At 71.3% G+C, this 115,343-nt stretch carries 84 protein-coding genes and 7 pseudogenes (2 of these 91 cut by a window edge); 36 read left to right on the top strand and 55 right to left on the bottom strand.

The window, feature by feature from the left end; all coding sequences use genetic code 11:
- The 17 genes in view from ACTMVF_RS17115 to ACTMVF_RS17035 are tightly spaced (at most 50 nt apart) and all read right to left on the bottom strand, a layout consistent with a single transcriptional unit that may run on beyond the window.
- A protein-coding gene (locus tag ACTMVF_RS17115) for a putative baseplate assembly protein (protein WP_441271894.1) crosses the window boundary here: on the bottom strand, positions 1 to 2,966 show its 5' portion. It extends 832 nt beyond the left edge of the window; 2,966 of the gene's 3,798 nt are visible here — the first part of the coding sequence; it begins with the start codon at positions 2,964 to 2,966; the stop codon falls past the left edge of the window.
- The gene (locus tag ACTMVF_RS17110) at positions 2,963 to 6,070 is read right to left on the bottom strand and encodes a putative baseplate assembly protein (protein WP_441271893.1); all 3,108 of its coding nucleotides are present in this window, start codon (positions 6,068 to 6,070) and stop codon (positions 2,963 to 2,965) included. Before ACTMVF_RS17110 ends, ACTMVF_RS17115 begins: the two co-directional genes overlap by 4 nt.
- Positions 6,067 to 6,459, bottom strand: coding sequence for a GPW/gp25 family protein (locus ACTMVF_RS17105; protein WP_403325715.1), 393 nt, complete (start codon positions 6,457 to 6,459; stop codon positions 6,067 to 6,069). The genes ACTMVF_RS17110 and ACTMVF_RS17105 overlap by 4 nt, the downstream gene beginning before the upstream one ends.
- Complete coding sequence (locus ACTMVF_RS17100) at positions 6,456 to 6,800, bottom strand: hypothetical protein (protein ID WP_441271892.1); 345 nt, start codon at positions 6,798 to 6,800, stop codon at positions 6,456 to 6,458. Before ACTMVF_RS17100 ends, ACTMVF_RS17105 begins: the two co-directional genes overlap by 4 nt.
- 19 nt (positions 6,801 to 6,819) lie before the next feature.
- Entirely contained in the window at positions 6,820 to 7,356 is a 537-nt protein-coding gene (locus tag ACTMVF_RS17095; protein ID WP_441271891.1) for a phage baseplate assembly protein V, read from the bottom strand.
- 50 nt (positions 7,357 to 7,406) lie between these two features.
- The gene (locus ACTMVF_RS17090) at positions 7,407 to 8,546 is read right to left on the bottom strand and encodes a hypothetical protein (protein WP_441271890.1); all 1,140 of its coding nucleotides are present in this window, start codon (positions 8,544 to 8,546) and stop codon (positions 7,407 to 7,409) included.
- A complete protein-coding gene (locus ACTMVF_RS17085; RefSeq protein ID WP_441271889.1) occupies positions 8,539 to 8,922 on the bottom strand; it encodes a hypothetical protein in 384 nt (127 codons plus the stop codon). The genes ACTMVF_RS17090 and ACTMVF_RS17085 overlap by 8 nt, the downstream gene beginning before the upstream one ends.
- A 10-nt stretch (positions 8,923 to 8,932) precedes the next feature.
- Entirely contained in the window at positions 8,933 to 9,643 is a 711-nt protein-coding gene (locus ACTMVF_RS17080; protein ID WP_441271888.1) for a hypothetical protein, read from the bottom strand.
- The gene (locus ACTMVF_RS17075) at positions 9,640 to 10,347 is read right to left on the bottom strand and encodes a hypothetical protein (protein WP_441271887.1); all 708 of its coding nucleotides are present in this window, start codon (positions 10,345 to 10,347) and stop codon (positions 9,640 to 9,642) included. Before ACTMVF_RS17075 ends, ACTMVF_RS17080 begins: the two co-directional genes overlap by 4 nt.
- A 29-nt stretch (positions 10,348 to 10,376) precedes the next feature.
- Positions 10,377 to 17,186, bottom strand: coding sequence for an eCIS core domain-containing protein (locus tag ACTMVF_RS17070; protein ID WP_441271886.1), 6,810 nt, complete (start codon positions 17,184 to 17,186; stop codon positions 10,377 to 10,379).
- Entirely contained in the window at positions 17,183 to 17,503 is a 321-nt protein-coding gene (locus ACTMVF_RS17065; RefSeq protein ID WP_441271885.1) for a hypothetical protein, read from the bottom strand. Before ACTMVF_RS17065 ends, ACTMVF_RS17070 begins: the two co-directional genes overlap by 4 nt.
- Positions 17,494 to 19,506, bottom strand: coding sequence for an ATP-binding protein (locus ACTMVF_RS17060; RefSeq protein WP_441271884.1), 2,013 nt, complete (start codon positions 19,504 to 19,506; stop codon positions 17,494 to 17,496). The genes ACTMVF_RS17065 and ACTMVF_RS17060 overlap by 10 nt, the downstream gene beginning before the upstream one ends.
- A gap of 33 nt (positions 19,507 to 19,539) precedes the next feature.
- Complete coding sequence (locus tag ACTMVF_RS17055; protein WP_441271883.1) at positions 19,540 to 20,547, bottom strand: DUF4255 domain-containing protein; 1,008 nt, start codon at positions 20,545 to 20,547, stop codon at positions 19,540 to 19,542.
- Between the two features lie 33 nt (positions 20,548 to 20,580).
- On the bottom strand, positions 20,581 to 21,327 hold the full coding sequence (locus tag ACTMVF_RS17050) for a hypothetical protein (RefSeq protein ID WP_441271882.1): 747 nt from the start codon (positions 21,325 to 21,327) through the stop codon (positions 20,581 to 20,583).
- On the bottom strand, positions 21,320 to 22,099 hold the full coding sequence (locus tag ACTMVF_RS17045) for a hypothetical protein (protein ID WP_441271881.1): 780 nt from the start codon (positions 22,097 to 22,099) through the stop codon (positions 21,320 to 21,322). The genes ACTMVF_RS17050 and ACTMVF_RS17045 overlap by 8 nt, the downstream gene beginning before the upstream one ends.
- 32 nt (positions 22,100 to 22,131) lie before the next feature.
- Positions 22,132 to 22,656, bottom strand: a complete 525-nt coding sequence (locus ACTMVF_RS17040) for a phage tail protein (RefSeq protein ID WP_004003113.1) — start codon at positions 22,654 to 22,656, stop codon at positions 22,132 to 22,134.
- A 33-nt stretch (positions 22,657 to 22,689) separates the two neighbouring features.
- A complete protein-coding gene (locus tag ACTMVF_RS17035) occupies positions 22,690 to 24,555 on the bottom strand; it encodes a phage tail sheath family protein (RefSeq protein ID WP_441271880.1) in 1,866 nt (621 codons plus the stop codon).
- Between the two features lie 666 nt (positions 24,556 to 25,221).
- Between ACTMVF_RS17035 and ACTMVF_RS17030 the strand changes: the two genes are divergently transcribed.
- The 8 genes from ACTMVF_RS17030 to ACTMVF_RS16995 all read left to right on the top strand — a co-directional run bounded on the left by ACTMVF_RS17030 (position 25,222) and on the right by ACTMVF_RS16995 (position 34,802).
- Complete coding sequence (locus ACTMVF_RS17030; protein WP_441271879.1) at positions 25,222 to 26,550, top strand: ABC transporter substrate-binding protein; 1,329 nt, start codon at positions 25,222 to 25,224, stop codon at positions 26,548 to 26,550.
- Positions 26,547 to 27,461 carry a carbohydrate ABC transporter permease gene (locus ACTMVF_RS17025; protein WP_441271878.1) on the top strand — a complete coding sequence of 305 codons (915 nt, stop codon included), beginning with the start codon at positions 26,547 to 26,549 and terminating at the stop codon, positions 27,459 to 27,461. The genes ACTMVF_RS17030 and ACTMVF_RS17025 overlap by 4 nt, the downstream gene beginning before the upstream one ends.
- Positions 27,458 to 28,399: a carbohydrate ABC transporter permease gene (locus ACTMVF_RS17020; protein ID WP_441271877.1), complete on the top strand. Its 942-nt coding sequence runs from the start codon at positions 27,458 to 27,460 to the stop codon at positions 28,397 to 28,399. The genes ACTMVF_RS17025 and ACTMVF_RS17020 overlap by 4 nt, the downstream gene beginning before the upstream one ends.
- Positions 28,400 to 28,425: 26 nt before the next feature.
- Positions 28,426 to 29,334, top strand: coding sequence for a 5-dehydro-4-deoxyglucarate dehydratase (locus tag ACTMVF_RS17015; protein WP_441271876.1), 909 nt, complete (start codon positions 28,426 to 28,428; stop codon positions 29,332 to 29,334).
- A complete protein-coding gene (locus ACTMVF_RS17010) occupies positions 29,331 to 30,584 on the top strand; it encodes a glucarate dehydratase family protein (protein ID WP_441271875.1) in 1,254 nt (417 codons plus the stop codon). Before ACTMVF_RS17015 ends, ACTMVF_RS17010 begins: the two co-directional genes overlap by 4 nt.
- 103 nt (positions 30,585 to 30,687) lie before the next feature.
- Entirely contained in the window at positions 30,688 to 31,740 is a 1,053-nt protein-coding gene (locus tag ACTMVF_RS17005; RefSeq protein ID WP_441271874.1) for an NAD-dependent epimerase/dehydratase family protein, read from the top strand.
- A 403-nt stretch (positions 31,741 to 32,143) separates the two neighbouring features.
- Entirely contained in the window at positions 32,144 to 33,472 is a 1,329-nt protein-coding gene (locus ACTMVF_RS17000) for a C40 family peptidase (RefSeq protein ID WP_441271873.1), read from the top strand.
- A gap of 325 nt (positions 33,473 to 33,797) precedes the next feature.
- Positions 33,798 to 34,802, top strand: a complete 1,005-nt coding sequence (locus ACTMVF_RS16995; RefSeq protein WP_441271872.1) for a sugar ABC transporter substrate-binding protein — start codon at positions 33,798 to 33,800, stop codon at positions 34,800 to 34,802.
- A 133-nt stretch (positions 34,803 to 34,935) separates the two neighbouring features.
- On the opposite strand, the gene ACTMVF_RS16990 is transcribed toward ACTMVF_RS16995, so the two are convergent.
- A complete protein-coding gene (locus ACTMVF_RS16990; protein WP_441271871.1) occupies positions 34,936 to 35,937 on the bottom strand; it encodes a LacI family DNA-binding transcriptional regulator in 1,002 nt (333 codons plus the stop codon).
- A gap of 211 nt (positions 35,938 to 36,148) precedes the next feature.
- Between ACTMVF_RS16990 and ACTMVF_RS16985 the strand changes: the two genes are divergently transcribed.
- The 4 genes from ACTMVF_RS16985 to ACTMVF_RS16970 are packed head-to-tail and all read left to right on the top strand — an operon-like array spanning position 36,149 to position 40,446.
- A complete protein-coding gene (locus tag ACTMVF_RS16985) occupies positions 36,149 to 37,108 on the top strand; it encodes a TIM barrel protein (protein ID WP_441271870.1) in 960 nt (319 codons plus the stop codon).
- A gap of 11 nt (positions 37,109 to 37,119) precedes the next feature.
- The gene (locus tag ACTMVF_RS16980) at positions 37,120 to 38,544 is read left to right on the top strand and encodes a sugar porter family MFS transporter (protein WP_441271869.1); all 1,425 of its coding nucleotides are present in this window, start codon (positions 37,120 to 37,122) and stop codon (positions 38,542 to 38,544) included.
- Positions 38,545 to 38,566: 22 nt separating this feature from the next.
- Positions 38,567 to 39,583, top strand: coding sequence for a Gfo/Idh/MocA family protein (locus ACTMVF_RS16975; protein WP_441271868.1), 1,017 nt, complete (start codon positions 38,567 to 38,569; stop codon positions 39,581 to 39,583).
- Positions 39,580 to 40,446, top strand: a complete 867-nt coding sequence (locus ACTMVF_RS16970; protein WP_441271867.1) for a sugar phosphate isomerase/epimerase family protein — start codon at positions 39,580 to 39,582, stop codon at positions 40,444 to 40,446. The genes ACTMVF_RS16975 and ACTMVF_RS16970 overlap by 4 nt, the downstream gene beginning before the upstream one ends.
- Before the next feature lie 32 nt (positions 40,447 to 40,478).
- On the opposite strand, the gene ACTMVF_RS16965 is transcribed toward ACTMVF_RS16970, so the two are convergent.
- The 8 genes and pseudogenes from ACTMVF_RS16965 to ACTMVF_RS16930 form a co-directional block, all read right to left on the bottom strand.
- The gene (locus tag ACTMVF_RS16965) at positions 40,479 to 41,705 is read right to left on the bottom strand and encodes a cytochrome P450 (protein WP_441271866.1); all 1,227 of its coding nucleotides are present in this window, start codon (positions 41,703 to 41,705) and stop codon (positions 40,479 to 40,481) included.
- 29 nt (positions 41,706 to 41,734) lie between these two features.
- Positions 41,735 to 41,947: an MbtH family protein gene (locus ACTMVF_RS16960; protein WP_441271865.1), complete on the bottom strand. Its 213-nt coding sequence runs from the start codon at positions 41,945 to 41,947 to the stop codon at positions 41,735 to 41,737.
- Positions 41,944 to 45,873 (bottom strand): amino acid adenylation domain-containing protein, encoded by a 3,930-nt coding sequence (locus tag ACTMVF_RS16955; RefSeq protein WP_441271864.1) that lies wholly within the window; start codon positions 45,871 to 45,873, stop codon positions 41,944 to 41,946. The genes ACTMVF_RS16960 and ACTMVF_RS16955 overlap by 4 nt, the downstream gene beginning before the upstream one ends.
- A 20-nt stretch (positions 45,874 to 45,893) precedes the next feature.
- Positions 45,894 to 47,258: pseudogene (locus ACTMVF_RS16950) on the bottom strand (condensation domain-containing protein); the annotation flags it as partial.
- A 141-nt stretch (positions 47,259 to 47,399) separates the two neighbouring features.
- A pseudogene (locus ACTMVF_RS16945) lies at positions 47,400 to 47,612 on the bottom strand (phosphopantetheine-binding protein); the annotation flags it as partial.
- A 48-nt stretch (positions 47,613 to 47,660) separates the two neighbouring features.
- Positions 47,661 to 53,549: pseudogene (locus tag ACTMVF_RS16940) on the bottom strand (amino acid adenylation domain-containing protein); the annotation flags it as partial.
- Positions 53,550 to 53,555: 6 nt separating this feature from the next.
- Positions 53,556 to 61,226, bottom strand: a complete 7,671-nt coding sequence (locus ACTMVF_RS16935; RefSeq protein WP_441271863.1) for an amino acid adenylation domain-containing protein — start codon at positions 61,224 to 61,226, stop codon at positions 53,556 to 53,558.
- A complete protein-coding gene (locus tag ACTMVF_RS16930) occupies positions 61,223 to 62,524 on the bottom strand; it encodes a cysteate synthase (protein WP_441271862.1) in 1,302 nt (433 codons plus the stop codon). Before ACTMVF_RS16930 ends, ACTMVF_RS16935 begins: the two co-directional genes overlap by 4 nt.
- Before the next feature lie 267 nt (positions 62,525 to 62,791).
- Here ACTMVF_RS16930 and pdhA point away from each other — a divergent pair, with 267 nt between their 5' ends.
- Positions 62,792 to 63,889 carry a pyruvate dehydrogenase (acetyl-transferring) E1 component subunit alpha gene (gene pdhA, locus ACTMVF_RS16925; protein WP_441271861.1) on the top strand — a complete coding sequence of 366 codons (1,098 nt, stop codon included), beginning with the start codon at positions 62,792 to 62,794 and terminating at the stop codon, positions 63,887 to 63,889.
- A 1-nt stretch (position 63,890) separates the two neighbouring features.
- Complete coding sequence (locus ACTMVF_RS16920; RefSeq protein WP_441271860.1) at positions 63,891 to 65,963, top strand: 2-oxo acid dehydrogenase subunit E2; 2,073 nt, start codon at positions 63,891 to 63,893, stop codon at positions 65,961 to 65,963.
- 1 nt (position 65,964) lies between these two features.
- On the opposite strand, the gene ACTMVF_RS16915 is transcribed toward ACTMVF_RS16920, so the two are convergent.
- Both ACTMVF_RS16915 and tgmA read right to left on the bottom strand, forming a co-directional pair.
- On the bottom strand, positions 65,965 to 66,921 hold the full coding sequence (locus tag ACTMVF_RS16915) for an MvdC/MvdD family ATP grasp protein (RefSeq protein WP_441271859.1): 957 nt from the start codon (positions 66,919 to 66,921) through the stop codon (positions 65,965 to 65,967).
- Positions 66,922 to 66,935: 14 nt separating this feature from the next.
- A complete protein-coding gene (gene tgmA, locus ACTMVF_RS16910) occupies positions 66,936 to 67,127 on the bottom strand; it encodes a putative ATP-grasp-modified RiPP (RefSeq protein WP_441271858.1) in 192 nt (63 codons plus the stop codon).
- A 231-nt stretch (positions 67,128 to 67,358) separates the two neighbouring features.
- Here tgmA and ACTMVF_RS16905 point away from each other — a divergent pair, with 231 nt between their 5' ends.
- The gene (locus ACTMVF_RS16905) at positions 67,359 to 69,353 is read left to right on the top strand and encodes a GDSL-type esterase/lipase family protein (RefSeq protein WP_441271857.1); all 1,995 of its coding nucleotides are present in this window, start codon (positions 67,359 to 67,361) and stop codon (positions 69,351 to 69,353) included.
- A gap of 18 nt (positions 69,354 to 69,371) precedes the next feature.
- Here the strand turns inward: ACTMVF_RS16905 and ACTMVF_RS16900 are convergent, their stop codons facing one another.
- From ACTMVF_RS16900 to ACTMVF_RS16890, 3 genes are read right to left on the bottom strand one after another with little or no spacing between them, the layout of a single operon-like run.
- Entirely contained in the window at positions 69,372 to 69,797 is a 426-nt protein-coding gene (locus ACTMVF_RS16900; protein ID WP_441271856.1) for a hypothetical protein, read from the bottom strand.
- A gap of 57 nt (positions 69,798 to 69,854) precedes the next feature.
- Positions 69,855 to 71,048 carry an esterase-like activity of phytase family protein gene (locus tag ACTMVF_RS16895; protein ID WP_441271855.1) on the bottom strand — a complete coding sequence of 398 codons (1,194 nt, stop codon included), beginning with the start codon at positions 71,046 to 71,048 and terminating at the stop codon, positions 69,855 to 69,857.
- 53 nt (positions 71,049 to 71,101) lie between these two features.
- Entirely contained in the window at positions 71,102 to 72,580 is a 1,479-nt protein-coding gene (locus ACTMVF_RS16890; protein ID WP_441272088.1) for an MFS transporter, read from the bottom strand.
- A gap of 217 nt (positions 72,581 to 72,797) precedes the next feature.
- Between ACTMVF_RS16890 and ACTMVF_RS16885 the strand changes: the two are divergent.
- Positions 72,798 to 72,893: pseudogene (locus tag ACTMVF_RS16885) on the top strand (hypothetical protein); the annotation flags it as partial.
- A gap of 103 nt (positions 72,894 to 72,996) precedes the next feature.
- Positions 72,997 to 73,755, top strand: coding sequence for an alpha-L-rhamnosidase-related protein (locus tag ACTMVF_RS16880; RefSeq protein ID WP_441271854.1), 759 nt, complete (start codon positions 72,997 to 72,999; stop codon positions 73,753 to 73,755).
- Between the two features lie 63 nt (positions 73,756 to 73,818).
- Here ACTMVF_RS16880 and ACTMVF_RS16875 read toward each other — a convergent pair whose 3' ends face one another.
- Positions 73,819 to 75,249, bottom strand: a complete 1,431-nt coding sequence (locus ACTMVF_RS16875; RefSeq protein WP_441271853.1) for a cytochrome P450 — start codon at positions 75,247 to 75,249, stop codon at positions 73,819 to 73,821.
- A 407-nt stretch (positions 75,250 to 75,656) separates the two neighbouring features.
- On the opposite strand from ACTMVF_RS16875, the gene ACTMVF_RS16870 reads away from it, so the two are divergent.
- The 3 genes from ACTMVF_RS16870 to ACTMVF_RS16860 are packed head-to-tail and all read left to right on the top strand — an operon-like array spanning position 75,657 to position 78,480.
- Positions 75,657 to 76,703, top strand: a complete 1,047-nt coding sequence (locus ACTMVF_RS16870; RefSeq protein WP_441272087.1) for a FecCD family ABC transporter permease — start codon at positions 75,657 to 75,659, stop codon at positions 76,701 to 76,703.
- Between the two features lie 2 nt (positions 76,704 to 76,705).
- Positions 76,706 to 77,491: an ABC transporter ATP-binding protein gene (locus tag ACTMVF_RS16865; protein ID WP_441271852.1), complete on the top strand. Its 786-nt coding sequence runs from the start codon at positions 76,706 to 76,708 to the stop codon at positions 77,489 to 77,491.
- A complete protein-coding gene (locus ACTMVF_RS16860; RefSeq protein ID WP_441271851.1) occupies positions 77,476 to 78,480 on the top strand; it encodes an ABC transporter substrate-binding protein in 1,005 nt (334 codons plus the stop codon). The genes ACTMVF_RS16865 and ACTMVF_RS16860 overlap by 16 nt, the downstream gene beginning before the upstream one ends.
- Positions 78,481 to 78,491: 11 nt before the next feature.
- On the opposite strand, the gene ACTMVF_RS16855 is transcribed toward ACTMVF_RS16860, so the two are convergent.
- The 14 genes and pseudogenes from ACTMVF_RS16855 to ACTMVF_RS16790 form a co-directional block, all read right to left on the bottom strand.
- Complete coding sequence (locus tag ACTMVF_RS16855) at positions 78,492 to 79,427, bottom strand: L-tyrosine/L-tryptophan isonitrile synthase family protein (protein WP_441271850.1); 936 nt, start codon at positions 79,425 to 79,427, stop codon at positions 78,492 to 78,494.
- A gap of 188 nt (positions 79,428 to 79,615) precedes the next feature.
- Complete coding sequence (locus ACTMVF_RS16850) at positions 79,616 to 80,887, bottom strand: cytochrome P450 family protein (RefSeq protein ID WP_441271849.1); 1,272 nt, start codon at positions 80,885 to 80,887, stop codon at positions 79,616 to 79,618.
- Positions 80,884 to 81,045, bottom strand: coding sequence for a hypothetical protein (locus tag ACTMVF_RS16845; RefSeq protein ID WP_441271848.1), 162 nt, complete (start codon positions 81,043 to 81,045; stop codon positions 80,884 to 80,886). Before ACTMVF_RS16845 ends, ACTMVF_RS16850 begins: the two co-directional genes overlap by 4 nt.
- A gap of 131 nt (positions 81,046 to 81,176) precedes the next feature.
- Positions 81,177 to 81,419 (bottom strand): hypothetical protein, encoded by a 243-nt coding sequence (locus ACTMVF_RS16840; RefSeq protein ID WP_441271847.1) that lies wholly within the window; start codon positions 81,417 to 81,419, stop codon positions 81,177 to 81,179.
- 192 nt (positions 81,420 to 81,611) lie between these two features.
- A pseudogene (locus ACTMVF_RS16835) lies at positions 81,612 to 82,391 on the bottom strand (ABC transporter ATP-binding protein); the annotation flags it as partial.
- 43 nt (positions 82,392 to 82,434) lie between these two features.
- Complete coding sequence (locus ACTMVF_RS16830) at positions 82,435 to 83,529, bottom strand: FecCD family ABC transporter permease (protein ID WP_441271846.1); 1,095 nt, start codon at positions 83,527 to 83,529, stop codon at positions 82,435 to 82,437.
- Positions 83,526 to 84,596, bottom strand: a complete 1,071-nt coding sequence (locus ACTMVF_RS16825) for an ABC transporter substrate-binding protein (RefSeq protein WP_441271845.1) — start codon at positions 84,594 to 84,596, stop codon at positions 83,526 to 83,528. The genes ACTMVF_RS16830 and ACTMVF_RS16825 overlap by 4 nt, the downstream gene beginning before the upstream one ends.
- Before the next feature lie 112 nt (positions 84,597 to 84,708).
- Complete coding sequence (locus ACTMVF_RS16820) at positions 84,709 to 85,401, bottom strand: sigma-70 family RNA polymerase sigma factor (protein WP_441271844.1); 693 nt, start codon at positions 85,399 to 85,401, stop codon at positions 84,709 to 84,711.
- 250 nt (positions 85,402 to 85,651) lie between these two features.
- Entirely contained in the window at positions 85,652 to 86,356 is a 705-nt protein-coding gene (locus ACTMVF_RS16815; protein ID WP_441271843.1) for a hypothetical protein, read from the bottom strand.
- A 157-nt stretch (positions 86,357 to 86,513) separates the two neighbouring features.
- A complete protein-coding gene (locus ACTMVF_RS16810; RefSeq protein WP_441271842.1) occupies positions 86,514 to 87,056 on the bottom strand; it encodes a copper chaperone PCu(A)C in 543 nt (180 codons plus the stop codon).
- Complete coding sequence (locus ACTMVF_RS16805) at positions 87,053 to 89,575, bottom strand: heavy metal translocating P-type ATPase (protein ID WP_441271841.1); 2,523 nt, start codon at positions 89,573 to 89,575, stop codon at positions 87,053 to 87,055. The genes ACTMVF_RS16810 and ACTMVF_RS16805 overlap by 4 nt, the downstream gene beginning before the upstream one ends.
- Positions 89,575 to 89,787: a hypothetical protein gene (locus ACTMVF_RS16800; protein WP_441271840.1), complete on the bottom strand. Its 213-nt coding sequence runs from the start codon at positions 89,785 to 89,787 to the stop codon at positions 89,575 to 89,577. The genes ACTMVF_RS16805 and ACTMVF_RS16800 overlap by 1 nt, the downstream gene beginning before the upstream one ends.
- 109 nt (positions 89,788 to 89,896) lie before the next feature.
- Positions 89,897 to 90,496 (bottom strand): DUF998 domain-containing protein, encoded by a 600-nt coding sequence (locus ACTMVF_RS16795; RefSeq protein ID WP_441271839.1) that lies wholly within the window; start codon positions 90,494 to 90,496, stop codon positions 89,897 to 89,899.
- Between the two features lie 23 nt (positions 90,497 to 90,519).
- Positions 90,520 to 91,161: an MFS transporter gene (locus ACTMVF_RS16790; protein WP_441271838.1), complete on the bottom strand. Its 642-nt coding sequence runs from the start codon at positions 91,159 to 91,161 to the stop codon at positions 90,520 to 90,522.
- A gap of 437 nt (positions 91,162 to 91,598) precedes the next feature.
- Between ACTMVF_RS16790 and ACTMVF_RS16785 the strand changes: the two genes are divergently transcribed.
- Positions 91,599 to 92,057 carry a hypothetical protein gene (locus tag ACTMVF_RS16785; RefSeq protein WP_441271837.1) on the top strand — a complete coding sequence of 153 codons (459 nt, stop codon included), beginning with the start codon at positions 91,599 to 91,601 and terminating at the stop codon, positions 92,055 to 92,057.
- Here the strand turns inward: ACTMVF_RS16785 and ACTMVF_RS16780 are convergent.
- Positions 92,044 to 92,448, bottom strand: a complete 405-nt coding sequence (locus ACTMVF_RS16780) for a hypothetical protein (RefSeq protein WP_441271836.1) — start codon at positions 92,446 to 92,448, stop codon at positions 92,044 to 92,046. The two genes, ACTMVF_RS16785 and ACTMVF_RS16780, sit on opposite strands and share 14 nt — an antisense overlap.
- A gap of 141 nt (positions 92,449 to 92,589) precedes the next feature.
- Here ACTMVF_RS16780 and ACTMVF_RS16775 point away from each other — a divergent pair, with 141 nt between their 5' ends.
- Complete coding sequence (locus tag ACTMVF_RS16775; protein ID WP_441272098.1) at positions 92,590 to 92,787, top strand: hypothetical protein; 198 nt, start codon at positions 92,590 to 92,592, stop codon at positions 92,785 to 92,787.
- A complete protein-coding gene (locus ACTMVF_RS16770) occupies positions 92,784 to 92,975 on the top strand; it encodes a hypothetical protein (protein ID WP_441272097.1) in 192 nt (63 codons plus the stop codon). Before ACTMVF_RS16775 ends, ACTMVF_RS16770 begins: the two co-directional genes overlap by 4 nt.
- Here the strand turns inward: ACTMVF_RS16770 and ACTMVF_RS16765 are convergent.
- Positions 92,901 to 93,187, bottom strand: a pseudogene (locus ACTMVF_RS16765) (SpoIIE family protein phosphatase); the annotation flags it as partial. The gene ACTMVF_RS16770 and the pseudogene ACTMVF_RS16765 sit on opposite strands and share 75 nt — an antisense overlap.
- Positions 93,188 to 94,166: 979 nt before the next feature.
- On the opposite strand from ACTMVF_RS16765, the gene ACTMVF_RS16760 reads away from it, so the two are divergent.
- Positions 94,167 to 94,694 (top strand): hypothetical protein, encoded by a 528-nt coding sequence (locus ACTMVF_RS16760; protein WP_441271835.1) that lies wholly within the window; start codon positions 94,167 to 94,169, stop codon positions 94,692 to 94,694.
- Positions 94,695 to 95,112: 418 nt separating this feature from the next.
- Positions 95,113 to 95,952 (top strand): S1 family peptidase, encoded by an 840-nt coding sequence (locus tag ACTMVF_RS16755; RefSeq protein WP_441272086.1) that lies wholly within the window; start codon positions 95,113 to 95,115, stop codon positions 95,950 to 95,952.
- Between the two features lie 103 nt (positions 95,953 to 96,055).
- Here ACTMVF_RS16755 and ACTMVF_RS16750 read toward each other — a convergent pair whose 3' ends face one another.
- On the bottom strand, positions 96,056 to 96,478 hold the full coding sequence (locus ACTMVF_RS16750) for a secondary thiamine-phosphate synthase enzyme YjbQ (RefSeq protein WP_441271834.1): 423 nt from the start codon (positions 96,476 to 96,478) through the stop codon (positions 96,056 to 96,058).
- Between the two features lie 133 nt (positions 96,479 to 96,611).
- Between ACTMVF_RS16750 and ACTMVF_RS16745 the strand changes: the two genes are divergently transcribed.
- From ACTMVF_RS16745 to ACTMVF_RS16720, 6 genes and pseudogenes are all read left to right on the top strand, one after another.
- Complete coding sequence (locus tag ACTMVF_RS16745) at positions 96,612 to 96,695, top strand: putative leader peptide (protein WP_313884353.1); 84 nt, start codon at positions 96,612 to 96,614, stop codon at positions 96,693 to 96,695.
- 112 nt (positions 96,696 to 96,807) lie between these two features.
- Complete coding sequence (locus tag ACTMVF_RS16740) at positions 96,808 to 97,689, top strand: ABC transporter permease (RefSeq protein ID WP_441271833.1); 882 nt, start codon at positions 96,808 to 96,810, stop codon at positions 97,687 to 97,689.
- Positions 97,662 to 98,462, top strand: coding sequence for an ABC transporter ATP-binding protein (locus tag ACTMVF_RS16735; protein ID WP_441271832.1), 801 nt, complete (start codon positions 97,662 to 97,664; stop codon positions 98,460 to 98,462). Before ACTMVF_RS16740 ends, ACTMVF_RS16735 begins: the two co-directional genes overlap by 28 nt.
- A 69-nt stretch (positions 98,463 to 98,531) precedes the next feature.
- Complete coding sequence (locus ACTMVF_RS16730; RefSeq protein WP_441271831.1) at positions 98,532 to 99,557, top strand: ABC transporter substrate-binding protein; 1,026 nt, start codon at positions 98,532 to 98,534, stop codon at positions 99,555 to 99,557.
- Between the two features lies 1 nt (position 99,558).
- Positions 99,559 to 100,358, top strand: a pseudogene (locus ACTMVF_RS16725) (LLM class flavin-dependent oxidoreductase); the annotation flags it as partial.
- 151 nt (positions 100,359 to 100,509) lie between these two features.
- Positions 100,510 to 101,598: an NAD(P)-binding domain-containing protein gene (locus ACTMVF_RS16720; RefSeq protein WP_441272085.1), complete on the top strand. Its 1,089-nt coding sequence runs from the start codon at positions 100,510 to 100,512 to the stop codon at positions 101,596 to 101,598.
- 111 nt (positions 101,599 to 101,709) lie between these two features.
- On the opposite strand, the gene mltG is transcribed toward ACTMVF_RS16720, so the two are convergent.
- Both mltG and ACTMVF_RS16710 read right to left on the bottom strand, forming a co-directional pair.
- Entirely contained in the window at positions 101,710 to 102,588 is an 879-nt protein-coding gene (mltG, locus tag ACTMVF_RS16715; protein WP_441271830.1) for an endolytic transglycosylase MltG, read from the bottom strand.
- Positions 102,589 to 102,631: 43 nt separating this feature from the next.
- The gene (locus ACTMVF_RS16710; RefSeq protein ID WP_441271829.1) at positions 102,632 to 104,464 is read right to left on the bottom strand and encodes an ABC transporter ATP-binding protein; all 1,833 of its coding nucleotides are present in this window, start codon (positions 104,462 to 104,464) and stop codon (positions 102,632 to 102,634) included.
- Positions 104,465 to 104,558: 94 nt separating this feature from the next.
- Here ACTMVF_RS16710 and ACTMVF_RS16705 point away from each other — a divergent pair, with 94 nt between their 5' ends.
- Positions 104,559 to 105,008 carry a MarR family winged helix-turn-helix transcriptional regulator gene (locus ACTMVF_RS16705; protein WP_441271828.1) on the top strand — a complete coding sequence of 150 codons (450 nt, stop codon included), beginning with the start codon at positions 104,559 to 104,561 and terminating at the stop codon, positions 105,006 to 105,008.
- Positions 105,009 to 105,154: 146 nt separating this feature from the next.
- On the opposite strand, the gene ACTMVF_RS16700 is transcribed toward ACTMVF_RS16705, so the two are convergent.
- The 3 genes from ACTMVF_RS16700 to ACTMVF_RS16690 form a co-directional block, all read right to left on the bottom strand.
- Positions 105,155 to 106,636 carry a cation:dicarboxylate symporter family transporter gene (locus tag ACTMVF_RS16700; protein ID WP_441271827.1) on the bottom strand — a complete coding sequence of 494 codons (1,482 nt, stop codon included), beginning with the start codon at positions 106,634 to 106,636 and terminating at the stop codon, positions 105,155 to 105,157.
- A 169-nt stretch (positions 106,637 to 106,805) separates the two neighbouring features.
- Positions 106,806 to 108,497 carry a peptide-N4-asparagine amidase gene (locus ACTMVF_RS16695; protein WP_441271826.1) on the bottom strand — a complete coding sequence of 564 codons (1,692 nt, stop codon included), beginning with the start codon at positions 108,495 to 108,497 and terminating at the stop codon, positions 106,806 to 106,808.
- Positions 108,498 to 108,558: 61 nt separating this feature from the next.
- Positions 108,559 to 109,290, bottom strand: coding sequence for a L,D-transpeptidase family protein (locus tag ACTMVF_RS16690; RefSeq protein ID WP_441271825.1), 732 nt, complete (start codon positions 109,288 to 109,290; stop codon positions 108,559 to 108,561).
- A 308-nt stretch (positions 109,291 to 109,598) separates the two neighbouring features.
- Between ACTMVF_RS16690 and ACTMVF_RS16685 the strand changes: the two genes are divergently transcribed.
- The 4 genes from ACTMVF_RS16685 to ACTMVF_RS16670 all read left to right on the top strand — a co-directional run bounded on the left by ACTMVF_RS16685 (position 109,599) and on the right by ACTMVF_RS16670 (position 115,156).
- A complete protein-coding gene (locus ACTMVF_RS16685) occupies positions 109,599 to 111,452 on the top strand; it encodes an ABC transporter transmembrane domain-containing protein (RefSeq protein WP_441271824.1) in 1,854 nt (617 codons plus the stop codon).
- A complete protein-coding gene (locus ACTMVF_RS16680) occupies positions 111,449 to 113,236 on the top strand; it encodes an ABC transporter ATP-binding protein (RefSeq protein WP_441271823.1) in 1,788 nt (595 codons plus the stop codon). The genes ACTMVF_RS16685 and ACTMVF_RS16680 overlap by 4 nt, the downstream gene beginning before the upstream one ends.
- Before the next feature lie 1,074 nt (positions 113,237 to 114,310).
- Positions 114,311 to 114,781 (top strand): DUF5709 domain-containing protein, encoded by a 471-nt coding sequence (locus ACTMVF_RS16675; RefSeq protein WP_441271822.1) that lies wholly within the window; start codon positions 114,311 to 114,313, stop codon positions 114,779 to 114,781.
- Positions 114,782 to 114,895: 114 nt separating this feature from the next.
- Positions 114,896 to 115,156: a type B 50S ribosomal protein L31 gene (locus ACTMVF_RS16670; protein ID WP_441271821.1), complete on the top strand. Its 261-nt coding sequence runs from the start codon at positions 114,896 to 114,898 to the stop codon at positions 115,154 to 115,156.
- A gap of 161 nt (positions 115,157 to 115,317) precedes the next feature.
- On the opposite strand, the gene ACTMVF_RS16665 is transcribed toward ACTMVF_RS16670, so the two are convergent.
- Positions 115,318 to 115,343: the 3' portion of a metal-dependent hydrolase gene (locus ACTMVF_RS16665; protein WP_441271820.1), read on the bottom strand. 769 nt of this gene lie beyond the right edge of the window; only the last 26 of its 795 coding nucleotides appear in the window; its start codon lies beyond the right edge, outside the window — the gene reads right to left on this strand; the stop codon is at positions 115,318 to 115,320.

The raw sequence follows: 115,343 nt of genomic DNA, 5'->3' as shown, positions 1-115,343 counted from the left end.
GCCGGGCGCGGGTTGGTCACCTGGGTGACGCCGAGTGGGCGGGTGAGCGGCTGGGTGATGCGTTCGGCGGCGACGTTGGCGGCCCTGCCGGTGCCGAAACGGTAGCGGGCCCGGATGTTCTCGTGACCGGAGGGCAGGCGGGCGCCGTTGACGCCGTCCCCGAAGGTGACCGTCGTACGGCCGTCGGCGGTGGAGCCCGTGATGTAGACCCGCTCGCCCGGGCCGCGTCCGGCGAGGCTGTCGACCTCGTGCCACAGGACACCGTCGACCCGGATCTCCAGCACCGGGGTGGCACCGAGGGGGTTGTCGTCGGCGAGCCAGGTGAGCGGGGACTGCCACAGCGCGAACGTCTGGTTCACGCGGTCCGAGTCGCCGCTGCCGATGGCCTCCTCGCGGCTCTCGCCATGGGTGGCCTCGACGACGTTGCCGAGGATCTTGACCGTCTCGCGGCGGTAGCGGTGGGCGAGGTCGGCGGTCAGGGCCAGGCGGGTGTGGATGTGGTCGCCGGGGAGTTGGCGGTCGACGGCCGGGTCGGCGGCTGCGAGGGTGACGACCTCGGTGGCCTGGACGCCCGTCGTCCCCGGGATGTCACTTCGCTCGCCGCTCACGACGAGGGTACGTCCGGGCCTCAACCCGTCGTACAGCTCGGCGAGTTCGATCTCGTTGCCATGGACGTCCTCGCCGAGCGGTTCGTCGGCGAGGCGGAGCGGTTCGCCCGCCGCGTGGACGGTGGTGTCGCGGATGTGCGAGAGCAGGACGTCGAACTCGTCCAACCACGGGTCGGTGAGGGTCAGTTCAGTGCCGCGGCCGGTGATGCCGTAGTTGGAGTACGCCGCCGTACGCGCCGCGGCTACCTGCGTGGTGACGAACGCGAGTCCGGCGTCGCCGGGGATGCCGTCCTGGGCGCCCTTGGCGGGGCGCTGGATCGCGACCCAGCTGCCGACCGTGATGCCGGTGTGCACCGAGTCCAGCTGGAGGACACGGCGGTTGAGTGGCTCCGGCTTGCTCGCGATGACGACCTCGACGTTGGGCTCGGTGGTCCCCACCGTGTACTTGAGGCTCACCTCGTACTCGCCGTGCGTGAACTGCTCACTGGCGTTCGGCCGCAGGGAGATCTGCTCCGACGTGCCGTTGTGGATGCCGACGTGGACCAGGCCCTCGTCGTCCGGCCGGGACACGAACAGCGTGCGCTCGGGCAGACCCGAGTGGAGGCGGGCCGTGACGCCGGGCTCCTGGGAGTCGGTGGGGCGGCGGTTGAGCCAGTTGAGGTCGCGGTCCTGGCCGGAGCGCACCGACAGCTCGACCTGGCCCGTGCCGAGGGGGAAGGCCAGCGGCTGGACGACGGGCAGGTTCTCGGCGCGCTGGTCGGAGCTGCTGCCCTCGACGTACTGGAACTCGGCCCGGACCGGCGTGCGGCCCGACGTGTCGTACACGACGCGCATACTCGCCAGCACGGCACCGGTGAGCGGCCAGTCGGCGGTGCGGATGACCCGGCCGCGGTCGTCCTGGACGGGTTTGAGCGGGGCCGTGGCGCCGAAGGGGGCGGCAGTGACGCGCATGGCGAGCAGTTCGCGCAGGAGCTGACGGGTGCCGGGGGCGGCGGCTGCTGCCGTGCGCCAGGCCGGGTAGAGGCTGCCGAGGGCGGGGTCGAGGACGGAGAGCAGGCGTGCGGTGTCGCCTCCGGGGCGCTGGGGGCCGGTGCCGCCGTGGGGGGCGGGGGTCGCTCCGCGCAGGGCGGGGAGGACGGCACCCAGGGTGTGGAGGGCGGCTGCGCGAGGGTCGACGCCGGAGGTCCGGGCCCTCGCGCTCTCCTGCGCGTCGCGCACTCGCGCCTCGGCCTCTGCGGGCTGCGCGGGCGCCAACTCCAGTGCTCGCTCCGCGAGTTCGGCCAGCACCGCCTCCAGCTGCTCGAACCACGCCGCCACGTCCTCGTAGGGCTCGGCCAGCACCTGCGCCTCGCCGAGCCGTGCGACGGGCTCCGCGAGCCGGGCCGCGAGCCGCTCGGGCGTCTTGATGCCGTCGAGGTCCTCCCGCAAGGGCTCCAGGACCTGGTCCTCGAAGTCCTCGATCAGTCGGCTGACCGGCCGCGGATTGGGCACCTCGGGCGTGGGCGGCTCGTCGCCGGGCTCACCCGGGGCCTGCGGCGCCGTCCAGCGCCGCACCTCGTCGACAAGCTCCTTCAGGGTCGGCGGGGCCGACTTCGGCAGGGAGATCGCCGTGATCTCGTCGTCCCGGTCGACGCGCGCCTTGGCGACGGGCAGCAACTTGCGTGCGCCACCGGCCCGTTCGCCGAAGACGAAGAGCAACTGGTCGCCGGTATGGAGGGAGTTCGCCGTGCCCGTGACGTAGATCTCCGAGCGGCGCTCCAGGTCCTCGGGTGTGAGCAGGGTGGGGCGCCGGCGGCGGACCTTCAGCTCGTTCCAGTCCCAGCGGGCCGTCAGATCACGGCTGGTCTCGAAGGTGAGGGACTGCTCATCCGCCGACGCAGGCACGCTGTGGCTGCGGGCACCGCGCGCAATGGTGACCGGCAGAGCCTCCGCGCGCGGGTCGCGTTCCAGCGTGTACGCCAGGTGCGTGGCGGCGGCCACGCCGGGGCGCGGGCGGTGGCCGACGAGGCGGCCGAGCAGGACCAGGGAGCGGTGCTCGTTGGCCGTGCGGATGTAGGCCTCGTCGGCGATGCGCTCGGAGTGGAAGGTGAGCAGGTCGCCGAGGACGGCGGTGGCGTCGAGCAGGCCGATCGCCGGGTCGTCCGGCGTGCGCACGGTCAGGCCGTTGAGAGCCGGGTACGCCGGTGAGGCGAGGCGGTCGAGCAGGGCGGCCCGGAAGGAGCCGTACTCGCCGACGCGGTAGTCGAGGGCGGTACGGCCGGGCGGGTTGTGCACGGCCGCCGGGGCGAGGCGCTCGTCGTGGCCGCCGCGGCAGGCGCCGCCGCAGGCGCACTCGTCGATCGTCGAGTCCGTCGTCATCGGGCACCTCCCAGGGAAATCGCCAGCCGGCCGTTCTCCGGCCGGTCCGGGTCGTTGTCGCAGGTGGCGATCTCCAGCGGGCCGAGCCGCAGCACGCCGTCCTCCCTCTCTCCTCGGTCCGGCTCGAACAGCCGCCGCAGCCGGGTGACTTGGACGCTCTCCACGCCGGGCACGGCCGCCGCGACGGCGACCAGACGGCTGAGCCGTACCGGTTCACCGAAGGTCAGCGCGTCCGGGTGGAAGAAGCCCCGCACACCGCTGCCGAGTACGCGGTACAGCTCGGCCAGGATCTGCCCGTGCTGATGGCCGGGCTTGGCACACACGGTGAGTGCGATGTCCAGCGGAACGAGACGCGCGGCGCCGACCACGAGGTCGTGGCCGATACGCCGGTACGGCTCCAGGGCCTGGGCGACCGAGCTGAGCAGCTCGGCCGACGGGGCGCCGGTGCCGTATGCGTCGATCGCGACATGCGCCTCCTGGATGCTGCCGGTCCAGCGCAGCTCCGCCGCGGCGCGCTGCACGCCGGGCAGGGCGGTGGCGAGGGCCGCGTAGTCCTCGGCGGTGACCGCGCGCAGGCGGGTGCGGCGCAGGTCGAGCGGGGCCAACTGGCGTACCTGCTCGATGGGTTCGGGTTCGATGCCGCCCTTGGCGGGCAGCGGGTTGCGGACCACTGCGGCGGGCGGTGGCTCGCAGTCGGACTGGATGACGAGGTGGTTGATGGCCTCCGCGCCGACGTTGCCGGCCGTTCCGCCGCCGAGCCGGTAGTGCAGGGCGAGGCGGGATCCGGGCGTCGGCTTCGCGCCGTGCCGCCCGTCGCCGAAGCGCAGGGCGAGGCGGCCGTCGTCCTCGAGTTCGCCGACGAAGTGGCGGTCGCGCGGGCCGCTGTCGAGCAGATCGCGGCGCGGGTCCCACACGGCATCCTCGTCGCCGCTCTCGTGGAGGCATACGGCGGGCAGGGCGCGGCGCGGGTCCAGGTCGAGCGCGGCGGTCGCCGAACCGCGCAGCACCGGCTCCTCCGGGTGCAGTCCGGCCGCGTACGCCGGGCCCCAGCTGTGGGCGATCTCCCAGGCGATGTGTCCGTCGAGGACGGTGCCCGCGCGGGCGCGGGCGGTCAGGACCTCGATCCGGCGCAGCTTGGCGTCGAGCAACTGGTCGCTGCGGTAAAGGAGTTCACGCAGGGCACGGACGGGATGGCGGCGGAGCTCGATCCTCTCCAGGATCCTCAGGCCGTAGATCACGGCGAGTTCGGCGATCTCCTCCTCCCCGAGACCGTCCCGGTCGCGGGCGCTGCGCCACAGCTCGACGAGCCGCTGCCGGACCCGTTCCGGTATCGCGGCGATCCGCTCGGCCTGCCCGGCGGCGACGGTGCCGAGGTCGGGGAAGGGCACCGCCTGCGCGACGGGCGCCCGCCCGAGGACCGGACGGAAGCGGGGCAGGATGCCCGGGTAGACGGACTGGGCGAGCAGCGTGCGCAGGGCGGCCGCCTGGGCGTACGCCGTGCCGGGGACGACACGCTCGTGGCGCTGGCCGGCTCGTTCCAGGCCGAGCCCGGCACGGTTGGTGGCGGATTCGCCGACGACCTCGAAGAGCTCGTGGATGTCGTCAGGGGTCAGCGCCTCGCCGGCTTCCGCCTGATCCGTAAGGGAGTTGATGAGCCGGGCGGGTGCGTTGCCCTCGTCGCGGTCGTAGCAGCCGAAGGAGGGCGGATCGCAGGGGGCGACGACAGCCGGGACCTGCGGGACGGTGAACGTCTCGGGGAGCCCGTGCAGGGTGCGGCCGTGGTCGACGAGGACGACGTTGCCGCGCGCGAGAGTCACGTCCTCGACGGGCAGGCAGTCGCGTCCGCCGCGGGTGGTGAGGCAGAGCGGGAAGCGGAGCGCGTCCGCGGCGGCCCAGGCGACCTCCAGGACCGGCTGGTCCTCGATGCGGTCCACGGCGGGGGTGACGGAGGTCAGGCGAACGACCTGCCGGTGGCCGGGGTCGGCATCGCCGGGGGTGCCGGTGCGCGGGCCCTTGACCTCCTCCAGGACGAGCAAGTCGCCTGGCTTCAGATCGAGTTGGCGATCGCGGCAGGTCTCCGCGTCGACCCACTCGTCGCGGAGGGTCGCGGAGGTGGCGCCCTTCGGCAGGGTGCACACCTCGCCGCCCCAGGTCCACAACCGGATCGCGTTGTGCGCGACGCGCAGTTCGAGCGGGTCGGCGGTGACGACCGGCTCGAAGACCTCCACCGAGCCGCGCTCGTCGAGGTCGCCGAGGTCGGCCTCGTCGATGACCGTGCCCGGTTCGGGGCGGTCGTGCGGGTCGAGGGTGCGGACGTCGACGGAGGCGAAGCGGTAGGTGCCCGCGGCGAGCGTGTGGTCGCCGGCGGTCTCGACGGCGACGTAGGCGCGGGCCGTGCAGCCGTCGTGCATCGCGTAGTCGATGAGCCGGACGTGCCGCCGTACGGAGACGCGGCGGCGCGCGGTGTCGAGGTAGGCCTCGGTGGCGACCGCGTCCTGCTGGTAGCTGATCTGGTCACCGGTGTACGCGAGCAGCTCGACCAGGGTCGTGCCCAGGTCGGCGGGGTTGCGCTCGACCCAGTCGGGGGTGGTGAGCGCGAGCCGGTCCAGGAGCAGCTTGCGGATGGTGTCGTAGTCGCGGGCCGTGTAGTCGACGACGGGCGCGGCGGGGAAGTCCGGCGCGGACTGCTCGTCTTCCTTGCAGTCGAACGGAGTCGGGCAGTCGGGCCGGAAGACGAAGGTGGCCCGGTGGTAGCGCTGGTCGAAGCCGCGGAAGGGCTCGGTGCCGGGGCGGCCGTACGGGTCGGTCTCGACGAGGGAGAGCCGGTAGCGGGAGGTGTCGCCGGCCTTGTCGAGGGTGACGTAGAGCCGGTCGTCGAGTTCCGGGTCCTCCTCGCGCTCCACACTCACGTCCACGGCGGTGATGCCGGTGATGCGCCGGCCGCCGTCGATGCGGACGTTCTCGGGGCCGAGGCCGTGGGGCGCCTTGCCGAGGAAGGTGACGGTGAGGAGGAGGCCGTCGTCACTGACCTCGACGGAGTCGATGCCGTTGAGCTGCGCGGCTCGTACTTTGCCGCGGCGGGAGGTGGCGGTCGTACCGGTCATGCCGTGGCCCTCCCTTCGAACACGTCGTCGCGCCGGGTGCCGTCGGCGCGTATGGCGTACGACAGGTACACGCGCACGACGTTGTCCTCGCTGATCACGTCGAGGGCCTCCACGTCGATGAGGTCGCCGAGCCAGCGCTGGAGCGAGGCCTGGACGGAGAGTTCGAGGGTGCTGACGAGTTCCGGGCTCGTCGGCGCAAAGACCAGGTCGAGGAGCCCACAGCCGAAGTCGGGGCGCATCACGCGCTCGCCGGGGCTGGTGAACAGCAGCTGTTCGATGAGGTCGTGGACGTGCTCGCCGTGGGTGGCGTGCGCGGTGCGGCCCCGGCGGTCGGCGCGGAAGGGGAACGCGATGTCGCTGCGGGGGCGTTGACTGGTTCGGCGGCTCATCGGACGGTGACCTTTCGCTGCGCGGCCTGGACGACGGGCGGCCCCTGCGGCACGAACGCCGCGGTGAAGCACTCGGCCGCGGAGGTGTCCAGCAGCACGGGTGCGCCGTCGACGGTGATGCCGGTGCCGTGGGCGGTCCAGCGGACCGTCACGCAGGGCGCGGGCACGCCGTTGACGGTGTGCGGGCAGCCGGTGATCACGTAGCTGTGCGCGGCTGTGGCGACGGCGGCGCCCGCGAGGCGCACGCCGCCGGAGGGTGTGGTGGCGGGCGCGGCACGGCCGCCGTGCGGGCAGCCGATCACGGCGTGGGCGTCGAGCAGACTCCCGGATGTCCCGGACACGTTCTTCCTTCCCCCGTTCCTATCGCTTGGACGCGATGGTCAACTGGCCCTCGTTCACGTCCACTTGGTTACCGCGCAGAATGACCTCCGCGCCGAGGCCGTTGGAGATCACGATGGCTTCCTTGGTGATGCGGATGTACGCCCCGCCCTGGGCCTGGAGCAGAATCCCCTGGTCGGGGCCCGGCGGGTCGCTCATCACGATCTTGTGCGCCTCTGGTGTCTGCACCACGACGGGCTTGGCCTGCGACGCCGGCTGCACTAGACGGCGGGCGTCTGGCGGCAGTTCGCCCTGTTCCCCGTACCAGCATCCCGTCCACACCGGAAAGCTGGGATCGCCCTGCTCGAACTCGACCCACACACCGGCGCCGGGCGCCGGCACCACGAACTGGCCCGCCTGCGGCCCGGTGAACGGCAGACAGGGCAGCGCCCAGGTCGACGGCTCGTCCCCCAGGACGTCGGGTACCTCGACGGTGATCCGGCCGATGTGCAGCGGATCGTTGTTGTCCACGACTCGGCCGCGGAACTTGCCGAGGTAGCGATTGCTGGGTGCCGCCATGGTGAGGATGCTCCTGGTCGATGGGTCGTGTCGTGGGTTGCGTGGGTGCGTCAGGGCCGGACGTGGTCGCTGCGCGCTTCCAAGCCCTCCCTGGAGAGCGTGAAGTTCTGCTGGAACGAGCCCGGTCGCAGGACATGCGTCACGGACTTGACGAAGTAGTCGCCGTCGTACGCCCGTCCCGAGCCGCGTACGCCGACGAGTTGGCGGGGCTGGAGGATGTAGCCGTGCCGGTTGACGTCGAGCGAGCCGGAGCCGGAGACGACGTCGGCGGACACGGCGGCGCGGGCGAGGAGCTCGGCCTCGGCCTGCTCGCGTTGGTGCTTGGCGGTGCCGGAGAGCGTCCTGCGCTTCAGGGCCGGGGTGGGCCGCTTGCCGAGTGGCGGGCGCAGCGGGCTGATGGACGGCTGCGGGAGCAGGTCCGACTGCCGGGTCTCGGGGTTCTGCCAGCGGGCCTGCGGCTCTTCGCGTGCGGTGCCGTCGTAGGCGAACGTGAGCTGGTCGACGGTGGAGTTGGCGTCCATGTTGACGCTGAGGGCGTGCTGGCGGATGCCGAGACGGACCTCCGGTCCCCAACGGGCGTTGGACTGACCGGGGTTGGGACCGGGCTCCAGGTAGAAGGTGTATCCGTTCGCCCGGGCCAGCTCGTTGACGTACTGCAGGTCGGTGCTCGTCTGGTAGTGCACGCGGAGGTCCTGGTGGGGCGGCTGGGCCACCTTCTCCTGGTAGACGTCGGGACGGATGCCGTAGTCGGAGTAGTGCCGGAGGATGGCGAGCACGCGCTCGGAGGGCGGGAGGTTCGGATAGCGGGCAGCGCGCTCCTCCAGGTCCATGAGCAGCGTCAGATCCTCGCCGGTGACGGTGAGGGTGGAGTGGCCGGGCTGGTTGCTGGCGCCGACCTCGTGGCGAACGATGAGCCCGTCGAAGAGGACCTCGGAGGTACCCCGGACAGTCACGGTGACAATGAGCCGGGTCTTGGGATCGAAGAACCCTTCCGGCAACAACCGCCGGCTGATGATCCCGTTCTTGGTGAGGTCGAAGGCCAGCTGGAATCCGCTGCGCTCCCCCGCGGTAGCGGTGATCTGGGCGGACAGCAGGGCCTCGGTCACCTCTGCCGGGACGGGCCGGGCGAGCTTGGGCCCCATCTGGAGCGTGATGTGGACGGGGCCCTGCCCCACGGGCAGATCAAACACGCCGGTCCCCCCTGCCGCCCGGGAACCCGCCGGCGAGCGGGATGTCGATGACACGGCCCGCTTCGTCGGTCAACTCGCGCGGGTCGAGTACGGGGTTGGCGTCGGCGATCTGCCACCACTGGCCGGGGTCGCCGAAGTAGCGCTGCGCGAGCAGGTCGGGACGTTCGCCGGCGGCCACGGTGTGGGGCTGGGTGAGGTCTGCGTCGAGGGTCTGGTCGAGCGGGGGCAGCAACCGGCGCTTGGTGTACCGCACCTCGGTTCCGTCGGGACGCCGATGGATCCCGATCTCCGCGTCGTGGTAGCGACTGGTGCGGGGGTAGGGATGTGCCCCCGGGATGGCGTCCAGGGCGTTCTCATACGGCTCGATCTCAGCCATGGTGCTCTGTTCAGCCCCTTCCGATCACGACGTTGGTTCCGGTTCCGCCTCCGATGCCGCCTCCGCCCAGCCCGAGCGAGCCGAAGCTGCCACCACGGGCGGCCGCGGCGAGGCGTTCCTTCTGCGCGAGGTGAGCCATGTACAGGTCGGCCCCTCGGTGGCCCGCCGGGAGGTCGCTCACGGTGAGGATCTTCATGCCGATGCTGAGGGAGGCCCGGATCGGGTTGAGGTTCACGTCGAAGGCGGACTCGTTGACGGAGAGCTCGGTGAGCCGGACGGGCATGACCCGCTTGCTCCCCCAGGTGAAGAGGGTGAGGGGCATCTCGATCGGGCTGATCTCGATGGCCCCCTTCTGGGAAAGCTTCATCGCGGCGCGCAGCTGGGCGGTGGTCGGTTGCACCAGCATTTCGAGGGTCGCGAGTTGGGGGTGGATGCCGTCGGGGGCGGCGACCTCGAACTGGTCGGTGGCGTCGATCTCGGCGGTGAACTTCCAGGTCTCCTGGGCGGGTCCCTTGAGGCGGAGGGCTTCGTTTCGGTCACCGCTGCCGGTGCCGCCGCTGCCGGAATCCCCGCTGCCGCCGGCGGACTGGGGAGAAACGCTGCGCTCCAGGGTGTCCGGGTTGAACTGGAGGACGATGATCCGCTGGGGGGTGCCCGTGTCGGGGTTGACCACGACTATTCCGGAGCGGATGGGTTTGGGGATGTCGGCGTAGCGAGTCACAGGCGGGCCTCCAGGCGGCGCACCAGGGGACTGAAGTCCTGATCGGGAAACAGGTCGGGAAACGCGTCCAGTCCGTTTCGGAGGCCGTCTGCGAAATGACTGATCACTGAGTTCTTGAAGGAGACATCCGCGAACAAATACTGCCAGCCCATGAGCCCCTTGGCGAGGAGCAACATCTCTTCGTATTCATGGAAGGAAAGTTCGAGCTTCACGAATCCGGCCGGGTGCGGCGCCTCCTCCAGGGCGACCAGGTTATGAAACCAGACCTCATGACTAGGCCCTGCCGGATTAATGTGGAGATAGGTGGTAAAGTCTCCTTCTTCGGCCCCGAGCGATCGGTCGAACTGTCGAATATGCATAGCGAATTCCCGCTGGACTCCGTCGGGGAGCATGTCAGCCAAGCGGCGCGAATCCTGACCCAGGATATCCATTGGGGCTGGAATCCTGTATTGCCCGGTAAAGTTCGGCAGAGGCGGCACGGACCTCCAACTCACAGCCAGGTCGAACCTCAGTGAGCCGCTCAGCATCTCTGGTTCCAGCTCTAGGCCGTCCCAGGCCTCATCGAAAACGCTCAGCGGCGTGATCTCGTCGAAACCCAGCCCAACCCCACCTCGAACATCTTCAGTCACTTCCAGAAGGTCGACCCCTTGCAGATCGTCCAGCGACGACAAATGGCGCTCTTCCAGATGGTTGTACTGCGACATTTTCAGCTCCTTTCGGGCGCCGAGATTTCTTAGAATTCGAAATAACGATGTTTCGCATTCGGATCCTGCTTCTTCTTGAGCCTTTCAAGGATCTTGGCTGGGTCATCCGGCTTTTTGTCCGGGTTCGCTTCCCAGTAGTTCTTGAGCTTTTCCTCCATTTCATTCCAGTCCCGGAAGGGGCGCAGACGGAGAATCGCAAGGGCGACTTTGTCGTCATTCTTTCTTGTGAAGCTGTCGTTCCCTCCGAACGCGGACCTGATGATGGCCGAATCTTTTTCAGTGTTGATGTTGAACAGGGTTTTCTTGGCGGTCGGGGGTGGCTCGAAGGAGAGCGTTTCCGACCTCTTCTCCTCGTCGGGCTTCCACTCCGACGGCTCTTTTCCTGTACCTTCGCCCTCGTGCGTGTACGTGGCCCAGTAGGCCTGAAGGGTTGCCGGGAATCCTTGGGGTGTCCCACCGTGTAGTGAGAGTTCAACTCCGTAGTAGCCCGGCTTTTCGCCGTTCGACCCTAGCCCGAAGGCGTTGACCGCCTTGACTTCGAAAGTGTTGTAGAAGGCCTTGTTGATGTAGTTGCGGGCCGGCACGAAGTTCGAGCCCTCCTTGGGACCTCCGAGTTCCTTGGGGAGCAGATGCATGGCATCCCACTGCAGGTCGCCTGAGGGTTCCTGGAGAGGATTGTTAGGGTCGTAGATATGCTGGAACCCGATCATGTGCTTCATGCGGGCACTCTGGCTGCCGTGTGCGGCCTTGCCACCCTTGGACCATTCCTTGTTGATGAACTTGTGCGTGAAACTCTTCGGCAGCACACCGTCGACGAAGTTGGTTCGGGGGTCCGTTTCAGGGAACACCAGCCGTTTCTTCCTGTCCTGATTTCCCTCGCCTCCGCGTTCGTCCTCTTCGCCCTGGGTAACATCATCCTCAGGGTTGAGTGCGGCCCGTACGGTGAAGTCACGCCCGCCCTTCTTGTATAGACGGGTCAGGCGATACCTGAGGCGCAGCTCGTCGAGGAAGGCAGCGTGGTCTTCAGGACTGATTCCTTCCTTTAGTCTCTCGTCGATCTTGGGACGGATCCGGGCGATGATCTTACGGAGTCGCTCCTCCTTGGACTCCTCCGACTCCTCTTCCTTCCTCCTCTCTTCCTTGGCTTCCGTACTCTTCGGCCGACCGGGCTCGCCCTTGTCCTTGCCGTCGGGGTCCCTCCTGCCGTCTCCGTCGGTTTCCTTGTCCTTGTCCTTGTTGGAGCCCTGGGCGCTGTCCGGGTCCTTCTTGTCGGAGTTGCCGGGGTCGTTGTTCTTGTCCTTGTTGCTGTCCGGATCCTGTCCCTTACTCGTGTCGTCCTTGGTGGGATCCTTCTTGGAGGTGTCCGGGCCGTCCGTCTTCTTGGGATTGGGCGTCGTGGGCTTCGGCGACGGAGTCGGTTGCGTGTCCTTCTTGCCGCCCGCGTCCTCGTTCTTCGGGTTGCCGTTCTTGTCCTTGGACGTAGGCGGCGTCGGCGTGGTCGACTTGTCGCTCGGGGTGTTGTTCTTGCCCTCGGTCTTGTCGTTCTTGTTCGTGGGGCCCTTGGGCTTCGTGGGCTTGGGGGACGGGGCCTGAGTGTCCTTGTCCGCGGGCTTGGCCGGCGCGTCCTGATTCTTCGGCTTGGCCGGGCCGTCCTTGTCCTTGGGCTTGGCCGGAACGTCCTTGTCCTTGGGCTTGCCAGGAGAGGTCTGGCCCTTCGCTTTGTCCGGGCCGTCCTGGCCCTTGGGCTTGGCCGGCGTGTCCTGATCCTTCGGCCTGGCCGGCGTGTCCTCGGACTTCTTCCCTGGCGGAGTCGTGGCCGTCTGCGTCTTGGGCGGTGTCGACGAGGGCGCGCCCTCGTCCCCGCCCTGCCCGTCCTTCCCCTTGTCCGTACCGCCGCCCTTGTCCTTGCCCAGGTTCGCGGCCACGCCCTTCAATCGCTGGCCCACCTTCGACACGTACTTGCCGATCCCGCTGAGGATCAACTCGTAGGCCATCTCCAGCAGGACCACGATGCCCGCCGCGATCGCCTTGGCGAAGAGGACGCCCGCGCCGCCCTGGCGTACCGACTTCAGCCAGGTGATGACCGCGCCAATGGCCTTGAGGATCTCGCCCAGCGAACCGATCGCCGCCTGGATGGCCTCCAGGATCGCCGCGCCCCAGCCCGCGCCCGGAATGAGCTTCGCCAGGACCTTGGTGATGACGATCTCGCCGATGATGAAGGGGAGTTGGGGGACGATCGCGTCCCACACCTCCTTGGCGATCTTCTCTAGGGTCCAGCCGCCCTTCATGAGCTTGTTCCAGACGGCTTCGGTCAGGCCGGTGATCTCCTTGACCTTGTCGTTGAACCACTGCTTCACGGCGCTCTTGACCTCGTTGAAGAGGTGGTTCTTCGCGCCGTCATAGGCGGAGTTCTTCGCGCCGCTCAGCCAGCCGCCGGGGTCGGAGAGGATGTCGACCAGGATCATCATGAACTCGCCGAACGCGGCGATGAACTTCGTCGCGAAGTCGAGAACCGCCTTGAGGGCGTCCTTGCAGGCCTTCAGGACGTCGAGGAGCATCTTCTTCAGGACGTTCAGGATGTCGCTGAGAAGCTTCGCGATGGACTCCAGCAGATCCTTCATGATCTGCTTCAGCGCCGCGGCGAGCTGGGTGACGAACGCGAGCGCCGCGTTGATGAGATCCGTGATGAACTTGCGGATGCGGCGGCCGATTTCGATGATCGTTTCGACCAAGGACACGACGAACTCGATCAGGTCCTCGATGAACTGCTTGATCATCTCGACGATGCCCTCGCGGGCCGCGTTGATCCAGCCCTCGACCGTCTCCTTGAAGTTCTTCAGCGCCTCGACGATCGCTTCACGGGCGTCCTTGATGATCTGGACGACCTTGTCCCGCAGCTCGATGAACTTCTCTTTGATCCATTCGAGCGTCTTGGACAGCCAGCCCTTGGAGTCGTTGACGTTCTCGTCCTTCTTCTTCTCCGCGTCCTCCTCGGCCTTGTCGCCCTTGTCCTTGACCTCCTTGTCGCTGGTCTCCTTCTGCTTGTCGACGTCCTTGTCGGTGTCTTCCTCTTCCTTCTTGACGTCGTCGCGGATCTTCTTCTCACGGTCGGACTTCTTCGTGCCGAGCTTCTTCAGCTCGTCGTCCTGCTCCGCCGTCCAGTCGGAGCGCTGCTTGTCCACGTCCGTCAGGACGCCCTCGCGCTTGCCCGTCTGTTCCTTGGTATTGGACTGGACTTCCTTGTCGACCTGCCGCTTGTGCTTCTCCTGGGACGTACGGGTGTCCTGGGTCTTCTTCTCCCGGCCCTTGCCCATGTCCTGACGGCCGTCGCTGAGAGCCTTCTTGAACTGCGGCTTGCGCTCATGCTCGGCCACTTCCGAGGCCGCCTCGGGCGGTACGGCACCGGTACTCGCGCCGCCGCCACCGACACGCGACTTGCCGCCCTGCTCGGCCGGTACCTTCCCTTCGAGCCGTTCCTTCGGCGCGTCCGGGTAGATCTGGTCCTCGCCCATCTTCCGACCGGCGTCGTCGGCGCCGGTCTCGGCGGCCTCCTGGCTCTTGTCGTCGGTGTTGCCGCCCTGCTCCGTGGCCTTGTCGTCGGCCTGGCCCTGCATGTCGACGCCCGGCGCGGTGCCGTTCTGCGCCTCCTTCATGGCCTCGTCCTTGGTGGGCATCCCGGCGAACTGCGCGGCCAGGTCCTCCGCCGTCACATCGAAGCCGAGCCAGTCGCCGATCCCGCCGATGGCGTAGCCCACCATCATCCCGACCTGGTCGAAGAAGTCGGGCTCCTCCATCTCCTCGGCTTCGATCTTGCCTTCCGGCTTCTTCTCGCCTTTGACCTCGGCCTTCTCGCCCTTGGCGTCCTCGGCGCGCTCGGCCTTGTCCTCGTTGTACTGCGCCGCTTCCTCGGCGTCCGGCTTGCCGTGCAGGGTCTTCGGAGCGCCGGAGGGGCGGTCCATGGCGGGCGGCTTGGACGCCAGTTGCTTGTGTTCCTTGCCGACGTCCTTGTCCACCGCGCCGCCGACGCTGTCCATCGCCTCCAAGGCCTGGTGCGGCTTGAGGTTCGACGCGGCGGAGAGGCCCTCCTCGGGGGAGCCACCGGAGAGGTCCGGCGCCGCCTTGGCCGCCTTCTTCGTCTTGGCCGCGGAGGCCTTGCCCCCACCCGTGGAACCGCCCTTCGGGGCGCCGCCACCGCCGCCACCGCCGCGGGTCGGCGCGGGGGCGGCCCGGGAGCCGGAGTCGTCCCCGACACTGGAGTCGGCCTTGCTCTCCTGCTGCGGTGCCTGCTCCTTTGGCTTCTCCGTCCGCGGCTCCTGGGCTCGCGGGCTCGGCTTCTCCGTGCGGGAGGACGAGCGAGACTCCGTACGTGAGCCTGAACTCCCGGTGTCTGCGGCGGAGTTGTCGCCGCCCGACGGCTGGCTGGATGTCGAACCGGACGACGGTGTCGTGCCGGTACCGGCCGAACTGTCGGAGTCGGTCGTCCCGTCGCCGGACGCGGAACCCTCCGAAGTGCCGCTCCCGCCCTGGTCCTTGGGCCCCTTGGACTCCTGCGGGCCAGGGGACTCCTCGGCCTTCGCAGCCCCCGTGGCGCCCCCGTCGGAAGCCGCCTTGTCCCCCTCGGCCCCCTTCTGGGCCGTGTCCGACGGGGACGCGGTGGCCGAGGTGTCGGAGCGGGCCTGCGCGGAACCCTTCTCGCCGCCACCCGAGGACTTGTCGCCGGGGCCGCCCGCGGCGGGTGTCCCCTTCTCCTCCTTGGCGGCCTGCTCGGCCGTATCGCCGCCCGTCTCCTTCGAACGGTCCTTGGCCTCCTGAACGTTGGCTTCGGCGGCGACCGGGCCGGCCTTGGGGTCATCGCCCTGTTTGGGGTCCTTGGAGGCCACGCCCGGGGCGGGCTTCGGCTCGTTCTTCTCCTCGGGATCGAGCTCGCTCTCCGTACGGCGGCCCTGCTCCGCCACCTCCTCCTCGGCGCCCGGCACGGGCGGGGAGTCGTCGGTGCCCGGGTCGTCCTTCTCCGCTGCCGCCTCGCGCTCGGCGTCCTCCTCGTCCTCCTGCTCACGCTGGGCGTGCACCTTGTCGGCCCTGGTCGGCGGCGGGGCAGAGAAGGAGGGGGTGGGCGGGGCGGAGTTTCCGGCGGACTCGTCGATCTGCTCGGAGGTCGGAACGTTCGACCCGTCGAGGTCCTGCTCGGGAAGGAAGTCCTCCGGCCTGAGTTTGATGTCCCAGGCACTCTCCTCCCCGCCGCCGACCTCCACCTCGGAGTCCCCGCCCTGGACGGTGGACTCCCGCTCCTCCTCGCCTTCCTGGTCCTGGGCGCGGGCCCCGTCCAGCGTGCTGGCGCGGCCTGGGAACCCGTCGTCCCTGCCCGCGACCTCGGCGGTGCCCTCGTCGCGACCCGGCTCGTCCTGCTTGGCCGCCTCGGCCGCGGCGGCGCTCTCGCGGGCCTTGGCGGCGGCCTCGTCCTCGGCGTCCGTGCGCGGGCCCGCCGCCTCCTCCTGGCCGGCTTCCTTCTTGGCCTTCTCCTCGGCCTGCTTCGCGCCGGCCCGGTCGCCGTCCTTCCCGCCGCCCTGCTTCCCCTTGTCCCCCTTGTCCTGCTGCTGCCCCTGCTGTCCGCTCTTCTCCGCGCCGGACTTCTCGCCCTGCTTCCCGCCCGGCTGCCCGGCAGCCTTCCCGCCGGCCCCGGCATCCTGCTGCCCCGGCTTCTGCTCCGACTGCGCGGCGGGCGAAGTGGGCTGCTCGCCATCCCCCTTGGGGCTGGAGGCGTCCCCACCCGTCCGCGGGTCGGACTCCTTCTCGTCCTCCGCCTTCCCGGCGTCCGCGCCCGGAGTGCCGCCCTGCGGGACGGTGCTGACCGCGTTCTCCGGCGTACTGCCCTCGGCGGAGGCCGTGTCCCCTTCTACGTCCTGCTTCTCCGGGCCGGGAGCGGGTCCCGTCCGCTCGGTGCGCCGCTGCTCCTCCTGGGCGGCCTCCTGCTCCTTCTCCCGCTCCGCGTGTACGTCCTCGGCGGTGTCCTCCTCGACCTCCGGAGCGAGGAGGCCGCGCTGTCGGGCGGTGGCCTCGCTCTCCGCCTGGCCGTCCTCGTCGATCTCCGTGACCAGGTCCACCACGAAGTCGTGCTCGGAGGTGAGCAGCCGGTGCTCCAGGCGATCCAGTACGCGCTCCTGAAGCTCCTCCGAGAGCGGAGCCAGGGAGGCGCGCACGCGCTGCGCGCTGTCCGTCGGGTCGGTGCGGAGCGACCGGATGACCGTGTTGGCCAGGCGGTCGACCAACGTGGCGGGGTCGAGATGCTCCAGCCGATTGCGGTCGGCGTGGACGGTGGTGTAGCGCATCCACGCGGGAGTGTTCGCCTCCGGGGCGACCTCGGGTGCCTGGTCGCCGCGCGCCACGGCCTGGGCGGTGTCCTCGGCGGCGCGCTCGGCTGCCTCGTGCGGCGCGCTGACCTGGCCCAGGTCGCGGCCCGCCGCCAAGGAGCCGCTGGCGAAGGGGTGTTGGATCGTGTGCAGCAGCTCGTGCGCGAGCAGAGCGCGGCCCTGCTCCGTGCCCGGCTGGTACTGGCCCTCGCCGAAGAAGATGTTTTGGCCCACCGCCACCGCGTCCGCACCCAGCATGCCGGTGAGGGCATTCGCGTCGCGGTCGGTGTGCAGGCGTACGGAGCCCAAATCGTGGCCGAGCTGCTCCTCCAGCTCCCGGCGCACACCGGCGTCCAGCGGCTGCCCGGCCCCGCTGACGATGTTCTTCGGCTCGGGTGCGCGGTTCTTCGCCGCGCGCTCCTTGCGTTTGCGGCGGCGCTCTGCGGCGGCCTGGTCGGCCGACTGGGAGTCCTGAGCGGCGGAGGACGTCATCGCGTCACCTCCCCACGGCCTGAAAGCCCCGCGTGCACCGCGCGGGCCAGCTCCTGGCCGAGACGGCGCGCGGACAACCCGGCGGGCATCGGGGGCAGTCCCGACACCCCGTCCACCGACACGGCGCCGTCCGCGGCCAGCGGCACGCCGTGTTCCCGTACGAGACGGGTCAACTCCCGCTCGAACGACGCCGATACGCGTCGCGGGTCCACGGACGGGCCGAAGCCGTCCAGGACCAGCTCGCCGATGTCGACGCGGATCTCGCGCGGCTCGGGACGACCGGCCGCGCTCTGCCGATGTGGCCTGTTCACACCCATCCGCGGACCTCCCCCGGTGTCAAGGAGCGTTCCAGCTTGAGATATTCGGTGCGGGCCGCGGCGAGCATGTGCCGCATCTGCAGCCGGTCGCCCTCCTCCGCGGCGAGGAACGCGCCGGACAGGGCGATGTTGCGGATCGAGCCGCCCGCGACGGTGAGTTGGGCGAGGAGTTCCGGATCGATGCCCTTCGTCGGGGTCTGCGGGGGCAGTACCCGGCGCCAGATCTCCGCCCGCTCGTGCTCCGCCGGGAAGGGGAAGTCGACGACGAAGCGAATGCGACGCATGAAGGCCGTGTCCAGGGCCTTCTTCATGTTGGTGGTGAGGATGGCGAGACCCCGGTAGGCCTCCATCCGCATCAGCAGGTAGCTCACTTCGAGGTTGGCGTACCGGTCGTGGCTGTCCTTCACCTCGCTGCGCTTGCCGAAGAGCGCGTCGGCCTCGTCGAAGAGCAGGAGCGCGCCGCCTCGTTCTGCGGCGTCGAAGACCTTGCGAAGGTTCTTCTCCGTCTCGCCGATGTACTTGCTGACCACCTGCGACAAGTCGATGATGAAGAGATCCAGGCCCAGCTCCTTGGCCATGACCTCGGCGGCCAGGGTCTTACCCGTGCCGGACCCGCCGGCGAACAGGGCGGTGACGCCGAGACCGCGCCGCAGCGTCGCAGCGAATCCCCACTCCTGGTGGACGGTGGCCCGCTGCCGCACATGCGCGACGATCTCCCGCAACACGCTCGTCTGCCGGTCGTGCAGGACGAGATCGCCCCAGCCCGCCTCGGGCTCGATACGGCGGCCCAGTTCATCCATCCCGATCCGGGCTTCGTTCAGCCCGGCCCGCCAGGCGAGCCCAGCGGCGTCGAGTTCGTCCTCGCCGGGCAGATCACGGCGTACGGCGGCAGCGGCGGACCGTACGACGTGCGGCGGCAGTTCGAACTGTGCGACCAGCGATCGCAGTTCGCCCTCGCCGATGTCGGCGACGTCCCGGAACGCGCTGACCCACAGGCCGAGTTGCTCCTCGTCGTCCAGGCGCGGCACGGTCACCCGCTCGCCGTGCGGTCGGTCCGAGTGCCGGGGATCGCCGCTCGACACGACGACGGGCACAGCAGCCCCGGTCAGGAACGCGTCGGTGGCCGCGTGCTGGTCGCGGTCCAGCTCGCCGACCTCCACGAGCAGCGCGGCGGGCAGCAGGATCGCCTCGCGCTGCCACAGACGGGCGAGCCGGTCGCGCTCCGCCGCGTCCGTGGGGATGTCCTCGGCGCTCATCGCGTACAGCCCGAGCCCGGACCGCGCGGCCGCCGCGGCGGCGATCTCGGCCCGGCTCGGCAGATCGCCGCCGACCACCTCGACGAGCAGCGGCGCATCCGGGCGCGCGGCGGTGGTCCAGCCGGCGGCGACCCGGCTCGCGGCGAGGTCGTACGACGGCGGCAGTTCGTCGGGCACCGGAGTGCGGCGCAGCTGGCCGTGCAGCCGGGCGTCCAGGTAGGGCGAGCCGAGCAGGAAGTGCAGGATGCGTTCGTCGAGCCGCAGCCGGGACAGCGTCAGGCGCGACGCGTCGTCCAGCTCGACGATGCGCCAGCGCCGCAGCGGTGCCACCGGGGTCAGGGCGCTCCAGTGCGGTTCGGCGAGGGCGGCCAGGGCGAGCGAGAAGGTGGGGTACGCCCGCTCCGGGTCACCGCTCGCGGCGGCGCAACGCGCGGCGGTCGTGGCGTCCAGTTCATAGGCGGCGGTCAGGAGTACGAGGTCGCGTTCGAAGGCCGTGAGACCGAAGCAGGTGACGAGCGTGTCGAGGGGCGCGGTCGTGGGGGCCGCCGGGTCCTGTACGTGATCGACGGCTGTGTCACGACGGCGGGTGCCGTCATCGGACTTCGATGCCGTGCCCGTTTCGGCCGTGCCGGGTCCGGCCGCGCGCGCCGCGTGGGCGTCGACACGGGCCAGGACGCGCCGGATCTCCGCGGTCAGCGTCGGGCTGCCGCCCGGTGCGCCCGCCATGCCCGTCCGATGTGTCCCCATGTCCTCGCCTGCCCCCGTTGTCCCCATGCCGACTCAGCTCTCCACGCCCTCGGAGCCCCCCGCCGAAGAAGAGCCCGGCGACGATTCCGACGAGGAGTCCGAAGAAGGCGCGGCACCCGTGCTCTTGGCCGCGCCACGCGCGGGCTTGGCCGTCTGCGCCGCCTTGCTGGGCTGCACGTCCTTTCGGGCGCGGGCAGGTGCCTTGGCCGAAGCCTTCGCGGGCGCCTTGGCCGCGGATTTCGCGGGCGCCTTGGCCACGGCCTTCGCAGGTACCTTCGCGACCGACTTGGCGGGCGCCTTCTCACGCGCCTTTGGGACGTGTGCTTCTCCCGAAGTCCCGCTCTCCGCGGGAACGGGCTCGGGAGTCGGCGCACCGCTCTCACTGTCCCGCGACGCCTCCGCCCGGCTGCCCGGCGGCACCGGTGCCCCGGGTGCCCCGAACGGCAGCACGCGCGCCGTGAGCCGCTCCACCGGCTTCGCCGGCACCGGCGTCTCGCGGCCCTCGATGAAGACGAGGGCCGCCTGGTAGACCACCGACAGGGCGTACGGCGTCTGGTGAAGCATCCCCCACAGCTTCGACGTCTCGTCGATGTCCATCACGGTGGGCGTGAACCGCACCCGTTGCGCCGCCTCCGCGAGATCGCTGCCCGCCAGGTGCGGCAGTTGACCGGTCTCTTCGATGACGTCCTTCGGCAGGATCGGTATCTCGTGCAGGGTTCGCACCACGGAGCCGATGAGCCGCTGCCCGACCAGGGTCGTCTCGTCGCCGTAGGCACTGATGAGGTAGTGCAGGTCCAGCGCGGCGGCCGGCCGCTTCACCAGCGTGCCGTCGGAGGCCCGGGTCGGCAGGTCGTTGTTGCGCATCGACGTGTTGGGCGTGACCTGGTAGAGGAACACGTTGAGGGTGGGGTAGTCCGGCGGCTCCGTCGGCGGCTTGTGCGGCTCCACCTTCACGGCCTCGTCGAACTCCGGGCCCACGTTGGACGCGAGCAGCAGGGCGAGGGCCTGGGTGACATGGGCGATGGCGAGTGCGTTGCTCATGAAGTCGGTTCCTCGGTTCCTCGATCCGTCATGTCACTCCCGCCCTCGCGCCAGATAGTCGGCCAGGCTCAAGGTCGCGCCCGGCCGCTCCCTCGACGACGTACGCTGCCGGGCGCCGCCGGACGGTGACGGCCCGGCCGTCACCTCCAGCCGCCCGATCTGCACCTGCACCACCTGCTCGGGCGCCTTCGAGGGCCGCCGCGCGGCGGCCTGCCGTACGGCGTCCCGTGCCGCCGCGGTGTCCGCGGCGCTGGGCCGCAGCGGCGTGGACGCGGCGGCGGATACGGCGTCCGTGCCCGGGGGGATGGGCACGGACGCCGCGTTCTGGGGGGCGTCCCGGTCCGAGCGTTCCCGTCCCGTCGCGTGGCGCGCGGCGTCAGGGGCCGGCCTCGGGCCCGGCGCGATCGACGCGACGGGGCGCAGCAGCGGCGTCTCAGGCAGGGGCCTCGGGACGGGCTGCGGTGCCGGGTCGACCGGATCGCGTTCGGTGCGTACGACGGTCCGCTCCCGTTCCGTGTGCAGCCGGGCGGCGGGCGTCGCAGGGCGCGGCACCTCCGCCTGCCGTACGGCGGACGGTGGGGCGGAGGGCCACAGCAGCTCGGATCCGTCATCCGGCTCCGGCGCGCCGCGGACCGCCTCCACCCGCTCGAACGGGCCCGGCAGCCGGGGCCGTACTCGCACCACACCCGCACTCGGACCGGCGGCGGCGGCGGCCGGAGCATGCCGGGCGATCAGCCGGTCGAGGAAGTCGGGAACCGGCGCCCCTTCGGCGTCAGACATCCGCACACAGCTCCAGGTAGTAACGGCGCCGCAGCGGGCTGAGCGCCAGGATCTCCGGCTCGCTCCAGCCGTAGGAGGTGGCGAGCAGATGGACGTCGAGCAGCAGGTCCCGGGCCCAGGCGTCCAGTTCGGTCCACAGGTAGGAGGCGATGTCGAGTTCGGCCCGGGTGGCCTCGCCGCACTCGGGGCAGGCGATGTTGAGCGTCACGTCGGCCCCGGGGTCGGCGGCCTCGACGGCCTCGGCGATCCGGCGCTGGACCGGGACCGGCAGGTCCCCGGCGGCCACGGCCGCCCCGTCGCGCACCGCCGAGACCAGGCACCGGGCGAGCAGGGCCGTGCGCGGGTCGGCCGCCCGGGCCGCCGCCGTCAGGTCGGCGACCCCGGGCAGCCGGAACTCGACGTCCCAGCCGTCCTGCCGCACCCGCACGACGGACCCGGCGGACGAGGTGCCCCCGTCCACCGAGCCGCCCAGCCCGTCCGCCGAACCGCCCCGCCCGTCCAACGACCGGGCGAACTCCCCGGCGTCCAGGTCGAACTCCATGTCCTCCCCGCACGCCGAGCACGCCAGCCGCACCTGCATCCGCTCCCCGAACAGGGCGCGGCGCAGCGCGAACAGGTCCGCCTCGCGCTCCCCCACCGGCAGCACCGGCAGGCTCGCGGCGTCGACGTCCGGGCGGGCCGTGCGGTGCAGCAGCAGGGCGCGCCCGTTCGGTGCCTCGGCGAGGCCCGCCTCCCAGGTGGCCAGCAGCTCGGCCGCCCCGGTGATCGCCATGTTCTCCCCCCGCTTCCTCAACTGGCCCTATTTCAGGCGGGGTTGAGGAACGACGGCTCCTCCGGCTCGGGCACCTCGTAGTCCCGCTCCCAGCCCTCGCACTCGAGCTTCAGCGACTGGATGGCCACCGCGTTGGCGTTGGCGTCCAGCTCGCCGAGGACCTGGTACTCGCTGGGCCAGGTCCGGTACAGCTTGTGCGAGACAGCGACCTGGCCGGCCTCGTTGAGGACCTGGATGACTATGTCCTTGCGGAAGTCGGCGAGGGACACCTCGGAGCCGAGGCCCGCGCCGACCTGCCAGACCTTGTTGGCCCAGCGGTCGAACTCGGGGTCGTGGGTGACCCCGCGCTCCAGGGTGATGCCCTCGAACTCGGAGCGGCCCGGCGACTTGCGCGGAGACGACGGGTCGCCTCCGTGCCGGTGCTTGACGACTTCCGTCGTCCGCTTCAGGGGACTGATCTTGCTGATGCCGGCGACCGTACGACCGTCCCACAGGACCAGGAACTTGAAGTTCTTGTACGGGTCGAAGCGATGCGCGTTGACCGTGAACTCAGCCATCGGATTCCTTCAGTTCTCCACGATTCCCCGCGCCTAGAGCGCGAACTGCCCGGACGTCTGCTGGATTTTGACGATCACGAACTCCGCCGGCCGGACCGGTGCGATGCCGACGAGGACGTTGACGATGCCGTTCTCGATGTCCTCGGCGGTCGTCGTGTCGCTGTCGCACTTGACGAAGTACGCCTCGCGCGGGGTGCCGCCCTTGAAGGCGCCCTGGCGGAAAAGGGTGTGCAGATACGAGGAGGCGGCGAGCCGGATCTGCTGCCACAGGTTCTCGTCGTTGGGCTCGAACACGACCCACTGCAGGCCGCGTTGGAGGCTCTCCTCCACGTGCAGCGCGAGCCGCCGCACCGGCACGTACTTCCACTCGCTGTCGAGCGCGTCCGAGCCCTCCAGCGTGCGCGCGCCCCACACCACCGGGCCGGTCACCGGGAAGGTGCGCAGGCAGTTGACGCCGAGCGGGTTGAGCAGACCGGTCTCGCGGTCGGTGAGGTTGACCGTGAGCGAGTGCACGCCCGCGAGCCGCGCCTCGGTGCCGGCCGGTGCCTTCCACACGCCGCGCTCGGAGTCGGTGCGCGCGATGACGCCGGCGACCGCGCCGGACGGCGGGAAGGAGCGCAGCCGGCCGGTGAGCGGGTCGGTGAGCTGCAGGTGCGGGAAGTACAGGCCGGCATGGTTGCCGCGCACGGCGTCGAAGGCGGCGAGCCCGGCGCGTGCGGAGTCGACGCTGACCCAGGTGCTCGGCGCGTCGACCAGCAGGAAGATCCGCCGCTCCGCGCACAGCCGCTGGGCTGCGGAGATGACCGTGAGCGCGTCCTCGGTGTTCTCGTACGCCGCGAGCTCGGGCAGCGCCAGCAGGTTGACGTCGGCGACGCCGCGCAGCGCCTGGATGCCGCTCTTGTCGCCCTCGGAGCCGATGAGGTCGCGCGGGCCGGGTGCCGCGCCGTCCTCGCCGCCCTCCAGCGGGAAGACCGGCGGGTTGACGGAGGCCTCCAGGCCGAGGTCGTTGGCGCACTCGCCGAGGAAGCGGACGACGTCCTCGGGGTCGGTGGAGCCGGCGACGACCTGGATACGGCGGCCGAAGGCGGTGACCTCGGCGCCCGCGAAGGCGTGCTTGCCGGGCGCGTCGGGCAGGGCGCGCAGCTTGCGCTCCAGGAGCAGCGCCAACTCGGCGACGCTGCACGGGGCTTCGCCGTCGCAGTCGGGGTCGTAGAGCGTGAACTCGCGCTCCACCTCACCGATCTTGACGGTCAGGTCGACGGCCAGGTTGGGCAGTTCGTCGCCGAACGGCTTGGAGACGGTGCCGGACGGGTCGGGGCGGCCCTCGCCGACGACCTCGACGCGGATCAGCTTCGAGCCCGCGTTGATCACGGTCTGCGCGTAGCGGCCGTGCGAGGGGTCCATGGACAGGCCGGTGAAGCTCTCGCGAGCGTCGCCCTTGGCGTCGTACACACGCAGGTTGAAGGTTTCGGCGGGGCACGTCGTGTCGTGGTCGACGGCGACCCGCAGGCCGTTGCCCCAGAGGCCGGGCTCCTTGGCGTGCACTTCGAGGACCGGGCCCTCGCTGTGGCCCTCGGTGGACTTGAGGGTGACGCAGGCGGCCTTGCCACTGCCGGCCTTGGCGACACGGACGATCACCGCGACGGTGCCGCCGTTGCCGAAGAACTGGTGGACCGCGTAGCCGACGGCGCTCTGCGCGCTCAGGCCGCCGAAGCGGCGCTCGAACTCCGCGAAGCTGGTGACGCGTACCGGCTCATTGAGCGGACCCCGTCGGGTGTGGCCCACAAAGGCCGTCACGGACGTGGTCAGGGTCGAGATCGTGCGGGTGCTGCTGGGAAGTTCTTCGACGTAGACGCCGGGATACGTCGGCTTGGCGGCGCTGACCGCGCTCATCGGCATTCCCCCTCCTACTCCCTGTCTCGGGTACCGGACAAAGGCACCAAGAGATGGCAGAGGTAGGCATTCCCGACCCGGGGCACGAAGACGCCACCCACAAGGGCGACGTGGTCACGTGCACCGCACCAGTTTTCCCCCGTCATCACCGTGGGCGATCGACCGCACGGCTCAAGCAGCGCGCTTGTGACTCCTGATGCTCAAGTGCTCAACCCACCTTGGTGTGTGGGAAGTTGACCGAACAAGGCGCCTTCAGGCCAGCCCGGGAGGGGGTTTGGTGAAGGCGCCCTCCCGACATCCACACATCGCGCCTGCGCGCCCCGGCCAGCTGGTTCACAGTTCCCGCACAGGGGGTGCCACGACGGAGCACCGGATGCGCCCGCCCCCGCGACGGAACCCCTTACTCACACCGTTCGACTGGTCGCACGCCCGTGCGACCTCCCCGAGTCGCACACAACGCACCATGGCTGGTTTTCCGGGGGTGACGCGAACCCGCCCACAGACCCGCTCCACCGACGCCTACCCACCCACGGGCGCCTACCCCTATAGGGCCGGTGAAATCTCGCCGCCATGTCTTGACATACGGCCGAAATGATTCGTAGCTTGGCCGATCATTTAGATGCATGAAGCGAGTTCACATACATGAACTCCACAGAGCCACGGAGTGTGCCCATGCGGGATCGCCGACGAAGTCGCCGCCCGGCCGCCCTGCTCGTCGCCGCGGCGCTCGCGTTCGGAACGGCCGCGTGCGGCTCCGGTTCCGGCAGTGCGGGCAGCGACGACCCGAACACGCTGGAGGTGTGGACCCGGAGCAACCCGGACCCCGCCGCCACCTACGAGCGGGTCTTCGCCGCGTTCACCAAGAAGACCGGTATCAAGATCGACTACCAGCCGGTCATCAACTTCGACCAGCAGCTCCAGAGCCGGGCATCCACCAAGGACCTCCCGGACGTCATGATCAACGACACGGCACTGATGGGCAGCTACCAGGGCCAGGGCCTGCTCAAGCCGATCGACCCCGCCTCGATCGCGGGCCACGACCAGATCACCGACAAGACCTGGTCGTCCACGGTGGGCGTCGACGGCAAGCACTACGGCATCCCGTACTCCCGTCAGGCCCAGACCCTGATGATCCGCAAGGACTGGCTGCACAAGCTCGGCCTCAAGGCACCGACGACCTGGCAGGAGATGCTCTCCGTCGCCAAGGCCTTCGCCACCGAGGACCCGGACGGCGACGGCAAGGCCGACACCTACGGCATGGTCGTGCCGGGCAGCGCCCAGAACGGCTATGCCGCCTGGTGGGGCGCGAGCTTCCTGTGGCAGGGCGGGGCAAAGATCATCGAGCCGGACGGCAAGGGCACCTACCGGCCCGCCATGGACTCGGCGGCAGCAGTGAACACCGTGACCTGGATGAAGGACAACCTCTTCTGCGGTGACAACGGTGTCACCCAGCCGGGCGCCCTGACCGCCGTCACCTCGACGGCGACCAACTTCCAGGACGGCAACGCCGGGATGTACATGACCGGCCCGTACAACATCGCCACTTTCGACACCACGCCCGGCAAGGACAAGTACGAGGTCGTCCCGGCGCCCGCGGGCCCGGCCGGCGGCGATGTGCTGGCCGACGGCGAGAACATCTACTTCGGCGCCAGGACGGGCAAGGCGCAGCAGGAGCAGGCGCTCGCCGCCTTCCTGGTCTCCCCCGAGGGCCAGCGGCTCGCCATGACCGGCAAGCACCAGCCCGTCGTCCGCATCCCCGTGAACTCCACGCTGGACGCGGCGAAAGTCCGGGACGACGCCCGCTGGAGCGTCGTACAGAAGGCGTACGAGGACTCCTCCCAGCAGTTCCCGAACGCGCCGGACTTCGCGCCGATCAAGCAGGACACCGCCGACAGCCTCAACGCGATCTTCACGTACTGCGGCGGTGACGTCCGCTCCCAGCTGGGGGAGCTCAACGAGACCCTCGCCGGCGACCTCAAGGACCAGGACCTGTTGAAATGACCGCTACCGTGACCACCCCCGCGGCGCGCAGAGTCTCCGGCGTCCTCAACAAGAAGGCCGTCGTCCCCTGGCTCTTCCTGGCGCCGGGTCTGCTGCTCGCCCTCGTCTTCAAGTTCTGGCCGATGGCCAAGGGCATCTGGCTCAGCTTCTTCGACGTACGGCCCTTCCTCGGCGACCAGTGGATCGGCCTCGACAACTACACCCGGGTCCTGACCGACCACCGCTTCCAGGACGCCATCGGGCACACCCTGGTCCTCGGCATCGGCCAGTCGGTCGGCGCCATCCTGCTCGGCTTCGTCCTCGCCCTGCTGCTGGAGGGCCAGGCCCGCTCACTGAAGATCATCCGAACCGCCGTGTTCCTGCCCGCGGTCACCGCGACCGCGGTCGTTGGTGAGCTGTGGCGGCTGATGTACTACCCGACCTCCGACGGCCTCCTCAACAGCGGCCTGCACCTCCTCGGGCTCGGGCCCGTCCAGTTCCTCGACAACCCGGACATCGCGCTCTACTCGACGATGGCCATGGGCATATGGATCTGGGCGCCGTACAACATGGTGATCCTCCTCGCCGGTCTCGCGGGCGTCGACCGCTCGCTGTACGAGGCGGCGGCCATGGACGGCGTCTCCCTCTGGCAGCGGCTCCGCCACGTCACGCTGCCCGCGATCCGGCCGGCGCTCATGATCGTGCTCACGCTCGCCACGATCCGCGGACTGCGCGTGTTCACCGAGGTCTACGTCCTCACCGGCGGCGGCCCCGCGGGGTCCACCGAGGTCTGGATGACCCGCGCCTACACCCTGGGCTTCACCCGCAACGACATCGGCGGCGCCTCCGCGGCCTCGGTCGTGCTGCTCTGCGTGACGCTGCTGCTCACCGTCACGGTCAACTACCTCCGCAAGAGGGGAGACGTGCGATGAGCGCCCCCGCCATCGAGCCCGTCCGGACGCCGGTGCCGGATGCGAAGAGCCTGGCCGCCGAGGCGCGGCGGACCACCCCGGCCCGCTTCGACACCGCCCTCGGCTGGAGCGACCGGCCCGGTCTCGCCCTGACCTTCCGGATCCTGCTCTGCGCGCTCGCCCTCGGCATCTTCGCGGCGCCGTTCCTGACGATCTTCTCGGGCGCCCTCACCCCCAACCCCAGCGGCTCCTCGCTGTCGTTCCTGCCGCACGACAGCACGCTGCTGAACTTCAAGGTGGCGGGCGAGCGCGGCATCTGGGACTACCTGGGCAACTCGCTGGTCATCGCGGGCGGCGGGCTGCTGCTCCAGCTGGTGGTGTGCACGCTCGCCGCGTACGCCCTGGCCCGGCACCGGTTCCGCGGCCGGGCGCTGATCATGCTGCTGTTCATGATGACGCTGATGCTTCCCGAGGAGGTCATCGCGATCCCGCTGTCGCTGGTCCTCGGCGATGTCCCCGTGGTCCACCTGGACCTCAAGGGCACCGTCTGGGGCATCATCCTGCCACTGGGCGCCTGGGGGTTCTCGGTGATGATGCTGACCGAGTTCATGCGGGACATCCCCGCCGAGATCGAGGAGGCCGCACGCCTCGACGGCGTCGGTGAGCTGAGGATGCTGTGGCAGGTCATCCTGCCGCTGTGCAAGCCCGCGCTCGGCGTGGCCGGGGTGCTCGGCTTCATCATGATCTGGGACCAGTACCTGCTGCCCCTGATCGCCGCCAAGGACCCCACCGACTACACGGTCACCGTCGCCCTGTCCATCCTGCGCACCGACCCCGAGGTCGGCTCCGGGGTGGTGCTGGCCGGTGCGGTCATCGCCCTGATCCCCAGCCTGATCGTCTATCTGCTCCTCCAGCGCTCGCTGGTCACCGGCATCGCCGCCGGGGCCACCAAGGGCTGAACCAACCCCCCACGTTTGAGGGAGACATGAAGTTCCACGGAGTGCTGTTCTTCCCGGTGACGCCGTTCGCCGCGGACGGGTCACTGGACGAGGAACGACTCGCCCGGCACATCGACAGCGGCGTCGCGGCCGGCGCCGGCGGCGTGTTCGTCGCCTGCGGCACCGGCGAGTTCCACGCGCTGACGCCCGACGAGATCGAACGGGCCACGCGGGTCGCCGTCGAGACGACCGCCGGACGCGTCCCGGTCCTCGCGGCGGCGGGCGGCCCGCCCCCGGTCGCCCGCGACCAGGCCGCCCGCGTCGCACGCGCCGGCGCCGACGGCATCCTGCTGCTGCCGCCGTACCTGGTGACGGCGCCACAGCAGGGCCTGGTGCGGTACGTCGAGGAGGTCACCGCCGCGGCCGACCTGCCGGTGATCTTCTACCAGCGCGGCACCGCCCGCCTCACCGCGACCACGGCGGCCGAGATCGCCGCCCTGCCCAAGGTCGTCGGACTCAAGGACGGCATCGGCGACATCGAGCGGATGCACCGCATCGTCCGGGCCGTACGCGCCGTACCCCGCGGCGCGGACTTCCAGTTCTTCAACGGTCTGCCCACCGCCGAGATGACCGCGCCCGCCTATCGCGGCATCGGCGTCGACCTCTACTCCTCGGCCGTGTTCGCCTTCGCCCCGGAGATCGCGCTGGCTTTCCACCGGGCGCTGGCCGATGGCGACGAGGTGACGGTCAGCAGGCTCCTGGACGAGTTCTACGGCCCCCTCGTCCAGCTCCGCGACGAGGTACCGGGGTACGCCGTGGCGCTGGTCAAGGCGGGAGTGACCCTGCGTGGCCTGGACGTGGGAGGCGTACGAGCACCCCTGGTCGATCCGGCACCGGAACACATCGCGCGGCTCTCGAAGCTGATCGACCACGGCCTGGAGGTGGTCACCGCATGAGCGCCCCGACCCGGATCAGGGAACTGATCGTCACCCCGATCGCCTTCCGCGATCCGCCGCTGCTCAACTCCAACGGCGTGCACGAGCCGCTCGCTCTGCGCATCATCCTCCAACTCGTCCTGGAGGACGGCACGGTGGGGCTCGGCGAGTCCCCCGGCGGGGTCGCCCGCCTGGAACGGCTTGAGGCCGCCGCCAAGGTCGTCGTCGGCATGGACGTCTTCGACACCACGGCCGTCTCGGCCGCGATCGACGCGGCCCTGCTGCCGACCGTGCCCAGCTCCCACGAGCGCGGCTGGACCACCTCCGCGGTGGAGGTGGCCTGCCTCGACGCGCAGGGCAAGCTGCTGGGCCGTCCGGTGAGCGACCTGCTCGGCGGCACGGTCCGGGACTGGGTGCCGTTCGCCGCGTACCTCTTCTACAAGTGGGCCGAGCACCCGGCCCTCGACGGCCGCGCCGCCGTGGGTGACGACTGGGGCGAGGCCCTGGACCCGGCCGGCATCGTGGAGCAGGCCCGGCTGATGCAGGAGCGGTACGGGTTCAGGTCGTTCAAGCTGAAGGGCGGTGTCTTCCCGCCCGACGAGGAGATCGCCGCGATCAGGGCGCTCGCGGAGGCCTTCCCCGGGCAGCCGCTGCGGCTGGACCCCAACACGGCCTGGACGGTGGAGACGTCCACGCACGTGGCCCGCGAACTCGACGGTGTCCTGGAGTACCTGGAGGACCCGACCAAGGGCATCGAAGGCATGGCGGCGGTGGCGCAGGGCGCGCCGATGCCGCTGGGCACCAACATGTGTGTGATCGCCTGGGAGCATCTGAAGCCCGCGATCGAGCAGAACGCCATCCAGGTGCTCCTCACCGACCACCACTACTGGGGCGGCCTGCGCCGTACCCGTGAACTGGCCGCGGTCTGCGAGGCGTTCGGGCTGGCGTTGTCCATGCACTCCAACTCGCACCTGGGCATCAGCCTGGCCGCCATGACCCATGTGGCCGCGGCGATCCCCAACCTCGACCACTCCTGCGACACGCACTATCCGTGGAACCACGCCGACGACGTGATCCGCCCGGGTGTCCTGGAGTTCCGCGACGGCGAGGTCAAGGTGCCGACGGGCCCCGGCCTCGGCGTGGAACTCGACCACGACGCCCTGAACCGGCTGCACCGGCTGTACGTGGACTCCGGGGTACGCAGCCGGGACGACACCGGCTACATGCGGCGGATCCAACCGGAGTACGAACTCCGGCTGCCGCGCTGGTGACGGTCGGAGGCTCACGGCGACGGCAACCGGACAACACCGGTAGCCGTCGCCGCCCCATAAGGTGACCCCCGACCGCACGACAGGAGGGGTGGAGGGCGTGGGCATGGACGACTCGACAGGCGTGTTGGTGACCGGCGGCAGCGGGTTCGTCGGGAGTCATCTGGTCAAGCGGCTTCTGGAGCGCGGGTATCGGGTCCACGCCACTGTGCGCAGTACGGCCGATGCGGCGAAGGTGCGGCCGCTGCGGGAGATGCAGGAAGCGAGGCCCGGCCAACTGTCGTTGTTCGAGGCGGACTTGCTGAGGCAGGGTTCTTTCGACGAGGCGATGACCGGGTGCCGGGTGGTGTTCCATGTGGCGTCGCCGTTCCGTATGCCGGAGAAGATCAAGGACGGTCGGCGGGACATGGTCGACCCGGCCCTGCTCGGCACACGCAACGTACTGGCCGCCATCGAGCGGACGCCCACGGTCGACAGGCTCGTCCTCACCTCCACCGTGGGCACGATCTTCGGGGACTACGCGGACGTACTGGCCATGGACGACGGAGTGCTGTCGGAGCGGTACTTCAACACCACCAGCACGGTCGAGACCAACCCCTACCACTACGCCAAGACGGTCGCGGAACGCGCGGCGTGGGACGCGGAGGCCGCCCAGGGCCGCTGGCGGATGGTGTCGGTCAACCCCGGCCTCGTCCTGGGCCCTTCCCTCACCCCGGCCTCGGAGTCCGGCAGCCTGTTCCTGCTGGAGGAGCTCTTCAAGGGCTACTTCTTCTACGGCGCCCCGGACTTCAGCTTCACGACGGTGGATGTGCGTGAGGTGGCCGACGCACACATCGCGGCCGCGGAGAACCCGGAGGCGAAGGGCCGCTACATCGTCGCCGACCGGACCATGACGTCTTTCCACGAGATGGCCCGCATCATCCGAACCCGCTATCCCCGCGACCTCCGCCTCCCACGCACCGCCCTCCCGCACTGGCCGGTACGCGTCCTTGGCCCGGCCTTCGGATTGACGCAGGACTACATCCGCAAACACCTCGGCATCCGCTTCCGAGTGGACAACAGCCGGAGCGTGAACGAACTGGGCGTCACCTACCGCCCGATCGAGCAGACGGTCCTGGACCACTACCAGGCGTGGCGAAGCCAGCGCTCAGCGAAGTGAATGCGGGCTCCCCACCACCCCAAGCGTCGAAGGTCACAAAAACGTATCGGACATTTCACATGTCAATCTTCACGCGAGGCTCACAAGTTGGTTAGGTTACGCATCGGACCGCACGACGACCTCCGGCGAACCCCGCCGGGACGCGCGGCCTCCGCCGAGTCCGGTGTTCCCGCGAGGGCCCACTGGAGCCGGGGACCCAACCGAACTTGGGGTGAATCGGCCCAACTCCCCTTCGGGGCAAGGGCCGTAGGGCACACCTTCCGGACCGACCGCCCGAACCCTCCCCAGCGCCTGAACGGCCGGGGGGACCCCCACGCTAACCCGGTAGGCGGAGTACGGAAGGAGTACGTCGCCCATGGCGTCGGAACGCACCGCGCGTCCGGGGGCTTTGAGCCTCCCCGGCATGCGCAATTCCGCACTCGCGTCGGCGGCCCTCACCTCTGTGGCCCTGCTCGCACAGACGGCCAACGCCGCCCCCTCCGTCGGGGACGAGACACCGAGCCGTGAGGAGGTCAGCCGGCGGGTCAGCTCCCTCTACGACCGGGCCGAGTCCGACACGGGAACCTTCAACGCCACCCGCGCCGCGGCGACGGGACCGCGCAAGCGAGCCGAACGACCGGGGCGCGCCGCAGGCACACCCGCCGCCGCGCCCCGGGGCGACGAGGGCAGGCGCAGCGACCCCGCTCTCGACGATGTCGCCCGGCAGTGGTTCGACGGGGCCCGCTCGAAGCTGGGTCCGACCGTTCCGGCAGCGCTCCCGGCCGACAGGATGCCGGAGCGACCCGCCGAGACACGGCGCGTCCGCCCGGCGGAGCGCGCGGGGGACGGTCTCACCGATCGTGGACCGGAGACGTCCGGCCGCGCCGCACTGGAGCTACCCGCCGCGCCGGTCGCCGAGCTGACATCCACTCAGGCGACGGGGACGACTCCCCTGGCGGAGCTGACCGCCGGCCCGATCGCCGCCCTGCCGGCTGCTCCCGAGGCACCGCAGGAGACCACGCAGACCGACGGGAGCGCCCAGTCGGCCCTTGCGCTGCCCACTCCGATCGCCGAGACGGCGGCCGAGCCCCAGCAGCGGTCCTCGCTACGGGCGGCCAAGGAGCAGAACCAGCGCAAGCTCGCCCGGGCCCGCGAGGTGCTGTCCGCGTACACCGCCCAGCAGAGCACGCCTCTCGCAGCCGTCGAGGCCCTGCCCGCCGCCGACACCTGGAGTGCCACCGCACCCCAGGTCCAGCCTTCGGCCGAGGCCCAGTGGCAGGCATTACAGGCGCAGTCCGCCGCCGACCTCACCACCGTCCTGCCCGGCACCACGGCCTGGCCCACCACCACCGGCCAGGCCTTCGACGGGAGCACCCCCCTCACCTCGACAGCCCCACAGGACACGCGAGCCGTACGAGCCCTCGCCTTCGCCCGCGCCCAGATCGGCAAACCCTGCGTCTGGGGCACGACGGGCCCGGACGCCTACGACGGCCCCGGCCTCACCCAGGCCGCGTGGAAGGCCGCCGACATCACCCTCCCGCGCACCGCACCGGAGCAGGCGACCGCCGGCCAGGGAATCGCCCTCACCTACCTCGAACCCGGCGACCTGGTCCTCTTCCACATCGGCCACGTCGGCATCTACTCCGGCAACGGGATGATGATCCACGCCCCCGGGCCCGGGGCGGTCATCCGCGAGGAGTCGATCCACTACGCCGGGGAAGCGGCGATCCACAGCGCGATACGGCCTGCCTGAGCCGTCAGCCAGTCAGCCGGCCGCTGTCACCCCGTCTCCCCCGAGGCGGGGTGATCTTCTTTCCTCCCGGACTGCACTCCCGGACGGCACCCCCGGACCGCGCACCCCCGGACGGCACGCCCGTCACTCCCAGCGACGCACCCTCCCACCTCGGCTTTGTCGATACGTCCTGACAAACCCATTGACATCACCTGTCGGCCGCCGCATAGTACCTGCCACTAGAGCGCGCTAGTGAAGCGCTCCAGTCGGTATCCAACGGGCGGTACCCGTGAACCTCCCCCCACCTGAGAACCCGCCCCGACCAGCACAGCGAGGTGCATGGGACATGCGCAGACACCACCGAGCCGCCACACTGACCGCCGCCGCCCTGGCCGCAGGCCTGTTCGCAGCGGGGTGCTCCAGCGGCTCCGGAGGCAAGCAGTCCGAGGAGGGCTCCGCGGACGCTTCGGCGGGCAAGGCGACCACGCCCCGGATGACCGTGGCCATGATCACGCACGCGGCCCCCGGCGACACCTTCTGGGACCTGATCCGCAAGGGAGCCGAGGCCGCCGCCGCCAAGGACAACATCAAGCTCGTCTACTCCAGCGACCCGAGCGCCGGCACCCAGGCCAACCTGGTGCAGAACGCGATCGACCAGAAGGTCGACGGCATCGCCCTGACCGCGGCCAAGCCGAGCGCGATGAAGGCCGTGATCGGCAAGGCCAAGTCGGCCGGCATCCCGGTCGTCGGCTTCAACGCGGGCCTGGACAACTGGAAGGACCTCGGCATGCTCGAGTACTTCGGGCAGGACGAGAACATCGCCGGCAACGCCTTCGGTGAGCGGCTCAACGAGACCGGTGCCCAACATGCCGTCTGTGTCATCCAGGAGCAGGGCCATGTGGCGCTGGAGGCCCGCTGCGCCGGTCTGAAGAAGGGGTTCAAGGGCAAGACCGACATCCTGTACGTCAACGGCACCGACATGCCGTCCGTGAAGTCGACGATCACCGCGAAGCTGCAGCAGGACTCCTCCATCGACCAGGTGGTGACACTGGGCGCTCCGTTCGCGCTGACCGCCGTGCAGTCGGTGGCCGACGCGGGCAGCAAGGCCAAGGTCGCCACGTTCGACCTGAACAAGGAGCTGGTCACGGCCGTCCAGGACGGCAAGGTCGAGTTCGCCGTCGACCAGCAGCCCTATCTGCAGGGCTACTTGGCGGTCGACTCGCTGTGGCTGTACAAGACCAACGGCAACTTCAGCGGCGGCGGCACGGCTCCGGTGCTGACCGGGCCCGCGTTCATCACCAAGGACAACGTCGACGCGGTCGCGGAGTTCGCGGCCAAGGGCACGCGCTAGGGCCTGTCGTCAAATTCCCGCCTGCCCTTCGGGCGACGACGGGAATTTGACGACAGGCCCTAGGCGCGTCCATGGACAGGCGAGGTCGGCCGTGGCCGCGACGGGGCGCGGCCGGCCTCGCCGCTGTTCGATCTCAGGCCGGCTCCTGTGGGGCCGGGCCGCTGCTGCCCCGGACGACGAGCTTGGGGTCCAGTACGGCGTCGCGGGGCTCCAGTTCGGGGTTCTCCAGCCGTTCCACGGCGAAGCGGACCGCGCGCTGGGCCATGAGGACGGCGTCCTGGCGGACGGTGGTGAGGCCGATCGGCATCAGGTGGGAGAGATGACTGTCGTCGTAGCCGACCACGGACATGTCGCGCGGGATCTCGACGCCCGCCCGCGTCAGGGTCATCAACAGGCCCATCGCGCACCGGTCGTTGCCCGCGAGGACCGCCGTGGGCAGGGGCAGCCCCTGGTCGCGCTCGGCCATCAGCAGCCGGCCCGTCTCGATGCCCGAGTCCTCGGTGTGCGCGCCGGGGATCACCCGCTGCTCGGCCTCCAGCCCGTGCCTGCGCATCGCGGCCCGGTACGCGCGCCGCCGCTCGGCCGAGCCGGGGCCGCGCCCGCCGTCGATGTGCACGATCCGGCGGTGGCCCAGCTCCACGAGGTGGTCCATGGCCTGCCGTATGCCCTTGCCCTCGGCGGTGTGCACACTGTCGACGCGCGCCTGGGGCACCCGGCGGCCGACCGAGACGGCGACCGTGCGGTTGCTGAGGGCGTCGAGTTCCGCGGCCGACGAGTCCGGGCCGAGCAGGATCACCGCCTCGCAGCGGTGGCCGAGCAGCGCCTCGACGGCCTTGCTCTCGCCGCGGCCCTGGCCGGTGGCGGACAGCAGGACCTCGTAGCCGAGCCGTTCGGCCTCGGGATAGATGCCCTCGACCAGGTCGGCCTGGAAGGTCTGGTGGACGGTGAACATCACGCCGAGGGTGCGGCTGCGGCCGCGGGCGAGCAGCCGGGCCGCGTTGTCGGGGCGGTAGCCGATCTCGTCGGCGACGCGCAGCACCCGCTCGCGGGTCTCGCGGCTCGCGCCCGGCAGGTCGCGGAAGATGATCGAGACGAGCGCTCGGGACACGCCCGCCTTCTCGGCGACGTCCGCCATCGTGGGCCGCTGCCTGCCCGATGCATCCACCTGTGAACCCACCCTTCGACGCCGCTCACCTTAGCCGGGCCGTGAAATCTCCTGGCAACAAGCTATTGACATGACATTTGGACCAGGGTCATCGTACTCGCACTAGAGCGCGCTAGTAGAGCGCGACAGACGATCTGTGGATACGCCTCCCTACTTCCGTCCCCTCCCCGAAGGACCCGTCATGGCAACGGCGCCAACCTCGCTCCGCACCACCGTGGGCAACCTGTGCCTGGGCTCGGCCCCCGACTCCTGGGGCGTCTGGTTCCCCGAGGACGAACAGCAGGTCCCGTACACCCGCTTCCTGGACGAGCTGGCCCGGGCGGGCTACCAGTGGCTGGAGCTCGGGCCGTACGGCTACCTGCCCACCGACCCGGGGCAGCTCAAGGGGGAACTGGACTCCCGCGGCCTCAAGGTCTCCGGCGGCACCGCCTTCGGCGCGCTGCACCGGCCCGAGGCGTGGGACGGGATGCTCGCCCATGTCCGCCAGGTCGCGCAGCTGACCGCCGCCGCGGGCGCCCATCACCTGGTCCTCATCCCGCCCATGTATCGGGACGAGAAGACCGGCGCGTTCACCGAGTCGCCGGAGCTGACCGCCGAGCAGTGGGCGGGCTTCGGCAAGGCCGCCGACCGGCTCGGCAAGCTGCTCCTCGACGAGTACGACGTACGCCTCGTGATTCACCCGCACGCCGACAGCCACATCCAGACCCAGCCGGAGATCGAGCGGCTGCTCAACGAGTCCGACTCCCGTTACACGAACCTCTGCCTGGACACCGGGCACGTCGCCTACGGCGGCGGCGACAACCTCGACCTGATCCGCCGCTTCGGCGAGCGCGTCGGGTACGTGCACATCAAGCAGATGGACCCGGAGATCCTCGCCCAGGTCGCAGCCGACGACCTGTCGTTCGGCGAGGCCGTCAAGCGCGGCGTGTGTGTCTCGCCGCCCGCCGGCGTGCCGAACCCCGCCGATGTGGTGGCCGAACTCGCCCGGCTGGAAGCCGAGTTGTTCGTGATCGTCGAGCAGGACCTGTACCCGTGCGCACCCGAGGTGCCGCTGCCCATCGCCGTGCGGACGCGTGAGCACCTGGCGGGCTGCGGCCTCACCGGGACGCGACGCCCGACCCTGACGACTCTCGACCGGTGAGGGGGCGGCCCGTGGATCTCAAGGACGACGCGCCCCAGGCCCCCGCCCCCGGCACGGACGACGCCCCGCCGGCGGTCTCGCGCAGGCTGCGGCTCATCACCGTCATCGCCACCTTCGGCGGACTCCTCTTCGGCTACGACACCGGCGTCATCAACGGCGCCCTGCCGTACATGACCGACGACCTGGGCCTGACCCCGGTCACCGAGGGCATGGTCACCAGCTCGCTCCTCCTCGGTGCCGCCCTGGGTGCGGTGACCGGCGGACGGCTGTCGGACGCGCGCGGGCGGCGCCGTACGATCCTCACCCTCGCGGTGCTGTTCTTCATCGGCGCGCTCGGCTGCACGCTGGCGCCGACGACCGCCGTGATGGTCGTCGCCCGGTTCGTGCTCGGCCTCGCGGTCGGCGGTGCCTCGGTGACGGTGCCGGTCTACCTCGCGGAGGTCTCGCCCGCCGAAAGGCGCGGTGCGCTGGTCACCCGTAACGAACTCATGATCGTCAGCGGCCAGTTGCTGGCGTTCACCTCCAACGCGATCATCGCCCGGGTGGGCGGCGAGTCCGGCGGGGTGTGGCGCTGGATGCTGGTGATCGCCACCCTCCCGGCCGTCGTGCTCTGGTTCGGCATGCTCGTGATGCCGGAGAGCCCGCGCTGGCTCGCCTCCCAGACCCGCTTCAGCGAGGCCCTGGACGTGCTCAAGCAGGTCAGGTCCCGGCAGCGGGCCGAGGCCGAGCTCGCGGAGGTCTCCGCGCTCGCCGTCAAGGAGGAGCAGGAGAAGCTCGGCGGCTGGCAGGACATGAAGGCCACGCCCTGGGTGCGCAAGCTGATGTTCGTCGGCTTCGGCATCGCCATCGTGCAGCAGATCACCGGCGTCAACACGATCATGTACTACGGCACCCAGATCCTCACCGACGCCGGTTTCGCCGCGGACAGCGCGCTCACGGCGAACATCGCCAACGGCGTCATCTCGGTGCTGGCCACCTTCGTCGGGATCTGGCTGCTCGGCCGGGTCAACCGTCGCCCGATGCTGATGGCCGGTCAACTGGGCACCACCGCCGCCCTGTTGCTGATCGGCGTCTTCTCCCTGGTGCTGCCGTCCGGTGACGGCCGTGCCTACGCCGTGCTCGCCATGACCGTCACCTTCCTCGCCTTCCAGCAGGGTGCGATCTCGCCGGTGACCTGGCTGATGCTGTCGGAGATCTTCCCGATGCGGATGCGCGGCTTCGGGATGGGTGTGGCGGCCGTGGTGCTGTGGCTGACCAACTTCGTGATCGGACTGGTCTTCCCGTCACTGGTCTCCGGTATCGGGATCTCCAACACCTTCTTCCTGTTCGTGGTGGCGGGTGTCTTCTCGCTCGCTTTCGTGAAGCGCTACGTCCCCGAGACGAAGGGCCGCTCGCTGGAAACCCTCGAGGCCGAACTCCGGGCCCGCTTCTCCTGACCCTCTGTCATAAGGAATGAAAATGACCGTACGTGTAGGCGTCATCGGCGCCGGCTGGATCGGCAAGGAACACATCCGGCGCCTCACCGATACCGTCACGGGCGCCCGCGTCACCGCGGTCACCGACATCGACGCCGCCCGCGCCGAGGAGGCGGCGGCGCCGGTCGGTGCCCGGGTGCTGCCCGACGGCGCGGCCGTGCTCGCGGCGGACGACGTGGACGCCGTCCTCGTGACGTCCTGGGGCCCGACCCATGCCGAGCACGTACTGAACGCGATAGCCGCCGGCAAACCGGTGTTCTGCGAGAAGCCGCTGGCCACGACCGCCGAGGACTGCCTGAGGATCGTCGAGGCCGAGACGGCACGCGGCCGCCGCCTGGTCCAGGTCGGCTTCATGCGCCGCTACGACACCGGCTACCGGCAGATGAAGCAGGCCATCGACTCCGGCCGCATCGGTGAGCCGCTGATCGTGCACTGCGCCCACCGCAACCCGACCGTCCCCGAGTCGTACACCTCCTCCATGGCCGCCCTGGACACGGCGGTGCATGAGGTGGACGTGCTGCGCTGGCTGCTCGACGACGAGATCGTCTCCACCCAGGTGGTCACCCCGCGCGCCACGAGCAAGCGGTTCGCCCATCTCAAGGACCCGCAGATCATGCTCTTCGAGACCGCCAAGGGCGTGCGCATCGATCTGGAGGTCTTCGTCAACTGCCAGTACGGCTACGACATCCAGTGCGAGGCGGTCGGCGAGGAGGGGCTGGTCCGGCTGCCCGACCCGGCCTCAATCGGCCTGCGCAGCGCGGGGCGGCACAGCACGGAGGTGCTCACGGACTGGGTGGGCCGCTTCGCGGACGCCTTCGACACCGAGTTCCGCGAGTGGATCGCGGGCGTCGCCGCCGGTGCCGAGCCCACCGGTCCCTCGGCGTGGGACGGCTATGCCGCCACCGTCATCACCAGCGCGACCGTCGAGGCCCTGGAGTCGGGCCGCGTCGTCGCCACCGACCTCAAGCCCCGCCCTGCCTTCTACGGAGGTGCCGCGTGAAAATCGCCCTCGACCCGTACATGTTCCGCGCGCTCCCCATCGACGAGATGGTGCGCACGGTCGCCGAACTCGGCTACGAGTACATCGAGTTGTCGCCCCGCGACGACTTCATGCCGTTCTTCCTGCACCCGCGCGCCGACGACGAACGCATCGCGGAGCTGAAGAACTCCCTGCGCACGCATGGCGTTCAGCTGTCCTCGGTGCTGCCGCTGTACAAGTGGTCGTCGCCGGACGAGACCGAGCGGCAGGCCGCCGTCCGGTACTGGAAGCGAATGATCGAGATCACCGCCGATCTCGAATGCCCGCTGATGAACAGCGAGTTCAACGGCCGTCCCGAGCGAGCCGCCGAGAGCGAGGCGGCCTTCTGGCGCTCGCTGGAGGAGCTCCTCCCGGTGTTCGAGCGCGAAGGCATCGCTCTGAACCTGGAGGCGCACCCGGACGACTTCTGCGAGGAGAACACCCCCGCGGTCGACCTGGTCCGTGCGATCAACAAGCCGTGGGTGAACTACCTTTACTGCGCGCCGCACTCCTTCCACCTGTCGGGCGCGGACCCGAAGGCGGACATCGCGGCGATGATGCGCTACGCCGGCGACAAGCTCCAGCACGTGCACATCGCGGACTCCTTCAATCACAAGGGCTCCTCCGGCCTGCGCTACATCCTCAACCCGCCCGGCACCCCGGCCCGGATCCACCAGCACCTGGACATCGGGCAGGGCGAGGTCGACTGGGACACCTTCTTCGGCACCCTGCGCGAGCTGAACTTCGACGGCGTCGCCACGGCCTGCGTCTTCGCCTGGGAGGAACGGGCCAGGGAGTCCTCGGCGTTCATGCTGGACCGCATCCGCAAGGAGCTGGCCGCGTAGCGAGCAGCAAGTAGCCTGCCGCGTACGGACGTTCAGGCGGCCTTCAGGGCGAGTGGCAGTGCGCTCAGGCCGCTGAGGAAGTTGGAGTAGACGGGCTTCGTAGGGCCCGTCTGCTCCATCTCCGCCACCAGGTCACGCAGCCCTGTCAGTACGGCCCCGATCTCGGCCCGGGCCAGGTAGGCGCCGAGGCAGAAGTGAGGCCCGTAGGCGAAGGTGACGTGCTTGTTGGGCGTGCGGTCCAGGCGCAGTTCGCCGGGGGCGTCGAAGATCCTCTCGTCGTGGTTGGCGGAGGCGTTCCAGACGGTGACGATCTCCCCCGCCCTGACGGCTTGGCCGCTGATCTCGGTGTCGGTCGTCGCGGTGCGTCCCGAGTGCAGGGCGGGGGTCGTCCAGCGCAGGATCTCCTCGACGGCGGTGTCGATGCCGGCGTCGCCCCGCTTGAGGGCCTGCCACTGGCCGGGGTGTTCCAGCAGGGCGAGGGCGGCGCCCACCATGGACAGGCGGGCCGTCTCGTCGCCGCCGAGAATCAGGCTGTAGCAGTTGAGCATGATCTCGTCGTCGTCCAGTGGCAGCCCGTTCACCTCGCTGCCCGCTAGCAGGGCGATGACGTCCGCGTGGCCGCTGTCACGCCGGTCGCGGGCCAGGTTGGCGAAGTAGAGCAGGATCTCGTTCTTGGCGATCCAGGCATCGGCGGCCGTACTGTCCGCCTCGTGCGAGCCCAGCGCGGAGGACGTCAGGCTCAGCACGTAGGCCCGGTCGCGGTCGGGTACGCCGAGCAGGTCGCAAATCGCGCCGAGGGGTATGCCGGACGCCACGTCGGCGGCGAAGTCGCAGGTCCCCTTCTCCAGCGCGTCCCGCAGCAGCCGGGTCACGGTGCGTCGCACGCTCTCAACTATCGGCTCCAGGGCCCGCGGCGAGAACGCAGACATCAGGACGCGGCGCAGCCCGGCGTGCTTCGCCCCGTCGGTGATGGCGAGCATCCGGCCGGCCGCGGAGTCGCCGCCGGCGAGCAGCGTCTCCAGCACGTTGCCGCCCTCGGAGGTGAAGCGTGCGCTGTCCCGGTACACGGACGTGACGTCGGCGTGCCGGGTCACCACCCAGAAGCCGGGGGCCGTGTCGGTGGCCGGATTCCAGTGGACCGGCCGGTGCTCCCTCAAGTGGCGCCACACGGCGGACAGATCGCTCTCGGCGTGCAGCCGCGGATCGGCCAGGTTCAGCGTGTCGAGCTCTTCCGGTGCGATCGTCCGCCGCGTGGTCATCGCGTTTCCTCCCGTGTTTCCGCTGTTCCCTATGCGCCCATGGCCCGGACGAGGCTCTTCGGACGCATGTCGGTCCAGTGCTCCTCAACGTAGTCCAGGCACGACTGGCGGCCGGCGGCACCGTGGACGACGGTCCAACCGGCCGGCACCTCGGCGAAGGCGGGCCACAGCGAGTGCTGGCCCTCGTCGTTCACCAGGACGTAGTGCTCGAGGGCGTCGTCGTCGAAGGGGTTGGTGGTCATGCGGAGTTCCTCCTGTGGGTGGGGTGGGGTGCGGCTGTGCTCAGTCGCCGGGCGAGCACGGGTCCGATCCGGTCCAGTGGTCCGGGTCGGGTCATCTCGCCGTGGGCGCAGGGGATGTCGTGGTTGTCGACGCGGCCTCGCACGTACGGCTGCCAGGACATATGGCGTTCCGGGTGCGCGTCGGGATCCTGGGCGGCGCTGAAGAACAGCAGGTCGCCGTCGTACGGCAGGGAGGCGAACTCCTCCAGCAGGCGCCGGTTGTTCGCCGTCACCTCGACCAGGGCCGCGAGTTCGGCGTCGTCGAGGCTGCCGGGGAGATCGGGGACGCGGCGCACGAGCTCGGCAAACCTACTGTCCGTCAGTTCCACGTCCTCCGGCGGCAGTTCGCGCCCCAGGATGGCGAGCAGGCTGCGCAGCACCGCCGGCCGGTCGGTGGGGCGGGGGCCTTGACTCGTCCATGCACCCGGGAAGGAGTCCAGCATCGCCAGCATCGCCACCCGTTCCCCGGCCGCCTGGAGCGTCGTGGCGACGGCGTGGGCGACGAGGCCGCCCATGGAGTAGCCGAGGAGGTGGTACGGGCCCTCGGGCTGGATCTCGCGGATGCGCGCCGTGTGTTCGGCGACCGTCTCGGCGAGGCTGTCCTGCCGCTTTTCCCCCGGCTCCAGTCCGCGGGACTGCAGTCCGTACAGCGGGCGGTCGGCGTCCAGATGCCGGGTCAGCCCGGCGAAGCCCCAGGCCAGACCGGAGGCCGGCGGGAGACAGAAGAGCGGCTCGCGGTCGCCGCGGGTGCGCAGCGGGAGGACGGTGGCGAGGGCTGCCGTACCGGTGTCCGTGCCCATGTCCGGGTCCGTGCCACCGGTCGTCCGGCGGGCGAGCGCGGCCACGGTCGGTGTCTCGAAGACCGCGAGCACGGGGAGTTCGGCGGCGAGTTCGGTCCTGATCCGGGTGGTCAGCCTGGGGACCAGGAGGGAGTGTCCGCCGAGGTCGAAGAAGCTGTCGTGGACGCCGATGCGGGCAGGGTCGAGTCCGAGGACTTCGGCGACGAGCGCGCGCAGCTTCTCCTCCCGCTCGGTGCGCGGAGCACTGCGGGGCGGGGTCGGGGTCGGGGCGCCGGGGGCAGGCAGGGCCGTGCGGTCCAGTTTGCCGCTGGCGGTGAGCGGCAGCGCGTCGAGGGCGACGATCGCCGAGGGGACCATGTGGGCGGGCAGCGTGCGGGCCAGGTGCGCGCGCAGTACGTCGGCTTCGGCGGCTCCTTGCGCGGCCGGTACGGCATAGGCGATCAGCTGCTGCTCGCCCCGTGCGTCCGCACGTACGGTGGCCGCCGCCTTGGCCACGGACGGATGGGTGGCCAACGCGGCCTCGATCTCGCCGAGTTCGACGCGGAAGCCGCGGATCTTCACCTGGTGGTCGGCCCGGCCCAGGAAGCGCAGCTGTCCGTCGCGGTCGCGCACCGCGAGATCGCCGGTCCGGTACATGCGCTCCCCCGGCCCGCCGTACGGGTCGGCGACGAAGCGCTGCCCGGTCAGCCCGGGTCGGCCGAGGTAGCCGCGGGCCGGTCCGCCGCCCGCGATGTACACCTCGCCCGTCACCCCGTCGGGCACAGGCTGCAGGGCCTGGTCGAGGAGGCGGATGCTGTTGCGGGCGAGGGGGCCGCCCAGGGGCGGTGAACCCTCCTTGGGCTGAGGATCGACGTCGGACTGCCAGGCGGTCGCGTAGATGGTGGCCTCGGTGGGCCCGTAGAAGTTCACGACCCGGGCCTCGGGAAAGGCGGCTTGAAGATCGGTGAGGAGCCGTTCGGGAATGGGCTCCCCGCCCAGCGCGATGACCCGAGGGGAGATCTCGGGTCGGCCGGCGACGACCGTGGCCATCACCGAGGGCACCCCGCTGACCAGAGTCGCGTCCCGGCCGTCCGACGTCGTGAGTGCCAGCAGGTTCTCGACGATCTCGATACGGCCCCCGCACAGCAGCGGGGAGAAGATCTCGAACACCGACACGTCGAAGTTGAGCGAGGTGGAGAAGACCACCTTGGCCAGCCGTTCGGGGCCGAGCGCGGTGTGCGTCCACTCGACGAACTCGACGATGCTGCCGTGGGTCTCCGCGACGCCTTTGGGTCGGCCGGTGGAGCCGGAGGTGTAGATGACGCACGCGATGCTGTCGGGGTACAACGGCGGGGCTGGAATGGCTTCCTGACGTCTCATCACCTCACCCGTGAAGACAGGCGTTTCCTCGGGCAGCACTTTGGCCGTCTCGTCCGTGGCGAGCACGACGACCGGCCGGGCGTCCTCGACGATGTACGCGAGGCGCTCGCGCGGGTACGCCGGGTCGAGCGGCAGATAGGCGGCGCCGGACTTCAGCACGCCGAGGACGGCGACGACCAGCTCCGCCGTACGGGGCAGCGCGATGCCGACGACACGCTCGGGCCCGGCGCCCAGGGCCAGGAGCCGCCGGGCCAACTGCTCGGCCCTGTCGTCGAGTTCGCGGTACGTCAGCCGGACGCTGCCATCCAGCACGGCTTCCGCGTCCGGGGTGGCCGCGACCTGGGCCGCCCACAGGTCGGTGAGGGTGCGGGTCGCCGGAGCCGGTTCCGGGCGCGGGTCCTCCTGGTGCCGGGCGAGTGCGACGCGGCCCAGCGGGAGTTCCGGGTCGGCCGCCACGGTCTCGAGGAGCCGTACGAGACGGTCGAGGGTGGCCTCGGCCCAGTCGGCGTCGAAGAGGTCGGGTCGGTAGGCGAGGCGGAAGCGCGGCCGGGGCCCCGGTACTGCCACCAGGGTCACCGGATAGTGGGTCGCGTCGCGCCCGCCCGTGCCCACGACCCGCATGCGGTCGCCGTCGTCCGTCTCGCGCCGGTCCATCGGGTAGTTCTCGAACACGACCAGCGTGTCGAAGAGTTCGGGCACCCCGGCTGCCCGCTGGATGTCGGCGAGGCCCAGGTGCTGGTGGTCGAGCAGGCGGACGTATGCCTCCTGGACCCGCGGCAGCAGGCCGCTCAGCGGCTCGTCGGGGCGCAGTCGGATGCGGGTGGGAATGGTGTTGATGAACAGGCCGACCATCGACTCAACGCCCGGCAGTTCGGCGGGGCGGCCGGAGACGGTGGCGCCGAAGACGATGTCGTCTTGGCCTGTCGTACGGCTCAGCAGGATCGCCCAGGCGCTCTGGACCAGGGTGTTCACGGTGACGCCGAGGCGGGCGGCCAGCGCGGAGAGGGCGGTGCCGGTCTCCGGTGCGAGCTCCGTGCGGGCCTGCGCCAGGTCGCCGGAACCGCGGCCGTCCGGGGCGTGCGGGGCGAGCCGGGTCGGCTGCGTCACTCCGGCCAGCGCCTGCCGCCAGGCGGCCTCGGCGGCCGTACGGTCCCGGCGGCCCAGCCAGTCCAGGAAGGTGCGGTAGGGCGGGGCGGGCGGCAGGGCGGCGGAGTCGCCGTCGGCCTCGTACAGGGCGAGGAGTTCGCGCAGCAGGACGGAGACCGACCAGCCGTCGAGCAGGATGTGGTGGTGGGTGATGAGCAGCCGGTACCGTCGCTCGCCGGTGCGGGCCAGGGTGCAGCGGAGCAGCGGGGGCGTGGCCGGGTCGAAGCCGCGGGCCAGGTCCTCGTCCAGCAGGTGGGCCCACTCCTGCTCGGTGTCGATGCCGGGGCCGGTCAGTTCGGCCTCGGTCCACGGCAGCGTGGCCCTGCGCGGCACCACCTGCACCGGCTGCCCGCCGCGCCGGCGCCGGAACGCCGCCCTGAGCGTGGGGTGCCGGTCCAGCAGGGTTTGGGCGGCGGCGCGCAGCCGGTCGGGGTCCACGGCGCCCTCGAGTTCGAAGACCAGCTGGACCAGATAGACGTCCCGGGCGGCCCGCTCGTGCTCGTACAGGGCGTGGAAGAGCAGGCCTTCCTGGAGCGGGGTCAGGGGCAGTACGTCGATCTGTGCGGCGGGCTGGGTGGTCATGTGCTCTCTTTCGGGTCGGGTCAGCCGTCGAGGCCCGCGGCGAGTTCGTCGAGTTCGTCCTGGGACAGGGCGTCCGCGGAGAGGTCGTCCTCGGCAGGCGCGGTCTCCGGGAGGCCCGCGGCCCCCGATGCCCGCTCGGTGAGGGCGCTCAGCGCCACGAACCAGGCGTCGGCAAGGTCCCGTACCTCCGTCTCGGTCACCACCCCGTCCGCCCACGACCAGTCGGCCACCAGCCGGGGCCCGTCGTCGGAGTCCTGGACGACGGCGTTGAGGTCGAGCACGTGCGCGGCGCCGAGACCGGGGTCGACACCGCTGCCGAGGGCGGAGGACTCGGGCGCGAAGGTCCACTCGCCCGTGCTGTCGGGGGCGGTGAACCGGCCCAGGTAGTTGAAGCCGATCTCGGGGGCGGGGTGCTCGGCCAGGCCGGGCGCCGTCTCGGGGTTGAGGTGGCGCAGGAGCCCGAAGCCGACGCCGCGGTCGGGCAGTTCGCTCAGGCGCTCGCCCACGCGGCGGGCAGCGACCTCGGCGGCGGGGCCGGCGGTCAGCGCGTCGGTGAGGTCGAGTCCGGTCAGGTCGAGGTGGACCGGGTAGAGGGAGGTGAACCAGCCGACCGTGCGGGACAGGTCCAGGCCGGGCGCCAGTTCCTCGCGGCCGTGTCCCTCGACGTCGACGAGGACGTGCGGGGTGCCCTGCCGGTCCGCGACGGCCAGGGCGAGGCCGGTGAGCAGGACGTCCTGTGTACCGGTGCCGAAGGCGGACGGGACGCTGGTCAGGAGCGGGCCGGTGGCCTCGGGGGGCAGGGTGCGGCGCAGCGAGCGTGTGGTCGCGGCGGTGTCCCGGGCGGGGTCGAGCGGGCGGGCGCCCAGCGCGGTGCGCGGGGCGGCGAGCATACGGCGCCACAGGGCGGCCTCGGCGACCCGGGCGGGCCTGCGCGCCTCCTCGCCGAGGAGCCCGGACCAGCGGCGGAACGACGTGCCGACCGGCGGGAGCTTCGCAGCGCGCCCCTCGGTGAGCGCCGACCAAGCGGCCTCCAGGTCGGGCACGAGGATCCGCCAGGACACCCCGTCCACGGCCAGATGGTGGACGACGAGGAGCAGCCGTCCGGGGCGCTCAGGCCCGGCGTCGAACCACACCGCCCGGATCATCGCCCCGGCGGCCGGGTCGAGCAGCCCGACGGCCCGCTCGAACTCCTCACTCACCACCGTGGGGAGATCCTCACCGGCGTCGCTCCGGTCGAGCAGGGCGGCGGCGCGCACCCGGCCGACCGGACTGACGTCGAGTTCGCCGGACGGGGTGAGCCGGGCCCGGAGCATGTCGTGGTGGTCGATCAGGGTCTGCAACGCCTCGGTCAGGCGCGGCAGTCGGGCGCTCGCCGGGACGGTCAGGAGGACGGACTGGCTGAGCCGGTCGATCGGCCCGCCGCGCTCCAGCAGCCACCGCATCACGGGGGTGAGCGGCAGCGCGCCGACTCCGTCGTCCTCGGTGCGGCCCGCACCCACCGGGCCGCGGGCCACCGCGGCGAGGCCACTGACGGTCTGGTGCTCGAACACGTCCCGGGGAGTGATCACGACCCCGGCCTCGGCCGCCCGGCTCACCAGCCGGATCGAGGAGATGCTGTCCCCGCCGAGGGCGAAGAAGCCCTGGTCGAGCGGGACGTCCGACAGCTTGAGCAGATCGCGGAAGAGAGCAGCGAGGATCTGCTCGGCGGGCGTCGCGGGCTCCCGCTCCGTGGGCGTCACGGTTGCCGTGGGGGCGGGCAGGGCCTTGCGGTCGAGCTTGCCGTTGGGGGTCAGCGGCAGGACGTCGAGGACGACGACGGCCGACGGCACCATGTAGTCGGGCAGCGACCGCTCGGCGTGCCCGCGCAGCTCTGCCGGGTCGGGGGTGGAGCCGGGGGCGCCGGGTACGACGTACGCCACCAGCCGCTCGTCGCGCACGACGACGACCGCCTGCGCCACCTCGGGGTGGGACGCGAGCGCCGCCTCGATCTCTCCGGGCTCGACGCGGAAGCCGCGGATCTTGACCTGGTCGTCGGCCCGGCCCGCGTACTCCAGCTCACCGTCGGCCGACCAGCGCGCCAAGTCGCCCGTGCGGTACATCCGTTCACCGGGACCGCCGAACGGATCCGCCACGAACCGCCCGGCCGTCAGACCGGGCCGCCCCAGATAGCAGCGCGCCACACCCTCACCGGCGAGGTACAACTCGCCCACCACACCCGGCGGGACCGGCCGCAGCCAGGCGTCCAGCACATGGGCTCGCGTCCCGGTGACCGGGCGTCCGATGGGTGGCGCCTGGTCACCGGAGAGCGGCACGCTGATCGTCGCGCACACCGTCGACTCGGTCGGACCGTAGGCGTTGGCCATGCGGCGGCCCGGCGCCCAGCGGGCGACCAGCTCCCCCGGGCACGCTTCGGCACCGACGACCAGGGTGCGCAGCTCGGGAAGGTCCCCGGTGGGGAGTGTCGCGAGCGCTGCGGGCGGGATGAGGGCGTGGGTGATGGACTCGTCCGCCAGCGTCCGCCCCAGCGGTTCGCCGACGAGGGGTCCGGTCTCGGTCGGGACCACCAGCGTCCCGCCCGCGGCGAACGCCATGAGCAGTTCCATCACCGACGCATCGAAGCCGGGCGCGGAGAACTGGAGCACCCTGGAGCGCCCATCGAGGCCGAAGCGCTCGATCTGGGTCCGTGCCAGTGCCGCCAGCCCTCGGTTCTCGACGACGACGCCCTTCGGCACGCCGGTCGAGCCCGAGGTGTAGATGACGTAGGCGGCTTGCTGCGGGTCGTGGACCGTCGGCAGGTCGCCGGGTACGCCGGCCGGCGCCAGGTCCCGCAGGACATGGGCCGGTCGGGCGTCGCCGAGCATGAAGTCGATCCGCTCACGCGGCAGACCCGGGTCCACCGGCAGGAAGGCCGCCCCGGTCAGCGCCACCGCGAGGATCGCGACGATCCGGTCCACGGAGCGCGGCATCAGTACGGCGACGACGTCGCCGGAGCCGACCCCGCGTCCGGCCAGGACCCGCGCCAACCCCTCGGCTCGGGAGCCGAGTTCGGCGTACGACAGGTCGTTGAGCGCCGGGGCGTGCGGAGTTCGCCGTACCTGGTCCCGGAAGAGCTCGGCGAGGGACGTCGGTCGCACCTCGTCCGACGTGGTGTTCCACTCGGCGATCCGCCGGAGTTCGGTGTCGTCGAGAAGGTCGATGTCACCGATGCGCCGGTCCGGGTCGTCGGCGACGGCGGCCAGCAGGCGCACGAGCCGGCGGACGAGGTGCTGAGCCGTGTCGGGGTCGAACAGGTCGGTGCTGTACTCGGCGACGCCGTCGATGCCCGCGGTCGAGCCGTCGGCACGGCGGTGCTCGGTGAGGTACAGGGACAGGTCGAAGCGGGCGGCGCCGGTCTCGACGGGCTCGCGGGTGACGCGCAGGCCGGGCAGGGAGAGGGCGGGCTCGGTGGTGTGGCCGGTGAAGGCCAGCATGACCTGGAAGAGGGGGTGGCGGGCGAGGGACCGCTCGGGGCTGATGGCGTCCACGAGGAGGTCGAACGGCACGTCCTGGTGGGCGTAGGCGGCCAGGTCGAAGTCCCTCGTGCGGTCCAGGAGTTCACGGAAGGTGGGGTTGCCCGAGGTGTCGGTGCGCAGGGTGAGGGTGTTGACGAAGAAGCCGACGAGGTCGTCGAGCCTGCCGTCGGTCCGCCCCGCGACGGGCGTGCCGATGGGGATGTCGGTACCGGAACCGAGCCGGGTCAGCAGCGCGGCCAGCCCCGCCTGGAGCACCATGAACAGCGTGACGCGCGAGGAGGCGGCGAGGTCGGCCAGCCCGGCGTGCAGATCGCCGTCGAGAGCGAGGGCGACACGGTCACCTCGGCCGCTGGGTTCGGCGGGCCTGGGGCGGTCGGCGGGGAGAGTCAGCTCCTCGGGGGCGCCGCTCAACGCCTCCTTCCAGTAGTGCGTCTGACGTGACATCAGGCTGTCCGTCGCGTCCTCCGGTCCGAGCAGCTCGCGCTGCCAGCACGCGAAGTCGGCGTAGGTGACGGGCAGTTGCCGCCATTGCGGCGCGTGCCCCGCCGACCGTGCCTCGTACGCCGTCTCCAGGTCGCGCATCAGCGGTGCCATGGACCAGCCGTCCACCGCGATGTGATGGGCGAGGAGCAGCAGGACGTGGGTGTCGGGCGCGAGGCGGTACAGGGTCGCGCGCAGCGGGAGGTCCGTGGCGAGGTCGAAGCGGTGTCCGGCCGCCTCGGTGAGCAGGGCGGGCAGTTCGGCCTCCGTGGCCGGGGCGACCGGCAGGGACGGCCGTGCCTCGTCCGGGGGCAGGATCCGCTGGTGCGGGGTGCCCTGGACGTCCGGGTAGAGCGTGCGCAGCGGTTCGTGGCGGGCCACGACGTCGCTGAGGGGGGCCTGCAGCGCCTCGTGATCGAGCGGGCCGGTCAGCCGCAGCGCCCACGGCACTGTGTAGGTGGTGTGGCCGCCGTCGAGGCGGCTCATGAACCACAGGCGCTGTTGGGCGTACGACAGCGGGAGCGGCTCCGTACGACGGTCCCGGGGGGCGAGCTCGGGGCGGCGCTCGTCCTCGATCTCACTCGCGCGGACCGCGAGTCCGGCGGGTGTCGGTGTCTCGAAGACCGCCCGTACGGGCAGTGCCGTGCCGAGCGCCGCCCTGATCCGGTCGGCGAGCCGCATGGCGAGCAGGGAGTCGCCGCCCAATGTGAAGAAGCCGTCGTCGGGGCCGACTTGGCGGGCGTCGAGGCCGAGGACGTCGGCGAACAGGCCGCAGAGGATCTCCTCGTGCGGGGTGCGCGGGGCGCGCCCGGCGCCCGGTGCCGCGGCGGGGGCGGGCAGGGCGGCACGGTCCAGCTTGCCGTTGGCGGTCAGCGGCAGCCGGTCCAGGACGACGACGGCCGAGGGCACCATGTGGTCCGGCAGTGTCCGGGCCGCGTGCCGGCGCAGTGCCGCCGGGTCGGGCGCGGTGTTGGACACGGCGTATGCGACCAGGCGTCCGTCCCGGACGAGCGCGGCCGCCTGCGCCACCTCGGGGTGGTCGGCCAACGCCGCCTCGACCTCGCCCAGCTCGATACGGAAGCCGCGGATCTTGACCTGGTCGTCGGCCCGGCCCGCGTACTCCAGCTCACCGTCGGCCGACCAGCGCACCAAGTCGCCCGTACGGTACATGCGTTGGCCCGGCTCCCCGAACGGGTCCGCCACGAACCGCCCGGCCGTCAGCCCCGGCCGGCCCAGATAGCCGCGCGCGAGACCCGCGCCGGCCACGTAGAGCTCACCGGTCACACCCGGAGGAACGAGTCGCAGGCCGGCGTCCAGTACGTAGGCGCGCAGGTCGGGAATGGTCCGGCCGATACCGCTCAACCGGCCCTGGCTCAGCGGGAGTCCGGTGACGTGGACGGTGGTCTCCGTGATGCCGTACATGTTGACCAGGGCGGGCGCGTCCTGCGGGTGGCGCGTGTACCAGTCGGCCACCAGCGCGGGGTCGAGTGCCTCGCCACCGAAGACGATGTACCGCAGCGTCAGGTCGTCGGGGACGCCGACGCGCAGCAGTTCCCCGAACGCCGACGGGGTCTGGTTCAGTACCGTGACCCGTTCGCGGGCGAGCAGCCGCAGGAACGCCTCCGGTTCGCGGCTCACCTCGAACGGCACGATCACGAGCGTGCCGCCGTGCAGCAGCGCGCCCCACAGCTCCCAGACCGAGAAGTCGAAGGCGTAGGAGTGGAACAAGGTCCACACGTCGTCGGGGCCGAAGTCGAACCAGTGCCGGGTCGACTCGAAGAGCCGGATCACGTTCCGGTGCGGTACGGCGACCCCCTTGGGCCGGCCGGTGGAGCCGGAGGTGTAGATGACGTAGGCAAGGTGATCGCCCGTCACTTTCGGGGAAACCGTGGGTGCTTCGGGAAGCGGCCCGTCGAGCGTCAGCACCGGGACCTCCGAGGCGGGCAGGTCCGCGGCCTTCTCTCCGGTCGTCAGGAGCAGGATCGGGTTCGAGTCCGCCAGCATGAAGGCGAGCCGGTCCGCGGGATACTCGGGGTCCATCGGCAGGTAGGCGGCGCCGGTCCTGAGTACCGCCAGCACAGCCACCACCAGCTCGGCGGAGCGGGGCAGCGCGAGGGCGACCAGTCGTTCCGGGCCCGCGCCGTGTGCCGCGAGCACCCGGGCCAGCCGCTCCGCGCGGGCGTCGAGTTCTGCGTAGGTGAGGCGGGTGCCGTCGTGCACCACCGCGGTCGCGTCGGGGGTGCGGGCGGCCTGGCGCGCGAACAGCTCAGGCAGGGTGGCCTCCCCCACGCCCTGGGCCGGAGCCTCGCCGAGCAGGCGCTGCCGCTCCCCCGGCAGCAGGATCTCCACCTCGCCGAGGCGTCGCGACGGTTCCGTGGCCAGGGCTTCGAGGACGAGGGCGAACCGGTCGAGGAGGGCGCGGGCACCGGTCCCGTCGTACAGGTCGGGGCGGTACGACAGCCTCAGTGCCAGGCGGTGGGCGGGCAGGACGGCGAGGGTCAGCGGGTAGTGCGTGGCGTCGCGGCCGGGGAGCTCGGTGACCCGGGAGGCGCCGGGGCCCGCGGAGCCGGGGTGGTTCTCGAAGGCGAGCAGGGTGTCGAAGAGGTCGCCGCCGGTGCCGGTTGCCCGCCGAATGTCGGCGAGGCCCAGGTGCTGGTGGGCGAGCAGGCCCGTCTGCCGGTGCTGGAGGCCGGTGAGGAGATCGGCGACGGCTGCGTTGTCGTCCCAGCTCACCCGGGTGGCGACGGTGTTGATGCAGAAGCCGACCATCGAGGCGATGTTGCGCAGCTCGGGCGGGCGGACGGACACGGTCTGGCCGAAGACGACGTCGGTGCGGCCGGTGAGGCGGCCCAGCAGTACGCCCCAGGCGCCCTGGACGAGAGTGTTGAGGGTGATGCCGAGGGAGCGGGCCGTGGCCTCGGCGGCCCGGGTCAGCTCTTCGGGGAGCTCGACGACGAGTTCGGCCGGGAGGACGGTCGTGGGGTTCGGGGTGCTCGCGGTGTTCCGGCTGTTCGAGGCCTTCGGGGTGTTCAGGGCGTGCGGGGCAGGAGCGAGGAGGGTCGGCTCGACCACACCGTCCAGCGCGTCGCGCCAGGCCGTCTCCGCCGCGTCCCGGTCCTGCCGGGCCAGCCAGGCAAGGTAGTCACGGTAGGCGGGCGCCGGAGGCAGGGACGTCGGGTGCTCGCCCCCGAACAGGGCGCTGAACTCACGCACCAGCAACTGCTTCGACCACCCATCGAGCAGGATGTGATGGTTGGTGATGACGAGGCAGTACCGGTCCGCGGCCCGGCGCACCAACAGGTACCTGATCAGCGGCGGCTTCGCGAGGTCGAATCGGCGGGTGCGCTCCTCGTCGAGCAGCCGCTCCCACTCCTTGTCCCGCTCCTCCTCGCCGAGCGCCGACAAGTCCGCCTCGGCCCACGGCAGTTCGACGTCCGTGGGCACGATCTGCACGGGCGCCCCGGTCTGCCGGCGCCGGAAGCAGGCACGCAGGTTGGGGTGCCGGTCGAGCAGGGCCTGCCCGGCGGCGCGTACGGCGGCCGGGTCGACCGGGCCCGTCAGCTCCAGGATCTGCTGGGCGGCGTAGACGTCGGGGGCGTGCTCGTCGTCGTACAGGGCGTGGAAGAGCAGGCCTTCCTGCAACGGCGACAGGGGCAGGATGTCGGCAATTCCGGACCGAGTCACCGTCGGTTACCTCCACTCGCTTCCGAACTCGGCTTCGAGTTCGTCGATCTCTGCTTGGGACAGGGACACCAGGGGCAGGTCGGACGGCGTGTGTCCGCCCGCCGGGGTGCCGGCGGCCTGGGCGATCAGCTCCTCGCACCACAGGTCGGCGAGGGCATGGACGTCGCCCTCGGACCAGATGCCGGGGGCCCAGGACCAGGTGGTGTCGAGCCGGCCGTCGGCGGTGCTCACCGCGGTGATCTCCAGACCGTGCGCGACGGGCATGGCGGCGTCATGGGCCGCGCCCAGGTTCCGCAGCGGCTCCGGCGCGGGCGAGAAGTCGCCGTCCGCCGAACCGGCCGTACGGCCCAGGTAGTTGAAGCCGACCTCCGGGACCGGGAGGGCGGCGAGGCCGGGTCCGGTCTCGGGGTTGAGATACCGGAGCAGGCCGTGGCCGATGCCGTGGTCGGGTACGGCCCGCAGCTGTTCCTTGACGCTCTTCAGCACGTGCGCACGGTCGCCGAGGTCGATGCCGGTGAGGTCGAGCCGGGCGGGCGCGACGCTGGTGAACCAGCCGACCGTGCGCGACAGGTCGACTCCCTCGGCGATCTCCTCTCGGCCGTGCCGCTCGATGTCGATCAGGAGGGCCCGGTGGCTGAAGCGGCGTGCGAAGGCGCTGGCCAGGGCGGCGAGCAGCACGTCCTCGGGACCGGCGTGGAAGGCGGCCGGGACGGCGGTGAGCAGTTCGCCTGCGACCTCGGCCGGGAGTTCCCGGGTGAGGTGGCGCATCGCGCCGGTCACGTCCCGTTCCGGGTCGGGGCGCCGGGCGCCGAGGAGGGGGGTGGGCTGCTCCAGCATCCGCTGCCATACGTCGAGTTCGGCGGCCCGCTCCAGCGCCTCCCGCTCCAGCAGCAGGGCCCAGTGCCGGAAGGAGGTGCCCGGAGCGGACAGCTCCGTCTCGCGCCAGGCGGCGGCCAGGTCGGTGCGCAGGAGGTTCCAGGAGACGCCGTCCACGGCGAGGTGATGGACCGTCAGGAGGAGACGTCCGGGGAGATCCGGCCCGGCATCGAACCACGCGGCACTCAGCAACCGGCCTTCCTCCGGGTCGAGTTGAGGTCGCGGCCGTTGCTCGGTCGCGGCAGCCACGTCGGAGACAGCCACCCGCTCCAGCAGCCCGCCCGCGTCGACGCTTCCCGGCGGCAGGATCTCGGCCGTCCAGTCGTCGGTGCTCAGCCGCATCCGCAGGACGTCGTGACGGTCCACGAGGGCCTGGAGCGCGCGCGTCAGACGCTTCTCGTCGGCGTCGGCCGGTGTGACGAGCAGGACGGACTGGCTGAACGAACCGATGGGGCCGCCGCGTTCACGCAGCCGGCGCAGGGCTGGGGTGAGGGGGAGCTCGCCGACCGCCGGTTCCTGGTCCCGGGACGGTGTGTCGGGAGTCGGGCGGGCCGCCGCCAGCGCGGCGAGCGCGGCCACGGTCCGCTGCTCGAACACATCGCGTGGGGTCAGCCGCACGCCCGCGGCGATCGCTCGGCTCACCAGATGGATCGAGGTGATGCTGTCGCCGCCGAGGTCGAAGAAGCCGTCGTCGACGCTCACGTCAGCCACGCCGAGGACCTCGGCGAAGAGCTCCTGGAGGACCCGCTCCTCGGAGGTGCGGGGCGCCCGGCCCGCACCCGCCGACACCCGGGCCGGCTCGGGCAGGGCCGCACGGTCCAGCTTGCCGTTGCCCGTCATCGGCAGCGCGTCCAGCGGCACGAGGGCCTCGGGCACCATGTGGGCGGGCAACTGCCGAACGCAGTGGGCGCTCACGGCCGCAAGGTCGGCCTCACCGACGCCGACGACGTACCCGACGAGACGCCGGACACCGCCCCCGTCCTCCCGCACGACCACCGCGGCCTGGACGACGGCCGGATGGGCGGTCAGCACACCCTCGATCTCACCGGGCTCGATCCGCAGTCCCCGGATCTTGAGCTGGCCGTCGGCCCGCCCGCGCAGTTCCAGGGTGCCGTCGGCACGGCGAACGGCGAGGTCACCGGTGCGGTACATGCGCTCACCGGCCGGGCCGAGGGGATCGGCGACGAACCGCTCGGCGGTCAGGCCCGGACGGTTCCAGTAGCCGCGGGCCACATGGTCGCCGGCCACATACAACTCGCCCTCGACGCCGACCGGTACGGGGTTCAGGCGTGTGTCCAGCACATAGGCGCGGGTGTTCCACATGGGCCGGCCGATGGGCACGGGACCCGTCGGGAGGTCGTCGCCGGGTTCGATGCGGTGGTCGGTGCAGCCGACGGTGAGTTCGGTCGGGCCGTAGTGGTTGATCAGCCGTACGTGCGGGTGCTCGCGGCGCCACTGGCGCAGGGCCTCGCCCACGAGTGCCTCGCCGCCGAGCATGAACTCCTCGTCGGGGGAGAGGTCGTGCGGGAGCGCGGGCAGCAGCGGGAGGTGGCTGGGGGTGGCCTTGAGGAAGGTGTAGCCACTGCACAGCGGTGCGGCGCCCGCCTCGTGGAACGCGGCGATGTGCACGCGCCCGCCGGCGGCGAGCGCCCCGTGCAGGGTGGTCACCGTGGCGTCGAAGGACATGGTGGCGTGCAGCAGCGAGGTGCCCCGCAGGCTCGGGTACGCCTCCACGCAACGGGCCACGTAGGTGGTGAGGTTGCGGTGCTCGACGACGACGCCCTTGGGACGGCCTGTGGTGCCGGAGGTGTAGATCAGGTAGGCGGGATCGGCGGGCCGGGCCTCGGCGAGCGGTGCGTCGGGGTCCTCCGGTGCGGTGTCCGGGGACACGACGGGACAGGCCACGGGCTGCCGGTCGCGGGTGATCAGGCACACCGGGGCCGCGTCGGAGAGCAGGTGGGCGGTGCGCTCGGCCGGATGCTCGGGGTCCAGCGGCAGATAGGCGGCGCCCGCCTTGAGCACGGCCAGCACGGCGACCGCGAGGTCGACCGAACGGGGCAGCGAGAAGGCGACGACACGACCCGGCCCGGCACCGTACGACGTCAGCACCCGCGCCAACCGGTCCGCGTCCTCGTCCAATTGACGATACGTCAGGCTGATGGAGGCGTCTTCGACCGCCACGGCGTCCGGCGACCGCGCCGCCCGCGCCTCGAACATCCGGGGGAAGGTGGTGTCCGGAACCTCGCGTGCCGTGTCGTTGAACTCCACGACGAGGCGGTGCCGTTCGCCGTCCGCGAGGATGTCGAGCGCCCCGATCGCCCGGTCGGGATCGTCTACGGCAGCCCGCAGCAGCCGTACCAGCCGGGCGGCCAACTCCTCGGCCGTACGCCGGTCGAAGAGGTCGGCGCTGTACTGGAGCACGCCCTCGATGCCGTCCGGCGAGCCGTCCCCGGCGCGCTGCTCACTCAGGTTGAAGGTCAGGTCGATCTTCGTCGCACCGGTCTCCACGGGCAGCGTCCGGGCCTGGAGTCCGGGGAGGTCGAGGCTCGGGTCGGCGGTGGGCCGGAAGGCGAGCATCACCTGGAAGAGCGGGTGCCGGGCCGGCGAGCGCGGTGGGTTGAGGGCCTCGACCAGGTGCTCGAACGGCAGGTCCTGGTGGGCGTAGGCCGCCAGATCGGTCTCCCTGACCCGGCCCAGCAGGTCCCGGAAGGTCGGGTCGCCGGAGATGTCGGTGCGCAGCACCAGGTTGTTGAGGAAGCAACCGACCAGCTCGTCGAGCACCTCGTCGGCCCGTCCCGCGACCGGGGTGCCGATCGGGATGTCGGTGCCCGCCCCGAGGCGGGTGAGCAGGGCGGCGAGCCCTGCCTGCACGGCCATGAACACGGTCGTGCCGGTCGCGGTGGCCAGCGAACGCAGCCTCCGGTGCAGATCGGCGTCGAGCCGGACCTGGATGTCACCGCCCCGGTGGGTGGCGCGGGCCGGGCGGGGGCGGTCGGCGGGGAGCGGGAGTTCCGCGGGGAGTCCGTCGAGCACCTCACGCCAGTGGGCGAGTTGACGGTCCTGGTCGTGACCGAGGACGTCCTGCTGCCAGGCGCCGTAGTCGGCGTACTGGAGGGGCAGCGGCGCCCAGTCCGGCGCACTCCCGGCCAGCCGGGCCCGGTACGCGGTCGCCAGGTCCCGGACGAGGGGGTGCAACGACCAGCCGTCGGCGGCGATGTGGTGCAGGACGAGAAGAAGCACACCGTCATCGGGCCCGAGGCCGATCAGATGGGCACGGAGCGGGATTTCCTCGCCGATCCTGAAGCCGACGGACGCCAACTCACTCAGCCTTTGCGCGAGTTCGGCCTCGTCTCCGACGGTGTCGATCCGCAGGTCGGGCCGTACGGCGTCCAGCACCCGCTGGCAGGGAATCCCGTCCGCGTCCGGGTACACGGTGCGCAGGATCTCGTGCCGGGCGACGAGGTCGGCCAGTGCGGCGCGCAGCGCCTTTGCGTCGGGCGTCCCGCCGGTCAGCCGTACGGCGAGCGGGATGTTGTAGGCGGCGCCGGGCCCTTCCAGCCGGTGCAGGAACCACAGCCGACGCTGGGCCGACGACATCGGGGGCTCGCCCTGTGCCGCCTGTGCGGTCTGTGCCCTCCGTGCGGTCTGTGCTGTCTGCGCCGTCGGCTTGCGAGCGGGGCGTGGTCGTACGGCCGCCCGCGTGCCGAGCAGCTGGGCGAGCCCGGTCGGCGTGGGTGCCCGGAACACGTCGCGCAGGGTCAGCTCGGTGCCGAGCGCGCCGCGGATACGGCCGAGGAGCCGCAGCGCGAGCAGCGAGTGGCCGCCGAGGGCGAAGAAGCCGTCACCGGGACCCACCTCGTTCAGGCCCAGGACATCGGCGAACAGGCCGCACAGGACCTCTTCGTACGGAGTCCGGGCGGTGGCCGGCGCGAGTGCCGTCCCGCTCGGCGGCGACGGCAGCGCGGCCCGGTCGAGCTTGCCGTTGGCCGTGAGCGGCAGGTGGTCCAGGACCACGACGGCCGACGGCACCATGTAGTCGGGCAGATGGGCCGCGAGGTGGTCGCTCAAGTCGTCCGGTGTCGGTGACGCGCCCTCGGCGGGGACGGCGTAGGCCACCAGGCGACGGTCGCCGGGCCGGTCCTCGCGGACGACGGCGACCGCCTGGGCGACCCCGGCTCGGCCGGCGAGGGCCGCCTCGATCTCGCCGGGCTCGATACGGAAGCCGCGCAGCTTGATCTGGCCGTCGGCGCGGCCGTGGAACTCGAGTTCGCCGTCCGGCGTCACGCGGACGCGGTCACCGGTGCGGTACATGCGGGCGCCGAGCGGGCCGAAGGGGTCGGCGACGAAGCGCTCGGCGGTCGCGTCCGGGCGGTTCAGGTAGCCGCGGGCCACACCGGGGCCGGCGACGTACAGCTCCCCCACCGTGCCCGTCGGGACCGGCTGGAGGGCGCCGTCGAGCACGTGGGCGCACATGCCGTCCAGGGGGCGGCCGATGGGCAGCGGGTCCGGCACATCGGCGCCGGGCGGGCAGGGGCGGTACGCGGCGAAGGTGGTCGTCTCGGTGGGGCCGTAGCCGTCGGTGACGGTCAGGCCCGGGCAGGCGGCCAGGACCCGGCGCACGGCGGCGACGGGGACGGCCTCGCCGCCGGTCCACACCTGGCGCAGGCCCGTGAAGCAGCCGGGGTCCTCCTCGGCGGCCAGCCGGAAGAGCCCGGCGGTGAGCCACAGCGCGGTGAGCCCGTGCCGTTCCGTCAGGCGTGCCACGGCTGCGGCGTCCACGTCCTCGTCCGGGTCGGCGACCACGGCGGTGCCGCCGTTCAGCAGCGGCACCCACATCTCGTACGTGGAGGCGTCGAAGGCGGTCGGCGAGTGGACCAGCACGCGCGCGTGCGCGCCACCGTCGAACGCCGAGTCGGTGGCCAGGGCGGTGATGTCGCGGTGGGTGACGGCGACGCCCTTCGGGGTGCCGGTGGAGCCGGATGTGTAGCTGACGTAGGCCAGTTGGGCGGGGTGCACCTGTATGCCGGGGTCGGTGTCCGGTTCGGTGGCGAGCGTCAGGTCGGTGGCCGTGACGACGAGCGGGCCGTCGTGGGCCTCATCGGTGGGCTGGACGTCGGTGGGCTCGGCGTCGGTCAGCAGGATCGCCGCCCGGGTCTCGGCCAGGATCCGCCGGGTGCGCGACCGCGGGGCACGTGGGTCGAGGCCGACGTAGGCGCCGCCCGCCTTGAGGACGGCCAGCAGCGCGACGACAAGGTGGTCGGAGCGCCGCATCAGGACCGCCACGCGGTCCTCGGAGCGGATGCCGAGGCCGATCAGCCGATGGGCGAGCCGGTTGGCGCGGGCGTCAAACTCCCGGTAGCTGACGGCTCGTTCGCCGTGAACGAGCGCTGTGCCGGTCGGGTCGGCGGTGACCTGGGCCGCGAACAGTGCGGGCACGGTCGGGCCGCCCGGGCGCGCATCGGCGCCGAGGAGCCGTGAGTGTTCCCCGGCAAGGGCCGTCCCGACCCGGCCGACCGGGGTGCCGGGGCCGAGCACGGCCGCCGCGAACTGCTCCAGGAAGTGCGCGAACCGCCGGTGATGCGCGGCGAGTTCGGCCTCCGAGTAGTGCGCGGGGCTCGCGTCGAGGTCGACGCGGATGCCGTGGCCGTCCGCGCGGTCGTACACGTTGACGGCGAGGTCCTCGACCGGACCGGTGGAGAGGTTGTGGCGGGTGGTCGGGTGCCCGGCGAAACGCAACTCCGGTCCGAACGCCATGATGTTGACGACGGGCCCGAAGAACCGCCGCCCGTCCTGCGGCCAGTCCAGCTCCCGGCGCAGGTCCTCGCCCCGCAGGCGCTGGTGGGCCAGCAGTTCGCGGGTGGCGGTCGCGGTCTGGCGTACGAGGTGGAACGCGGCCGTGTCGGGCCGTACGGACAGGCGCAGCGGGAGCACGTTGGACGCCATGCCCGGCGTGGCGAGTTCCGTCTCGCTCTCGCGGGCGGTGACGGCGAGGCCCAGCACGATGTCCCGGGCTCCGGTGAGCCGGTGCAGATAGGCGGCGGTCGCGGCGAGGACGACACGCGACCAGCGAGTCCCGGCGCGCTCGGCGGCCGCGTGGACCAAGTCCCCCGCCGCTTCGGGGAGATGGCCGGTGTGGCGCAGAAAGCGGGCGGCGACCTGGGGCGGGCGCATGGACAGGCCGACGGGGTCGGGGCGGTCGGCGAGGGCGCGGCTCCAGTACACCTGGTCGGCCGTGTGCCGTTCGCCGGACCGGTATGCCTCGTCGGCGGCGGCCAGTGGGGCGAGCGGCGCGGACGGGGAGGTGTGGGGGGTGCCGGCGATGCGGGCGGTGTAGGCGTCGGCGACCCGGCTCGCGATGAGAGAGCAGCTGTAGCCGTCGACGGCGATGTGGTGGTAGCGCTGGTACCAGATCCAGTGGGCGTCCGCGAGCTTCAGCAGCGCGTACCGGAAGAGCGGGGCCCGGTCGAGGTCGAACGGTGTGGCGAAGTCGGCGGCCATCCACGCCTCGGCGGCGGAGCGGGCGTCGGGCTCGTCCGTGAGGTCGAGGACGGGCAGGTCCCAGTCGGGGTCGGCCTCGACGGTCTGGTGCACGGTGTCGTCGGCGGCGGCGAACCGCACCCGCAGCGTCTCGGTGGCGTCCACGACCTGGCGTATCGCAACCCGGAAGTGCTGTGGGTCCACGGGCCCGTGGATCTCGGTGTACTCGCCCACGTTGTAGGCGGGGCCGGCCGGATCGAGCCGCTGACCGAACCACATCGAGCGCTGGGCGGCGGACAGGTCCAGGTCCAGTGCGTCGGTCATCGGCCCTCCGCCACGACGACGGAGCCGGCGCCGGTCAGCAGTCGTTGCACCTGCTCGGCGACGTACAGGGGACCCGTGTCGCGGCCCGGCCAGGGGACGCGCAGCCAGGGTACGGCGGGGATCAGCGTGAGGTCGTGGGCCTGGCGGGCGCGGCCGCCGCCGGTGATGTTGAGGAGCACGAGTTCGTCACGGCGGACCTGCCCGGCCCGCACCGCGTCGGCCAGCGCGGCGAGGGCGACTCCGGCGCCCGGCTCGATGTCGATGCCCTCGACCTCCTCGAAGAGCGCCATGGCGGCGAGCGCGGACTCGTTGTCGGTACATCGCACGGCGCCGCCGCTCTCACCGAGCACGTCCCGGACTCCGCCGCGGACGGTGAACGGCGGACGACGGTTGGTCAGTTCGCGGGCGAGCGGCTCGTGTTCGCGGTGGGCCGGGGCAGGGCCGGTCTCCCGCCAGGCGTCGTACAGCGGCGTGAAGGGCGTGTTCTGGCACATCAGCAGGCGGGGCAGTGCCTCGTCGCCCGTGCGGAGGCGACGTGCCGTCTCGTGCGCGCCGATGGCCCCGGTTCCGCTGCCGACGGCCTGTACGTACGTCTCCGGCAGCCGCCCCAGCTCCTCGGCGGCGGCCGGTATGACGGTGCCGAGGCCGTCCCGGCGGCCGACGTTGCGCGCGCCGCCCTCCGCGTGGTGGCCCGGCAGTTGGGCGAGAAGGTCGGCGCAGGCGATGGCGTCGCTGTAGGTGGCGGTGCCGTCGAGGACGACGAGCCGGACACAGGGGTCGAGCGGGGCGGGGAACCGCATCCGCTCCAGGGCGGGAGCCGGCACGACGAGCAGACAGGGCACCCGGTGCCGGCCGGCGGCCCAGGCGAAGGCGGCGGCGGTGTTGCCCGCCGACGGGATCACCAGGACCGGCGGGTCGGCGGGCAGCCTGCCGAGCACGGTGTACGCCTCCAGGTCCTTGAACGTGCAGGTGGGCAACTGTGCCCCGCGTTCGGGCCAGTGGCCGTTGAAGGCGACCCACAGCCGGTCGAGGCCGATCCGGCGGCCGAGCCGCTCGGCGGGCAGGACGACCGGGCCGGGCACGTCGGGGAAGGTACGCGCCACCGGCAGCAGCGGGGCGTACCGGAACAGCCCGGTGCCTTCACCGGCGCGGGTTCCGGTTCCGTCGTACTCGGTGCGCAGAAATGCCGGTTCGTGGCCACGGGGGCAGTCGAGGAGGAGACCGTCGTCCGCGTAACGGGTTCCGCACGAGGAACAGACGAGTGTGTAGTGACGTGTTCCCGGACGCACTCCGGACATCTTCGCTCGCCTTCCGCAGTTCCGCATTTCGCTGATCAATTTGACCGTGCTCTTCAGGAAGGGCGGGCGACGGGCGAATTACCTTTTCACAACGCTGGGTTGACGGATGGGAAGCGCTTACTAATTTCTTACCCGGAACGTCGGACTGTTCAGTTCCGCTTCATCTGCCCTTATCTGCCGGACAGTCGGGACAGCACATGCCGTGGAGATCATCCGAGGCGCCGCAAGTCGTGAGGAAAGGGTGGCGCAAACATGGGTCATACGCCGATGCATACGACTGCGGGGAAAGGGGTAAAGCTCTCCCCCTGGCTCCCGTCCCAGGTTCCGGTTTCCCTTCTGTCGCCGCATGACGGGGCAGCCGACGGCACGTACCGGGAGCCGTCGCCCGAGTCGCTGCTGACGGCGTATCGAAAGATGGTCCTCGGGCGCCGCTTCGACGAGCAGGCGACCGCGCTCGCCCGGCAGGGCAGGCTCGCGGTGCACCCGTCGAGCCTCGGCCAGGAGGCCTGCCAGGTCGGTGCCGCGCTCGCGCTGCGCGCCACGGACTGGCTGTTCCCCACCTACCGGGACTGCGTCGCGCTGGTCAGCCGGGGCATCGACCCGGTCGAGGCGCTGACGCTGCTGCGCGGCGACGCCCACTGCGGCTACGACCCACTGCGCCACCGCACCGCGCCGCAGTGCACCCCGCTCGCCACCCACGCCGCGCACGCCACCGGACTGGCCCACGCCGAGCGCCTCAAGGGGGCCGACACGGTCGCCCTGGCGCTCGTCGGCGACGGCGCCACCAGCGAGGGCGACTTCCACGAGGCGCTCAATCTGGCGGGCGTGCTGCGCGCGCCGGTGGTCTTCCTGGTGCAGAACAACCGGTACGCCATCTCCGTCCCGCTGTCCGCCCAGTGCGCGGCACCGGGCCTGGCCTACAAGGGCGTCGGCTACGGCGTCCGCGCGGAACAGGTGGACGGCAACGACGCCGCGGCCGTCCTCGCCGTGCTGAGTGCGGCGGTCGAGGACGCGCGGGCGGGCGGCGGACCATGGCTGGTCGAGGCGCACACCTACCGCCTGGGCCCGCACACCAGCGCCGACGACCCCTCCCGCTACCGCCCGGCCGAGGAGGCCGAGCACTGGCGCCGGCGCGACCCGATCGCCCGCCTGGAGTCCGCCCTGCGCGAGCGCGGCGTGCTGACCTCCGAGGCCGCGGAGTCCGCGACCGCCGAGGCGGAGGCGTACGCCGCCGACCTGCGCGCACGGTTCGCCGAGGACCCCGACCTCACCCCGCTGGCCCTGTTCGACCACGTCTTCGCCTCGCCGCCCCCGCACCTGACCGATCAACGCGCCGCGCTGCGCGTCGAGTTGGAGGGACGCTGACATGACGACAACCGTGGCGATGGCGCAGGCGCTCAACGCCGCCCTGCGGGACGCGCTCGGCACCGACGAACGCGTCGTGGTCTTCGGCGAGGACGTCGGCCGCCTCGGCGGCGTCTTCCGGGTCACCGACGGGCTCACCGAGGAGTTCGGCGACCGGCGCTGCTTCGACACCCCCGTCAGCGAGGCCGGCATCGCGGGCCTCGCGGTCGGCATGGCGATGGCCGGGTTCCGACCGGTGGTGGAGATGCAGTTCGACGCGTTCGCCTACCCGGCGTTCGAGCAGATCGCCTCCCACATGGCCAAGATGCGCAACCGCACCCGAGGTGCGCTCCCCCTGCCGCTGGTCGTCCGGATCCCGTACGGCGGCGGCATCGGCGGCGTGGAGCACCACAGCGACTCCAGTGAGGCGTACTACGCGCACACGGCCGGTCTGAAGGTGGTGACGCCTGCGACGGCCGCCGACGCCTACTCCCTGCTGCGCGAGGCGATCGACGACCCGGACCCGGTGATCTTCCTGGAGCCCAAGCGCCACTACTGGACCAAGGAGGCGCTCCGACTCCCGTCCCGCACCGAGCCGTTCGGCACCGCCGCGATACGCAGGCCCGGGAGCGACGCGACATTGGTGGCGTACGGCCCCTCCGTCGCCGTCGCCCTGGAGGCGGCCCGGGCGGCCGAGGCCGAGGGCCTCGACGTGGAGGTGCTGGACCTGCGCACCCTCGTCCCGCTGGACGACCGTACGCTCACCGCGTCGGTACGCCGCACCGGCCGCTGCCTGATCGTGCACGAGGCACAGGGCTTCGCCGGGGTCGGCGCCGAGATCGCGGCCCGGGTGCAGGAGCGGTGCTTCGACGCGCTGGTCGCGCCGGTGCTGCGGGTCACCGGCTTCGACATCCCGTACCCGCCCCCGCTGCTGGAGGACGCGCATCTGCCGGGCTCCGGGCGGGTGTTGGAGGCCCTGCGCCGACTGCTGCCGGGAGGTAGCGAGCAACGGCCCCGTCAAGTCGTGCCTGTTGTCTCCGACTCGAACGGCCATACCTTCCATCTGCCCGATCTGGGCGAGGGGTTGGCGGACGCCGAGGTGCTGGAGTGGATGGTCGCGGTGGGCGACACAGTCCGGCACGACCAGGTCGTGGCCGAGGTGGAGACGGCCAAGTCGGTGGTGACGCTGCCGAGTCCGTACGCGGGGACGGTGACGGCCCTGCACTGCGGGGCGGGCGAGGTGGTGCGGGTGGGGGCACCGTTGCTGACAGTGACTCAACCCGCATCGCAGGAAGCGGGTTCAGGTGCCGTACTCACCGGCTACGGGACGAACGGGGCGCGATGGTCCGCACCGGCATCCACCGCCATGGCCACGGCTACGGCTACCACGGGCACCGCGGACACGCCGATCCACCCGTCGGGCACGGACACCCGCACGCGGCTCGACGCCACCGCCGACAAATACCTCCGCAGTCACCGCGACACGCCCGCCGTCACCATTTGGGCGGACGCCGACGCCACGAACCTCCTCGCCGCCCGCGCCACCCACGGCACAGGCCTGCTGCCGCTGCTCGCGCAGGCGTGTCTGGCCGGGCTCGCCGCCTTCCCCGACCTCAACGCCCGTGTCGACACGGGCCGCGGGGAGATCGTCCGCCTTCCCGACGTGCACCTCGGCTTCGCCGCGCAGACCGCCCACGGCCTGGTCGTCCCCGTGGTCCGGAACGCGCACCGGCTCACCCTGGACGACCTCGCGGCCGAACTGCGCCGCCTGACCGGCCTCGCCCGCGAGGACGCCCTCCCCCTGGAACACCGGACCGGCGGCACCTTCACCCTGAACAACTACGGCCCCCTCGACGTCGACGGCGCCACACCGATCCTCAACCACCCCCAGTCCGCGATGCTCGGCGTCGGCCGCATCACGGACCGCCCCTGGGCGGTGGACGGCGGCGTGGCGGTGCGCAAGGTCGTCACCGTGTCGCTCACCTTCGACCACCGGGTGTGCGACGGGGGCACCGCGGCCGGATTCCTGCGCCATGTCACCGACCGCCTCGTCACCGACCGCCTCGCCACCGGCCCGGCGGCTGACGGCGACTGACTCACCGGCGGCTCTCAGGAGGGCGCCGGTCCGCCCTGCGCTGCGCCAGCCACAGGGCGACCTCCTCCGAGATCGGCTGCCCGGTCTCCAGTTCCACGAAGCCGAACTGGCCGCCCTGGTTGCACTCCAGGAACCACCAGATGCCGTCCTCGTCCTCGGCGAAGTCGAAGGCGGCGTACGCCAGTCCGGCCAGGGTGACGTACTCGTGCACCGCCTTGCCGATGCGTTCGGGGACCGGGACCGCCTCCCAGGCGTGCCCGGTGTCGCCGTAGCGGCCGTCGACCTGGCCGGGTTCGGCGGTCTTGCGCGCGGCGAACAGCCGGGTGCCGACGCAGGTCAGCCGGATGTCGGCCCGCTTGGGTACGTACCGCTGGAGCAGCGCCGGCCCGGCCGCGACCGCGGAGAAGTCCGCCTCGGGGCCGACGAGGGTGGTGGGCAGGGCCGGCGCGGGGTCTCCGGGGGGCGGCCCCGAGGCGGACTTCACCACCACGTCCCGGTACTCCTCGGCGAACTCCCGCGCCAGCCGGGGTGACGTGGTGAAGACCGTCGGCGGTACGGCGAAGCCGGTGAGGTGGGCGACCCTCAACTGCCAGGGTTTCAGCCGGGCCTGGTCGGCGTTGCGCGGATGGTTCATCCACCGTGCGGCGGCGGAGTGCAGCATCCCGTACAGCGCCTGCCGGGTCTCGGCGGTCAGCCACGGTGAGGGGTCGGCCGCGTGCGCCGCCGGTTCGCCGGGCCTGCGCACCCAGATGGAGCGCAGGCCGCTCATGCTGAGCACATGTCCGTTGACCGACAGGTGCCCGTCGAAGTCACCATGGGCGTAGTCGGCGGACAGCACGGCCTTGCCCGGCAGGTCGGCGGGGTCCAGCCGCAGCACGGGAGTCCCGGTCCCCTGCAGCCTGGCCACCACCATGTCGGCGGTCACGTCCTCTTCGCAGGTCAGGATCAGTACGGTCATTCGCGTACGGATCGTCAGTCGTCGAAGTGGGTGGCGGATCCGGCGGTGGACGTCGTGGTGCCGACCGCGAGCAGAAGGTCCGGGTCACTGACGGCGGGGCGGCCGTCGGGCAGCACGTTCAGCTGGCGGGCCGGATCGAAGTGATACGGCGTCACCGCGTGGGAGAGCGCCCTGGGGAGGGTGTAGTTGAGGGTGAACGGTCGCATGGTGAACCTCCGGTGAAGTGCGCGTGAATCACCGTCACTTACGCGCCTTTTCTGTAAGGAATTCATCACTTTCCGCCACATCGGCGTGAAGGTCGTCACACCCTTCACGCCTCTTGCCTGAATTCCCTGACTCATCACAGGAGTTCTTGACGCTGAACCGTTTCATTGCTTCTCTCGAAACACAGTTCTTCATGGGAGCGCTCCCGACCCCCCACGTTGAAAGGGATCCCCGTGCAGACAACCCCCCATCCCAGACGCACGCTTTCGGTCCTCCTCACCGCAGCGCTCGTCGCCTGCCTGCTCTCCCTGTCCTGGGCGGGCGGCTCTCCGGCGCGGGCAGCGGCCGGTGACGGTTCGGTCTCCGACCCCAACATCGTCTACGTGGGCCGCTGGGACACGAGTTCGGGCACCGCCGCCGTGCCCCACTGGTCCGGCGCATACCTGCAGACGGCCTTCACCGGCACCACGGTGAAGGTCAGGGCGAGGGACGCCGTCAACTTCTACACCAGCATCGACGGCGGACCCGACGTCTTCCACGCCGGCGTGCGCGGGACGGTGAACCTCACTCCCCAGCCCCTGTCCTCCGGCACCCACACCCTGCGGATCTCCTACCGCTCCGGCGACACCGTCTTCCAGGGCCTCGTGCTGGACCCCGGCGCGCGCACGGTCGGTCCGACCGTGCCGTCAGGGCTGGTCGAGTTCGTCGGGGACTCCATCACCGCCGGCGCCCTCACCGACCGGCTGGCACTCGACTCGTACGCGTGGAAGACCGGCGAGCGGCTGGGGATGCGGCACACCAGGATCGCCCGCGCGGGCTACTGCCTGGTCGCCCAGTCCGGTTGTACGGGCCTGAGCGGCCAGTACTTCAGGACCGGCAGCACCGGCGACCAGAGCTGGGACTTCTCCCGCTACGGGGCGAACGCGGTCGTCGTCAACCTGGGCACCAACGACATCGGCCACGGCGTGTCCGGCTCCGCCTTCCAGGCGGCGTACACCAAGTTCCTGAGCGACCTGCGCGCCAGGCACCCCGAGGCGCACCTGTTCGCCGTGCAGACACTGAAGAAGCGCTACGTGACGGAGACCAGGGCCGCCGTGAGTGCCCGCAACAGCTCCGGTGACGCCAAGGTGCACTACGTCGACACCACGGGCTGGCTCACCGACGGCACCGACTACGAGGACGGCAACGGCCATCCCAACGAGGCGGGGCACACCAAGTTCGCGGGCCGCCTGGCGCCCGTCATCGCCGACCGGCTGGGCAGTGCGGCCGGTGTGTCCACCAAGGCGGCCGCTCCCGGCCAGCCCGGCGACCCCAACATCAAGTTCGTCGGCCGCTGGGACACACGCAGCTCCAGCACCCTCTACACCCCGTACTGGGCCGGCGCGTACTACCGGGTCGGTTTCACCGGCCGCACGGTCAAGCTCAAGCAGCGGAACACCATCGACTTCTGGGCGCGCATCGACAACGGGCCGGTGAAGTTCTACGACGACGTCAAGGGCACCGTGGACCTGACCCCGACGGCTCTGGCCTCCGGAAACCACACGCTCCAGGTCAACTACCAGGTGGTCGCAGGGTCGTACCGCGGCGACGCCGTCTTCCAGGGGCTGGTCCTCGACAGCGGCGCGACCACCTTCGCGCCGTCGGCCCCGGCCAAGGTGATCGAGTTCGTCGGCGACTCGATCACGGTGGGCACCACCACCTCGCAGAACGCCCGTACCGCGTACGGCTGGCTGATCGGCGAACGGCTCGGCGCGGAGCACACCCAGATCGCCCAGGGCGGTGCCTGTCTGGTCGCCACGGCCGACGGATGCGTGGGCCTGGAGCGGCAGTTCACCAGGCTCAATCCCAACTCCTCCACGCCCGACTGGGACTTCTCCCGCTACCAGGCGGACGCGGTCGTCATCAACCTGGGCACCAACGACGTGGGGCACGGCGTCAGTTCCACGCAGTTCCAGTCGGCGTACACCAGCCTGCTGCGCAAGGTCCGTGCCGCCTATCCCCGGGCCTGGATCTTCGCCCTGGAGACCTTCCGTGGCCGCTACGTCCCGCAGACCGAAGCGGCCGTCAAGGCTGCCGTCGACGGCGGTGACACCCGGGTCTCCTTCGTCGACACGACGGGCTGGCTGGGCTCCGGCGACCTGACGGACTCCGTCCACCCGAACGACCGGGGCCACCGCGTCATCGCCGACCGCCTGGCACCGATCATCGCGGCGAGAATCGGCGGCTGACCGCGCCGGTCATCCCCGTCAGGCGCCCGACCGCAGCTCGCGGAGCACGGGCGGTGCCGCCTCGGCCAGTTGATCCACCTGGCTTTCGATCAGCCGGAGGCACTCGTCGAGCGAGTCGACGAATGTCTCCGGGATCTCGAAGGGATAGCGGTACCCGCCGTTCTCCTCATCCTCCGGGGCATCCACCGCGATGTCCGCCTCGACGGAGAAGGCCTCCGGTGACATACGAACGGTCAGGCCGCACGACATGGCGCGGCCGTCCCCGAGGTCGAGGGTCACGCCGAGGAGCTGCATGCCGGGCGTCGCACCGAACGCGGCGAACTCCCTCCAGGTGATGGCCGGTTGGTGCTCCAGGAACAGTTCGTACGCCATCGTCCTGAGCCGCCCGGCCGCGCTCCACAGGGCGATGGGCAAGCGCTGGGCGTCCTGGTCGGCTGCGTCCACGCGCCGATCATAGGACCTGTCGTTCTCGATGTGACCCCCGGCGGTGCTGCCCGGCTGTCAGCGCAACGCCCGCTTGTCCGCGTGGAGCGCAGCGGTGAGGCGGATGGTGATGAACTCGTTGTTGTCCGCCTTGCCCGGCGTACGGCCGGAGGAGAACGGGAAGTTGTTGTCGTTCAGGACCGCCAGGGTCCGGTCGTCGACGAGGTTCACGTCCTCGATCGTCTGGAACGGGAAGCGGAAGGTCTCCCCGGAGCCGCCGAGCCCCTTGGGGTCGGCGATGTCCAGCAGGTCGGCGACCAGGATCTTGTCCATCAGGCCGTCGCCGTCGCGGTCACGGGTGTCGGCCAGGTAGATCCGCTTGAACTTGGCGGTGTCGCCTTGTCCCCCGTCGCGCTCGATGACCAGGAAGCGGTGCCGGTCGACGGCGGTGGCGTCGCCGATGGCGTTCGAGGTCGACTCCAGACGGTAGACGAAGCGCTTCCCGGTGTACGTGCCCTTGCGCAGGTCGACCTCGCTGAACCGCAGATCGCCTGGGGTGTCGCCGTCCACCGTGCCTTCGAGGAGCGGGTAGAGGTGGCGGCCGTCCACGGAGCGGACGAGCCCCTCGAAGCCCTTGCTGCCGGCAATGTTCGGCTGGGCGCCGTTCAGGTACGGGTTCTCCGGCGCCTTCACCCCGTCGAGCGCGATGGGGGCCTCGATGAGGCGGCCGCGCGCGGAGAAGTGCAGCAGCCAGGGGCCGAACTCGTCGCCCATCCAGTACGTCCCGTCCGGCATCCGCACGATGGACTCGACGTCGAAGTCGGCGCCGGTGAGCACACGGTCGGCCCGCGTGAGCGGGAACGGCACATGGCGGTCCGGGTCACTCAGGTTGAACCCGCCCAGCACGGTGACCTTCCCGGTCCGCGTGTCCGGCTTGATGCGGTGGACGCGGAGCAGGAAGTCGGCGCTGTTGGCCTTGGTGCCGTACCCGTTGTCCGACAGCACCTCGAAGGTGCCGTCACGCCGGTTCACGACACCGCTGAAGCCCTGGACGGGCTGGTGGGCGAAGGGCGCCGCGATCCCGTTGAAGGGGCCCGCCCCGATGGCCGTGCCGGACGGCTCGCTGTCCGGCACGAACGTCTCGGCCGGCAGCGACGCGAAGCCGGTCAGCATGGGTCGCCCGAAGTCCTGCCCGCCCCGGTCGGCGACCGCGGGGGACGCGAGAGAGACGGTCAGCACCGCGGCACTGACCATGATCGAAATTCTTCTCATGGCGCGCACAGTAGGAGCGGCGGGTGACGGATGTGCCAACGACAGGCGTCATCTCAGGGCATCGGCATTCCTCCGCCCTGGAGCCGTTCCAGGTCGGAGGGGCGGACCTGGATCACGAGGAGGGCGATCACCGCCGCGATCGCGGTGAAGATCGCGGCCGTGATGAAGGCGGCGGAGACTCCCGAGGTGAGGATCTCGTCGGCGTACGGCGGCGGGAGCTGCCCGGTGCGTTCGAAGCGCAGCCGCTCTCCGGGGGTCGCCCGGGACATGAAGGCGGGGATCTGCTGGTCGGCCTCGTTGCGGCTGGCCGTACCGAAGACCGTGACCAGGATGGACAGCCCGAGGGAACCGCCCACCTGTTGGGTGGCGTTGAGGAGTCCGGAGGCGGCGCCCGTCTCCCGGGTGGCCACGTTGGACAGCGCCATCAGGGTCAGCGACACGAACTCCATGCCCATTCCGAGGCTGAACACGAGGATCGGGCCGAGAATGCTGCCCGCGTAGGTGGAGTGGACGTCGGTCAGGGTCAGCCAGGCGAGGCCGGTGGCGGCCAGGATCGCGCCGGTCACCATGAAGGGCTTGGGCCCGTACTTCGGCAGGAGTTGGGAGGCGAGCCCCGCGCCCACCGCGATGACGGCGCTCACCGGGAGGAAGGCGAGGCCGGCCTGGAGCGGGCTGAAGTCCAGCACGTTCTGGACGAAGAGGGTGAGGAAGAAGAACATGCCGAAGATCGCGGCGGCGAGGCTCAACATCATGCCGTAGGTGCCCGCCCGGTTGCGGTCCGCGAACATGTGCAGGGGCGTGATCGGCTGCCGGGAGCGCCGTTCGATCAGAACGAACGCGAGCAGCACGACGACCGCCGCTCCGAACGCGGCCAGGGTGAGCGGGTCCCGCCAGCCGTCCTGCGCGGCCCGGATGAACCCGTACACCAGCAGCACCATGCCGATGGTGGAGGCCAGCGCGCCCGCCAGGTCGAAGTGACCGGGGTGGCGCTCGGACTCGCGGATCCAGCGCGGGGTGGCGAGCGCTATGAGCAGCCCGATGGGCACGTTGACGAACAGCACCCAGCGCCAGTTCAGCCATTCGACCAGGATGCCGCCGGCCAGCAACCCGATCGCGCCGCCGCCCGCCGAGACCGCGGCGAAGACGCCGAACGCCCTGTTGCGTGCGGGCCCTTCGGGGAAGGTCGTGCTGATCAGAGCGAGGGAGGTCGGGGACGCGATGGCGCCGCCGACGCCCTGCAGGGCACGGGCGGCGAGGAGTTGCCACTCGTTCTGGGACATGCCGCCGAGCAACGAGGCGAGCACGAAGAGCAGTACGCCGAAGATGAAGACGCGCCGTCTGCCGAGGATGTCGCCCATCCTGCCGCCGAGCAGCAGGAGCCCGCCGAAGGTGAGCGTGTAGGCGTTGATCACCCAGGACAGGCTCGTCGTGGAGAAGTCCAGCGAGCGCTGGATGTCAGGCAGGGCGATGTTCACGATGGTGATGTCGAGCACCACCATCAGCTGGCAGGAGGCGATGACCAGCAGCGCCATACCGCTGCCCCGGCCATCGCCCGGCCTCTGCTCCGGGCTGGTGGTCCGCGTCTCGGGTGCGGGTTCGGGGTTGCTCATCGCATCGCGCCCTCGGGCGAGGGTCAGTGGCTGGTTCGCGCCACCATTCGACCGTACGCCGCCATCAAGGTGACCTCCAGTCGATCACCCTGCGGCCTCCTTCCGCAGCTCCGACCCCGACCTCGACCGTGTCTGGGAGCTGTGCCGCTACTCGATCGAGGCCACCCGCGGCGACGTGTACGTGGACACCCCGACCCGTGAGCGCGGCCCTTACGAGGGCGACGCACTGATCAACCAGCTGTCCGAGTACGGCGTCCAGCGCTCCTACGCCCTGGCCCGCTGGTCCGACGACTACCTGGTCCGCAAGGGCACCTGGCTCACCGAGTACCGGCTGATGTGTGCGATCTCCGCGTGGGAGGACTACCTCGCCACCGGCGACGACCGCCAGCTCGCCAAGGACTACGACCTGCTCGCGGCGAAGAACCTCACCACCTATCCGGACTCCCAGGGACTGGTCCGCAAGGCCCCGGCAGCACCAGCCAGAACCTGGGCGACCTCGTCGACTGGCCGGCCGCAAGCCGCGACGGGTACGGCTTCACCAATGTCAACACCGTCGTCAACGCCTTCCAGTACGCGGCCTTCGATCGCTCGCCCACTGTGCCGAGGCCCTGGGCAAGTCCGACGACGCCAAGGCCCTGCGAGGCCGCGCCGACACCCTCGCCACGGCCGTGCGCGACACCCTGCTCGACGCCTCGGCCTGCCGGTTCCTCGACGGTGTGGGCACCTCCCACAGCGCCCAGCACGCCACCGCCTTCCCGGTCGCGCTCGGCGTCGCGGACTCCCTCGACGCCGAGGTCCTGGCCAGGCTCGGCGACACCCTCGCCGCTGGCGGCATGAAAGTGAGCGTGTACGGCGCCCAGTTCCTCCTCGACGCCCTGTTCCGCCTCGGCCGCGCGGACGCCGTGCCGCCGAACTCACGCGCCGTCCTGGAGGTGGAGACCGGGGACGCCGATCCGTCGGCGTACCGGGTGACGGCGACGCCTCCGGGCGGCCGGGGCCGCGTGACGGTCAAGCCGTTCACCGGTCTCACGGGCACGGTGCTGCGGATCCGTCCCGTTGGCTCGGGTACGGCGGAGGTCGAGCACGTGTCCTCGTGACCAGGGCCTGTCCGGCGTGCCAGGCCCCGCGACGCCGGCATGATCCGCCGGACAGGCCCTGGGTCAGCGGCCGGTGCGGATGAGTCCCGTCAGATAGCGCCACAGCGAGGAGCGCTGCCGGGCGGCCGGGACGGGCAGCATCGCCTCGGCTTCCGGCTCGGCGCTCTGCGGTGCGGAAGCGGACGTCGGCGGCCGCCCGGCGCGCTGACGGGGCATCGGGGCGAGTTCGTACCGTACGGGCAGTGAGCGCAGGCCGCGCATGAACGGCGAGGAGCGCCACGGCAGTTGGTCGGCCGGAAGGGCGAGGTCCAGATGGGAGAACCGCTCGAAGAGCCGGCCCACACCCACCGCCGCGACCGTCGACGCGAGTTCGCGCGCCGGGCACTGACGGCGGCCCGCGCCCCAGGACAGGTGCGCCCGGGTACTGATGGTGCTGCTCGCCGCCACATGGTCGGCGAAGAGCGGGTCGGCGTGCGCGGCGGCGGAGGAGACCCAGACCGGGTCGCCCGCCCGGATCGTGTAGTTGCCGAGCGCGGTGTCCTGGGCGGCGAAACGCGGCACGAAGTTCACCAGCGGCGGCTTGCGCATGACCACCCGGTTCATGGTCTCCCTGATCATCCCGGCGGACAGGCTGGCGCGCACGCCGCCGTCGCCCTCACCGGAGATGACCTCGACCACCGTGTTGGACATGAGGATCCCGACGTGGTCGGAGGTCATACCGAGCAGCATGAACAGTTCACGGGCCAGCTCGTCCAGCGAGAGGTCGGGATGCGCGGCGAGAAGGTAGGAGGGGAAGTCGTCGCCCGGCTCCTTCAGCTTCACGGCCGCCAGTTCCGCGAGTGTCGCCAGCAGTCGCTCCAGGGCGGGTTCCGCGTCGGGACCGGCGTCCAGGACCCGCCACATGTCCATCAGCGCGTCGTCGCCCTGGGAACCGGGGAAGCCGAGCAGATGGCTGGCCACCATCAGCGGCAGCGGCCGGGAGAACTGTGCGGACAGGTCCGCCACGCCCGTACCGCCGCCCTGTCCGACCAAGGTGATCAGGTCGTCGGCGTAAGCGGTGACGGCCGCCTTCAGCCGCTTCGCCTGCGGGTGGCCGGGGTCCTGGAAGGGCTTGAGCGCGGCGTCCCAGGCCGTCCGCAGCGTCCCGTATCCGGGGCCGCCCTGGATCAGCACATGGTTGACCTCCAGGGACGGCCCGAGCGGCCAGTCGGCGGGGACTTCGCCCGCCGAGCGGGCCCGCCAGTTCTCCAGCCCCTTCGGCCAGCCGTCGTCGTCCTGGAGGACCTGCAGCGCCTCCCGGTAGCCGAGGACTAGCCAGGCGGGCACACCGAGCAGGTCGACCGGTGCGACGGGACCGTGCTGCTGCCTCAGCCGCTCGTACACGAGCGAGGGACGCGTCTCGTAGTCGCGGGTCAGCAGCGGTTCGGGAGCCAACTCCTCCAACCGGGTGCCCTCGACGCCCACGGATTCGCTCTCACCCCACTGGGATTTCATCTGCCTGCCGCCCTCCGACACTCCCCGCACCGGCTCACTACCAGTCAGTAGCCGACACGCCGGTGACCCTACCCCAGGGGGCACTTGCGGGTGAACGGGCCCCGGCGGGATGTTCTGTTACGCTCCCCGGGCCTCCCGCGGGGGAAGTCCGGTGAGAGTCCGGCGCTGACCCGCAACGGTGTGCGCGGGGACCATGTGGTCCGTCGCGTGAGCCCGATCGCCCGTGGTGGGTGCGACCCGTTGACTGCTCGCCGTGGACTGCGAGAGGGGACCGCGCGGCCGGCACGGTCGTACGGGCTGTCTCCCTGATCGATGTTCACAGGCGGCCCCAGGCGAAGGACCGCCCGCCCGTGCACCGAAGTCAGACCCGGACACCGATACCGACACCGAGACCGGTTGCGTCACGACTGCCCGGTGCGTCACGCGTATCCGTGGTGTCGCTCGTCGTCGGGCTGGGGCTCCTGCTCCTCGTCTCGCTCGTGTGCGGTGTCGGGCTCGGGGCCGCCGGGATCGGGTGGGGCGATGTCTTCCGGCTGCTCGGGGCGGGGCTGACCGGTGGGACCATCGACGCCGGGGACGTCGCCGCGTACACCATCGTCTGGGAGATCCGGCTGCCGCGCGTCGTGCTCGGTGCGGTGGTCGGGGCCGGGCTCGCGACGGTCGGGGTGGCCGTGCAGGCGATGGTGCGCAACGCGCTCGCGGATCCGTTCGTGCTGGGCATCTCCTCGGGCGCCGCGGTGGGCGCCAACGCCGTGATCCTGCTGGGGGCGTTCGCGGGGCTGGGGGTCTGGGCGCTGTCCCTGTCGGCGTTCGCCTCGGCGCTCGCGGCGACGGCGCTGGTGTATGCCGTGGCCCGGTCGCCGCACGGCCTCACGCCGCTGCGGCTGATCCTGACCGGGACGGCACTGGCGTACGGCTTCGAGGCCGTCACCACCGTCATGGTGTTCGGGGCGGCCCGAGGTGAGGCGGCGCGGTCGGCGATGATGTGGCTGCTCGGCAGCCTGGGCGGCGCGACCTGGGTCCAGGTGCCGCTCGCCGCGGTGACCGTGGCGGCCGGGTGGGCGTGGCTGCGGTGGCGGGCCGAGGCGCTCAACGCCCTCGCGATGGGCGACGAGACGTCCGCGGCGCTCGGCGTCCAACCGGCTCGGCTGCGCCGGGAGTTGTTCCTGGTCACCGCCGCCGTGACGGGAACCGTCGTCGCGGTCAGCGGGGCCATCGGGTTCGTCGGGCTGATGGTGCCGCATGTCGTACGGATGCTGGTCGGCGCCGATCACCGGCGGGTGCTGGTCGTGGCGCCGTTCGCCGGGGCGGTGCTGCTGGTGTGGGCGGACCTGCTGTCACGGCTCCTCCTCGCCCCGGCCGAGCTGCCCGTCGGGGTGATCACGGCCGTCGTCGGGGTGCCCGCGTTCGTGCTGCTGATGCGGCGCGGCGGCTACGCGTTCGGAGGTCGGTGAGGATGCGGCTCGACATCGAGGGTGTGGCGGTCGAGGCCGCCGGTGCTCGGCTGGTCGACGACATCCGGCTCGCCGTGGACAGCGGGGCGTTCGTCGGGCTCGTCGGCCCGAACGGCAGCGGCAAGTCCACGCTGCTGCGCTGCGTGTACCGGGCGCTGCGTCCGGCCGCGGGCGTGGTGCGGCTCGACGGGGACGACGTGCACGCCATGGCGCCGCGGGCCGCCGCCCGGGTACTGGCCGCGCTGCCGCAGGAGTCGTCGGCCGAGTTCGACTTCACGGTCGCGGAGGTCGTGGCCATGGGGCGGCTGCCGCACCGGGACCGTACGGCCGTCTCCGACCGGGAGATCTGCGCCGCGGCCATGGACCGCACCGGCGTCGCCCACCTCGCCGACCGCGGGTTCCTCGCCCTCTCCGGCGGCGAGAAGCAGCGCGTGCTCATCGCCCGGGCGCTCGCCCAGCAACCGAAGGTCCTCGTCCTGGACGAACCCACCAACCACCTCGACATCGCCCACCAGTTGGATGTGCTGTCCCTGGTGCGGGCCAGCGGCCTGACCGTGCTGGCCGCCCTGCACGACCTCAACCTGGCCGCCGCGCACTGCGACGTCCTGTACGTCATCGAAGGCGGCCGCATCGTCGCCTCCGGCGCTCCGCACGAGGTTCTTCAACCCACCCTGCTCGCCGAGGTGTTCGGGGTCCGTGCCCATCCGGTACGGCATCCGGAGATTGGCGTGGTCCAGCTCCTGTTCGACCTCCTGCCTCAAGGAACCACCACATGCGCAAGCTCGTAGCCACCGCCCTCTGCCTCGTCGCCACCGTCACGGCGACCGGCTGCGGAGCCACCGTGGAGAAGTCGGCGGACGCCAAGTCCTCCGCGGTCACCCTCACCAACTGCGGTCGCGAGGTGACGTACGACAAGGTGCCCGAACGCGTGGTCACCAACGACGTCGGTATCACCGAGTTGATGTTCGCGCTCGGTCTGGAGGACCGCATGGCCGGGTTCGCCATGCCCGACGACAAGGGCGATCTGCGCGGCGTGCCGTGGAAGGACGGCTATGGCAAGGTGAAGTGGCTGTCGAAGGACCAGCTCACCAAGGAGAACGCCCTCGACGCCCGCGCCGACCTCGTCTTCGCCGGCTGGAACTACGGCTTCCGCGAGGACAGCGGCTTCACCCCCGACGCCTTGAAGAAGCTCGGCATTCCCTCGTACGTCCTCACCGAGTCCTGCCACAACGACCGCACCGAGACCTCGCGCGGCATCATGCCGCCCTTGGACGCCCTGTACGCCGACCTCACCAACCTCGGCAAGCTGTTCGGCGTCGAAAAGCGGGCAGCCACGCTGATCGCCGGCTTCAAGAAGGAGATCGCCGAGGTGCGGGCGAAGGCCCCCAGGGGCGCCGACCGGCCGAAGGTCTTCCTGTACGACAGCGGCCAGGACCAGCCCTTCACCTCCGGCCGCTACGCCGCCCCCGAGCAGATCATCAGCGAGGCCGGCGGGACCAACGTCATGCACGACGTCCAGGACTCCTGGACCACCGTGGGCTGGGAGAGCGTCGTACAGCGCGACCCCGACGTCATCGTCATCTGCGACTACGGCGACGTGAGCGCCGAGCAGAAGAAGAAGTTCCTGCTCTCCTACGCGCCCCTGCGGAACGTCTCCGCCGTCAAGCACAAGCGGATCTTCGTCCTCGACTACGTCGACCTGGTCGAGAGTCCCCGCAACCCGTCAGCCGTCGCCCGGCTCGGCACCTATCTGCGGACGGTCGCCGAGGAGCGGTGATCGCCGGGACGTCACCGCTCGAAGTGGCTCGGTCTGCCGTCGCGGTGGATGAGACGGCCGAGCCGCTGCGCTCTGGCGCGGGGCATGAGGGTCCAGGTGCCGTCGCGCTCGCGCAGGGCGGCGGAGTGCCAGGGCGTGGTCCACGCGTCGGGCGCGTCGAGGAGACGGATGCCGAACTTGCGGGCGCCGGCCGGCTGAGGGTGTATCGACAGGCGTACGGCGCGCGGGTGGTGGTCGTCGATCACACCGCCCCAGGCGCGGCTGCGCTGGATGACGCCGTACGCCCGTCTGCGGCACTCGCGTTGCAGGGCGGAACGGGTGCCGGCGAAGTCGGCGGTGTCCTCGACCAGGAAGCGGGTGATGCCCCGGTACAGGTCGAGGGTTCGGGCATCGGTGCGGACCTCGGTGCGCAGGGCCTCCAGGGTGGGGGCGTAGTGGTGGTGGACGTGGGCGCGTTTGGCGTCGTGAGGGAGGTCGCCGAGGACGTCACGCAGGTCGAAGACGGAGAGGTGGTGCAGGTCCGACTGCCTTATGAACGCGCGCAGTTCGTCGGAGTAGGCGTCCGTGTGGGCGTCGGGGACGCGGATGAGGTCGCCGAAGACATGGCCGTCGGAGCAGATGACGACGCGGGCTCCGGGCGGGTGGATCCGCTCGATCTCCGCGCAGAGTCTGTCGAGGAACGTGAGGGACAGACGTTCGCCCATGTCGGGGAGGTGGCCCAGGGTCTTGGCCGGGTTGGGCGACTTGCAGGGGAAGCCGGGCAGGGTGAAGACGATGGGGGCGCCCTCGCGGACGAAGTCGGTGATCCGGCGCAGCTGATGGGGGAACGCCCTGGCCGATGGGCGGGCCGGGGCCGGGTCGGCCGTGCGGTGGTGCGGCAGGAGCAGGTTCAGGATCTGCGCGCCGAGGGTCTCGGGGAGGGTGTCCGGTGCGGTCGTCAGCAGCATGTCGTTCCTCCAGGGGCGAGTGTGTGGGCATGCGGGCATGGCGGCATGGCGCGGCCTGGCGGGCCAGGCGCTGTGGGTCGGGTGGGGGGGTCGGGCGAAGCCGGAGTCGGGCGAAGCCGGGGTCGGCCGGGGCGGGGATCAGTCGCAGGCGGGGTCGGTCGGAGGCGGGGTCGGTCCGCAGTCGGGCCTCACAGCCGTCGGTCGTAGGCGACGGGCAGGTGGTTTGTGCCGCGCCCCAGGACGGACGGGATCCACTCGATGTCCTCGTCCCTGGTGGCGAGACGCAGTCCCGGCAGGCGTGCGAGCAACGTGCCGAGGGCGACCTGGAGTTCCGCGCGGGCGAGCGCGGCGCCGGGGCAGAAGTGGATGCCGTGGCCGAAGGCGAGGTGGGGGTTGGGCGAGCGGTCCAGGTCGAGCGCGTCGGGTTCCTCGAAGCGGCGCGGATCACGGTTGGCCGCGCACAGGGAGACGATCACGGAGTCACCGGCCGGGGCCTCGGTGCCGTGCAGGTCGCTGTCCTGGTCGAAGAAACGCCAGGTGGTCAGCTCGAAGGCGCTGTCGTGACGCAGGAGTTCCTCGACCGCGCGGGGCATGAGGCCGGGGTCGTCGCGCAGGCGGGCGAGCTGGTCGGGGTGGCGGAACAGGGCGATCAGGGCCGTCGTGATCTGGTTCGTGACCGGTTCCTGGCCCGCGACCAGCAGCTGGAAGATCATCGAGTCCAGCTCCTCCTGGGACAGTTCGCCCTGGTCACGGGCGACGACGAGGCGGCTGAGCAGGTCGTCGTCCCCGTGCTCCCGCTTGTGGGCGACGATCTCGGCGATATAGCTCTCCAGACCGTGCAGCCGGGCCTCGTACGACGGCCGCCCCGGGTCCGCCGGCCCGACCGGTTGGACGACCTTGCCCCAGTCGCGGTCGAAGCGCGCCGCCAACTCCCCGGGCACGCCGATGACTTCGGCGAGGACCTGGAAGGGGAAGTGGGCGGCGAAGCCGGCGACCAGGTCCGCGGGCCCGGTCTCCGGCAGGGCATCGACGAGCCGGTCGGCCAACTCCTGGAATCGGGGCCTCAGTTGCACGACACGGCGCGGCGTGAAGGCGTCCGTCACGAAGCGTCGCATGCGGGTGTGCTGCGGCGGGTCCTGGTGGAGCAGATGAACCTGGAGCCGGGAGTGCTGTGGCTCGGGCATGATCGAGGCGCGGGCACGCCAGCGGTCGTTGCCGCGGTCGTGGTTCTTGCCGAGGCGGTCGTCGTTCAGGACGGCGTGGGCGGCCTCGTAACCGGTGACGAGCCAGGCCCGCACGCCGCTGGGGAAGAGGACGCGGTGGACGGGTCCGGCCTCACGCATCTGCTCGTAGAGGGGGTAGGGGTTGCTCTTGTACGGGCAGCCCATCAGCGGGACCGGGTCGGGGAGCGGCTGCTGTCGGTGCACGGCCGGGAGAGGTTCCTGGTCCTGGAGGGTCATGGGTGGGGCTCCTCGGAGGGCGGGTTCGGGGGTTTCGCCGTCGAGGTGGGGTACGCGGTGTCGTGGCCGGTGCGCGCCGCGTTCACGATGTCCATGTGGAGCATCGCCACGAACGACAGCGCGCCCGCCACAGCCACGAGAACCCAGCGGTCCGTCACTCTCGCGCCCCTCCCTCGGATGGTCGGCTGCCGGACAGCAGCCTCGTTCCAGAGGTCGGGGGCGCCGGGGGCTGAGTTCCCGGGCGTGGTCGACGATGTGATCGACTCGGAGTCGGTGCCCCGGTACGGCGTCAGGCCGTGATGATGCCGTCCAGCTTGCCGGACTTGGCGTCGGCGACCAGCGAGGAGAACTGGTCGGCGCTCATCTGCACACGCTGCCCGAAGTCGTCGGTGAGGATCACCCGGCGCTCGGCCGGGGCGGCGGGGTCGACGAACAGTTGCGGACAGCCGCAGTCGCAGTCGCCGCAGAAGGTCGCCACCGGGGTCAGGCCGTTCATGCCTTCGATGCCGTTCGTGCCTTCGATACCGCTCATGGTTCACACAGCCTTTCGCGCTCGTGGGCGCTCACCGATGTGACGCCCGGGACCAGCCCCCAAGACACCGCTCGGGGCCGACATAGGGATACCCGCACCGGCCGGGTCCACCGGCCTGTCCATGCCCGCTTGCGCCTCCGGACCGTCCTGCGCGTCCGGACCGTCCTGCGCATCCGGACCGTCCTGCACGTGCGAGCCGTCCGCCGGTGCTCGGTGGTCGAAGGCGATCAGTGGGTCTCCGGTCAGCGGATGGTCCACCACCGTCGCCCGTACGCCGAACACCTCGGCCAGCAGGGCAGGGTGCAGCACCTCCCGGGGCGGGCCCGAGGCGACCACCTGACCGTCGTGCAGGACGTGCAGCCGGTCGCAGACGGAGGCGGCGGCGTTGAGGTCGTGCAGTGACACCAGGGTGGTGCGGCGCTGTGCCCGGAGCAGGGCGAGCAGTTCGACCTGATGGCGGATGTCGAGGTGGTTGGTGGGCTCGTCCAGGACCAGGACGTCCGGCTGCTGGGCGAAGGCGCGGGCCAGCAGGACGCGTTGGCGTTCGCCACCGGACAGCTCGGTGAAGCGGAACCCGGTGTGCCGCTCCATGCCGACGTCCGCCAGGGCGCCGGCGACGGCGTCCCGGTCGGTGGCGTCCTCACCGGCGAAGGCCCGCTTGTAGGGCGTACGGCCCATGGCGACGACCTCGCGGACGGTCAGCTCGAAGTCGCCGCCCCGCTCCTGCGGGAGAGCCGCGACATGCCGGGCCGCCTCGGCGGGGCTCAGTCGGCGCAGGTCGGTGCCGGACAGCAGGACCCGGCCGGCGGCCGGCTTCAGGTGCCGGTAGACGGTGCGCAGGAGCGTAGACTTGCCGCTGCCGTTCGGGCCGACGAGGCCGGTGATCTCGCCCTCGGCCGCGAGGAGATGAGCGCCGGCGACGACGGTTCGGCCGGCGTAGGCGACGTGCAGGTCCTCGATGTCGATCCTCAACTGCCACTCCCCCAGGTCCTCAAATCACGCTCATCCCAAGGCCTCAACTCCCGCTCCCCAACCGCCGGTCCAGCAGATACAGCAGTGCCGGAGCACCGATCAGCGAGGTGATGACGCCGACCGGCAGTTCCTGCGTCTCCATGGCCGTACGGCACACGATGTCGACCACGACCAGGAGCAGCGCCCCGAACAGTGCCGAGACGGGCAGAAGGCGGCGGTGGTCGCCGCCGACGATCAGGCGGCAGGCGTGCGGCACCATGAGCGCGACGAAGGCGATCGCACCGGAGACGGCGACGAGTACGCCGGTCAGCAGGCTGGTGAGCGTGAACAGTTCCCGGCGCAGGCGGGTGGCGTCGACGCCGAGCCCGGCGGCCGTCTCGTCACCCATGATCAGCGCGTTGAGCGCCCGGGCCCGTGCCTGGAGCCACAGCAGGGTGACGGGCACGGCGACGGCGGGAGCGGCGAGCAGGGGCCAACTCGCGCCGCTCAGGCTGCCCATGAGCCAGAACAGCACGCTGTGGGTCTGCTGCTCGTCGCCGGCCTGGAGCACGAGGTAGCTGGTGAACCCGGACAGGAACTGCCCGATCGCCACCCCGGCCAGCACCAGCCGCAGCGGCGCGAATCCCCCGCGGCGCCGGGCCACCGCCCACACCAGCGCGAACGTGGCGAGGGCGCCCGCGAAGGCCGCCCCGGACAGTCCGAGCCCGAGCGCGCCGCCCGTACCGAGGCCCAGCACGATCGCGGCGACCGCTCCGAGGGAGGCGCCGTTGGAGATGCCCAGGAAGTACGGGTCGGCCAGCGGATTGCGCACCAGGGCCTGCATCGCCGCACCGACGAGGCCGAGCCCCGCGCCGACGAGAGCCGCCAACAGGGCCCGGGGGACACGGAGTTGCCAGACGATCAGGTCGTTGGTGCCGGGGCGCGGCGCCTCGCCGGACAGGCGGCGCCAAACCACGTTCCACACCTCGCCGGGCGGGATGGACGTAGAGCCCCAGGACACCGCCGCGGTGAGGGCGACGAGCAGGGCAAGGGCGAGGATGAGTGCGAGCGGCCCGGCGGGCACGGAACGGGTCCGCGCGGGCTCCTGCGGATCACCGCGTTCCTCCGTGCCCTTCCGGCGCACCAGGGTGTCGGTCACGGTCGGCCGACCTTGCCCGGGTAGAGGGTCTTCGCGATCTCCTCGACGGTGTCGGCGTTGCTGACGCCGGCGATGGTGGTCCGCTCGGAGCCGATGCGCAGGAAGTGGCCCTCCTTGACGGCCTTCAGACCCTTGGTGGCGGGGTTCGACTCCAGCCGCTGCTGCGCCTCGTCGAACGCCTTCTCGTTCCCGGCCTCGCTGCCCCGGTTGCGCACGCCGAGCTGGATCCAGTCCGGGTTCTTCGCGATCACGTCCTCCCAGCCGACCTGCCGGTAGTCACCGTCGCAGCCGGCGAAGACGTTGCGGGCCCCGGCGAGGGTGATGACCGCGTTGGCGACCTGGCGGTTGCAGACGGCCATGGGCTGCTTGGTGCCGGCGTCGTAGTCGAAGAAGAAGTACGTGGGCCGCTCGTTCTCGGGCGTGCCGCCCACCGCCTTCCTGACGGCCTCCACCTTCTCCTGCATGCCGTCGACGAGTTCCCTCGCCTTCGCGCGCGTGCCCGTGACGGCGCCGAGGGAGGTGATGTCGTCATGGACGGCGGACAGGTCGGTGACCGGCCTCTTGCTCGCGGCGGCGCAGGCCGTGGACTTCAGGAAGGTGTGCTTGATGCCGGCCGCCTCGAACTCCTCCTCGGTGGGCGCGTCGCCCATACCCGCGCCCATGTTCATCGAGGCGAAGGTGTCGATGTACAGGTCGGCGCCGGAGCCGAGGAGCTTCTCCTTGGGGATCAGGGTCTTGCCGAGCACCTTGACCTGCTGTGCTCGTGCGTCGAGCTCGCCCGGCAGGGTGCCCTTTCCGGGCGGGAAGCCGGTGCCGATCACCTTGTCCCCGGCGCCGAGGCGGAGCAGCAGTTCCAGGCTGGAGGCGTTGCTGGTGACGATGCGCTTCGGGGCCTCGGTGAAAGTGGTCCTGGCACCCATGCAGTCGGTGACGGTGACCGGGTAGCCGTGTGAGTCGCCCTTGCCGGCGGCGGAGCTCGGGGTATCGCCGTCCCCGCTGCCGCAGCCCGCCGCCAGCAGGCCACCGAGTACGGCCGCCGTCGTACCCCGCCACACACGAGAACGCATCGAAACTCCCCACGATCCACTGGATGCACGGGCGGATCTCCGCCGCCCGATCCAGTAGTCGGGGCGAGGCCGGTGTCAGTTCCCGGCAGGGGGAACCGACACCGGCGTCCCGTCAGGCGGCCGCGGCCGCCGGTTCAGCCACGGCCACGGCCACGGCATCGGCCGCGATCTCGGCATCGGCATCGGCCTCCGCCTCGGTCAGCAGCTCGACGAGGGTCGCCCGGGCGCGGGCGACGCGCGAGCGGACCGTCCCGACGGGGCAGTCGCTCATCTCGGCCGCCTCCGCGTAGGGCAGGCCCACCAGCTGGGTCAGGACGAACGCCTCGCGACGCTCGTCGGGCAGCGCATCCAGCAGGTCGAGCAGGGCGATGCCGTCGTCGAAGCCGGGCAGGCCGGTCGGCTGGGCGCGTTCCGCCGTCAGCGTCCAGTCGTCGGTGTCGCACAGCCGGGGCCGGGCGGCGGCGTACCGGTGACTGTCGATCACCGCGCGGCGCGCGATGGACAGCAGCCAGGCGCGCGCCGAGGAGCGGCCCTCGAAACGGTGCAGGCTGCCGAGCGCCCGCAGGAACGTGTCCTGCGCGAGATCGTCGGCGGCCTGCGGATCGGCGGAGAGGTGCGCCACATACCGCACGACGTCGCGGTGCAGGGAGCGCACGAAACGGTCGGTGGCGTCCGGGTCACCGCCGCGCGCGGCCAGTGCCCACGCGGTCGTGGACTCGTCCCAGGAGGCCGTTTTGGAGGTGTTGTCCGCCTTCGTGCGACTCACGCGGGTCGTGCGTGAGGAAGGCAGGGCAGGAGTGATCACCTGAGTCCTTCTCGGTAGTCCGGGCTCCGGCACGGCGGCGGGCACTGCGGCGTCGCCGCCGGACACCAGGTCACGTGTGCGCGACGCGTGCGGGCACGCCGTACCGGAGTTGTCCGGGGATGCAGGGGATTCGGCCGTACGGCAGTACGGCCGGGCCCGAGGCACGGTCGGTGGCTACGACGCGACACCTGTACGGCCGTCGACGACGCGTCGACGGCCATGTCCCTACGGCCTCGGGAAGCCGGCTGTCTCAGACGACAGCGATCCCCGCCGGAGGCCCCCGAGAAGTGATCGTGTGGACGAGCGGAAGCAGCCGCGGCGCCCGGTCGGAACGGCCGCGACGCGGCCTGAGACGTGGGCGGTGCGGTGGTACGGGCAGGGCGAGCGACAGTCGCAGCGGGGCGGCCAGCCATCCGGCGACGGCCCGCAGAATGCGGAACGCGGCGCGCTCACCGTGCCCCAGCCACAGACCACAGAGCAGCGCGGCGAGGGTGTGGGCGGCGAACATACCGAACGACGACGTGCCCGCCATGCTGTGGCCCATGCCCATGTGGTCAACGCCCATGTGGTCCATGCCCGTGTGGCTCATGTGGCTCGCACCCATGTGGCCCATGGACATGGAGGCCATGGAATCCATGGACATGGGATCCATGGAGCCCCCGCCCATGGGCAGGGAACCGATGTCGTGCCCGGCAGCGGTGGAGGGCTGTGCGAACTCGAAGGCCGCGTGCAGCCCGCCCTGGGCGACGATCACGACGGACACGACCAGCGGGAGCCCACGCTCCCGGCCTGCCAGGCACCAGCCCGCGCCGCCCGTGAGGACGGCACCGGCCGCCAGCGTCCACCAGGGGACGGTCGCGCCCGACATCAGTACGTGGCCGAGGGCAGCGAGCAGCACACATACGGACGCGAAAACCGCGGCCCGTATCGTGCGCACACCCCACCCAGCAGTCATGACGGCCCTCATCCTCGCATCCGGGGCCCACTCGTCACGGGTGGGTACGCACAACACCCCCGTCCCGCACTCAAGCCCAGAAGAGTGATACAGGACACATGGACAAGAGGGAACTGGGCGCGCAAGTCGGCCGACAAGTAGAGGTGTGGGGCTGCCGTCACTCGTCCTCGCCGGGGCGGACCACCATCGCCTGCACCTCGATCCGCCCGCCGCGCTCGAAGTGGAGCGTGAACGGCACATACGTGCCCGGCTGCCACCCCGGCTCTGCACGCAGCGTCACATCCAGGCCGTACGGCGACATGGCGAGGCTACCGCCGGCCGGGACGCGGGCCGAGTCGACCGTCTGTGCGTACGCCATCCGGTCGCTGGTCATGCGGTGGCGGCTGAGCGTCGCGTCGCCTCGGGCGGCCGACGACGTCACCTTGATCAGCCGGTCGTCCGCGCCCCCGGAATTGGTGATCTCGAAGAACGCGGCGGTGTCCCGGACGTCGCCGTACGGGAGGAAGACGCGCCCGTCGGTGACCGCGATCCGGGCCGGGCTGCCCGCGTTGCCCGAGACCACCCAGGTGGCCAGGCCACCCAGGGCGACACCGCACGCGGCGATCGGGGCCAGCGCGGTGAGCAGGCCGTCGACGATCCGGCTGCGGGTCCGGCGCGGGGCTTCGGGAGGGGCCGTCCGCTCGGCCGTGGATATGGTCATCGGGCACGACCTCCCCGGCCCTCATGTGCCGCGCGCCCATGGGCTTGGTCACCATGGGGCCCGCCCATACGGCCCCCGCCATCGTGTGGCCCGCCCATATGGCCCTGGCCGCTATGTGCCGCGCGCCCATGGGCTTGGCCACCATGTGGCCCGCCCACACCGTCCCGGCCGCCATGTGCCCTGCGCACACGCCCCCGAGCCGACGCAGGCTGCCACCCCCGCAGCCGCAAGCTGTTGCCCACCACCAGCAGTGAGCTCGCCGACATGGCCACCGCCGCGACCATGGGGTTGAGCAGGCCGACCATGGCCGGCGGCACGGTCACGACGTTGTAGCCGAAGGCCCACAGCAGGTTGACGCGGATCGTGCCCAGGGTGCGCCGGGCGAGCCGTACCGCGTCCCCGAGGGCCTCGATGTCGCCGCGCACCAGGGTCACGTCGGCGGCCCCGATGGCGACGTCCGTGCCCGTGCCCATGGCGATGCCGAGGTCGGCGCCGGCCAGCGCCGCCGCGTCGTTGACGCCGTCGCCGACGACCGCGACTCGACGGCCCTGGGCCCTCAACTCCCGTACGAGGTCGGCCTTGTCCTCGGGGGTGCAGCGCGCGTGCACCTCGTCGATGCCGAGCGCGGAGGCGACCGCGCGGGCCGGCGCCTCGTGGTCGCCGGTGGCGAGCACCGGGTGTACACCGAGGCGCCGCAACCGGTCCACGGCACGGTAGCTGCCGGGTCGTACGACGTCCCCGATCTCGATCAGCGCCTCCGTGGCCCCGTCGACGCGGACGAGGACCGGCGTGTGCGCGGCGGCCTCCGCCACCGGGAGCACGTGCGCCAGCGCGGCGGGCAACTCGTCGTCGGGCGCGAGGACTTCGACCAGTCGGCCCTCGACCCGCCCGAGCACACCCCGGCCCGGCTCCGCGCGGAAGTCTCGCACCTCGGGCAACGTCCCCTGCGCGGGCAGGGTCCGGCGGGCATACGCGACGATCGCGCGGCCCAGCGGGTGTTCCGAGCCCTGCTCCACCGCCCCGGCCAGCCGCAGTACGGCTTGTTTGCCGAGCCCACCGGGCACGGCCGTGACCCGGGCGACGCTCATGTGCCCGGAGGTGAGGGTGCCGGTCTTGTCGAGTACGACGGTGTCGATGTGCTGGAGCCCCTCCAGCGCCTGCGGCCCCCGGACCAGGACGCCCAGCTGGGCGCCGCGTCCGGTGGCGGCCATCAGGGCAGTCGGGGTCGCCAGGCCCAGCGCGCAGGGGCAGGCCACGACCAGGACGGCCACGCACGCGGTGATCGCCGCCTGCGGATCGGCGCCGGCCCCGAGCCAGAACCCGAGCACGGTGACGGCCAGCGCCAGCACCACGGGCACGAACACCCCGGACACGGCGTCGGCCAGCCGCTGCGCCCGCGCCTTCCCGGCCTGAGCATCGGTCACCAGCCGTGTGATGGCGGCGAGTTGTGTGTCCGCGCCCACGGCCGTGGCCCGAACGAGCAGCAGTCCGCCCGCGTTGACGGCGCCGCCCACCACCGTCGCCCCGGGCCCGACCTCGACGGGCTCGCTCTCGCCGGTGACGAGCGACAGGTCCACGGCCGAGTTGCCCTCCACGACCTCGCCGTCGGTGGCGACCCGCTCGCCGGGCCGTACGACGAAGACCTGCCCGACCGGCAACTCCTCGATCGGGACGAGGCGTTCGGTGCCGTCGTCCTCGCGCACCGACGCTTCCTTGGCGGCGAGCCGGGCGAGTGAGCGCAGTGCCGCCCCGGTGCCGTGGCGGGCACGCGCCTCCAGGAACCGGCCGGCCAGCACGAACAGCGGGACGCCGACGGCCGCTTCGAGGTACAGGTGCGCGCTGCGTCCATCTGCGGCTCCACCGCCGGCGTCCGCGGCGGAGGGCAGCAGGCTGAACGGCATCCGCATCCCGGGCGCCCCCGCGCCGCCGAAGAACAGGGCGTACGCGGACCAGGAGAAGGACGCCACCACGCCCAGGGAGACCAGCGTGTCCATGGTCGCCGTCGAGTGGCGCAGTCCGCGCAGCGCCCGCGCGTGGAACGGCCAGGCACTCCACACGGCGACCGGAGCGGCCAGCACGAAGCACAGCCACTGCCAGTTGCGGAACTGCCAGGCGGGCACCATCGACAGCACGAGCACCGGGACCGCGAGCAGCGCGGTGATCAGCAGCCGGTCACGCTCCTGCCGGACACTCTCGGACTCCCGTTCGCCCTCAGACTCCCGTTCGCCCACGCGCGCCCCTTCATCCCGCCCCTCCCCTTCGCCTCGACGCTCCCGCTTCTTCGGCGGCTCGGGCAACGCGGCCGTGAATCCGGCCTGTTCGACGGTCGCCACCAGTTCCTCGGGGCGTACGTCCGGCGGGTGGCTCACCCGGGCGCGCCCGGTGGCCAGATTCACCGTCGCGGTCACGCCCTCCAGCTTGGCGAGCTTCTTCTCCACCCGTCGCACACAGGCCGCGCAGGTCATCCCGCCGACGGTCAGGTCCGTGGTGGCCATCGGGGGCGCCGGTTCGATGGCCATCAGCCGCCGCTCCCGTGCCGCATGTCCATGTCCCCTGCGCCACCTGTGTCCCCCATGTCCTCGCCGCCTCCGTCACCGCCCGTTCCGGAGCGGTGCATGCCGGGCGCGACGGGACCGGTGGCGGCTCCGACGGCGTACGACACCGTGAAGATCAGGGCGAGCAGCAGCACAAACCCGCAGAGGGCGGGCGGCACAAGTGGTGGTTGTTTCATCGACGGCCTCCTGACGCACGTACCGCTACAGGAGTCGGGCACGGTGGGCGGGGAGTTCCCGGACCCCGGTCTCAGGAAGCCCGACGCGGCACCTCCGTCTCGACCTTGCTCAGCGCGAGGGCCCCTCGGACCGAGGGTGGCGGAGGCAGGAGGCTACGACGATGAAGGGCCACAAGGACTGAAGGGCTGTCACAAGGCGTTCGGCGACACCATCGGCACCGCCCTGATGTATCTCGATCATGAACCAGGCCGCGCTGACGAGCATCACCGTGGTCGCCGTGAGGGAGGGCCCGGGCCTGAGTCCCCACGGTGCGACGCCACGGCGATCGGCGGCCAGCACCGGCCACACCGCCAGCAGGGTGAAGCCGACCGCGGCGACGGAGCCGTGGCGCAGGGAGCCGCCGCTGCTCGGCGGTGGGATCAGAGCCACCACGCACGCCGCCACTCCTCCGGCGCCGAGCGCCACCCGCCCGGGGAACGCGGCCGGGCGCAGCCCCCAGGCGGTGAGCAGGTGGCAGACGCCCAGGGCGGCCAGCGCCGCGGTCATCACCCAGAATCCCGCGGCGCCGTAGGCCGCGAGGACGCTGATCGTCTGCGTGGCGGGGTCGTAGGTGGGCCCTTCCAGCAGCGCCGCGATCATCCATCCGGCGATCAGCACGACCGGCGCACAGCCCGATGTCAGCAGGGCCCATCTTGGGACAGGTTGCATCAAGCCACCGTAAGACGCCCCCTTCAGTCACCCGTCGCGCACACGCCGCACCGTCCGCGCCGTGGTGGACCCGAGCGGCAGCGGTCTGTGCCTCGGCCGGTGCCGATGAGGCCGAACATGCCGACCAGCGCGACCACGGCGGCCGCCGCGAACGACGGGATCCTCAGTAGCTCCAGGTTGAACATCGGCGACTCGGCGCGCAGTTCGGCGACGACAAACCCGATGAGCGCCACCGCCGCCAGCACCAGCGAACCGACGATCGCCGGGCTGCCCCAGCCGCGCTCGCCGCCCTCGGTGACGCCCCACAGCAGCGCGGTGAGTCCGACGGCGATGGTGATCCGGCCGAGCGCGGCGGCACCGACGCCCGCGAGGGCCTGGCCGATCCAGAGCATGGTGATGTTCTGGGCGGTGGCGTTCAGGAGTTCGCCGAGGGCGAGGACCAATCCGCCGAGGACCAGGAGCCGTTTACGTCCGAAGAGATCACCGAGCGCACCGGAATTGAGCTCGAGAATGGCCGTGAGGAGGATGAAGCCGGAGGTGACCCAGGCGACCTGCGAACCGGAAGCAACGAAAGCGGCCTGCATTTCCCCGTTGATGGGCGAGGGAACGGTATTACACAGCTGCGCGGCGGCGACAGCCACACGCACGGGTGCGACGGAGCGCATGACGCCGCCTGTTTTCTCGACGAGTTCGACGGTTTCGGCCGCCCTGTCCTCGTCGATTTCTCAACCGAATACGAGGGCGCCCTCGGCTGCGAATATCCGTGCCGCCGCCCGGCCGATTCCGGCTCCCGTGCCGCTGATGAAGGCGATTTCCCGTCCAGCCGACCCATGATTGCCCAAGTCCCTTGTCCCGTTCCGCCGAAGTGCGGTGGCGGCAGCGCAGGTAGGGCCTTTGACCGGAACAAGAAATGCGCCGGAGAAGGGGCATCGGGGGTTCGCATGGCTGGCATGCGGCGAACAGTCGGGCGACTGTCGAACGGATCGACCGCAAACGCCAGGCCGCGCCACCCCTTCCGGCCCGTAGAAATATCCACCAGCATGAAGGGCCCTGAACGGGCGGTCAGGGCAGAGAGTGCTGGGGGTAGGACATGCAGCGCACCATGGGGAAGCATGCCGTCGAGTGGCTGGCCGCGGCTGCCACGGATCCTCGGGCGTGCAAACAGCAGTGGGACGACGGCGCGGATGCGGTGCTGCTGGAGGCCGGACGGCTCTGGGACGTGCTCACCGTCCCCGAACACCTCGGCCTGAGCGCCCTGGATCTCCTGAGACGCGCGCGGTTGCGGGCGTCCGGCCCCGTCCTCGTGAACTGCGGGGCGCGCAGGGTCGGTTTCTTCCTCCCGCCCGATCCGGCCACCGAGTGGGTCGGGCCCGGCGTACGGAATGTCGGCAGGGGATCATGGGTCGCCGTCCCGCCGCCCTATCGGTCCTCCGGTTGGCGCCTGGAGTGGCTGCTGCCACCCGACGGCAGCGGCGCCCTGTACGACCCGGCCGTCGTCGAGCTGGCGCTGCGCGAGGCCGGCGGCACGCTGGCCGTACTGGCCCGCGTCAGTCGGCCGTGAGCGGGGCGGTGACACTGACGCGTCCGCTGCTCCCGTCCCACTCCCACACGGCTGCCGGTCCGGGAAGACCCCGGGGGACGACGACGGCCGGTACGCGCTCGGTCGTCTCGACGCCCGGCTCACCCGCGGGTTCGGCGTCGACGGCCCGGGCCGGGCCTGTCCACCGGCCGACCGCCCAGGAGGTGACGGCCTGCCCTTGACCATCGGCGGCGGCAACGGAATTCCACCAGGTGTCGCGGCGGCCCGGAACCGCGCGGCCGTTGGCGCGCCACTCCGCGACCAGCGCCGCGTAGATCGATGACCGGCCCGGAACACCGGTGGCCGGTACGACGTACGACTTGGGTGCGTCATCGCTTCCGAGGACACGCCGTGCCGTCTCAGTGCTGTCCATGCCGTTCAAACGCCAAGGCGTGCGCCGGTGGTACGCCTGCCGCCCTTGCTGCCACCCAGTCGAGTGAGACCATCCCACGGATGGAGTCATGGTGCGCTCGACACACACGGTCCGCCCCCGTTCGAGACAGGAGCCGGTTCCTTGGACCTGCGACACCACGTTCCCTCCCTCTTCGGCATCCCCCTCTTCGGCAGCCGCGACGACGCCGACGACACCCCCGACTGCCCGTGGTGCGCCGCGTTGCGTGAGGCGAGCCTGCCGCCGACGGCACGGCCGTCCGAGTCACCGGGCCGACGGCATGACCCGTATGTCTCGGGAGCCCAGTACGACGACTGGTGAGGCAGTGGCGGCTGGACCGGCTGGCCGGCGTCGGCTTCGCGTCCGCCGCAGGCGTCGACGCCGCGGTGTTCCACGAGCCCGTCGGTGAACAGCAGCAGCGTCTGGGTGGGGTCCAGCCGGTAGGTGGCCGCCTCGTAGCCGCCGAGGCCGGTACCCAGGGGCGGGCCGACCGGCACCGGCAGCAGTGAGGTGCGCCCTTGCGCGTCGATCACGGCCGGGGGCAGATGGCCGGCGTCGGCCAGGTCACCTGGCACCGGTCGGGGTCGACGCGCGCGATCAGGCAGGTGGCCGGGCGGCGCTCCGGCTCCGCGCCGGCGATGTCGTCGAGCCGGCGCAGCACGCGGTGCGGCGGCAGGTCGGCGGAGGCGATGTAGCGCGGGGCGGAGCGGTAGGCGGTCATGTCCACAGCGGCCTCCAGGCCGTGCCCCATGACGTCGCCGACGACGAGCAGCGTCCGGCCGAAGTGCAGGCGGACGGTCTCGCACCAGTCGCCGCCGACCAGGGCGCTCTGCCCGACGGGCAGATAGCGGATGGCGACGTCGATGCTCGGGTGCGGGCGGCCGGGTTCGGCGAGCAGGGCCCGCTGGAGCTTGCCGACGATGCCCCTGACCTGGTCGTGCTCCCGGGCGTGCCGGATGTGGGAGGCGGCGCGGTCGGCAAGGAGGGCGAGTACGGCTCCCTGTCCTCCCCGGGCCCGCCGATTCCCATACGGCGTCCAGGGCCCACCGGACGTCGGGCAGCACCGCGGGATCGCCGCGGACGGCCTCGTACGCCGCTCCGCCTTCGCCGCCACCTCGGAGCACCGCCGCCGTACCGCCCACCTGCCCGGCGGCCTCCGGGGTCAGCTCGGCGCAGGTGTGCCCTCGTCCAGCGTGGTGCCGATCCGGGCCGCGGCCTCGCGCAGCGCGGTCAGCCGGGACGGGACGCCGAGGCCCTCCTCGGGTACGCCGCCGGCGCGACGGACGCCACCGTCGCCGCCCTATGGAATGACCGCAACCGACGCACCACACCAAACACCCTAGAACGGTGACAAAGCCTCACAATCAACGCACGCCGTACCCAGCCACTGACGCGCACCCGACAGGTCCCCGTCCCTGGCGAACGCGAGCACAAACAGCGTGCGGGTGGTCACACGGTGGGGTCGGACAGGCCTGGCGCCCCGGTCAGCTCCGGCGTACACGGCTGCGGTGGGGGCGCGCGCCCTGCCATCTGCCTGTTTGGCGCGCGGGCGCTCGCCCCATACGGGGAATTGAACACCGGGCGTATGGCCGCGACACCTGGCACCCGGTGCACTGGGGCATCGCCCGGTCACGGCCGTCCCGGGCGTCGGCGCACCACTGAGGAGGCTTTTGTTGGCGCTCACGGAGTGGACGAAGTCAATGGAATGGCTGGCAGCGGCGTCGGAGGACCCCGGCGCCTGCAAGCAGGAGTGGCAGAACGGCAGTACCGGAGTAACGCTCCTGGCGGCCGGACGCTTCTGGGACGTGCTGATCGTCCCGGAGGAACTCGGGCTGCGCGTCGCCGACCTCCTGGAGGAGCTGCCGCTGCTCGACTCGGGCCCGTGTCTGCTGGACACCCGGCGCCGTCACGTCGGCTTCCTGCTGCCGCCGGAACCGCAGACCCTGTGGATCGGCACCGGGGTGCGCCTCCTCGGCGCGGGTACGTGGATCGCCGCCCCCGCCCCGCACTGCCGCTGGGGCGCGCTGCGCTGGCTCGTCCCGCCGGACGGCACCGGCAGGCTGACCATGCCCGAGGTCCTGGAGGTGGCCCTGCAGCGCTGCGCGAGCGAGTTGTCCCGCCTCCAGGGGCACCCCGGCCGGGCCGCTTCCGCCCAGCTCGCCCGGACGGTACCGGACGAGGTGCAGGACTACGGCCCGCAGCTGGTCCGCCAGTGCGCGTCAGGGTGATGCGCCCGACCGCGACCGGCCGGCCCTGATCCGGATCCGGACCGCCGTGGTTCGGCTACCGCCGCAGGACTCCCGCCGGCCGGCGGCGCCTCGAACCGCAGCATCACGAACACTTCCGCACGCCGTCCTCGATGAGCGCCCCCGTGTGCCGACGCGCTGAAGTGGCTCCGTCTCCGGGGTGCCCGCCGGGACATGGGCCTCCACGGCCACTCTCTCTACGGAGGTTCGGCCGAAGGCCGCCTACCCCCACCGGGCGCGGCCGGGCACACTGAGGCGTTGGCCGGCCTCGACCAGGCGTCGCCGGGCACACCGTGGCCGCACTGCTCCGAACCTGACCTACCGTCCTCGGGAGACTTCAGTGATCCGAGCACGCCGTAACGACGTCAGACGTCCACGGCTGATTGCCGCGGTGTTGAGCCTGCTTGTGGTGACCGCCCTCGCGGTCTCGGACACCGGCGCGGCCGCCGCGCCCACGGCCGACGCCGCGCCCGCCAACGGCTCGGTGTCCGGCGTGGCCTCGGCCGTAGAGGCCCTGGGCATCGCCGGGACGACCTGGGCCGTCGACGACCGCACCGGGAAGCTGCGGGTTCTCGCCGACTCCACGGTCGCCGACGCGGACCTGGCCAGAATCCGGCAGCTCACCGGGCGTTTCGCGGGTGCCGCGACCCTCGAACGGCTCGACGGCCGGCTGCGCACCCTCCTGTCGGGCGGCGACGGCATCTACGCAGCCGGCTGGCGCTGCTCGGCAGGGGTCAATGTGCGAAGCGGCTCCACGTACTACTTCGTCACCGCCGGCCACTGCACCGACACCATGCCCACCTGGTACACCAGCTCCGCCATGAGCACGCCGATCGGCCCCACCACCGGCACCAGCTTTCCCGGTGACGACTTCGGTGTCGTGCAGTACTCCAATCCGGCCGTACCACGCCCCGGCACCATCGGAACCGTCGACGTCACCGGGACCGCGACCGCCTACGTCGGCCAGAGCGTCTGCCGTCGGGGAGCGACCACCGGTGTCCGATGCGGCGTGGTCACCGCGCTGAACGTGACCGTCAACTATGCGAGCGGAACAACCGTCTACGGGTTGATCCAGACCAACATCTGCGCCGAGCCGGGCGACAGCGGCGGCCCTCTTTACGCCGGCGACAAGGTCATCGGAATCCTCTCCGGCGGCTCCGGGAACTGCGCCACGGGAGGGACCACCTACTACCAGCCGATTCAAGAAGTACTGAACGCCTACGGGTTGTCCGTCTACTGACACGGCGTGACGACTCGGCGCCGGCGTCACATGTGGTCTTCCACTTCCACGAGACGGGGGCACACATGCGACCGGACTCCGCCTCCGCGGTCTCGCCAGGCAGCTAGCCGAGGAAGCTCAGCCGCACCTTCCGCTCCGGGTTGTCCTTGTTCGTATCCACGAGGCATACCGACTGCCACGTCCCGAGCTCCAGCCGCCCGCCCAGGACCGGCAGCGTCGCATGGGGCGGGACGATCGCCGGGAGGACGTGGTCGCGGCCGTGGCCGGGGCTGCCGTGGCGGTGTTGCCAGCGGTCGTCGGCGGGGAGGAGGGTGTGCAGGGCGGCCAGGAGGTCGTCGTCGCTGCCGGCGCCCGTCTCGATGATGGCGATGCCGGCCGTCGCGTGCGGCACGAAGACGTTCAGGAGGCCGTCGCGGCCCGCCGCCGCGTCCTGCAGGAAGGCCTCGCAGTCGCGGGTGATGTCCACGACCCGCTCCGAGGAGCCGGAGGCGACGTTCAGAACTCGGGTGGTGAAGGCGTCTGACATGTCGTCCATCCTCTCCGATGCGCCGGGGTTCGCACGCCAGGGGATGGCCCGAGACGGCCGAGCCGTGATACACGAGGTCCACTTGGCGAGACACCGTTGACCGTCGCCGCGCCATCTGGCTACTTTCATCGGCATGTTGCGTTCAGCCCTGCTCACCACGCGCGGTCACATCGACCTGCTGCGGGTGGCCTCCGCCGCGTGTCGTCGCGGCCGCTGACGCCCCTCTTCTCTCTTCACCCACGCTTCCTGCGCGTACCCGCCCGGTCCTGATCCGATCCGGCGGCGCCGAAGCGCGTCCTTTCAACGCTCATCGCCCCCCTGGAGCACTCATGAGCATCAGCCATGCCCCACCCAGCTCTGCCGAGACGGATATTCCCCTGAAATCCGGTCTTGAGAACCCGACCGCCGTCGAGGTCGTCCCCCTCCTCCCCACCTCCTCCCGCCGCACCCACGTCCCCCGCTGGCTGCGCCGCACCACCGGCCCTGTCCTCCTCCTCGCCCTGTGGCAACTGCTCAGCAGCACAGGCCTGTTGACTCCCGACGTCCTCGCCTCTCCCGGCCGCATCGCCCAGGTCGCGGGTGATCTGATCGGCGACGGCTCACTGCCCTCGGCCATGGGCACCTCCCTCCAGCGCGTCGCCGCCGGGCTGGCGCTGGGCACCGTCGTCGGGACCGGACTCGCCCTTGTGTCGGGCCTGTTCCGGATCGGTGAGGACCTCGTGGACGCGCCCGTGCAGATGCTGCGGACGGTGCCTTTCGTCGGGCTCATCCCGCTGTTCATCATCTGGTTCGGGATCGGTGAGGCGCCCAAGGTCGCCATCATCACCCTCGGGGTGACCTTCCCGCTCTACCTCAACGTCTACGCCGGTATCCGCGGTGTGGATTCGCAGTTGATCGAGGCCGGGGAGTCCCTGGGGCTGTCCAGGTGGGGGCTTGTGCGGCACGTCGTACTGCCCGGCGCGCTCCCGGGTGCCCTGACCGGCCTGCGCTACTCGCTCGGCATCGCCTGGCTCGCCCTCGTCTTCGCCGAGCAGGTCAACGCCGACTCCGGCATCGGCTTCCTCATGGTGCAGGCGCGGGACTTCCTGCGGACCGACGTGATCGTGGTCTGCCTGATCGTCTACGCGTTCCTCGGCCTGCTCGCCGACTTCATCGTCCGCTCCCTCGAAAGGCTGCTGCTGCAATGGCGACCGACGTTCACCGGCCGGTGAGTCCCAAGGCCGCGCAGGCCGTGCAGGACACCCCGGCCATGCCGACCTCACGGACCGTGCAGACCCCGCAGGCCGTGCACGTCGAGGGGCTGACCCGCTCCTTCGACGGGCGCGCTGTCATCGACCGGCTCCAACTCGACGTCCGTCCCGGCGAGTTCGTCGCGCTCCTCGGCCGCAGCGGCTGCGGCAAGTCCACCCTGCTGCGCATCCTCGCCGGCCTCGACCGCGACATCGAGGGCACCGTCCTGGTGCCGCGCCGCAAGGCTGTCGCCTTCCAGGCACCGCGACTGATGCCGTGGAAGAGAGTGTGGCGCAACGTGCTGCTGGGCCTGCCGGGCAAGCCCGGCCGCACTGTCGCCGAGCAGGCCCTCAAGGAGGTCGGCCTGGACCACCGTACGGACGCCTGGCCCAAGACGCTTTCCGGCGGCGAGGCCCAACGCGCCTCACTGGCAAGGGCGTTGGTGCGTGAGCCCGATCTGCTGCTGCTCGACGAGCCGTTCGGTGCACTCGACGCGCTCACCCGTATCAAGGCCCAGCGCCTGGTCGGCGAGTTGTGGCAGCGGCGCGGCTGCGCGGTCCTGCTCGTCACGCACGACGTCGAGGAGGCCGTACTCCTCGCTGACCGCGTCCTCGTGATGGACGACGGGATCATCGCGCACGAGCAGCGCATCGACCTCGAGCGTCCCCGCGACATCACCGACCCCCGGTTCGCGGAACTGCGCGCCGGCCTCCTGGAGCGCCTCGGCGTCGACACCGCCGCCGAAGCGGCCTGAGCCCCCCAGTCCGCTTCCTCCCCTCCACCTCTCCTCCTCCACCCCTCAGTTCCACAGAACGGATCCGTCATGCGACGTCGCCTCGTCCCCGCCGCACTGCTCCTCCCCCTGGCCCTGCTCCTGTCCGCCTGCGGAGGCAGCTCGTCGGCCTCGACCGGCGGCGACACCGACGGCTCGGGCTCCCTCACCATCAACGTCGGTGACCAGAAGGGCGGTTCGGAGGCGATCCTGCGCGCCGCCGGAGAGCTGAAGAACCTCGACTACAAGATCAAGTGGTCCACCTTCACCTCCGGCCCGCCCCTGCTGGAGGCGGTCAACGCCAAGGCCGTCGACATCGGCGGCGTCGGCAACACCCCGCCGGTCTTCGCGGCGGGCGCGGGCTCGAAGATCACGGTGGTGGCCGCGTTCCACGGCGCCTCCAAGGGCGACGCGATCCTCGTTCCGAACGGTTCGAAGCTGACGAAGCCCCAGCAGCTCAGGGGCAAGTCGATCGCCGTGGCGCAGGGCTCCTCGGCCAACTACCAGCTCGTCGCGTCCCTCAAGGCGGCCGGGCTGAGCCTGAGCGACGTCGACGTGAAGTACCTGCAACCGGCCGATGCCCTGGCCGCGTTCACCGCCGGCGAGGTCGACGCGTGGGCCGTATGGGATCCGTACACTTCGCAGGTGCTCGTGGCCAAGCAGGGCAGGATCCTGACGACCGGCGACGGGATCACCAACGGCCTCACCTTCCAGGTGGCGGCGCCCTCCGCACTGCGGGACAAGAAGAAGGCCGCCGCCATCAAGGACTACCTGGAGCGGCTGCGGCGCGCCACGGCGTGGGTCAACGGCCATCAGGAGGAGTGGGCCAAGGTCTGGGCGAAGGACACCGGGCTGCCCTACGACGTCGCGCTGGCCTCGGTGAAGCGCACCAACGCCACCCGGATCTCGGTAGCGGTCGACAAGCCCCTCATCGCCTCCGAGCAGAAGATCGCCGACACGTTCACCGAGCTGAAGCTCATTCCGAAGAAGGTGGACTTCGCGGACTTCGTGGACCCGCGGTACAACGGCGACCTGCCGCCGTCCACCACCGAGGCCCGCGCCACGGAAGGTTCGTGACATGACCGTCCATCTCCACTGGTTCCTGCCGACCGGCGGCGACGGCCGCACCCTGGTGGACCGGCACGCCTATGGGCCCAACCAGTCCGGAAAGCCGAGCGGCGTAACGCGCCCCCGACATCGACTCTGATCCAAATCGCCACAGCCGCCGAGCGGTTGGGCTTCGAGGCGGTCCTCACCCCGACCGGCACCTGGTGCCTACCAGCGCGTCACGCGGGGGCGGCTCCTGCTGAACTTCGTGACCGGCGGCGACTCGGCCGAGCAGCGCCGCTTCGGCGACCGCCTCGACCACGATCAGCGGTATGCCCGTACCGACGAGTTCCTGTCCGTCGTCCGCGGGGTCTGGCGCGGTGGGCCGTACGACTTCCACGGTGACCACCACCAGGTCGGCGGCGGGCCGACCGCACTGCCGCCGACCCGCCGCCGCAGCTCTTCTTCGGCGGCTCCTCGCCGGCGGCCGGGCCGGTCGCGGCTCGGCACGCGGACGTCTATCTGACCTGGGGCGAACCGCCCACGAAGGTCAAGGAGAAGATCGACTGGATCCGGTCGCTCGCCGAGCGGGAGGGCCGTACGGTCCGGTTCGGGATCCGGCTGCACACCATCTCCCGCGACTCGTCCGCCGACGCCTGGTCGACCGCCCACCGGCTGCTCGACGACCTCGACGCGGACACGGTCGCGGCGGCGCAGGCGGCGCTCGGGCGCAGCGAGTCCGTGGGGCAGCGGCGCATGCTCGCCCTGCAAGGCGGCTCCCGACTGGTTCGGGGAGGGGTGATGCCGGAACTTGGCGGCGCGCGGCTTGATCGGCGGTACGGCGGCGGAGGCCGAGGCCGGGGCCGGTGTTCCGCTGCTTGTCGCGGGCGGGCGCTGAGCTCGGGTGCCGTCGGGGAAGATCCTCACCCCCGAGGTGGTTAGTAGAACCGTGAACAATACGGAGGCGCGCGAGGCGGGCAACGTGGTCGGGACACTCGAAGTTGTCGAGGCTGTCGACGTCGTCGTGGTAGGCGCTGGTCAGGCAGGCCTGTCCAGCGCCTACCACCTGCGGCGCGCCGGTTTCGAGCCGGACCGCGACTTCGCGGTGCTCGACCACTCCCCCGGCCCGGGCGGCGCCTGGCAGTTCCGGTGGCCCTCGCTGACGTACGGCAAGGTGCACGGGATGCACGCGCTGCCCGGCATGGAGCTGACCGGCGCGGATCCCGAGCGGGCGTCGGCCGAGGTCATCGCCGAGTACTTCGACCGCTACGAGCGGACCTTCGACCTGCGTGTGCGGCGACCCGTCGACGTGAGTGCCGTGCGCGAGGGCCCGGACGGGCGGCTGCTGGTGGAGAGCTCGGCCGGTACCTGGTCGACGCGGGCGCTGATCAACGCGACCGGCACCTGGGACCGGCCGTTCTGGCCGCGCTACCCCGGGCAGGAGACGTTCCGGGGACGGCAGTTGCACACCGCGCAGTACCCCGGGCCGGAGGAGTTCGCCGGACAGCGGGTCGTCGTGGTGGGCGGGGGCGCCTCCGGCACCCAGCATCTGCTGGAGATCGCCCGGTACGCCGCCGCCACGACATGGGTCACGCGGCGCCCGCCCGTGTTCCGCGAGGGCCCCTTCACCGAGGAGGTGGGCCGGGCGGCCGTCGCGCTCGTCGAGGAGCGGGTCCGGCAGGGGCTGCCGCCGAAGAGCGTCGTCTCCGTCACGGGGCTGCCCCTCAACGACGCTGTGCGGCAGGGGCTCGCGGACGGGGTCCTGGACCGGCAGCCCATGTTCGACCGGATCACACCGGACGGGGTGGAGTGGCAGGACGGGCGGCGCGTCGACGCCGACGTCATCCTGTGGGCGACCGGCTTCCGGGCCGCCATCGACCATCTGGCCCCACTGCGGCTGCGCGAGCCGGGCGGCGGGATCCGGGCGGAGGGGACCCGCGCGGTCGCCGACCCCCGCATCCACCTGGTCGGCTACGGGCCCTCCGCCAGCACGATCGGCGCCAACCGGGCCGGCCGCGCGGCCGTACGGGACATCAGGCGGTTGCTGACCGAGGAGCGGGTGGCGGCGTGACGTTCCGCGCTGCAGAAGGGCGGGCCGGGCGCCCGATGCGGCACCGGTCGTCGCCACACGTATGGCTCCGGCGTCGGACGGTGCCCCGGTCGCCGTCCGACGCCCCGGCGTTCACTTCGTCGGCCGCGGGCTCGCCGGACTCGCCGGGCTCGCCGGGCTCGCCTTCTGCTGGGCGTTGAACTCGGCGACATTGCGCTGGTGTTCGGCGTAGTCAGCCGTGAAGCGGGTGTCGCCCGGCTTGACCGTGACGAAGTACAGCCAGTCGCCCGGGGCCGGACTGATCGCGGCGCGCATCGCGTCCTCGCCGGGGTTGTCGATCGGCGTGGGCGGCAGGCCCATGCGCTGGTACGAGTTGTAGGGGCTTTCGATCCGGGTGTCCGCGTCGGTGGTTCTGATCGTGGAGCGGTTGAGCGCGTAGTTGATGGTGGAGTCCATCTGCAACGGCATCCCGCGTTCGAGCCGGTTGAAGATGACGCGGGCCACCTTGCCCATGTCGGCCTTGCTGCCCGCCTCGGCCTGGACGATGCTCGCGATGGTGACCGCCTGGTAGACGTTCATGGAGTTGCGCTGGGCGCCGGCGGCGATCGGGGCGCCGGCGAACTTCTTGTTGGCGGTGTCGACCATGGCCGACAGCAGGGAGTCCGGCGTCGCCTTCTTACCGTTCTGTTCGAGTGGGTATGTCGCCGGGAAGAGGTAGCCCTCGGGGTTGCCGTCGGCGTCGTTCGGGAGTTTGAGGTCGAGCTTGCCGAGGGACTTCCTGGTGGACCCGGGCGGCAGGGCGAGGGCCTTGTCGACGGCGGCGTACACCTGGCTCGCGCGCCAGCCCTCAGGGATCACCAGCGAGGTGGGCCGTGCCGGCTCCTCCTCGCCCAGGGTCAGCAGCGGCACCGCCACGGCGGCGCCGGCCACGACGGCGCCGGCGGCGATGAGAGCGATACGGCCCCGCTGCGTCAGTCGAATCGTGTTCCGTGGCGGAGTGTTCAAGTGCATGCGGGCACGGTATCCCGCAAACACTTACAAACCCGACATAACGTCACCTCGTCGGCTCCAGTTGGGCGTCCCGGCGGACCAGTCCCGCATACCGTCCGTCCCGTTCCAACAGCTCCTCGTGCCTGCCCCGTTCGACCACGCGCCCCGCGTCGAGGACCACGATCTGATCGGCGCCCCGAATGGTGGACAGCCGGTGCGCGATGGTGAGGGTGGTGCGGTTGGCGGACAGGGCGTCGATGGCGTCCTGGACGGCGTGTTCGGTGTGGGTGTCCAGGGCGCTGGTCGCCTCGTCGAGGATGAGGACCGGCGGGTCGCGCAGGATCGTACGGGCGATGGCCAAGCGCTGTTTCTCACCGCCGGAGAAGCGGTGGCCGCGCTCGCCGACGATCGTGTCGTAGCCGTCGGGCAGGGCGGCGATGTGGTCGTGGATCTGGGCCGCCTCGGCCGCCGCGTGCAGTTCCTCGTCGGTGGCGTCGGGCTTGGCGAAGCGCAGGTTGTCGGCGACGGAGGCGTGGAAGAGGTACGTCTCCTGCGAGACGACGCCGACCGCGCGGGCGAGGGTGTCGAAGTCGAGGTCGCGGACGTCGACGCCGTCGAGGGTGACCCGGCCGCCGGTCACGTCGTAGAGCCGCGGCACGAGGTGGCCGAGCGTGGATTTTCCGGCGCCGGTCGGGCCGACGACCGCGAGGCTGCCGCCCGCCGGGACGGTGAGGTCGATGCCGTCGAGGATCGGGCCGCTCTTGCCGTCGTATCGGAACTCGACGTTCTCGAAGCGGACCTCGCCCTTGATGCGGTCGAGGTGGACGGGGTCCTCCCGCTCGGTGATGTCGATGGGCAGGTCGAGGTACTCGAAGATGCGCTGGAAGAGCGCGAGCGAGGTCTGGATCTGCACGCCGGTGGACAGCAGGCTGACGGCCGGGCGGAACAGGCCCTGCTGGAGCGAGACGAAGGCGACGATCGTGCCGATCGAGACCTGGGGGCCGCCGAGTTGGAGCGCCGTTCCCGCGGCCCAGTAGATGACGGCGGGCATGGCGGCCATGACGATGCCGATCACGGCCATGCGCCAGCGGCCGGCCATGTTGGACCGCACTTCGAGGTCGACCAGCCGCTCGGACTCGTCGGCGAAGGCCGCGGTGAGCGAGTCGGAGCGGCCCATCGTGCGGCCGAGCAGGATGCCGCTGACCGAGAGCGACTCGGTGACCGTGGCGGCCATCGCGGCCATCTGCTTCTGGCGCTCGGTGGTGATCTTCTTGCGTTCCCTGCCGACGCGGCGGCTGATCCAGACGAAGACCGGCAGGAGGAGCAGGGAGACGACCGTCAGGCGCCAGTCCAGGGCGATCATCGCGACGATGGTGGCGACGACGCTGGTCAGGTTGGAGACCAGGGAGGTCGCCGTGGAGGTGACGGTGGCCTGCATGCCGCCGATGTCGTTGGCGATGCGGGACTGGACCTCGCCGGTCCGGGTGCGGGTGAAGAAGGCGAGCGACATGCGCTGGAGGCGGCCGTAGACGGCGGTGCGCAGGTCGTGCATGACGCGCTGGCCGACGGTGGTGGAGATCAGGGTCTGCAGCACGCCGAAGATGCCGGTGAGGACGGCACTGAGGATCATGCCGAGCGCGAGCAGGGCGAGCAGGCCGGTGCGGCCCTCGGGGATCGCTACGTCGAGGATCGCCTTCAGCAGGAAGGGCGTCGCGACGCCGACCAGCGACGAGGCGCCGACGAGCAGGCCGACGACGGCGAGGCGTCCGCGGTACGGACGGAAGAGTCGCAGGATGCGGCGCACCTGCCGGGGTTGTTCCTGCCGAGGTTGTTCCTGCCGGGATTGTTCCTGCTCCGCGGCGGGTGGGGTCCAGGTGGGTTCCTTGTCGGGGTGCATGGGCTCCTACGGGAGGTGTGGTGACGAGGACTGACGGAGCTTAGCTCATTGTTACCTATGCTCACAATGAACGTCCTCCTGATATTGTTCCCGCATGACCACGCCCGATCCCGACGGCCCGCTCGCCGAGCAGTTGCTGCGCTTCACCCGCCGGGTGCACCGGATCCAGAAACGGCACCTCCAGGAGTGCGGTCTGGGCGTCACGCCGGCCCAGTACCGTCTCCTGCGCACGCTCGCGCACTACGACTCGCCGCCTCGCATGGCCGACCTCGCCGAGCGCCTGGAGGTGGTCCCGCGGGCCGTGACGACGCTGGTCGACGGGCTGGAGACGAGCGGGAAGGTACGGCGGGTGCCGGATCCGACGAACCGGCGGGTGATCCGCATCGAGCTCACCGACGACGGACGCGAGGCCCTGCGGGAACTGCACGGTGCGCGACGGTCGGCGGCTCAGGAGATCCTGGCGCCGTTGACGGGCGAACAGCGGTCGGTCCTGGGCGAGTTGCTGGACTCGCTGATCGACGGGGCGGCCGAGCGGCGCTGCTGAGGCGTGCCACTGAGCGGCGCTGCTGGGCGGCGCCATGGAGCAGCGCCGCTGACCGGCGCTGCTGACTTGCGGTCAACCTGGCGAAACGCGCCGCGGCCACCGCTCCGTACTGCTGGAGCGGTGGCCGCGGGCCGTGCTGCCGAATGTCAACCGGCCTCGGAGGCCGTCTCCTTGCCCGGGGGGACCGGCACGACGACAGGGTCCTCGGACGCCGCCGTCTCAGGGTTCCTGGACTCCGGCGTCTTGGGCTTCCCGGACTCCACCTCCCCGGACTTCTCGAGCTCCGCCTTCTCCCTCTTGACCTCCGCCTCCGGCTCGTCGTCCTCCAGTTGGACCACGATCTCGCCGTCCAGGACCTTCTTCGCCCGCTCCTTGTCCAGGGCGCCCTCCCAGCGGGAGACCGCGAAGACGGCGACGCAGTTGCCGAGCAGGTTGGTGACGACGCGCATCGAGTCCATGATGCGGTCCACGCCGAGCAGCAGGGCGACGGCTCCGGCCGGGATGGCGCCCAGCGAGGAGGCGGTCGCGGACAGGGCGAGGAACGCCGAGCCGGGGATGCCCGCCATACCCTTGCTAGTCAGCATCAGCACCAGGATCACGGTGATCTGCTGGCTGAAGCTGAGGTCGACGCCCACGGCCTGGGCGATGAACAGCGTGCCGATGGACAGGTAGAGCGAGGCGCCGTCGAGGTTGAAGGAGTAGCCCGTCGGCAGCACCAGACCCACGGCGTCGTCGCGGGCGCCGGCCTTGCGCAGCTTCTGCATCACGCGCGGCAGGACCGACTCGGTGGACGCGGTGCCGAGCGCGAGCAGCATCTCCTCACGGATGTAGCGCAGGAACTTCCAGAGGCTGAGCCCGGTGACCACCTTCAGGGCGACGGCGAGGAGCGCGATGAAGAGCGCCGCGGCCGCGTAGCACAGGATGATCAGCTTGCCGTAGGTCTCGATCACGCCGAGGCCGTAGTTGCCGATCAGGACGGCCATCGCACCGAACACCGCGATCGGGGCCAGCCGCATCACGAAGCCGACGATCGCGAAGATGACCTCCTGGGCCTGCTCGATCGCGGGCAGCACCTTCGGCACCTTGGTGTGGCCGAGGTGCAGCAGGGCGGCACCCACCAGACAGGCCAGGATGAGCACCTGGAGCAGGGAGTTCTCGGCGAAGGCGCCGATGAAAGAGGTGGGAATCGCGTTGAGGACGAACTCGGTCGTCGAGGGCAGGTGTCCGCCACCCGTCTTCGCGTCGACCGCCGAGGTGTCGAGCGTGGACGGGTCGACGTTCATCCCGGACCCGGGCTGGACCAGGTTGGCGGCCAGGAGCCCGATGAGCAGCGCGAGCGTGCTCGCGACCTCGAACCAGATCAGGGCCTTGAGCCCGATCCGGCCGAACGCCTTCAGGTCACCGGCCTTGGCGATGCCGACGACGACCACGCAGAACACCAGCGGCGAGATGATCGTCTTGATGAGCCGGATGAAACCGTCGCCTAGCGGCTGCAGATCCGCGGCGAAGCCGGGCCACAGCTTCCCGACGACGATTCCGAGCACCAGCGCGCAGGCGACCTGCGCGAAGAGGGAGGTACGCAGTGTGCGTGCGACGCGTCGCGGCAGGGGCGATTCGGACGGCGGCACGGGAACTCCTTGGGGACGGCGGCACACAGAAGCCGGGGACGGGGACTTCTGTCATACGGAAAGCGGATTCCGTGGCGATCACTTTGAGGGTGATGTTGGTCCCGCACAAGACCCCTGTGTTGCATCCGTGTAAATCGCGCCCCGAGTGACACATCACACACAATCTGCCTCAGCAGCCCCTGCGATCCTCGGTGAGCACTCCCTGCACGCTGGTGAGCAGGCGGTCGTAGCAGCCGTCCGAGCCGTACAGCCGGTAGCGCTCGCTCGTCGTACCGACCGCGTGCCGCTGGTCGCGCGGCACGTTCAACGTCCAGGAGGCGTCGCCCTCGACGGTGTCGTCGAGCCAGGACCACGCCACCCGTCGACCGGCCTGGGTCGTTGCGACCGCGGCACGGTCACCGAGGGTCAGCACGGTGCGCAGCCGGTCGCCCGTGCCGATCGTGATCGAGCCGTCCATCGTGTACGTCCGCTGGGTACGGGTCGTGCGGGCCGGTCCGCGTCCGTCGACGGTGACCGACTGGTCGTCCGCCCAGGTGGCATCGAGGGCGTCCAGGTTCTCTCCGTCGGTCCAGCGGTGCGCGGAGGTGTGGGTGAGCGACCGGCGCACGGTGGTCGTCACCCGGCCGTGCGAGGTGTCGACGTATCCGGCGACGGCCAGCCGGTGACCACCGTCCGTGTCCACCCGGTGCTCCGAACCGGGCGTGTACGTCGAGGAGTTGGCGAGGTCGCCGACCTGGTGCGTGGTGAGCTTGCCGGTGACGTGGGCGCTCTTGGCGTCCTGCCACACGAGGACGTTCACGGGCGCGCTCCAGCCGCTCTGCCCCTCCGGGACGCCGACGACGGAGACCTCGACACGGTGCGGGCGGCCGTCGTTGAGGACACCGGCGAACGGCGTCAGGTCGTATTCGATCGGCTTGACGTCGAAGGCGCGCGGCCCCGGGGTGACGTACCAGAGGAAGGGGTTGGACCAGCCGCCGGTCCACACATGCGGGAACGGCGCGGCGATTCCGGCGAGTTGGCCGTCGACCTTGATCTGCACCTCACGGTAGGGGCCGCCGGCGGCCTTGCAGGAGTAGGGCGCCGGGTCGGGCGCGGCCAGATACCAGAACTCCTCGCAGCCCCCGCCGGAGCCGGTGGCGTAGACCTCGGCGACGATGCGCTCGCTGTTGCGCGGGGTGGCGAGGGTGCCGTCCTGGAGGGTGAGGACGCGGTCGGGGGGCGTGGCGGGGAGGCCGGACGTCGAGGCGGGGCGGCCGGGAGTCGAGGCCGGATGGCCAGGAGTCGAGGACGGGCGGCCCGTGTAGAACGTCAGCGTGACCTTGACGTCGATGATGCCGGTGTACGTGTCGTCGACGACGTTCCCGATGAGCATCTCGACGTCCTGGCCGCTTCGGAAGGTGTCGCTGTAGCGGGTGACGTCCTTCTCGACGGACCACTCGATGCCGTCCGGCGACGGCTCGGGGGTCGACGTACGGAAGACCTCGACCCCGCCGACATGCAGATAGCCGAGCCGGTCGAACTGGCGTCCCTTGATCTTGCCGTCCATCCGCAGCACTACCTTGCTCCAGCGGTCGCCGCAGCCTCGGGGCGGGGTGTACCTGCCCTGGTACGGGGTGAAGTCGCGGAACTGCGCCTCGGCGAGGGTGACTTGGCAGGACTTGCCGGAGGGCCTGGTGACAGGCGGGGCAGCGGTGATGGGGTCGTGCCAGTCGGTACCGAACTCGGCGGGGACGTCGGCGGGTTGGGCCACGGCCGCGGGTTCCGCCGCGGCTTCCGCCGCCGGGGCGGGGCTCGTTCCGAGGAGGGTGCTCGCCAGGAGGGTCGCTCCCGCAAGCATGGACATGACGATCCGTCTCTTCATGGCCGGTGTTCTACGGGGAGTTGGGCGCTCCTCGCAATGACGCCTCTTCAGGCCTCCTCCATCAGTGCGAGCTCTTCAGGTCCGCCCTGTCCCCCATCACCACGACAGGATGCCGGTCCGGATCGAGCGTGCGCAGCAGGTACTCCATCGCCGATTCGGACAGACTGACGCAGGCCGACGTACCGCTCCCGTGGTCCATGTGCAACCAGATGCCGCCGCCCTTGGAGGCCCCCTCGGGACGGGTCGGGTCGTTGGGCGGGACGCCCTTGACGCGGTTGTAGTCGATGGCGATGACGTAGTCGAAGTCGTGCCAGTACGACTTCTTCCACCAGCGAGGCGCCGCGAAGGCCGCGGACCGCGTGTACGGCAGCTTGGCCCCGGGGTTCTTCCGTACGCCACCCGCGTCGCTGAGCGTGAACACACCCACGGGGCTGCGGTTGTCGCCCTCGTGGTGGTCGGTGGTCCAGCCCTTCTTGCCGTTGTGTGCGGGCCAGCTCCGCGTACGGTCCCAGGTCGAGCCGTGCTTCGTGAAGAGCGCGACCGTGGAGTCCGGGGAGTCCTTGCCGTCGCCGTAGACCGCCACGACCTGGCGGGAGTTGGCCGGGATGCGTCGCTGCCACCGGTCGGCGAGGTCCGGGATGCGCGTCGGATCCGAGGTCGCGGCCGGTCGGGTGGGTGGTCGGGTGGGTGCGGCCCTGCCGACGTCCTCACCTCCGCCGTGCTGCGCGCGACCGCACGCGGTCAGGGTCGTCAAGGTCGCCAGAAGCGATCCCAGAGCAGCTGTCGCGACCATGGCACGCCATGCTCCGCCGTTCCGCACTCCGCCGTTCCGTACTCCGCCGTTCCGCATCACTCCATGGTCGCACCGCGTTCGGGGACGTGGCCGAAGCGACGACCGGGCGGCCGGTCGTACGGGTTGCCGAATGGGCAGCCGGATCTGTGCGGTGGCGCGAAAAACCGTTTGCGTCCGGCCACGCTGCGACGCGAACCTGTCACGGTTTGCTGCCGCCGTGCGCGATCCGTTCCGCTCGTCGGCATCCGCTCGACTCTCCATCCCCATCCCTATCCCCTCCCCCCACTGACACGAGCCACTGGGACGTCATGCAGATTCAAGACCTTCCGTATCCCGACCCAGGTGTGCCGGACGCGCGCTCGGGTCCCCGATTTCTGTGGTGGCTCTTCAGGAACCAGATGGGCGGCCAGCTCAAGTCCCTGGCCTGGGGGCTGCTGCACTTCCTGTCCGTCTCCGCGCTGCCGTTCTGCGTCGGCGTCGCCATCCAGGCAGTCATCGACCGCTCGGGGGCGCAACTGGCCCTCGCGGGCGGGCTCCTGGCACTGTGCAGCGCCGGAAACGCCCTCGGCGACACCTTCCTGCACCGCACCGCCATCACCAACTGGATCACCGCGGCCGCCCGCGTCCAGCAGGTACTGGCCCGCAAGACCGCGCAGCTGGGCTCGGCGCTGACCCGGCGCGTCGCGGCCGGTGAGGTTGTGGCCGTCTCCACGGGTGACGTCGAGAAGATCGGCTGGTTCGTCGAGGCCTGGTCACGGTTCACGGCGGCGGCGCTCACCATCGTGGTGGTCTGCGTCGGCCTGGTCGTCTACCAGCCGGCGCTCGGTGTGATCGTCGCCGTCGGTCTGCCCGTACTGGCGGTCGCCGTGCTGCCGCTGCTGCCCCGGGCGACCCGGCGGGCCGACGCCCAACGCGAGAAGGCCGGGCGGGCCACCGAGTTGGCCTCCGACACCGTCGCCGGCCTGCGCGTCCTGCGGGGCATCGGCGGCGAGGAACTCTTCCTCGACCGCTACCGCCGCGCGTCGCAGGACGTGCGCCACGCCGCCGTGCGCAGCGCCCGGATGTGGTCCCTGATCTCCGCGATCCAGGTGCTGCTGCCGGGACTGCTGCTGATCGTGGTCGTCTGGTACGGCGTCCACCTGGCCCGCGAAGGCCGGGTCACCGTCGGCGAACTGGTCGCCGTCTACAGCTCGGTCATGATCCTCACCTATCCGCTGCGGCACTTCGAAGAGATCGCGATGGCGTACTCCTTCTCACGCCCCTCGGCCCGGCGGGCCGCGCGCGTGCTGTCGCTGGAGCGGGTCACCGATACCGAAGGTTCGCGCGACGGGTCCGAGTTGCCCTCCGGGGATCTGTACGACCCGGCCACCGGGCTGCTCGCCCCCACCGGCCGGCTCACCGCCGTGGTGTGCGGCGACCCGGACGCGGCCGGGCGGCTGGCCGAACGGCTGGGCGGACACGGCTCCGAGGAGGGCACGCCGGTGCTGCTGGGCGGCGTCCCGCTCGACGAGTTGCCCCTCGACTGCGCGCGTACGGCCGTCCTCGTCCAGGACAAGGACCCGGTACTGCTCTCCGGCACGCTGCGTGAACTGCTGGACGTGCCGCGGTCGGGCGCCGTCGGCCCCGAGGAGGCGCTGGCCGCAGCGCAGTGCGAGGACGTCCTGGCCGCGCTGGTCCAGGGGTCGCTCGGCGTCGAGGACCCGATGGACGCCCGCATCACCGAACGCGGCCGGTCCCTGTCCGGCGGCCAGCGCCAGCGCCTCGCGCTCGCCCGGTCGCTGATCACGGATCCCGAGGTGCTCGTCCTGGACGAGCCGACCTCTGCCGTCGACTCGCACACCGAGGCGCGGATCGCGGAGGGCGTGCGCAGCCTGCGGACGGGGCGCACGACGGTGGTGTTCACCTCGTCGCCGCTGCTCCTGGACCGGGCCGACCGGGTCGTGCTCGTCCACGAGGGCGAGGTCGCGGCGGTCGGCGTGCACCGCGAACTGGTGCACGGCGAACCGCGGTACCGGGCCGTGGTGACCCGGGAGACCGACGAAGAGGCCGCCGTGAACACCGCGTTGAACGAAAACGACACGGTGGGCGAAGGCCCCCGGTCGAGGGCGGCCGCCCTCGACCACGTACTGAAGGAACTGGAAGAGATCGAGGAGTCGGCATGATCGGCGTGGCGCCACCGGCGTACGACCCGGCGGCCCCGACGACGGCGAACACCCTGCCGGTCGGCGCCCCCGCGACCGTACGCGCCTATGTGGTCGAGTTGTTCCGTCGGCACCGCCGTGCCTTCCTGCTGCTCATCACCGTCAACACGGTCGCCGTGGTGGCCTCGATGGCGGGGCCCTGGCTGCTGGGCGGACTGGTGGAGCGGGTGTCGGACGGCGTCGCCGCGCGGGAGCTCCATCTGGAGCTCACCGTCGGGCTGTTCGCGACCGCACTCGTCGTCCAGGCCGTGTTCGTCCGGCAGGTACGGCTGCGCGGCGCGATGCTCGGCGAGCGAATGCTGGCCGATCTGCGCGAGGACTTCCTCGTCCGGTCGGTCGGACTGCCGCCCGGCGTCCTGGAGCGGGCCGGGACGGGCGATCTGCTGTCCCGGATCACGACGGACATCGACCGGCTGGCCAACGCGATGCGCGAGGCGGTGCCCCAGCTGGCGATCGGCGTGGTGTGGGTGGTCCTGCTGCTCGGCGGGCTCGTCGTCACCGCGCCGCCGCTGGCCGGCGCCGTCCTGCTCACCCTGCCGCTGCTGGTGATCGGCTGCCGCTGGTACTTCAAGCGAGCGCCGTCCGCCTACCGCTCGGAGGCCGCCGGGTACGCCGCCGTGGCCGCCGCGCTCGCCGAAACCGTGGACGCCGGGCGCACCGTCGAGGCCCACCGCCTCGGCGAGCGGCGCGTGGAGCTGTCGGAGCGACGGATCAAGGAGTGGACGGCGTGGGAGCGCTACACGCTCTGGCTGCGGTCGGTGCTCTTCCCGTTCATCAACGTCACCCATGTGATGCTCCTCGGCTCGGTGCTGATGGTCGGCGGCGTGTTCGTCCTCCAGGGCTGGCTCGGGGTCGGTCAGCTGACCACGGGTGCCCTGATCGCGCAGATGCTGGTGGATCCGGTCGGGCTCATCCTGCGCTGGTACGACGAGCTGCAGGTGGCCCAGGTGTCGCTGGCCCGGCTCGTCGGGGTCCGGGACATCGAGCCGGAGGCCGGGGACGCCCAGCTGGCGCCCGACGGCCGCGACGTGCACGCCGACCGGGTGCACTTCGGCTACCTGGAGGGCGTGGACGTACTCCGCAAGGTCTCGCTCGAGGTCCCGCCCGGTACCAGGCTTGCGCTCGTCGGGCCCTCCGGGGCGGGCAAGTCCACGCTGGGCCGGCTGCTCGCGGGTATCTACGCCCCCCGTGACGGCCGGATCACCCTCGGCGGTGCGGAACTGTCCCGGATGACCGCCGAGCGGGTCCGCTCCCATGTGGCCCTCGTCAACCAGGAGCACCACGTCTTCGTGGGCGCCCTGCGCGACAACCTGCTGCTGGCCCGCACCGACGCGACCGACGCCGAGCTGTGGGCGGCGCTGGGCGCGGTCGACGCGGACGCGTGGGCCCGTGCGCTCGACGACGGCCTGGACACCGAGGTCGGCTCGGGCGGGTTCGTGCTCACCCCGGCCCAGGCCCAGCAGATCGCGCTGGCCCGCCTGGTGCTGGCCGACCCGCACACGCTGGTCCTGGACGAGGCGACCTCGCTCCTCGACCCACGCGCGGCCCGCCACCTGGAACGATCCCTGGCCCGCGTCCTCGACGGCCGCACGGTCGTCGCCATCGCCCACCGCCTCCACACCGCCCACGACGCCGACGTCATCGCGGTCGTGGAGAACGGCCGCATCAGCGAGCTGGGCAGTCATGACGAGCTGGTGAACGCCGACGGGGCGTATGCGGCGCTTTGGCGGTCCTGGCATGGGTGATCGGGGGCGGGGGCGATGGACCGGGACTGGGCTGAAGCGGGAGCCTTGGCCACGGGAGGCGGGAGGGCTGTGGGCCGGGGCCGGGAGCTCTGGTCGAGCGGACCTGGCCGCACGGTGGTCGTGGACGGGAGCCATGGCCGACTGAACGCCGGACGCCCGGTCGGCTGACGCCGGGAACCACCCTGGCCGACCGGACCCGCAAGCGCAGGAAGGCGCGGACCATAGCCATGGCCGACTGAACGCCGGACACGCGATCGGCTGACGCCGGCAACCACCCTGGCCGACCGGACCCGCAAGCGCAGGAAGGCGCGGACCACAGCCATGCCCGACTGAACGCCGGACACGCGATCGGCTGACGCCGGGAACCACCCTGGCCGACCGGACCCGCAAGCGCAGGAAGGCGCGGACCACAGCCATGGCCGACTGAACGCCGGACACGACCGGACGGCCCCGGAACCCCGTCCGGTCGGGGCTGGAAGCGTGGTGGGCCGAGGCCGGGTGCCTCGGCCAACCGAAGCCCCGGCGCGGTCGGTGGGGCTGCCGGGAGTCGTGGCCGGCCGGAGTCGGCAGGATGTCTCGGGTGGGAACCGTGGCTGACCAGGGCGGAAGCACGTCGGCCCAGGCCCTACGCCCTGGCAGAGCGGAGCCGGAAGGGATGATCGGTGAGGGCCGGCGCCCTGACCGACCGGGCCGGAGACACGGTCGGCTCATGCCGGTAATGCCGGCACACCATGGCCCGGAGTGGGGGTTGCCGTGGCTGAGGAGCGCGGCTCGCGGTGACCGGGAGGCGCGGGCGCGGCTGTCCTCGGTCGGCGGGCGGAGGTGGGACCGGCCGGGGCGAGGTGGCCCGGCGCAACGGCGCGGTTCCGGGGCCCGGCTGGTCCGGAGGCCCCGCCCTTGCCCCCGTGCCGTTGCGCAGGGACGAAAAGGGGTGGAAGGCTGGATAGCGGCACCGGTTCGGGGAGCACCCGGGAACCACGCGGTTCGCGCCGGGTGCGGCCTGTGCCCCGCACCGTGGCGGCCCGCCGCCGACCGCGGTGAGTTCGGGCCCGTCCCCACCACCTGGAGGTACCCGTGAACAGCGCCGACGGATGGGGGGACGACGTCTACCAGCCCGACGCATCCGATCAACGTGAGGACACGGGGCTGCTCGACGTGGAGGACACCCTGGAGAACGACGGCGTCGACGACCCTCTGGACCGCGGCTGGTCCCCTCCGGAGCGGCCGTGGGCGGTGGAGCGCGCCGATGTGACGGCCGCCGAGCGCCGACAGGGCGAGACCCTCGACCAGCGGCTCGCCGAGGAGCTGCCCGATGTCGTCGCCCCCGACGGCGACGGACTCGGCGACGCCGAGGGCACCGACGGGGAACTCCTCGACAACGAGGTGGGCGCCATGCGCTCCGGCCGCCTCGTGGCCCCCGACGAGGGCGCCCACGAGGACGAGGAGAGCGCGCTCGTCGCGACGGACGTCGGCATCGACGGTGCGGCTGCGTCCGCCGAGGAGGCCGCCGTGCACATCGTCGACGAGGACTCCCTGTACGGCTGACCCGCAGCGCCTGTCCGGCAGCCCCAGCAGTCCCCGCGCCGCAGCCCTCGCACCTCCAACCCCGCTCCGCCGGCTCTTGCCGATGCCACGAATGCCGCCACCCGAGGAGTTCGTATGCAGCAGGACAAGCATCCCGACTACCACCCGGTCGTCTTCCGCGACCGCGCCGCCGGCTACGCCTTCCTGACCCGGTCCACCGCGACCAGCGAGCAGACCATCGACTGGGACGACGGCCAGACCTACCCCGTCGTCGACGTGGAGATCTCCTCGGAGAGCCACCCCTTCCACACGGGCAAGGCCCGAACCCTGGACTCCGAGGGCCGCGTCGCCGCCTTCGAACGGCGCTACGGCGGCGGAACGGCACAGGGTGGCTGATCCAGGAGGCAGAGCGCCTGATCCGCAGGACAGGCGGAAGGTCCACGCTGCCAGGCGGCTCGGTCCCGCAGACGGATCACCGGGGCGGCCAGGCGGATCACCGGGGCGGCGGCGTGCCGGCCCCCTCCCGCTCAGCTGTTGACGTGCCCGCCCCCTGCCGCTCAGATGACGTTGAGCGCCGCCGCAC

The sequence above is a fragment of the Streptomyces sp. SD31 genome, assembly GCF_052068475.1.
In the GTDB taxonomy this organism is placed as follows: Bacteria; Actinomycetota; Actinomycetes; order Streptomycetales; family Streptomycetaceae; genus Streptomyces.
Note: the sequence above shows the minus strand (reverse complement) of the source record. Positions and strands in the feature narration are given on the sequence as shown.

Excerpts from the sequence above, each read along its gene's own strand:
- ACTMVF_RS17110 (WP_441271893.1), bottom strand. The coding sequence starts at position 6,070 with ATGACCGGTACGACCGCCACCTCCCGCCGCGGCAAAGTACGAGCCGCG.
- ACTMVF_RS17105 (WP_403325715.1), bottom strand. The coding sequence starts at position 6,459 with ATGAGCCGCCGAACCAGTCAACGCCCCCGCAGCGACATCGCGTTCCCC.
- ACTMVF_RS17095 (WP_441271891.1), bottom strand. The coding sequence starts at position 7,356 with ATGGCGGCACCCAGCAATCGCTACCTCGGCAAGTTCCGCGGCCGAGTC.
- ACTMVF_RS17085 (WP_441271889.1), bottom strand. The coding sequence starts at position 8,922 with ATGGCTGAGATCGAGCCGTATGAGAACGCCCTGGACGCCATCCCGGGG.
- ACTMVF_RS17075 (WP_441271887.1), bottom strand. The coding sequence starts at position 10,347 with ATGTCGCAGTACAACCATCTGGAAGAGCGCCATTTGTCGTCGCTGGAC.
- ACTMVF_RS17070 (WP_441271886.1), bottom strand. The coding sequence starts at position 17,186 with ATGACGTCCTCCGCCGCTCAGGACTCCCAGTCGGCCGACCAGGCCGCC.
- ACTMVF_RS17065 (WP_441271885.1), bottom strand. The coding sequence starts at position 17,503 with ATGGGTGTGAACAGGCCACATCGGCAGAGCGCGGCCGGTCGTCCCGAG.
- ACTMVF_RS17060 (WP_441271884.1), bottom strand. The coding sequence starts at position 19,506 with ATGGGGACACATCGGACGGGCATGGCGGGCGCACCGGGCGGCAGCCCG.
- ACTMVF_RS17055 (WP_441271883.1), bottom strand. The coding sequence starts at position 20,547 with ATGAGCAACGCACTCGCCATCGCCCATGTCACCCAGGCCCTCGCCCTG.
- ACTMVF_RS17050 (WP_441271882.1), bottom strand. The coding sequence starts at position 21,327 with ATGTCTGACGCCGAAGGGGCGCCGGTTCCCGACTTCCTCGACCGGCTG.
- ACTMVF_RS17045 (WP_441271881.1), bottom strand. The coding sequence starts at position 22,099 with ATGGCGATCACCGGGGCGGCCGAGCTGCTGGCCACCTGGGAGGCGGGC.
- ACTMVF_RS17040 (WP_004003113.1), bottom strand. The coding sequence starts at position 22,656 with ATGGCTGAGTTCACGGTCAACGCGCATCGCTTCGACCCGTACAAGAAC.
- ACTMVF_RS17035 (WP_441271880.1), bottom strand. The coding sequence starts at position 24,555 with ATGCCGATGAGCGCGGTCAGCGCCGCCAAGCCGACGTATCCCGGCGTC.
- ACTMVF_RS17030 (WP_441271879.1), top strand. The coding sequence starts at position 25,222 with ATGCGGGATCGCCGACGAAGTCGCCGCCCGGCCGCCCTGCTCGTCGCC.
- ACTMVF_RS17025 (WP_441271878.1), top strand. The coding sequence starts at position 26,547 with ATGACCGCTACCGTGACCACCCCCGCGGCGCGCAGAGTCTCCGGCGTC.
- ACTMVF_RS17020 (WP_441271877.1), top strand. The coding sequence starts at position 27,458 with ATGAGCGCCCCCGCCATCGAGCCCGTCCGGACGCCGGTGCCGGATGCG.
- ACTMVF_RS17015 (WP_441271876.1), top strand. The coding sequence starts at position 28,426 with ATGAAGTTCCACGGAGTGCTGTTCTTCCCGGTGACGCCGTTCGCCGCG.
- ACTMVF_RS17010 (WP_441271875.1), top strand. The coding sequence starts at position 29,331 with ATGAGCGCCCCGACCCGGATCAGGGAACTGATCGTCACCCCGATCGCC.
- ACTMVF_RS17005 (WP_441271874.1), top strand. The coding sequence starts at position 30,688 with ATGGACGACTCGACAGGCGTGTTGGTGACCGGCGGCAGCGGGTTCGTC.
- ACTMVF_RS17000 (WP_441271873.1), top strand. The coding sequence starts at position 32,144 with ATGCGCAATTCCGCACTCGCGTCGGCGGCCCTCACCTCTGTGGCCCTG.
- ACTMVF_RS16995 (WP_441271872.1), top strand. The coding sequence starts at position 33,798 with ATGCGCAGACACCACCGAGCCGCCACACTGACCGCCGCCGCCCTGGCC.
- ACTMVF_RS16990 (WP_441271871.1), bottom strand. The coding sequence starts at position 35,937 with ATGGCGGACGTCGCCGAGAAGGCGGGCGTGTCCCGAGCGCTCGTCTCG.
- ACTMVF_RS16985 (WP_441271870.1), top strand. The coding sequence starts at position 36,149 with ATGGCAACGGCGCCAACCTCGCTCCGCACCACCGTGGGCAACCTGTGC.
- ACTMVF_RS16975 (WP_441271868.1), top strand. The coding sequence starts at position 38,567 with ATGACCGTACGTGTAGGCGTCATCGGCGCCGGCTGGATCGGCAAGGAA.
- ACTMVF_RS16965 (WP_441271866.1), bottom strand. The coding sequence starts at position 41,705 with ATGACCACGCGGCGGACGATCGCACCGGAAGAGCTCGACACGCTGAAC.
- ACTMVF_RS16960 (WP_441271865.1), bottom strand. The coding sequence starts at position 41,947 with ATGACCACCAACCCCTTCGACGACGACGCCCTCGAGCACTACGTCCTG.
- ACTMVF_RS16955 (WP_441271864.1), bottom strand. The coding sequence starts at position 45,873 with ATGACCACCCAGCCCGCCGCACAGATCGACGTACTGCCCCTGACCCCG.
- ACTMVF_RS16935 (WP_441271863.1), bottom strand. The coding sequence starts at position 61,226 with ATGACCGACGCACTGGACCTGGACCTGTCCGCCGCCCAGCGCTCGATG.
- ACTMVF_RS16930 (WP_441271862.1), bottom strand. The coding sequence starts at position 62,524 with ATGTCCGGAGTGCGTCCGGGAACACGTCACTACACACTCGTCTGTTCC.
- pdhA (WP_441271861.1), top strand. The coding sequence starts at position 62,792 with ATGCATACGACTGCGGGGAAAGGGGTAAAGCTCTCCCCCTGGCTCCCG.
- ACTMVF_RS16920 (WP_441271860.1), top strand. The coding sequence starts at position 63,891 with ATGACGACAACCGTGGCGATGGCGCAGGCGCTCAACGCCGCCCTGCGG.
- ACTMVF_RS16915 (WP_441271859.1), bottom strand. The coding sequence starts at position 66,921 with ATGACCGTACTGATCCTGACCTGCGAAGAGGACGTGACCGCCGACATG.
- tgmA (WP_441271858.1), bottom strand. The coding sequence starts at position 67,127 with ATGCGACCGTTCACCCTCAACTACACCCTCCCCAGGGCGCTCTCCCAC.
- ACTMVF_RS16895 (WP_441271855.1), bottom strand. The coding sequence starts at position 71,048 with ATGAGAAGAATTTCGATCATGGTCAGTGCCGCGGTGCTGACCGTCTCT.
- ACTMVF_RS16890 (WP_441272088.1), bottom strand. The coding sequence starts at position 72,580 with ATGGCGCTGCTGGTCATCGCCTCCTGCCAGCTGATGGTGGTGCTCGAC.
- ACTMVF_RS16875 (WP_441271853.1), bottom strand. The coding sequence starts at position 75,249 with ATGAAATCCCAGTGGGGTGAGAGCGAATCCGTGGGCGTCGAGGGCACC.
- ACTMVF_RS16865 (WP_441271852.1), top strand. The coding sequence starts at position 76,706 with ATGCGGCTCGACATCGAGGGTGTGGCGGTCGAGGCCGCCGGTGCTCGG.
- ACTMVF_RS16860 (WP_441271851.1), top strand. The coding sequence starts at position 77,476 with ATGCGCAAGCTCGTAGCCACCGCCCTCTGCCTCGTCGCCACCGTCACG.
- ACTMVF_RS16855 (WP_441271850.1), bottom strand. The coding sequence starts at position 79,427 with ATGCTGCTGACGACCGCACCGGACACCCTCCCCGAGACCCTCGGCGCG.
- ACTMVF_RS16850 (WP_441271849.1), bottom strand. The coding sequence starts at position 80,887 with ATGACCCTCCAGGACCAGGAACCTCTCCCGGCCGTGCACCGACAGCAG.
- ACTMVF_RS16840 (WP_441271847.1), bottom strand. The coding sequence starts at position 81,419 with ATGAGCGGTATCGAAGGCACGAACGGCATCGAAGGCATGAACGGCCTG.
- ACTMVF_RS16825 (WP_441271845.1), bottom strand. The coding sequence starts at position 84,596 with ATGCGTTCTCGTGTGTGGCGGGGTACGACGGCGGCCGTACTCGGTGGC.
- ACTMVF_RS16815 (WP_441271843.1), bottom strand. The coding sequence starts at position 86,356 with ATGACTGCTGGGTGGGGTGTGCGCACGATACGGGCCGCGGTTTTCGCG.
- ACTMVF_RS16810 (WP_441271842.1), bottom strand. The coding sequence starts at position 87,056 with ATGACCATATCCACGGCCGAGCGGACGGCCCCTCCCGAAGCCCCGCGC.
- ACTMVF_RS16805 (WP_441271841.1), bottom strand. The coding sequence starts at position 89,575 with ATGGCCATCGAACCGGCGCCCCCGATGGCCACCACGGACCTGACCGTC.
- ACTMVF_RS16800 (WP_441271840.1), bottom strand. The coding sequence starts at position 89,787 with ATGAAACAACCACCACTTGTGCCGCCCGCCCTCTGCGGGTTTGTGCTG.
- ACTMVF_RS16795 (WP_441271839.1), bottom strand. The coding sequence starts at position 90,496 with ATGCAACCTGTCCCAAGATGGGCCCTGCTGACATCGGGCTGTGCGCCG.
- ACTMVF_RS16790 (WP_441271838.1), bottom strand. The coding sequence starts at position 91,161 with ATGCGCTCCGTCGCACCCGTGCGTGTGGCTGTCGCCGCCGCGCAGCTG.
- ACTMVF_RS16785 (WP_441271837.1), top strand. The coding sequence starts at position 91,599 with ATGGGGAAGCATGCCGTCGAGTGGCTGGCCGCGGCTGCCACGGATCCT.
- ACTMVF_RS16780 (WP_441271836.1), bottom strand. The coding sequence starts at position 92,448 with ATGGACAGCACTGAGACGGCACGGCGTGTCCTCGGAAGCGATGACGCA.
- ACTMVF_RS16760 (WP_441271835.1), top strand. The coding sequence starts at position 94,167 with ATGGAATGGCTGGCAGCGGCGTCGGAGGACCCCGGCGCCTGCAAGCAG.
- ACTMVF_RS16750 (WP_441271834.1), bottom strand. The coding sequence starts at position 96,478 with ATGTCAGACGCCTTCACCACCCGAGTTCTGAACGTCGCCTCCGGCTCC.
- ACTMVF_RS16745 (WP_313884353.1), top strand. The coding sequence starts at position 96,612 with ATGTTGCGTTCAGCCCTGCTCACCACGCGCGGTCACATCGACCTGCTG.
- ACTMVF_RS16740 (WP_441271833.1), top strand. The coding sequence starts at position 96,808 with ATGAGCATCAGCCATGCCCCACCCAGCTCTGCCGAGACGGATATTCCC.
- ACTMVF_RS16735 (WP_441271832.1), top strand. The coding sequence starts at position 97,662 with ATGGCGACCGACGTTCACCGGCCGGTGAGTCCCAAGGCCGCGCAGGCC.
- ACTMVF_RS16730 (WP_441271831.1), top strand. The coding sequence starts at position 98,532 with ATGCGACGTCGCCTCGTCCCCGCCGCACTGCTCCTCCCCCTGGCCCTG.
- mltG (WP_441271830.1), bottom strand. The coding sequence starts at position 102,588 with ATGCACTTGAACACTCCGCCACGGAACACGATTCGACTGACGCAGCGG.
- ACTMVF_RS16710 (WP_441271829.1), bottom strand. The coding sequence starts at position 104,464 with ATGCACCCCGACAAGGAACCCACCTGGACCCCACCCGCCGCGGAGCAG.
- ACTMVF_RS16705 (WP_441271828.1), top strand. The coding sequence starts at position 104,559 with ATGACCACGCCCGATCCCGACGGCCCGCTCGCCGAGCAGTTGCTGCGC.
- ACTMVF_RS16695 (WP_441271826.1), bottom strand. The coding sequence starts at position 108,497 with ATGAAGAGACGGATCGTCATGTCCATGCTTGCGGGAGCGACCCTCCTG.
- ACTMVF_RS16690 (WP_441271825.1), bottom strand. The coding sequence starts at position 109,290 with ATGGTCGCGACAGCTGCTCTGGGATCGCTTCTGGCGACCTTGACGACC.
- ACTMVF_RS16685 (WP_441271824.1), top strand. The coding sequence starts at position 109,599 with ATGCAGATTCAAGACCTTCCGTATCCCGACCCAGGTGTGCCGGACGCG.
- ACTMVF_RS16680 (WP_441271823.1), top strand. The coding sequence starts at position 111,449 with ATGATCGGCGTGGCGCCACCGGCGTACGACCCGGCGGCCCCGACGACG.
- ACTMVF_RS16670 (WP_441271821.1), top strand. The coding sequence starts at position 114,896 with ATGCAGCAGGACAAGCATCCCGACTACCACCCGGTCGTCTTCCGCGAC.